The following is a 99557-nucleotide window of genomic DNA, read 5'->3' on the forward strand; positions in this document are numbered from 1 at the left end:
CGTCAAGCGGCTGCATTCGTTCAACAAAAGGAGATTGTGTTAGTCACTTCTGCGAGTCACATGAGCCGTGCATTGTATGAGTTCAACGCAGCAGGCATTAAACCAATCCCAGCCCCGACCAACTTCTTAGCTATTAGCGAGATAAGTCAACCTTGGGATAAATACTCACCTAAAGCGCGTTACTTAGAACAAACAGAGCTTTATTGGCATGAGTACTTGGGCAGTATTTGGCAAAGGTTGCGTGATACTGTCGGCCAAACACCAATGGTTGAAGCAAACTAGTATTATCTTGAAGCCACAAAAAAGGAGAGCCGAAGCTCTCCTTTTCTTTTTACGATTGAGTTATGTTCCAACTAGTCACCAGCAAACATATAGCCTTCGCCGTGCACCGTTACAAAAATCTGTGGGTTCTTAGGATCGAACTCCATTTTTGCGCGCATACGTCGAATAAGAACATCAATGGTGCGGTCATTCGGCGCATCCACTCGATGGCTGATCATGTTCAAAATACGCTCACGACTTAACACCTGGTTAGGGTAAGACGATAATGCCACCAAAAGTTCATACTCTGCTTTAGTTAGTTTTACTGGCTCACCGTTGCGGCTAAGTGCGCGACGTTGAATGTCGAATGTCCACTCCCCAAAGCGCACAATGTGCTCTTCACTGGTTTCATTCGCTTTCGAGCTGCCACTGCGCGCTGCTGAAATACGCCACAGCAAGTTTTTCACGCGAACTAACAGCTCTCTCAGTTCAAAAGGTTTTGTCACATAATCGTCAGCACCCATTTCTAGGCCTACGATTTTATCAATGCTATCCGTGCGTCCTGTTACTAATATGATACCAATATCCGATTGGCTACGTAACTCACGAGTAAGCATCAGGCCGTCTTCACCAGGCAGGTTAATATCCAGCATGATCAGGTCTACATCGCCCGCTTGCAAAACTTCACGCATTTCTGCGCCACTCTCTGCTTCGCTGACTTGGTAGCCCTCATTTTGGAAATATCCCGCAAGCTTACTACGAGTTACAACATCATCTTCTACGACTAATACGTGATAGCTCATTTACACCACTTTTCTGTCTTCTTATTATCCAAGACGTATTCTATTCATAACTAGTAACATTTCTAGTCATAGATACATTAAAACGCAAGATTTAGCGTTTTTATTGATTCAAAACAAGCTTACCCATTGCTATTAATAAACGGTCATTTTTGACCATAAAACATAACAATTATAGTTACTGCTATTCATTTTAATTGATTACACTTAGGGGATATCCCTAATTGACTTTGTGATGCATGACTTGAAGCATCATTCAGGAGCCCAAAATGCAAGAAGTGAAAGCTTTTAATGAAAAACGCGCTGAAATTTACTGGTGGTTTTCGAGCTTGTTCGCAAAAGAACTAACAGAGAAAGAATTGGAAGCCTATCACAGTGTTGAAATTCGCAGTTTTCTCGCAGGTTTAGGTGAAAATGAGTCGCTGAAACCAGCTGTTGATAGCCTAGTTGATGCATTGAATCGGTTACAAGATCGTGAAGATGCACAACTAGAGCTTGCAGCTGACTTTTGTGAACTGTTTTTGAAGACAGAAAAATACGGCGCTCTTCCTTACGCATCCATGTACATTGGTGAATCAGGTTTACTGAATGACAAGCCAGCTGAGGAAATGGAAAAGTTGATGGCTGAATTTGGCGTTCAAGTAGACGAAAACCTAAAGGAACCTGCGGATCACTTAGCCGTTGAGCTCGACTTTCTCGGGAACATGATTATCCGCTCAAACGAGCTTGAACAAGAAAAACACATGGAAGAAGCCTTCGTTAAACAAAACGACTTTATCCAGCAACAATTGATGTCTTGGTTACCTCAGTTTTCAGACAAATGTAAAAAATTCGACGAATTTGGATTTTACTCGAGTGTCGCGAAACTATTAGTTGCATTTTGTAAACTAGACAGCGCCTACCTTCTTGGTGAATAATTGCCGCCTATTTTTAGGGAGCCTGCCTATCGGGCTTCCTGTATGCCTGAAAGTGACCAATTGTAAGTAACTTGGGTATAATATTCGTTTGCCTTAACTTAGCGCAAAGACGCTTGGTTATTTAGCAGTCAAAATGTGACTTCAAATACACAAATCTCTTGCTGAAAACATTGCTAGTCAGTCCACATAGGGCTAAAATGTGAGCGCAAACGATTAAATATGATTTATATGTAAACCGCTGAAATATAGCGGTTTTTGTGTTTTCTTAACAGGTTGATGGCAATTTCTCATCAGATAGAAAAAAGATAAAATTCATCGACCGATGCTGCTACGTACCCTTTTGTCGCACTTGGATCAACCGCTGCCGAGACACTTAGCGCCAATTTTATATTGCTAGGTGTGAAACCATTAGAGCATCAGGTACATCCAATACGACATATTTCAGTAGCTCGATACAGGACACCATTTATGGCCACGATAAAAGACGTTGCTCGCTTAGCCGGCGTTTCCACTACGACAGTTTCGCACGTTATCAATAAAACGCGTTTCGTTGCAGAAGCAACGCAAGAAAAAGTAATGAAAGCCGTTGACGAGCTAAATTACGCGCCAAGTGCCGTTGCACGCAGCCTAAAATGCAACTCAACTCGTACGATTGGCATGTTAGTAACTCAATCAACTAACCTATTTTTCTCAGAAGTGATTGATGGCGTTGAGAGCTACTGTTACCGCCAAGGCTATACTCTGATTTTATGTAACACAGGCGGGATTTACGAAAAACAACGCGATTACATTCGTATGCTGGCTGAAAAGCGCGTTGATGGCATCCTAGTGATGTGTTCTGACTTAACCGAAGAACTAAAAGAGATGCTTGACCGTCATGCGGACATTCCTAAAGTGGTCATGGATTGGGGCCCAGAGAGCTCACAAGCAGACAAGATCATGGATAACTCAGAAGAAGGTGGCTACATTGCAACCAAACATCTGATTGACAATGGTCATACGGATATCGCTTGTCTAAGCGGTCATTTTGAAAAGCTTGCTTGCCAAGAGCGCATTGCAGGTTTCCGTCGCGCAATGAGCGAAGCAAACCTAGCTGTAAATGAAGACTGGATCCTTGAAGGTAACTTTGAATGTGATACGGCCGTATTAGTTGCAGATAAAATTACCGCAATGGACAAGCGCCCGACGGCGGTATTCTGTTTTAACGACACAATGGCTCTAGGCCTAATGAGCCGCTTGCAACAAAACGGGATCAAAATTCCTGAAGATATTTCAGTGATCGGCTACGACAACATCGAGCTTGCGGAATACTTCTCTCCACCGCTAACGACTATCCACCAACCTAAACGTCGTGTTGGTAAAAATGCATTCGAAATTCTACTTGAGCGTATCAAAGATAAAGAACACGAAAAACGAATTTTCGAAATGCAACCTGAGCTTGTTATTCGAAATACTGTGAAAAAAATGAACTAAATTTCACTGTATTTAACCGTGTTAAATAAGCGCTCTACAGGGGCGCTTATTTTTTTGGAAAAATTAAGCATTCTCTAATACTTCACACCACTCTAATAACAATTGACTAACGTTAACTCCCTGTTTTATATAAATGTAATATATATTAAGAACTCCTTTTCAAAGGCCAATTTGCACCTTTCCATATGCAAAATAGAGCATTCAATCTATCATTTTTATTGAACCGAAATCACACTTTTAACGCTAAACCGTGATGTTAATTCAATATAAGAAGTATGCTCATTGTGTCACGCACAGGGCAAACCATTCGAAAGAGTGGGACGCAAAGCCTCCGGCCTGAACCATATTACGATATGGAAGGTAGCGGGGTTACCGATGGCAAGTGTGTAAGCAATGACTTTACTCTGTAATGACATTGTTTTTACGCATGTTTGCTACTCTCTCGGACCTGACTTTTGGTGGCGTAATATTAATTACACCGAGATAACAAAACATGGATAAACCGATACTCAAAGACTCTATGAAGCTGTTTGAGGCACTTGGTAATATCAAGTCGCGCTCAATGTTTGGTGGCTTCGGACTATTCGCTGATGAAACAATGTTTGCACTAGTGGTAAACAATCAGCTTCATATCAGAGCAGACCAAAAAACTTCATCTGACTTCGAGAAACAAGGGCTAAAGCCTTACGTTTATAAAAAACGTGGCTTTCCAGTCGTTACAAAGTACTACGCTATTTCCAGCGATTTATGGGAATCAAGCGAACGCTTAATCGAAGTAGCGAATCAATCATTGAAAAAGGCAAAGCTTGAGAAAGAACAGCAAGCAAGTACAAAGCCTAACCGTTTGAAAGATTTGCCTAACTTACGACTGGCTACCGAGCGCATGCTAAAAAAAGCCGGCATCGAATCCGTAGAGAAGCTTGAAGAGGAAGGTGCGCTTAACGCCTATAAAGCGATAAGAGATACGCACTCTGCAACCGTCAACATTGAGTTGCTATGGGCACTAGAAGGTGCTATCAACGGCACTCATTGGAGTGTGGTACCTCAAGCTCGCCGAGATGAGTTGATGAACGGCCTCCAATAAAAGTCGGCCTAAAAACTATCTTGTAAAACCGCAGTCTAATCTGCGGTTTTTTTGTGAAATTTTTTCGGTTTTCCTACTGTCTTATTACATATATCCCAAATTGGAATCAAAATTATGAATAAGAAACTGATTTTAGGTCTCATCCTACTAGCGGCTATCGTCTTTTTAGGTATTAACTTTGGCCAGTATTTAACCTTAGAGAATGCAAAAGCCCAACAAGAAGCACTAACTACATACATCGATCAGAATTTTGTATTCTCGGCTGCGATTTACTTTTTTACCTACATTGCAATTACCGCTTTTTCTATCCCAGGAGCGGCAGTAGTCACCTTACTTGGTGCAGCCTTATTTGGTTTTTGGACAAGCTTGCTACTGGTTTCTTTCGCTAGCACTATGGGGGCAACACTGGCCTTCTTGAGCAGCCGATACTTATTGCGTGACTGGGTACAAAACAAATTCGGAAATAAACTCAACGCAATTAATCAAGGTGTCGAAAAAGACGGAGCTTTTTATCTATTTTCCTTGCGTCTAATCCCTGTATTCCCTTTCTTTCTAATCAACTTACTGATGGGCTTAACGCCGATGTCTGTAGGTAGATTTTATCTCACTAGCCAAATAGGTATGCTGCCAGGCACAGCCGTATATCTGAATGCAGGTACTCAATTAGCAACAATTGAAAGCCTATCGGGCATTGTTTCACCCGCAGTATTAGCGTCTTTTGCGCTATTGGGACTATTTCCAATCATCACTAAATGGGTTATGAATAAAGTAAGGCCGACACCAAGTCAGCAAAACTCGTAATTGGTGAAGTGGGTATTTTGATGAAAATATTTATCGCTAAAAACCCAGCAGAAGCACACATTGTATGTGAGCTGCTTAAAGTGGAACAAATTTACTGTGAAGTTCGTGGAGAAGGTATTTTCGGCTTAAAAGGAGAACTGCCGTTTGGTGATGATACCGATCCTTATGTGTGGCTTTTTGACACTGCACAAAAGATGAAAGCTGAAGAAATAGTAAAAGCATATCGAAAACAATCCGATAGGCATGAGTATCAAGATTGGCAATGCCCAAAATGTCATGAAATAAACGAAGGGCAATTTGGTGCATGTTGGCAATGTGGATATCAACTAGGAGAGCTATAGCGGCTCTCCTATTCAGTGGATGCACTCAGTTTTAAGCACATACAGCTTGCTGTTTAATAAACTCGATGGAGTGTTGATTGAAGTCTTCTGGACGCTCTACATTGCATACATGACCACAATTCGGGATTTCTCGTAAAATGCTGAGCTTATGTGCTGCAACCATTTCTTTGACAGGTTTAATAAACATGTAATCCCTGTCGCCCATTAAGTAAAGAGTCGGAATGGGTAACTCTCGATCTTTAAAATATTTCATTAACGGATTTACATCAGCGGCAAGAATAAACCAACGTTTAAATTCTTTTTGGCAAAGCTTCTTGGCTTCGCGAATAAAAAGGTGGCGAGATTCTCGTTGGCTTCTTTGAGGCATAACAATATAAGCGAACAGTTTGTAGAGCCACATGTACGGTAGGATATGCTTACAAAAATTACCTAATTTCACCAATATCTGAGAACGAGTGTTAAGCCTTGTGACAGCACCGCCGAGCACCATCGAACGTACGCGCTCTGATGACAATTCAGCAAGGTTTCGAACAATAATAGTACCAAGCGACATACCGACAAAATGAGCGGATTGGATCTTTAAATGGTCCAATACTTTCAAAATATCTTGGGTAACTTCCGTAAAGGTATAACGGCTAGCTATGAGCTCTTTAAGTAACTGATTTGACTTTCCATGACCTCTTAAATCGATCAGCAATAAGTTAAAGTGTTGCTTGTAAGCTTTAATTTGCTTGAACCAGATAGAAGAGCTACCACCAGCACCGTGCACAAATACAACCCACTCATTACTAGTAGGGTGCAAATAGGTTTTATGAAAAAGTAGCGGCTGGGTCATATTGAGTATCAAAAAGATCGTGCTATTGAGTAAAAAGCCATCCTACCACACTCCCCTTACTCAAGATAATAAAGGCACCTCATTCGGTGCCTTTCGTTACAATTTTAAGTCAAACTAACGCTGAGTGGTAAAGCTGCAAATAAGATTCTGCGGCCTTTTGCCAACAAAAGTCTTGTTGCATCGCGTGCAACTGTACTTTATTCACTTCAGGCTCGTTTTGAGCGTAGAGCAACAGTGCCCTTAGCATCGTTAACAACAATGCCTGCGGTGTCGGTTCGAAAAAAACAAACCCCGTTGCTTCAGATGGGTTTACATCATAATCGCTAACGCTGTCCTTTAAGCCACCAACACCGCGTACTATCGGTAATGTCCCATAAGCCATACTATAGATTTGGTTTAAGCCACATGGTTCAAACTCAGAAGGCATCAAGAAGAAATCAGAACCAGCTTCAACGATATGCGCAAGTTCATTGTCATACGCTTCTACAAAGGCAAATTTGCTAGAAAACTGCGCGGCAACCTCTCGTAACTGAGCGGCAAGAACAGGGTCTCCGGTCCCAACGACAACTAGCTGAACATCGTGCTTCAAAAAATCGGCCAAAGCAGGCAACAAGTAATGAACGCCTTTCTGCTGGGTCAACCGACAAACCATACCGAACATAGCTACATTTTTTTCGGGCAAATTTAGTCGTTGTTGTAATGCTTTTTTACAAGCTTTCTTCCCTTGCGACATACTTTGCTGGTCGGCGCAGTAATTAACCGGCAAGTAGGTATCAGTTTCCGGATTCCAAGCGCTGTAATCACAACCATTCAAGATGCCGACTAAGTCCTGCGCACGTTGCTGAAACTCCCAAGCCATGCCGTGACTGCCAAGCTCTGTTTTTAGTTCCTCTGCGTACGTAGGGCTAACCGCGTTTATCTTATCTGCATTCATTACACCAGCTTTAAGCATCGTAATATGCGTTGCACTCACCGCAGCATCGGGAACGTTTCTACAATGAAACTCTGGCAAACACTGCACGTCTTCATAACTAAATACGCCTTTAAAGACCGCATTGTGAATTGAAATGACGCTTTTAGTATGAGCAAAAAACGGATCATTGCCATACCTGTGCTTGAGCAAAAATGGAACAAGACCTGTGTGCCAATCGTTCGCGTGTATGATATTAGGTTGAAAGGCGAGCTTGGGTAACATATCGAGACATGCTGCACTAAAAAACGCAAAGCGCTCGCCGTTATCAGTATACGCTTGGTTGTTCTCCGCATACATTGATGGTCGATTGAAATACGGCGGACAATCAATCAGGTAAACAGGATTTTGACCTAACATGAGCCGCAAAACTCGATACTCCGTATGCGGCCATGATGTTAATTCTGTTTCTAATACAACTTCTGCGTCTGCGAGTTTATCAATACTGCTGTACGCAGGGATGGTAATTCTTACGTCTTGCTGTAGGTTTTGAAGGGCTTCCGGTAGTGCCTTGGCAACATCTGCCAAGCCACCACTTTTAATGAGGCCTTCAACCTCAGAAGCTACAAACAGAATAGATAAGTTGTTAGTAGCCAACTCGAGCTCCTTTCGGAATAACAACAATGCCCTCCTCAGACACGTGGAAGTGTTTTTTATCTTCTTGAAGATTCACACCAATCTGAGTACCAGGAGCAATATCGGCATCCTTGTCGACAATCACACGACGTAAAACACATCCTTCGCCAATTTTTACGTCACCAAGAAGTATACATTCGCTGATATCGCAAGCAGAAGCAATATTACTGCGAAAACCAAGCACCGACTCTTCGATTCTTGAGCCTCTAACATAGCTGCCATTACACACTAAACTATCGATTATCTGCACACGACCATTATCAGAGTCGGTAAATGTCGCAGGTGGCAATGGTGGGTAGTAGGTATGCAATGGCCATTTACGGTTGTACAGCGAAAATGGTGCATCTTTTTCTAGCAGATCCATATGCGCTTGCCAGTACGCATCAATAGTTCCGACATCACGCCAGTACACCTCTTCTTTTTCGCCACTGATTTTGTTGGTACTGAAGTCATACACGAACACATCACCTCTAGGGAACATCTTTGGAATGATGTCCTTTCCAAAATCATGTGATGAAGCTTCATTATCCGCATCTTCGACCAACTCTGAGAACAGTACCTGAGCTTCAAAAACATAGTTACCCATTGAAACTAAAGCGTAATCAGGGTCACCAGGAATCGACTTCGGATTTGCTGGTTTTTCTTCAAAGCCAATCATACGGCCTTCACTATCCACTTCGATAACCCCAAATTGCGACGCCTCTTTTAGTGGCATGCGCAATGCAGATACCGTCAGAGAAGCCTGCTTTTCTGAGTGGAAGTTCAGCATTTGTTTGATATCCATCTTATAGATATGGTCAGAGCCAAAAATACAAACTTGCTCTGGTTCCTCTAACTCCATAAAACGCAGGTTTTGATAGATCGCGTCCGCCGTCCCTTCGTACCAACGTTTACCAGTACGCATTTGAGCGGGAATAGGATCGATAAAGCGGTCTGTAATGCCGTTGATGTTCCACCCCTTTTTTAAGTGATGGAATAAAGATTGAGATTTAAATTGGGTTAGGACGTAAATGCGCATCAGGTCCGCATTAACAAAATTGTTTAGAGCAAAATCGATCAATCGATAACTACCACCAAACGGTACCGAAGGTTTACTGCGAGATTCCGTTAAAGGTCTCAAACGAGAGCCTTCACCGCCAGCAAGAATCATTCCCAAAACACCAGCCATTTGTTGTTCTCCATATCGTTATAGCTTGGATTTGGTACTCGCTTGAATGAGTCATACTCGGGGAGTCAAGCGAATACATTTAGCAACCGTCTCTGAGTTTCTGTGAACTCTTACAACACGGATAAAAAAGCTACGGCACTTCCAGTATGCAACGTCCACTCTTTCCTTATTTTTTGACGCAAACAATGCACACAGTTGCACTAATTTTTGTAATAAATTATCTAAGCGGGTTCTAAATTACAATTTTTAATACGCCATTCTGTGTACCATACAGCTCTTGCGTACTCAAGACGATATCTAGATCACACATGGAAAAGCAAACGATTACATTGTGAAAACAATTTACGAACGGATTCACTACACCGCCGATTTTTTAGCCCAATGTATAACAAATATGTGAATGCAAAATGAAAGTTACAACAAATATTTTTTACATAAAAAATACATCAGCGACTACGAAATATTGATGCTGGGATCTTCTCGCGTCAGCAAAACTCAGTCAAAGCAGCAAAGAGCTATACGAACAACACAGTGGCCTTTACGCAAAAACAAAACGCAAAAAGGCAGCGATATCGCTGCCTTTTTACATTACTTAGATCGTACGTTTTTATGCTTTCGCTTTTTTACGCTTATCAGTGACTTCCCACTTACCGTCAACAAAGAGCGCTGTCCAACCACTTGGCTTACCGTTCTCTTCCGAACGAACGTAGTTCTCTTTTGTTTTACGGCTAAAGCGTACAACAGCAGGACGACCATCAGGATCTTCTTGCGGCGCAGTTGCTAGGTATTTGAACTTCTCAGGTAAACGCTCTTCAAAACGCGCCAGTTCAGCAACCAAAGGAGCACGTGTCTCGCGCGATTTAGGGAAGTTGCTTGCCGCCATAAATAGACCTGAAGCACCATCACGAAGTACGAAATACGCATCTGAGTTTTCACATGGCAACTCGGGGAAATGAACAGGATCTTCTTTCGGGGGCGCGACTTCGCCATTCTTCAAGATCTTACGAGTGTTCTTGCACGTTTCGCTCGTACAATCCATGTATTTACCAAAGCGACCGTTCTTAAGCACCATATCAGAGCCACATTTGTCACATTCAACAACTGGACCATCGTAGCCTTTTACTTTGAACTCGCCGTATTCAACAAGGTAGCCTTCACAGTTCGGGTTATTACCACAAACATGCATCTTACGCTTGTCATCAATCAGGTATGCGTCCATCGCTGTTTCACAGATCGGACAACGCTTTTTAGCACGAAGAGCAGCGGTTTCAACGTCTTCTTCTAGAACGTTAATAATACCTTCTTCGTCACCCAAGTTGATGGTTGTCTTACAACGCTCTTTTGGTGGTAACGCGTAACCTGAACAGCCTAAGAACACACCTGTTGAAGCAGTACGGATGCCCATTGGACGGCTACACGTCGGACACTCGATATCCGTCATGACGATGTGGTTTAACTTCATACCGCCTTCTGACTCATCCAGCTCCGCTTTTTCAAGATCGCCAGTAAAATCAGCAAAGAAGTTGTCTAACACAGCTTTCCAGTTCACTTCACCTTCAGCGATTTGGTCCAATTTCTGTTCCATACGCGCAGTAAAGTCGTAGTTCATCAAATCGTTAAAGCTGTCATCAAGGCGGTCAGTAACAATTTCACCCATTTTTTCAGCGTAGAAACGGCGCTGATCAACTTTCACGTAGCCACGATCTTGAATCGTAGAAATGATCGATGCGTAAGTCGACGGACGACCAATGCCTCGTTTCTCCAGCTCTTTAACCAGTGCTGCTTCAGTGTAGCGCGCAGGTGGCTTTGTAAAGTGCTGTTTAGGGTCAAGTGACTCTAAGCTTAGCTTATCGCCAAGTTGTACCGCTGGAAGGATTGTATCCTCGTTTTTGCCCATTGGACGCTGTACACGAGTCCAGCCGTCAAATTTAAGGATACGGCCTTTCGCTTTAAGCGTGTATTCTGCCGCTTTTACGCTAATGGTTGTTGAATCGTATTCTGCTGGCGTCATTTGACACGCTACAAACTGATTCCAAATCAAAGCGTAAAGTTTGTGCGCATCAGCATCGACACCTTGCAGGTCTTCCGCCTTAACACCCACATTTGAAGGACGGATCGCTTCGTGCGCTTCCTGTGCCCCTTCTTTGCTACCGTACGTCAATGGTTTCGCTGGCAGGTACTTATCACCAAACTCAGAACCAATAAAGTCACGTACAGCGTCCACAGCCTCGGCACTTAGGTTAGTCGAGTCAGTACGCATGTAAGTGATGTAACCGGCCTCATAGAGGCGCTGAGCTAGCATCATGGTCTTTTTCACGCCGTAGCCCAGACGTGTACTCGCTGCCTGTTGAAGCGTAGAGGTGATGTAAGGTGCTGAAGGCTTGCTCTTTGTAGGACGGTCTTCACGCTTACATACTTCGTAACTTGCATTCTCAAGTACAGACATCGCTGCTTTGGTTTCTGCCTCATTAACTGGCTTAAACGCAGAACCGTCTTTCTGCGCAACAAGCAGTTTAAAGTCCGCTTTGTCTTTCGTTTTCGTATTCGCATGAATGTCCCAGAATTCTTCTGGTACAAACGCGTTAATCTCACGCTCACGCTCAACTAACAATTTCACCGCAACAGACTGCACTCGACCAGCAGATAAGCCACGAGCCACTTTTTTCCAAAGTAAAGGTGAAACCATAAAACCAACGACACGGTCCATGAAGCGACGTGCTTGTTGGGCATTTACACCATCCATGTTCAGCTCACCAGGTGTCTGGAAAGCTTGTTGGATCGCGTTTTTCGTAATTTCATTAAAAACTACACGTTTGTATCGCTCTTCATCGCCACCGATGATCTCACGAAGGTGCCATGCGATTGCTTCCCCTTCGCGGTCCAAATCGGTTGCGAGATAAACGCAATCTGCGTCTTTGGCGAGTTTTTGTAGTTCGTTGACAACTTTTTCTTTGCCTGGAAGGATTTGGTAATTCGCTTCCCAGTCATGATATGGGTTAATCCCCATCTTTTTGATCAACGCTTTGCGGTCTTTCTCTTTTTTAACGCGCGCTTTCTCTTCCGGACTCATCCCTTTAGTTGAGATGGCTGCGGCTTTTTTCTCACCAGTGCTTTGACCGGCCGTAGGCAGATCACGCACATGACCAACACTAGACTTAACAATAAAGTCTTTACCAAGGTACTTATTTATCGTCTTTGCCTTGGCTGGTGACTCCACTATAACGAGTGATTTACCCATAACTGACTCTAACGTCCTTCATAATAATGCGGGTAGAAACCTTGTTTAAAGGCCACCCGCATAATGTTCTATTTCATTGCTTCTTTTTTTACTATTGTGCGAGATGAAAAGAAGATCAACTGCTTTTTTGAAATTCAGATCCGATTGGTTGACAATTCATCGTCTTTATACTTCAAAGAGACAGGGTTCTGAAAGGTATTGAGCGGCATATCTAAACAGGCAAACTTAGCATCCGCTAATCCAATGCAATAAATTTTGTTACCCATCACAAAATAGTTTCGTTCAATACTCTGCCATCTTCCTCCGCATCATATTTACACTCTAAAAATTGATCTGTTTAGTCTTACTGAACGATTGACTGAATTAATCATGCAAACCCATTTTAGTTGTAGGTATACTCAGCGTTCTTAACTGAATAGAATGGTAGAAAGAATATGTCTGATAGAACGCTTATCGAAGAGTTCGACCTTCTTTTGATCGCTAACCAAATCATCCAAGAGCACGATGATTACATCGAGGGAATGCGAGCAACAAGTGTAGAAGAAAAAGAAGGTGTTTTAGTTTTTAAAGGTGAATACTTCCTTGATGACAAAGGTTTACCAACTTCAAATACGACTGCAGTATTCAATATGTTCAAATACTTAGCGCATCACCTTTCTAAGGAATTTACGCTGGTTAAATAGTATTGGGAAACAAAAAAGCCAGAGTGTTATTCACTCTGGCTTTCCTATTTTAGGTCAGAATATTTAGCAGCTTAAAGCCTTAAGTTTGTCGAAGTAGTCAGGGAACGTTTTCGACGTACACTTTGGATCATTAATCGTCACAGGTGTATCACTAAGTGCCACCAGCGAAAAACACATCGCCATACGATGATCATCGTAAGTATCAATCGCAGCATGCTTTAACTGAGAGACAGGTTTGACGATGATGTAGTCTTCCCCTTCTTCCACTTCCGCACCAACTTTACGTAACTCAGTCGCCATAGCTGACAAACGGTCTGTTTCTTTTACACGCCAGTTATAAACGTTACGAATAGCGGTAGTGCCTTCGGCAAATAGCGCTGTTGTCGCGATGGTCATTGCTGCATCAGGGATATGGTTGTAATCCATATCAATGCCTTTTAATTGACCAACACGAGAAATTACGTAGTCATCACCCCATTCAATTTCTGCACCCATTTTTTCAAGCGCATCAGCAAATTGAATATCACCTTGAATGCTGTTTTTACCGATACCCGTGACTTTAACTTCTCCACCTTTGATGGCTGCCGCCGCCAAGAAGTAAGAAGCAGAAGACGCGTCACCTTCAACCAAGAAATCACCTGGAGCGATGTATTGCTGACCGGCTGGGATCACAAACTCTTGATAGTCATTGTTGATCACATCGACTCCAAACTGCTTCATGATATGCAGGGTGATATCGATATAAGGCTTAGAAACCAAATCGCCTTCGATGTTGATGCGAATTTCACCTTCAGCCAATGGCGCAGACATTAAGAAAGCGGTCAAGAACTGACTTGAAATGGACCCATCGATAGAAACTGTACCTGCTTTTAGGCCAGTACCAATTATTTTGAGAGGCGGAAAGTTCTCGTTTTCCATGTACTCAACGTTCGCACCAGCATCTTTCAGTGCCGTGACAAGGTGACCAATTGGACGCTCTTTCATACGAGGTTCGCCCGTCAGTACATACTCCCCTTCTCCAAGACAAAGAGCCGCAGCTAATGGTCGCATCGCAGTGCCAGCATTGCCGAGAAATAACTCTACCGGCTCTGAGACAGAAAACGGACGCCCAAGGCCGTCAACGAGACATTCTGTTTTATCTTCGGAAAGTTGGTATTGAACGCCTAGTTTAGTCAGCGCATTCAGCATATGACGAATATCATCACTGTCGAGGAGATTAGTAAGGCGAGTTCTGCCTTTAGCAAGAGCAGCAAGTAAAAGAGCTCGATTAGAAACACTTTTAGAGCCAGGAAGGTTCACTTCCCCTTGAATTTTATTGATAGGTTGTAACGTTAGGCTTTCCATTAAAAGTTGATAATCCTTTGTGCCCTCAACATACGATTTTTTATGAGGGCTAAACAATTCTTCGTGAATTCAGACTACCCAAAAAAACACGACAAAACCAGAGTAAATCGGCGCTAATTTATGAATATCCTCAAGCAGCCTAAAGATACAGAATTAAAGGCATTGCCAGAGATGTAAATCAGAGCGAAAGAAGCACGGCGAAACAGCAAACTATTTCGATTTTATTTGACGATAAGCCAGCCCGACTGTACATGCCTGATTAGGCTTCGTTAGACTAAAACAACCTAGGGTTAATAAGTGATATCAACCCTGACTCCATCATCAAAATATAAAATACGAACTTCATCCCCTCGACTAAATAACATATTTTTATCAACATCTTGGATGACATTAATTAGCTTATCACCCTTCACTTTGATGAGTAGCTCAACTAACTTATATTCAACCGTGTATTGGTAATTACTTTGGTTTTGAGCAACTGCGGCACCAGCAAGCGCACCCACTGCCGTCGCGACTTCTCTTCCCGTACCGCCACCAAATTGATTACCGACTAAACCACCGATAGTGGCACCAAGTAGTGTCTTCCAACCGTTACTTTTCGATTGAACAACCTCTTGTTGAGTAATATAACGGACAGAGTCAATCTTCCCGTAAACTACTTCATTAACTGGCTTGGCAACATTTCTTTCATAGGCTGCGTTGGCGACAAGTGGTAAAAACAGTATGATCCCAAGCCATACTTTTACGATATTTCTTAACCAGGTCATCATAAACTCCTCTGACTCCAATGTTGGTAACGACTTCTTATGGCTATTTATTTAACTGAACTCGATGAAACGTTCAACTTTCCCTCACCCTATAAAGCACTCAGCGACCCCAATGGTTTGCTGGCTTTTGGTGGTGACTTAAACCCCATGAGAATCCTCAATGGTTACTATCAAGGCATTTTCCCTTGGTATGGTCCTGGTGAACCTATTTTATGGTGGAGCCCTTCTCCGCGCGCTGTGTTTGACCCATTGCAGTTTAAGCCATCTAAAAGTCTCAAAAAATTTCAGCGTAAACATAACTATAAAGTAACACTCAATTTCGCGACAGAAGAAGTGATTAGACTATGTTCTTCAACACGCCCTGCAGAGGAAACATGGCTCAACGAGGAAATGCAAGCTTCCTACATTGAGTTAGCCAAACTTGGTCACTGTCACTCTGTAGAAGTATGGCATGACAACAACCTGATTGGCGGACTATATGGCATATGCGTGGGCCAACTTTTTTGCGGGGAGTCGATGTTTAGCCTAAAAGATAACGCATCCAAAATTGCATTGTGGTACTTATGCAACCATTTGGCGTCAAAGCAAGGTCAATTAATCGATTGCCAAGTTATGAATTCTCACTTGGCATCACTTGGCGCATTTGAACTTGAGCGTGACGAATTTATGCAAAAACTACTATCTTTAAGAGAAAAGCAAACACTATTTGATGCCTATCAGCCCCAAGTTTTGCAGGATTCAGTATGAGTACGGATATACAACATATTCGAATAGGGTTGACGAATAATCACCCTTGTAGTTATTTGCCTGAACGGCAAGAGCGGGTTGCGGTGGCGCTTGATGAAAGGCTGCATACTGAAGAAAATTACCAGTTGCTCATGGCTAACGGTTTTCGTCGTAGCGGAGATACCATATATAAACCGCATTGCGAGCATTGCACCGCTTGCCAGCCAATTCGAGTCTCGATTCCAGACGTTAGATTATCAAAAAGTCAGAAGAGGCTGCTTAATAAAGCACAGTCTTTACGCTGGGAAATGAAACCTGAAATGGATGAGGAATGGTTTGAGCTTTACAGTCGGTACATCTGCAAACGGCATAGAAACGGCACTATGTACCCACCAAAGCGTGATGAGTTTGCTCGATTTGCTCAAACCAGCTGGCTGACAACGTCGTTTTTACACATTTACGATGAATCAGATCAATTGCTCGCCATTGCAGTGACAGATTTGATGCCACAATGCTCGAGTGCTTTTTATACTTTTTTTGACCCTGACTACGAGTTATCTCTTGGCACGTTAGCAGTGCTTTATCAAATTAAATACTGCCAAGAAAACAAACAACAGTGGCTATATTTGGGATATCAGATTGATGAGTGCCCAGCAATGAGCTACAAAACACGCTTTCAACGCCACCAAAGGCTAGTAAATCAGCGTTGGCGAGGGTAGAATACGCCTCAACTTTACATAATTACTATTTAGCGGCAGAATATAGCCCGCTAATATTGCCTAATTTCTAAAGAGGATTAAATGGCTAAAGAAGACGTAATCGAGATGCAAGGCACTGTCCTTGACACTCTACCAAACACTATGTTCCGTGTTGAACTTGAAAACGGTCACGTTGTGACTGCTCACATCTCTGGCAAGATGCGTAAGAACTACATCCGTATCCTAACGGGTGACAAAGTAACTGTAGAGATGACTCCATACGACCTGTCAAAAGGCCGCATCGTCTTCCGCGCTCGTTAATCTCTGATTTTCGGATGCAATAAAAAACGGAGCAAGCTGCTCCGTTTTTTATTGCACAATTTTTTCCGATTTAGTTCAGATAAAAAAAAGCGTACGATCTTCTCGTACGCTTTTGCGTTTGTTACCGACTAACGATTAATGCATCGCTGTCTCTTTCTCACTTAAGTATTCAAACTCAAGCGTATCGTTGACCAGCGTTACCTTCACTGTACCGCCGTCAACTAAAGATCCAAACAACAGTTCGTTAGCCAAAGGCTTCTTAAGCTGTTCTTGGATAACACGCCCCATTGGGCGAGCCCCCATAGCTTTGTCATAACCTTTATGTGCTAACCAATGGCGAGCGTCTTGCGATACTTCCATTGAAACGCCTCTCGCATCAAGTTGCACTTGCAGTTCAACAATGAACTTATCAACCACTTGATGGATAACGCTTTCATCAAGGCTGTTAAACCAGATGATGTTATCAAGACGGTTACGGAACTCAGGAGTAAACACCTTCTTAATTTCCGCCATTGCATCATGACTGTTGTCTTGTTGAATCAAACCAATTGATTTCTTCTCGGTTTCCGCCACTCCTGCGTTAGTTGTCATAACAAGAATGACATTACGGAAGTCTGCTTTGCGACCATTGTTGTCCGTTAGCGTACCGTTATCCATGACTTGCAACAGCAGGTTAAAGATATCAGGGTGCGCTTTTTCAATCTCATCAAGTAATACGACTGAATGTGGGTGCTTAATAACAGCATCAGTTAGCAAACCACCTTGGTCATAACCGACATAACCAGGAGGCGCACCAATTAAGCGACTTACGGAGTGACGCTCACCATACTCAGACATATCAAAACGAAGTAGCTCGATACCTAGAAGCTTAGATAACTGCACCGTCACCTCTGTTTTACCAACCCCTGTTGGGCCTGCAAACAAGAATGAACCAACAGGTTTGTTGTCTACACCTAAACCTGCACGTGTCAGCTTGATCGCCTCGGATAATGCATCAATCGCATTATCTTGACCGAATACCAACATCTTCATTTTGCTATCTAAGTTTTTCAAAATGTCTTTATCTGAAGAAGAAACCGACTTCTCTGGAATTCGCGCCATTTTGGCAACCATTGATTCGATATCAGCCACTCCGACCGTTTTTTTACGACGGCTTGCAGGAGCAAGACGACTACGAGCACCAGCTTCATCAATGACATCAATGGCCTTATCTGGTAGATGGCGTTCATTAATGTATTTAGCCGACAGTTCTACCGCGGCACGCAGTGCTTTATTGGTATAACGTACTTCATGGTGAGCTTCGTACTTCGGCTTCAAGCCCATCAAGATTTTAGTTGTATCATCCAATGAGGGCTCTACAACGTCTATCTTTTGGAAGCGGCGAGACAACGCACGCTCTTTCTCGAAAATGTTGCTGTATTCTTGGTATGTCGTCGAACCAATACAACGCAACTTACCGCTACTTAAAAGAGGCTTAATAAGATTTGCTGCATCGACTTGACCACCAGATGCCGCGCCTGCACCGATGATGGTATGTATTTCATCGATGAACAAAATGGCATCTTCTTCTTTTTCAAGTTGTTTCAAAATCGCCTTGAAGCGCTTTTCAAAATCACCGCGATATTTGGTACCAGCGAGCAAAGAACCAATATCTAGTGAATAAATCACGCTGTTTTGAATAACCTCAGGGACCTGCCCTTCGACAATTCGCCATGCAAGACCTTCCGCAATGGCTGTTTTACCAACCCCTGCCTCACCCACTAGTAGTGGATTATTCTTGCGGCGTCGACAAAGTACCTGAATAGTGCGCTCTAACTCTTTATCACGTCCAATGAGTGGGTCGATGTTTCCATCTTTAGCGACTTGATTAAGATTCGTCGCAAAGCTTTCTAGGCGTTCTTCAGAATTAGGCTCTTCAACACTTTCTGAGCTAAACGAGTCTGATGATGAATCCTCACCTGCACCTGATGCTTTAGTAATACCGTGGGAGATGAAGTTAACAATATCTAATCGGGAGATGTCATTTTTCTTCAGTAAGTAAGCGGCATGCGACTCTTGTTCACTGAAGATAGCAACAAGCACGTTGGCGCCTGTTACTTCATTACGACCAGACGACTGTACATGAAAGACGGCGCGTTGTAGTACACGTTGAAAACTCAAAGTCGGCTGCGTTTCACGCGTCTCATCACTATCTGGGATAAGAGGCGTAGTTTGATCGATGAAAATATCGAGTTCGTTGCGTAAAGCGTCAAGATCCGCCTTACAAGCTAGAAGGGCTTCCTTAGCTGCATCATTTTCCAACAATGCAAGTAGGAGGTGTTCGACAGTCATAAACTCGTGGCGTTTATCGCGCGCCCGAGCAAATGCACCGTTAAGGCTTGACTCTAGTTCTTTATTTAGCATAAGTACCTCCCGAAAAAACAACTGGGGTTGTTCGAGCAAGTCTTCTTTGTTTACGCTTGCTCCATAGTGCAAAGTAGCGGATGTTCATTTTCCCTTGCGTACATCGTAACTTGCGCTACTTTTGTTTCGGCAATTTCTGCGCTGTATGTGCCGCAGATTGCCTTTCCTTCATAGTGGACCTGAAGCATGATTTGAGTTGCTTTATCAATATCATGTGAGAAAAATCGCTCAAGCACCTCTATGACGAAATCCATAGGTGTATAGTCATCATTATTGAGTACGACATTGTACAGCTTAGGTGGCTGGACTTTCGTACTTTCTCGCTCCAGAAGATCAGAGTCCGGAGTGACCCATTCAAAATTTTTACTCATGGCAATCTAAAGATATCGTATCAAAGGGTTGATGTTTTCGACCTATAAAAACAATCTACCACAAGCATGCAGCGCGGTGTAGTGAGTTATGGCACCGAATTCGATCTTTGATCGATAAAAGTTGCTACCTAATATAGAGACTAATGCACGTCTTGATACGGCGCAAATAAAAGATGCTTGTCGATAAGTTACACATTTTTTCTTATAAAAGAACTTTCTATTTATTGCTCTCGGACTATTGCAAACCACCCCATCATCTTCTATCTGGATCACACTTCCTCATTGAGAATACGGTAATTATCACGAAAACTTCATTTTTTATTCAGTCAGAGGATTCTTCTCCCATAAGCAACACGGACAGTATGGCTTTTTCAGTATGAGCCACTTCATAGGCAAATTGACTAAACTTCTGCGTATATACGAAAAACTGTTTGCAAATTTGTTAATCTCAAAAGTGATTTGTTTTCAATTATGTTTCTGTTTGTTGCTCACTGCTATTGACTGTCGAAATTCATTGACTACAGTGGAAAGTGTCGATGCATAAATCATCATTTTGAAACCTCTCTTCTTTAAGTGGTTTGATGAATGTGACTTATCATTGATTTGACGTTTGTTGGCATTCGCTGACAATGGTAGTACCAAGTTAAAGGTATAACTTGGTTGCAGTAACAACATCAGTAAAAAATGCATGAGGGATGTAAAGCATGGCTACAGGTACAGTAAAGTGGTTTAACAATGCCAAAGGATTTGGGTTTATTTGTTCAGATGAAGAAGAGGGAGATATCTTTGCCCACTACTCAACTATCCAGATGGACGGTTATCGTACACTGAAAGCAGGCCAACAAGTCTCTTACGAGATTGAAAAAGGTCCCAAAGGCTGTCACGCGAGTAGCGTCGTGCCTCTTGAAGGCCAAGCCAAATAATTAGAGCGCTGTCGAAATATTAAAATATTGCTCTCGAAACGCCACGTTGATGTTTTGAAGAGAAAAATAAACCCGCAAAGATAGCGGGTTTCTTACTATTTAGAGCACGTGTTACAAAAGGAACACTTACAACGCACTTACAGGATAGGAAACACGCCGAAAACGACGTGTTTTTACACTAACTTACTTGTTAATGATTGCGTTAAAGGTTTCGCTTGGACGCATCAATTTAGAAACCAATGCATCGTCTAGTAAGTAGTAACCTCCTAGCTCACCTTTCACGCCTTGCGCATTATTTAGCTCAGCAACGATCGTTTCTTCCTGCTCTGACAGCGCTTTTGCAATTGGTGCAAATTCAGCAGCAAGATCCGCATCATCCGTTTGCTCTGAAAGCGCTTTCGCCCAGTAAAGTGCAAGATAGAAGTGGCTTCCACGGTTATCTAGCTCACCCACTTTGCGTGACGGAGATTTGTTGGTGTCTAAAAACTCACCGGTCGCTTTATCTAGTGTATCTGCGAGAACCTGAGCCTTAGGATTGTTTGTCGCTACACTTAAATGCTCTAACGAAGCTGCAAGCGCTAGGAACTCGCCCAAAGAATCCCAACGAAGGTGATTCTCTTTTTCTACTTGTTGAACGTGCTTAGGAGCAGAACCACCAGCGCCTGTTTCAAATAGACCACCACCATTCATCAATGGAACAATAGATAGCATCTTAGCAGACGTACCTAACTCTAGAATTGGGAACAAGTCTGTTAGGTAGTCACGAAGAACATTACCTGTAACAGAGATAGTATCTAGGCCCGCTTTCATACGCTCTAGTGAGTACTTACAAGCTTCAACAGGAGATAGGATCTTAATCTCTAGACCGTCAGTATCGTGATCTGGTAGGTAGGCGTTTACTTTCTTGATGAGCTCAGCATCGTGCGCGCGGTTTTCATCTAGCCAGAATACAGCTGGAACACCTGTTGCACGTGCGCGAGTCACTGCTAGTTTAACCCAATCTTGGATTGGTGCGTCTTTAACCTGACACATACGGAAGATATCACCTTCTTCAACCGCTTGCTCTAACAGTACGTTACCTGAAGCATCAACAACGCGAACAGTACCCGCAGCGTCTAGAATGAATGTCTTGTCGTGAGAACCATACTCTTCAGCTTTCTGAGCCATTAGACCAACGTTAGGTACGCTACCCATAGTGGTTGGATCAAATGCGCCGTGCTCTTTACAGAAATCAATAACCGCTTGGTAAATACCTGCGTAGCTACGATCTGGAATCATCGCTTTGGTGTCTTTTTGTTTACCATCTGGTCCCCACATTTGACCCGAAGAGCGAAGCATTGCTGGCATAGAAGCATCTACAATAATGTCACTTGGTACATGTAAGTTTGTGATACCACGATCAGAGTCAACCATCGCAAGTTCTGGTTGAGTTTGGTAAACCGCTTGAATGGCCGCTTCAATTTCTGCTTTTTGCGCTTCAGGTAGAGACTCAATTTTTGAGTAAACATCACCGATGCCATTGTTTACATCAACGCCTAGCTCTTCAAACAGCTTACCGTACTTATCGAAAACGTCTTTGTAGTAAACTTTTACGGCATGGCCGAAAATGACAGGGTCAGAAACTTTCATCATCGTCGCTTTCATATGAAGAGACAGCAGCACGTCTTGCGCTTTCGCTTCAGCAATCTCTTTCTCGAAAAATTCAACCAACGCCTTCTTCTTCATTACTGAAGTATCAATGACTTCTTTATCTAATAATGGGAACGCAGACTTAAGCTCTTTAACTGTACCATCATTACCGACAAACTCGATTTTGACCTCTGTTGCACCAGAGATAGTTGTAGACTTTTCGCTACCAAAGAAGTCATTGTCTGACATGCTCGCAACATGAGACTTAGATTCGGCTGACCATGCACCCATTGAGTGTGGGTTTTTCTTCGCGTAGTTCTTAACCGAAGTCGGAGCACGACGGTCTGAGTTACCTTCACGAAGTACTGGGTTAACCGCACTACCTTTGATTTTGTCGTAAGCCGCTTTAATCGCTTTCTCTTCGTACGTGCTCGGCTCTTCTGGGTAGTTTGGTAAATCGTAACCTTTCGCCTGAAGCTCTTTAATCGCCGCTTTAAGCTGAGGAACTGAAGCTGAAATGTTAGGTAGCTTGATGATATTTGCTTCTGGAGTTTGAGCTAGTTCACCAAGCTCAGTCAACGCATCGCCAATGCGCTGTTCTTCTTTTAGATGCTCTGGGAAGTTAGCGATAATTCGACCTGCTAGTGAAATATCACGAGTATCTACATTGATGCCAGACGATGCTGTGAATGATTGAATGATTGGTAGTAATGAATAAGTTGCTAGCGCCGGCGCTTCATCAGTGATGGTGTAGATAATTGTAGGTTTTTCTGTAGGCATGAAATTTCCCTATTTTTTAATCAACTTGTTGGCTGATCAACTCAGCGTCTGAGTTGGTTTAATTGACGCATTGCTGCACGTTAGCAGTACATGTCTCCTCACTAACGCCACATGCGGTTCGCACTCTTTGTTGTAGTTTGAAGCTCTAAGCTCTGAATCCATGAGTGCACTGATATAATTAAACAAATAACACGAATTAGTCTATCATTCTGTGCGCGTTTGTTAGTTTTAGGCGCGCAAATCATATCCGATCATGATAAAACTTAAAACTTTCAAACACAGTTCATTTACATTTTTGCAGGGTAGTTAACATGTCATCTCGTACAGGTCAGGAAAAAGGTCGCAGTCGTAACCAGTCTAAAACGGGCCATTTTAAACACTCAGGATCTCGCAATGGCTCGAAGACTCGTACTCAGCAAGACCGCCGCCCTAATCGCCCAACAAAAAGCCAAAAGCCAAAAGTGGCCCCTAAAGATCGTAAAGTCATTATTTTCAATAAGCCTTACGATACGCTCAGTCAATTTACCGATGGCGATGGTCGCAAAACGTTAGCGGACTATATCCCAATCAAAAATGTCTATGCGGCTGGCCGATTGGACCGAGACAGCGAAGGTTTGATGGTACTCACTAACGATGGCATCTTGCAGGCGAAGCTAACGCAGCCAAAGTCAAAATCGCCGAAGACTTATTGGGTTCAAGTTGATGGCGCTCCTCAGGAGCAAGATCTTGAAAAATTGAGAAAGGGAGTAGAGCTAAAAGATGGTATGACTCTACCGGCCGAAGTTGAAGTTATTCCAGAACCACAAGTCTGGGACAGAACCCCTCCGGTCCGTTTTCGAGCAAATATCCCTACAACTTGGTTAGCCATTACCATTATTGAAGGAAGAAATCGTCAGGTGCGTCGCATGACTGCGCACATTGGCTTCCCTACCTTGCGCCTCATTCGTCATTCGATGGGTGATATCGTCCTTAACGACCTAATGCCTGGTGAATGGAGAGAAATCTCTCTCTAATAAGCAGAAAAGATAAAAGCAGGCTTAAAGCCTGCTTTTTAGATTCGTACTTTTTCAGTTAAGCCCTATCTAATGAACTAAGGGATTACTGCTCAGCAAGCCAGTTTTTAAAGGCCTCTTTTTCCGCCGGAGACGCTTTCTGGTACATCGTCTTTAATACATCAACCATTGGGCTGTCGTTTGATGCGGCTGTTGAACGGGTATCACTAGTCTCAACTCGAGGCTCGATATCACTTACTGATTGTTGATGCTGATTCACAGTTACATAACTAACGGCAACACTCGCGATACCGCCAGCAATATTGTAGTTGCGAGATTCTTGAGGGTAATTACGACCAATTTGAACACCATCTGACTCTAATACATCTTCGACCAAAGCAATAGGTTGGCCTTTGGTATCCAGTAATTGCCAATCTAGAGGCGAGATGTTGTTTTGCGCTTGGCGAAGAGTTTTAAACTCTGGCAGTTCAAACGTTAGCTTTTCGTTTTCAGCATCAAATTTAGCAACGATTACATCACTGTAAACCGTCTTAAGGTTTTCGTTAATTTCGAATGTAGGTTGATATTTGAAGACAATTTGGTTCGTTCCGTCAGGTAGTTCGATTGTCTTCTCACTAGAAAAAAGACCACCTTCTAGATCTGGCTTCTCCATGTTGACGGCCAATAACTTCACGTCTTCTGGAACCACTAAAGTCGTTGCAGCGTAGAGGTTTGTACTGGCAAAAATAGACAGTGCCATTGCCACTTTTAATGATAACTGCATAGAGTTTTTCATCCTTATCTTCATAGTAAAAGACCCAGCATATAGCTGGGTCTTACAATATCAAACTGGGTATTGATTACCAGTAGAAACGAGCACCAACACCGAAGTTAGTTGCGTCGTCTGTGTCTTTGTTGTCGAAGTCAGTACCTTCGAAAGTGTAACCCGCTTCTGCGAATACACGTGCCCATTTAGAGAACTTGTATTCAACACCAGCGTAGAACCAAGAAGAGTCTGCGTCTACTTTACCTGCTTCGTCAGTAGACTGAGCTAGGTACTCGTAACCAGAGTATAGAGTTGTTTTAGGAGCAACAGCGAACATACCAGCTACAACGATGTAGTGTGAATCAACTGTTGATTTACCTAGCTTATCTTCGTTTTCGTTGTAGTAGTACGTAGCACCTAGAGTGTGCTCGTTTAGTGCGTACTCAGCAGTTACTTCAAAAGATAGGTTTTCGTTATCAGTACGCTCTGTGTGAGAAACTGTTTGCTCTACACCATTAAGAACTAGTTTTTTCTCTTTAGTTACGTTGATGTCGTTGTTCGCAGTAAGTACACCAGCGTGTAGAGATAGGTCGTTGAAAGATTTACCAACGAATACTTCTAGTACTTCTTCGTTAGAATCTTTTTCGCCTAGCGCGTAACCAGCTTTTAGCCAGAACGCGTCATTTTCGTAAGCGTATTTGATTTGAGAATCGTTGTTCCAAGCGTGACCGTATGCAGTTTCCGCTGCGTTACCACCGAAGAAGTAAGAGTAATCTGCGAAGTATACGTCATCAGCCCAAGTACCTTCTTTACCGAAGCGAAGAGTACCCATATCACCCATATCAAAACCGATGATGTGGCGACGTACGTATACAGAGTCATCTGTACGCTCGCTTGAATCAGCACCTGCGTCGTAGTTGTCACCTAGAGCAACACCGATTTCAACTTCACCCAGAACTTTTAGACTTTCGTCAACAACGTAAACCGCGTTCACACCAGTACGAGAAGAGCTAGTGTTTAGCTCTGCTGTGTGATCAGTTTTTTCTGTGAATAGAAGAGTTGGACGTAGCTGACCGTAGAAATCTACAGAACCTTCTTCAGATTTGAATACTTCAGCTGCGTTCACTGAAGTTGCAGACGCAACTACAGCTAGTGCTAATAGAGTTTTTTTCATAATTAATCCACTGCCTTTTCTTAGTTCGGGATATCCTTGTCCGGTTCCCTTTTTTATATGTTTGAGGTAGAGCGTTAACAAAACGTTATACAGCACCTCCTCAAAATCTGGAGCTAAGAGTGCAAAAGATTATTCTGGCTGTCAAATTTTCTAAATACCAATGTAAAAAAAACAAAATACCATTATAAAACAATAACTTGATAAGTTTACCTTTATTTATTCGACGAACATCTAACCAATCTCCATTATTATTTGTAATTTACAAAATTATTAACAAATGGTTTTTTAATCCAATAATTAAATTTTAAAAAAACAAAAAGAGAATAAAAATCTACAAATAAGACCAAGTTGGAGTTTTATATTTTTCATATAATGAAATTAATTTCATTAAGATAAGGTTCAATATTTTTTTGTGAAGGAGATCTACATTCCTTATAAAAGCATTCCGTTTTGTGAACTACTGTACAACTAGTGATGTGTGCTACTATTCGCCTCCAACGCATTTGAGGCCCGTATGCTGACCAGTAACATTCAAAAATCGATTCGTAATAGCTATCAAAACCTTCAAGATCAACTTGATAACTTTGTGCCTAGAAGAGCACAAAACTACCTTGTTGCAGAGATTGCAAAAACGCTGTGCGGTCAGTATCACAAATCTAACCGAATACTCGTTGCAGAAGCAGGGACTGGAATTGGTAAATCGCTCTCTTATCTAATGGCGACCATTCCCGTGGCTGTACATAACAATAGGAAAGTGGTTATCTCAACGGCGACCGTCGCTCTGCAAGAGCAGCTCATAAATAAAGACCTCCCTCTTTTTCGTCGGATTACCGACCGAGAGTTTTCTTTTATTTTGGCAAAAGGCCGTCAACGCTATTGTTGTGCAGAAAAGCTCGCCACTGCTAGCGGTGCTGATGGTGGCCAGTTAGCCATGTTTGAAACCAAACCTAAGCAAAAAGATATAGAGCTGTTAGAAACAATGCATCGCTCTCTTGCGCAAGGTAAATGGGACGGTGACCGTGATTCTTGGCCTAAACCCATCGACGATAAGCTTTGGCAACTGATTGTCAGTGATAAACACAGTTGCAATAACAGTTTACCAGGCCACCGCGGCTGCCCATTCCAAAAAGCGCGCTCAGAGTTGGATAAAAACGATGTCATCATTGCTAACCACTCTCTCGTCATGGCAGACGCAGATTTAGGTGGCGGCGTGATTTTACCTGAGCCAGAAAATACAATATACGTCTTCGACGAGGCACATCACTTACCTCACGTCGCTCGTGACCATGCTTCAGCATCTGCGAGTTTAAAAGGCGCGGCAGCATGGCTTGAGAAGTTAAATCAGTCGATTAGTAAGTTTTCATCACTCGCAGACGAGAAACGCGTAGCTCGATTTCGCAACGACCTTCAAGACGCGGTTCAGAACTTGATACCGGCACTGACTCAATTGCCCAAACAGTTCGACCCAGCTCAATTTGAAGAGGGTATCTACCGCTTCGAACACGGTGAACTACCTGAGTGGCTAGAGAACCAATCCAAAGAACTAAAACAGTTCAGTAAAAAAGCAAATCAGAGCGTGGCAAAAATTGCCGACCTTATTGCGGAAAGAGTAAAAGACGGGGAGCTTGCGACAAGGTTGGCTGAACCAGCGCTTGCAGAGCTCGGTTTCTACATTCAAAGGTTAGAAAACCTAGCGCAAGTATGGCATTTAATGGCTGAACCAACTCGTGAAAAAGGTGCGCCTTTAGCTCGCTGGTTAGAAACCCACCCCGATCGCGAGGGTGATTTCATTGTGAGTGTTTCGCCACTTGAAATTGGATGGCAACTCGACCAACAGATTTGGAGCAGATGTATTGGCGCCATTTTGGTTTCTGCAACGATGCGTGCATTAAACTCTTTCCATTACTTTTGCCATCAGGTTGGTATTGATGGAAAACCAGAATCAGGCACTCAGTTTTTAGCGCTTGCGTCACCATTCGATTACCAAAACCAGGCAGAATTGCTCATCCCTGCGATGAAATATGAACCACCAGCGCCTCAATTTACTGAATATCTTATCGAGATATTGCCTAAGTACTTGGAAGACAAGAAAGCCAACTTAGTATTATTCTCATCCTATTGGCAGATGAACCAAGTCGCGAAGGCACTCTCTTCGGAGTTCATAAAAAAAGGCTGGGCGTTGCAAGTTCAAGGTGAAAGCTCACGTCAAGAAATTCTAAAAAAACATAAAAAGTTAATAGAATCAAATAAAACCAGCGTCTTATTTGGTACTGGCAGCTTCTCTGAGGGGCTAGACTTACCTGGCGAATTACTTGAAAACTTGGTGATTACAAAAATTCCATTTGGCGTTCCAACCTCCCCTGTTGAGCAGGCTCATTCCGAATACATTGAGAAAAAAGGAGGAAACCCGTTTATGCAAATAACTGTACCAGACGCAAGCAAAAAGCTGATCCAGAGCGTAGGTCGCTTACTGCGTAAAGAGAGAGATTCTGGTAGAGTAACGATTCTTGATCGACGCCTAGTCACTAAGCGATACGGACAAGCCTTAATCGACTCACTACCTCCATTTAAACGTAAAATAGAATATTAGAAGAATCACCATTTATGGAAATGATTGAGCCAACCATGCTGTTGGTGTTGGCGCTTGTCGCTTTTGTCGCTGGATTTATTGATGCAGTTGCCGGTGGTGGTGGCATGCTTACCGTACCTGCTCTACTGTCGCTGGGCTTGCCGCCTCATATTGCACTAGGCACCAATAAACTTGCCGCTACCTTTGCTTCTTCTACTGCAGCATTTACGTACTACAAAAAACGTCTATTCAAACCTCAATGCTGGCGGCGTGCATTCGTGGCAACACTCGTCGGAGCGACATTTGGTACGCTATTTGTAGATGCGATTAGTACGGATTGGCTGGAAAAAGGATTGCCGCTTGTTATTTTGGCGGCAGCGTTGTATACCGTTTTTCATAAAACACCCCACTCTGCTCATCAAAGTCCAATACCCGAGCCTTGCCCAAAACTTCATAAAAAACAGTACATGCAAGGCTTATCCATAGGATTCTACGACGGACTCGCAGGGCCTGGAACTGGGGCTTTTTGGACAGTAAGTTCAATGGCGCTGTACCGGCTGAATATCTTGCTCGCCTCTGGCTTAGCAAAAGCAATGAACTTTACCAGTAACTTTACCTCTTTGATCACTTTTGCATTCCTCGGACACATCAACTGGGTGCTAGGCTTAACAATGGGAGTATGTTTAATGGCTGGTGCTTTTGTTGGCGCGCACTCCGCTATTAGATTTGGTTCTAAATTCATTCGTCCTGTATTTGTTACTGTCGTCAGCATACTAGCCATTAAATTGGCTTATGACGCATGGTTTGTAGGTTTGTCATGAACATTTCTCAACTCCAGGAAAATCTAGAACAAATGGCGAAGCAAGCCGCTGTTCTTGACCGTCAAAGAGGCGAACATCATGTTCCGCTTTTTGATGAGCGTTTATTTGGTTGCCGCTCTCGCTTACTTACTCCTTGCGTAAAAGAAGCAAAAGCCACGCTGGATGCGATTGTGCGTGAGCAAAATGAAGGTAAGCTCACCGCTTTGCGTGCTGAGTACCTCACTGAACGGTTAGTGGCGCAAATCGGTGCGATTCAACGCGAGATTTCTACCACTAAAATTCGTAAGAATGAAATCAAACATAGCAGCCATTTCCGTAAGCCTATCAACGTGCTTTATCAGGAGCTCGCTCAACACCAAGAGTGGGCAAGACGCTTGCGCGAGATGGTGTTAGAAAAAGAACGTGCTGTCGAAAGCGCTCCTAGTTTTATGCGTGCCGACGCTCAAAAAGTATTACTAGCAACCGAGCAACGTTTAGCGCGTTGTGAAGCAGCACTTCTTAAGCTAGAGAACCAAATTACACATAGGGAAAAACATCAATAATGGCTGACCAACCAACCTCGCCTTTAGATGACGCACCTGAAGAGATCAAACTGGCTGTCGATTTAATCTATTTGCTTGAGAGCAATGAGATAGATCCAGAAATTGCGCTTAACGCTTTAAAGATCGTGCAAAACGACTTAGAAAACAAATTAAAAGCAAAGTAGCTCAGAGCGTTTCACTCCTTTCACCGAGACTCATTTTCAGTGCTCTTACACAATGATACTATTCATAAAAAGTACGCCCCCAAAAGGATAAATAATGAAAGTAATCAGCTTTAACATCAATGGACTACGTGCGCGACTGCACCAACTCCAAGCGCTAATCGACAAACACCAACCTGATGTGATTGGTCTTCAGGAAATTAAAGTTCACGATGAAGCATTCCCGATTGAAGCTGTCGAAGCCATGGGCTACAAAGTGTATTTTCATGGTCAAAAAGCACATTACGGCGTAGCAATGCTTTGTAAGCAAGAGCCTCTACACGTACAAAAAGGGTTCCCGACGGATAACGAAGAACATCAAAAGCGCATGATCATGGCAACGTTTTTAAATGAAAACGGCGAAAAGGTCACTGTGCTAAACGGCTATTTCCCTCAAGGGGATAACATCAGCCACGAAACCAAATTCCCATACAAGCGCCAATTCTATAAAGATCTGATGACCTACCTAAACGATCATCACAATAACGACGAGCAATTGATTGTTATGGGTGACATCAACATCAGCCCTATTGATGCAGATATCGGTATCGGCGAACCAAACCGTAAACGTTGGCTAAAAACAGGTAAATGTTCATTCCAACCTGAAGAGCGCGAATGGTTGAAAACCTTACTAGACTGGGGCTTTGTGGACACCTTCCGTAAGCTATACCCAGAGGTGAACGATCAATTTTCGTGGTTTGACTACCGTTCTCGCGGTTTTGATGATAACCGTGGCCTACGAATTGATGTCATTTTGGCAACCCCTTCTCTAGCGGAAAAGTGTATTGAATCTGGTATCGACTATGAGCTTCGTGGTATCGAGAAGCCTTCAGATCACGCACCAATCTGGTCGACATTTAAGTAATATATTGCAAAGCTATAAGCGAGACTCAACGCTAAGCTTAGTCCAATAAAAAGGGAGACTCAGTCTCCCTTTTTCATACAAATTACCATTTAATCACTGATTCAGCGGCCAAACTGTTTGACCATCAATAGTTATCGGTGTTTGAGCAAATTCGTTCAGACAGTAGCCTGTATTACTACTTGCAAAGTAAGTGAGCGGCATCGGCGGTAGATTCAGCGCCACAACCTGCTGTTTCGCTTTTTCTGTGAACGAGAACCCCCACATATCGAGATAGTTAGTCATATCTCGCTGAGAAATGTAGCTCAGAGCAATAAGCAACCAGTCGTTGTTCGAGATGCTATTTGCTTCTTCCCGAGAGTAGTTGGCGAAACCAATACTCAATCGTCTCTCATCCCAAAGCGCATCGTCCGATTTTAAGCGGTTAAACTCACGTTCAATCAGGTGCAAGCGCGCCAATAAATGCCAACCATTTTTAAGCACACCTTCATGCTGCGCCGCCATCATCATTTGAATGTAAACACGAGCGCCCCAACTCCAACTGGTTTGATTTTGCGCTGCCATGTATGCGTTTGGATCCGCTTGAGTTCGGCTAGCTTGCAATAATTCAAACTGGCCTTTGAAATCCAAGCTTTGGCAGGTTGAAACTTTCCCCGTATTCTGGAAGAAACGAGACTTACTGTAATACGAGTAGTAATTGGTCGTTGAATGCCCTTCCCAGCCTGAAAATCGGAATCGACCTTTTTCTAAACCATGACCAAGCTCATGTAAATCACCGTGACCGAGTGGGCTGAATGACCAGTAAGCATCGTAAGGGTTACCCGAACAACCATAACCACACGTCGCTTGGTCAGCGTTCATGTGCTTCACTATATCAATATTGGCGATTTCCCAACCTTGGTTTTGGGCGTATTGAATAATTTCAGGCACTTCATCTATGCCCGGCCCTTGGAAACCTGCCAGCACATGCGGGTAGTTGTGAACATATTCTTCTGTTGCAAGCGCCATTTCCGAAGGGGTAGACCACATTTCATCGTTGACCGACTCCAACATTTTGTCGCGCTTTGAGTGTACTTCAAACCCAGGAGTGATCAGCTCAGCCCAATCGAATAAATTGGCTTCTAACTGTTGAATAAAAGCGTCATTGTCCTTCTCACTTCTCCAAACTGGATGCTGTGCCACATGATTAAATTTCAGTTCAACCGGAACATCATTTTTGTCAAAGTGAACCTGTACTGGACCACCATAAGGAGAAGTCAGCGTGATGGTTTCACCCGGCTTCACTTCATAGCCGAATGAAGTCAGCAGTTTTGGTCGCGTGTATCCATCTTTGCTGAACTCATGAGTTGCACCACTTCTTAAAGTGTTGATGACAATCTTAGTCGCCACATCATTGCTGTCATTACGTTTAACCGTAAAGGTTTCCCCAGGAAGTGCATACACACCAGCCGAACGGAAGTTACGCTTTGATTCCATATTAATCGTTGCACTGATTCTCTTTATGTCAGGGCTAAACTCACTACGGCTGAAGTTCCCCATATTTGGTTGTTTTGGGTTTACGCTTCGGCTGTTGTATTGCACGTAATCGGCAAAGTACGACTTTAGGAATTCGGTCATTTGGGTTGATTGTTTGTCCATCGGGAAGACAACCGTTTGACGATAATGATCAGCCAGCAATACCATGAGTTTTTCGTATTGGTAGCCGTTTTGATTAAACAAATCTACTTTTTGTTCATCAAGCTTTTGCAACCAATGGCGAATGCTGTTTGCCCCTGCATAAAATTGACTGTCCATATTCGCAGTGTCAGGGCAGGATTTGTCATCACACAGTGGCAAGTCAACGTTGAAATTTTGAGATTCAAAACGAGACAACAACGCTTGTTGTGTAATAACAGAATCCGGCACAACGTTCATCAACGATGAAGGTTCCCAGTCGACCAAGCCTAACTTACGCCAATAGTTATCTCCCACATAATCAACATGGAATTTTTCCAAAATGTCTTGGCCAAGATCAGTTAGTCCTCCATCCCAATGCAGGTATAGAACAGGAATTTGGGCTTGCTCAGCGTATTCCAAAGCTTCGAGTACTGGTTTGTTGGTATCTCCAGATTGCAGATGCTGTGACAAGATCAATAAGTTTGGAGTATTGGTTTGCAAGCAGCTAAGTAGCTTCGAACCATCGCATAGGTTGGCCTCGTTAAACGCCAGCTCTTGTGAAACATTGTCTTTCAGCCAATTCCGAGTCGCTTGCTCATCCGGAAAGTAATAAGACTGATCCATTTGCGCGATGACGACGTTTGAAGTAACTCCACCCGACAACCAAGTGACCAGGTTACTTAACCATTGCGTCATCGCCGCGTTGGAAGAGTCGGGAAAACGTTGTGCCGTTCTAAATGGGTTACTACCTAATAGTGCGTAACGTTGACCATTAGACTTTTCCCCGGCAACGCCAATTGACAGAGCTTGATCTTTGTAACCGCTTACCATGGCCTTATTGGTCATCAAGATGGTGTCGTTGAAGCCATACTGAGGTGCCAAGATCGCGGCATCATGGGTTGGATCCCAATAAAGACCTGAAAGGCTTTTCGCAATTGCAGATTTGATCGTATTCGACTGCATCTTGTGAGCTTGCACAACTTGATGACTTTTACGAATGAAATCGCTCGGGTCAGAAACGAGCAGTGCATTACCAGTTTCCAGAGCTTGTTGAACTGGAGCTGGCGTTGGTTTTACTTGAGCATTAGGTTGTGATTCTCCCTCTCCCCCACCACATCCTGTGGCTAAGGCGGCAATGCCCAACGATAGAATTGTTTTTTTCATTTTTACTTACTAAACAATGAGTTTACCGAATGTTAATGTAAGTTAATGAATAATAAGAAAGAGTCTTTTATATCGGCTGGAAAAATAGGAATGAAGATAACAAAATTATCAAAAGCAATAGCACCCATTCCGGTGCTATTGCCTCTATTGATAATTAGCTTAAAGGACGTAGATAAGCTAAGAAACGCCTCTCTGCCACTTTGAAACACCACAAAATCATAAACGTCAGTGCCATGTAGAACAGCCCCGCCGTCAGGAAAGACTCAAATGGTGCATAGTAGCGCGAGTTAACTAGACGCGCAGCACCAGTTAAATCCATGATGGTAACGATGCCCGCGACTGCACTTCCGTGCAGCATAAATATGACCTCGTTGGAATAAGCTGGTAATGCTCGACGCAATGCACTCGGCAAGATAATACGTCTGTATGTCATAAACTTACTCATGCCATAGGCTTTCGCAGCTTCCACCTCACCTTTCGGCAAACCATTAATCGCACCACGAATAATTTCTGCGGTGTAAGCCGATGTATTCAGAATAAAAGCGACCAAAGCACAGAACCAAGCGTTCTCCCACAAGGTATCTTTCACAGGGAAAAACTGATCCATGCCGTAGTAAATCAAATACAGCTGAACCAATAGCGGCGTTCCACGGAAAAAGTAAATGAATCCCCAAGAAGGTAAGCTTAGAGCGTAATTGGTACTATTGCGTGCCACGGCTAATGGGATAGAGACACACAAGCCAATAACCAACGCTAATCCCACTAACCAAACTGTTGTCCAAAGTCCCTGAAGATAAGTTGGAAAGCTTTCAATAATCAAAGAAAAGTCCATAACTTACCTCGCATGAATACTGAACTTACGCTCAACAAGCTTGAGTAGCCCGGTCGAAACGCTGGTAAAAAATAGAAAGATGAGCGCGACAGCCATGTAAAAGGTGAACGGCATTTTGGTCGTACCTGCTGCCAATGAGCTCATTCTCACCATGTCATCCAGACCAATAATGGAAACTAACGCAGTGGTCTTAAGTAACACTAACCAGTTATTACCAAATCCAGGTAATGCATGACGAATCATCTGAGGAAGCAAGATTCTTCTAAACGATAAAGCAGAGCTCATCCCATAAGCTTTCGCCGCTTCTAATTCACCCTTGTCCACCGCCATGATCGCTCCACGAAAAGTCTCCGCCATGTAGGCGCCAAAGATAAAACCAATCGTGAGTACACCAGCTATAAATGGGCTGACATCAATATAATCAGGTAAGTAAGACGTCCATTCATGGTTTGGATCACTCGAGGCAAACCACTCGTTGAGCGTTTCGTTGATGGAGTAAAGGCTGTTATTTAAAAGTATTTGTCCACCAAAGAAAATTAGCATCATTAGAACCAAATCTGGAATGCCGCGAATGACTGTGGTGTAAAGAGTGGCAATCGCCCTTGCCCATTTGTAAGGTGCTAACTTAGCTAATGCGCCAAGCATGCCTAAGACCATGGCGAGAATGAGTGAAAGCACTGCAACTTCTATTGTTACTAAAGCTCCTTTCAAAATCGAAGCTTCGTATCCTTGTAAATCTAGCATAGGTGAGTTCCTAATCCCTAAACTCAAAAAATCGACCGTTGACTACTTCTAGGAACAAGCCAACGGTCGCTTAATTACGGTTTATTCACCGTACACATCGTAGTTAAAGTATTTACCAGCAATTTCTTGGTAAACACCTTTCTCACGTAGTGAAATAATTGCTGCGTCGAGTTTCTTCGTCAGATCTTTGTCTTGTTTACGAACAGCGATACCCATACCTTCGCCAAACCATTTTGGATCGGTTAACGATGGTCCAACAAACTCATAAGCTTCGCCACCTGCTTTGTTGATCACACCCTCTTCTAGAGCAGACGCATCACCTAAAACGGCAGCAATTCGACCATTTTCTAGATCAAGATACGCTTCATCAAAAGAGCCATAACGCACAATTTCAACATCATCGCCATAGTTGTCAGTTAAGTACTTGTCATGTGTCGTCGCACGTTGCACGCCAATTTTGACATCTTTAAGATTATCAAAATCTAGACCCGCACCTTTCTTAGCGATAAATTTATTTGGAATTTGTGCGTACTTGCCAGTGAAATCGACTTTTTTCTTGCGCTCTTCAGTGATAGACATTGCTGCGATGATGGCATCGTACTTACGTGCAAGCAGAGAAGGAATAATACCATCCCAATCTTGAGCGACGATTTTGCACTTCACTTGCATCTCTTCACAGAGTGCATTTGCCATGTCTACGTCAAAGCCTTTTATTGAGCCATCAGTTTCTGTCCAGCTAAACGGAGGGTAAGCACCTTCGATACCAAAGCGAACTGTTTTCCATTCTTTCGCTTGGGCAACACCTGATACTGCCGTTGCAGCAATCGTTGCTGCTAATAACCACTTTTTCATTTCCATACTCCTGTGATTGCTATTTTATTTCGTTTTGTTTGTTGTGTTGGCTTAGGAGGCAATAGTCTGCCGCCTAACAAATATTAGTAAATGGATGAGATAAACTGCTGTAATCGTTCTGAATCCGGGTTTGTAAATAGCTTAGCTGGATTTCCCTGTTCTTCCACTAAGCCTTGATGTAAAAACATCACATGGTTTGATACGTCACGTGCAAACGCCATTTCGTGCGTGACCACCAGCATAGTTCGCCCTTCATCTGCCAAATCTCTCATTACCCCCAGAACTTCTCCTACAAGTTCTGGGTCAAGCGCAGAAGTTGGCTCGTCAAACAACATCACCTCTGGGTCAACTGCTAGCGCACGGGCAATAGCTGCACGTTGCTGCTGGCCGCCAGATAAGTGCCCAGGGTAATAATCCTTACGCTCATACAAGCCTACCTTCTTAAGCAAGACTTCTGCGTTTTCAATCGCTTGAGCTTTTGGAACGCCTAAGACATGAACAGGCGCCTCAATCACGTTTTCTAGTACGGTTAGGTGAGACCAGAGGTTGAAACCTTGGAAAACCATTGCCAGGCGTGAGCGAATACGTTGGACTTGCTTTTCATTAGCAGGAACAGATTCACCTGCTCTGCTGTTCTTCATTTGGATTAATTCACCATTTACCCAAATTTCGCCCGCGGTAGGCGTTTCTAGCAAGTTGATACATCTGAGAAAGGTACTCTTACCTGAGCCGGAAGAGCCAATAATGGAGATAACATCTCCTTTGTGCGCGGCAAGTGAAATGCCTTTTAAAACTTCATTTTGTCCAAATGTTTTGTGCAGGTCTTTTATATCTAGCGCTGGTACATCATTCATGCGCCCTACTCCCTGTGTTTTTGTCACTGCAATTAAGGGACTCCGCCCTCTCTAATTCGGAACAAATTAGCACCGCCCTTTGAAATTTGCAACAAATTATTAACCTAAATAATTCGAATAGAAAGATACGATAGACAAATTAATATGCAATATATAGCAACATATTCTTCAAAAGTTGAATATTAAATATAAAAAAGCCCCTTTCAAAGGGGCTTAATAAATTTACAAAAGTGTTAATTGAAACCTATTCGAGGTCGCAATGAATTAATTAAAACGACTGACTACCAGCGAGTTTGAAGTACGTAATGTCACCTCATTTTCTAAGCCTTCTTTTTCAGAAGTAATGATGCCATCTAGGTCTTCATCTAGTTCAGGCTCTGACGCTTCACCATTGGAGAAGAAGCTCATGAAAACTTTAGAATCAATATTACTATCTTCATTCACTACCAAAGCAGTGCGATTAAAATCGTCCGAAGCTGAAACTTTCAAACCGTTAACGGCCGATGTTGGGAAGTTGTAGTAATGCAATTCTGGAACAACAACAGAATCACTATCACTTGTTGTGAAAATGCGATGTGTGACTCTGTAGTCGCCTGAAGTTGCAAAGTAAGCGACACGAGTAAAGCCTTCAGTAGACGATGTTAAGCCCATGTCCAGATCAATCACGGACTCTGCACTTCCTTGCGTTGATACACTTGGTTTTGTGTTCGGCAGGTTATCAATATTTAAGTAAGCACTCGGATCAACGTCAATATCCCATCCGTCAGAGATCGTTTCGTTAAGTAGAGACTCCCAACCATTAACTTGATTCTCTGAGAACGCCATGTATACCCAAGTTTCTTTATTCGTTGCACTAGGGCGATTATATTCAACGGCCGTTTTATCCAGCTTCAACGCGTCATATGCAAAGCCGTTAGTAACAAAGCCAATGTTGAGCGAGTCGTAAGTATAGTCAGAAGACGAATAAATGTTTGACGTATTATCCGCTCTAACTAAGGCTATCTCACCAGTTCCCCACGAACCAATACCATATTGGTAAAGCGCTTTGTCGCTTGAACCTGATTCATACTGAAACAATGCCGTTGGTTCACCTTTAAGCCCCATCAGTTCATCAGTAGGCAACATATCAGGGTTCGGAGACGTGAAAATATCGGTTTGCGAGACAAAGTTGTAATCTCCGCCACCTGATTCAGCGTTTCGGTAATCTAAGTTAGTAAACTTATTGCTTGCTAAGTTACCGCCAGTAAAGCATTTGTTCAAAGAGTCTCGGTTTAGTGCAAAAGTAGCATTACGTAGTTTCTTATCTTGCAAGAACTCTTTTGAAAACGTGTTTACGCGAGCTTCTTTGCCGTTAAATTCTATTGCTTGAAACGTTACAAAGCCGCCGTCAGGGATATCTTCAAGATAAAACTTAAAGTTATCAGTGGTAGGTTTGATAATGTCTCCGGATCTTTTGCCATCGGCATCAGAGTAGTAACCGATAACATAGTTGGTCACTTGCTCTTTTGACGCTGCACTATAGGTTAAAACCGTTTTATCGCCGTTCAGCTCAGTTTTGTGGTCATATACAGTACAACCTTTCGTAGTTGCTTCACTTTCAGTCATTGTTGCTGGTATAGCAAAATCAAAAGTAAACGCAGTTTTCGGCGCTGCACCACCGCCACCGCCGCCACCGCCGCCGCAACCGACCATTAACCCTGAGATGATTGCCACTAGTGGCAGTACTTTAAGCTGTTTCATGTCTTTTTCCTAAACTGAGCGGCAATGATTAGCCAAAAAATTGTCTTTGCTCTGTCCAAAGCAAGAATAAAGCCAGCTTTATATAATCATCGTGAATATTGACATTTAATCTGCATCTCGTGCAAAAGGACAAAAAGTTCTAATTTTATGCAACTTGTGTAATGAAATTACACAAGATCTCCGCATCTCATTCGCATGCCAGAAACTTTCTGTAGTTTTCTTTCACAACCATTCTTAAAGTGATCTAAATCAATCACCCTAAATGGCTATCTTGCTAGACTCCTGCCAAAAGATGAGGCTTTTTTTTGTGCCTCAACACAATAAGTTATTAGCTATGCTTAGGCACAGTGTCGACGTGTAACAAATCTAACAATAGCTAGCATAAGCGTGCCGCAGGATGCGGATTAACACAATTGAATGAAGAATTCATAACTTTTAAATATATGAGGAATCTATGTCAGACGCAGTTAACAAAACGCACTCTGATTCAGATATCGAGACCAAGAGCTACCGTGAGCTTCATCGTCCAGCATCTGAGTTCGCAAGCCGTTCAGACTACCTAGACCACGAACTACAAATCATGAAGCCACGTCGTTTTGGCTTGAACTTGCCAGGTCGTGACTTCCGCTTTGAGCTTGAAGACCTTGTTCCAGCACTTGCTGGTACTATCGGTATTATCGCAATGTACTCTGCGGTAATGATGTCTTGGGCTGAAGGTCTTACTGCAGCATGGGACCACGTAAACTTAGGCAAGGACTTTGCTATCGAAGTTGCGCGTGTAGAAATGCTCATCCCTGCACTTCTTTTCTGTGTACTTGCCTCTGGTTTTATTAACCCTAAAGCCAACCTAGCAGGCAACCACGGCCCAATGATCCCTCTTATTGGTACCATCGCTCTTGCTGGTGCTCACCCTCTTGCATTAGCAATTCTCATTGGTGTGTTTGGTTTGATTTTGAGCCTCTTAAAAGGTGGGTCAAAACTGGTTAACCTCACCTCTGAAGGTACGGCTGGTGGCCTTCTTATTTTCTTAGGTTTAACCGGAACCATGAGCCAAATTAACTCTATTCAAGCTTGGGCTGTTGGTTTGCAATCCGATACGGTTGCCGCTGGTAGCATGGGTTACATCGGTCTAATTGTTCTTGCGGTTACCATTGGCTTATACGCGTTCCTTGCTAAAGTGAACAAACGCTGGCTAGCGATCCCTGTTTGTGCCTTCACTGGGCTTGCAATCGCACTTGCTCTTGGCGCAGGCTTCGATATTAAATTCGTAACCGAGACAGGCCTTCCAAACCTAAATCCAATCTACTGGTGGGGTTCAACAGAAGAAGGTTGGATGCTTGGTCTTCCTAATATGGAACACTTCATCGCTTCACTACCATTCGCCATTCTTGCGGTAGCAATGTGGTCACCTGACTTCTTGGGTCACCGTATCTTCCAAGAGATGAACTACCCACGTAAGAGTGAGAAAGTGCTGATGGACGTTGATGACACAATGACAATGTGTTCCGTTCGCCAAATGGTCGGTACTGCAGTGGGTGGTGGTAACATCACATCATCTTGGGGGACTTACATGATCCCTGCTGCAATCGCGAAACGCCCTATTCCTGCTGGTGCCATCTTACTAGGCTCTCTATGTATTATTGTTGCAATCCTTGGTTTTCCTATGGACGTTGCAGTATGGCCTCCAGTTATGCGCGTTGCTCTTCTCGTTGGTGTATCTCTACCACTGCTTGAAGCTGGCATGCAGATGGTGAAGGACTCGAAAGACTCACAAGCAGCAGGTATCTGTATCTTTGGTTCTGCCGTTGTTAACCCAGTTCTAGCTTGGGCACTAACTATGCTTTTAGATAACAACGGTTTAATTGGAGATAAAGAGCGCGCGTCTCGCCTATCATTTGTAGACAAGATTGTGATCCCAGTAAGCGTACTTGTTATCTGTTTAGTTGCTATGCTTGCAGTTGGTATGCTTGACGGCCAGTATGGCATCCAAGCTTGGCTATAAGCTAGCAGTCCAGAAATTTGTGGGTAGCGCTCGTCGCTACCCCATTTTTATCGAGATTTTTGAGGATTTATTGATTTAGTTTAAGGTTTGCAAAAAAATTTTAGTTTAACCTCAAGCTGTTGCTTAAAAAGAGAAACGTTAAAACTAGTGACAATATTTATAGTTTTGTAAATCGAATACGTAAATTTAAGACTATAAATATTGTTATTCATAAGAGTGTACTGTTCCCCTCTTTTATCTGGGGATAGCTGGCTCAACGGCGAAGCAGTACGTATTTTTTTCTACTAAAAAGGTAGGTATGTCATGGCAGAGCAATTTGCTAAAGCTTGGGAAGGTTTTGCTGCAGGCGACTGGCAAAACGAAGTAAACGTTCGTGATTTCATTCAGAAGAACTACACTCCGTACGAAGGCGACGAATCTTTCCTAGTTTCTGAAGGTACTGAAGCGACTAACAAGCTTTGGGCTAAGGTAATGGAAGGCATCAAACAAGAGAACGCGACTCACGCTCCTGTTGATTTTGATACTTCAGTTATCTCTACCATCACTGCTCACGATGCAGGCTACATCGAAAAAGACCTAGAAACTATCGTAGGTCTTCAAACTGACGCTCCTCTAAAACGTGCGATCATCCCTAACGGTGGTATCCGCATGGTTGAAGGTTCATGCAAAGCCTACGACCGCGAGCTAGACCCACAAGTTAAAAAAATCTACACAGAATACCGTAAAACTCATAACCAAGGCGTTTTCGATATCTACACTCCTCAAATCATGGCGTGTCGTAAATCTGGCGTACTGACTGGTCTTCCAGATGCATACGGTCGTGGTCGTATCATCGGTGACTACCGTCGTGTTGCTCTATACGGTATTGACTTCCTAATGAAGGATAAATTCGCGCAGTTCTCTTCTCTACAAGAGCGTTTTGAGAACGGCGAAGACCTACAAATGACAATGCAGCTTCGTGAAGAGATCGCAGAGCAACACCGTGCTCTAGGTCAAATCAAAGAAATGGCTGCAAAATACGGTTGTGATATTTCTCGTCCTGCTGAAACTGCGCAAGAAGCTATTCAGTGGACTTACTTCGGTTACCTAGCTGCTGTTAAATCTCAAAACGGTGCTGCTATGTCTCTAGGTCGTACTTCTACGTTCCTAGACATCTTCATCGAACGTGATATCGCGGCTGGTAAGCTAACTGAAGAACAAGCTCAGGAAATGATCGACCACTTCGTAATGAAACTACGTATGGTTCGTTTCCTACGTACTCCTGAGTACGATGATCTATTCTCTGGCGACCCTATCTGGGCAACTGAGTCTATGGGTGGTATGGGTCTTGACGGTCGTACGCTAGTTACTCGTACAAACTTCCGTTTCCTAAACTCACTATACACTATGGGTCCTTCTCCAGAGCCAAACATCACTGTTCTTTGGTCTGAGCAACTACCTGAAGGCTTCAAGAAGTTCTGTGCGAAAGTATCTATCGATACTTCTTCTATTCAGTACGAAAATGACGACTTAATGCGTCCAGACATGAACTCTGACGACTACGCGATCGCATGTTGTGTATCTCCAATGGTTGTTGGTAAGCAAATGCAGTTCTTCGGTGCTCGTGCGAACCTTGCGAAAACAATGCTTTACACCATCAACGGTGGTGTGGATGAGAAGCTAAAAATCCAAGTTGGCCCGCAAATGCCTAAGATCGAAGGCGATGTTCTTAACTACGATGAACTGTGGGAGAAAATGGACCACTTCATGGATTGGCTAGCGAAACAATATGTGACTGCACTAAACGCTATCCACTTCATGCACGATAAGTACAGCTACGAAGCGGCACTAATGGCTCTACACGACCGTGACGTTAAACGTACTATGGCTTGTGGTATTGCTGGTCTATCTGTTGCAGCTGACTCACTATCTGCAATTAAATACGCAAAAGTTAAGCCAATTCGTGACGAAGACGGTCTAGCAATCGACTTCGAAATCGAAGGCGATTACCCTAAATTCGGTAACAACGATCCACGCGTTGATGATATTGCATGTGAACTTGTTTCTGTATTTATGGGCAAAATCCGTAAGCTTAAGACTTACCGTGATGCAATCCCTACTCAGTCAATTCTTACTATCACTTCAAACGTGGTTTACGGTAAGAAAACTGGTAACACGCCTGACGGTCGTCGTGCTGGTGCTCCATTTGCTCCAGGTGCAAACCCAATGCACGGTCGTGACGAGAAAGGTGCAGTAGCATCACTAACTTCAGTTGCTAAACTGCCGTTTGCTGACGCACAAGATGGTATCTCTTACACATTCTCTATCGTACCTAACGCGCTAGGTAAAGATGAGGGTTCACAACGCGCTAACCTTGCTGGTCTTATGGATGGTTACTTCCACCACGAAGCGGGTATCGAAGGTGGTCAACACCTAAACGTGAACGTTCTTAACCGTGAAACTCTAGAAGACGCAGTTAAGCACCCAGAGAAATACCCTCAGCTAACAATCCGTGTATCTGGTTACGCTGTTCGCTTCAACTCTCTAACTGCAGAGCAACAAGCTGACGTAATCGCGCGTACATTCACTGAGTCTCTATAAGACTATAGCGAAATAACGTTCTAGTAATACAACAAAGGCTGATGCTAAGTAGCATCAGCCTTTTTTTATTTCTTGAATGAAAGTTGTGATATCGCGAAAGACTTTTGCCCGCATTCTTACGTATGATGCGAAAAAAGTTAGCAAATAAAGTCTATGAGATTTAGTAAATTAATTATTCTTACCCTTCTTTCTCCAGTTGCAATAGCATCCACTAAGTCTACGGTTTCTTTTACCATCGACAACGATGGTATTTTTGGCGTCGATCAAGACTATACGAATGGTGTTTTCCTTTCTTACGCGACAGACCAACTGACACAAGAAAGCCAATGGAAATGGCTGAGTCTAGCTAACTCAGAGCACGCCAATATCGATAAAATAGAGTTGGTTCTTGGCCACAAGATGTGGACTCCAAGCGACATTGAAGCCGATTATCCACTAATCAATGATCGCCCATATGCCGGTTACCTACACACCGAAATCAACTACCTTTCCCTAACGAGTGACAAAGCTGTACGGTACAATTTCACCATAGGAACTACGGGTGAAAGTTCGCTATCAGAAAAGGCGCAAGAAATCGTTCACGGCATAACAGGATCGACGGACCCTCAAGGTTGGGATTACCAGATTGAAGATAAAGTGGCGTTCAGCCTTGGTTACCGCGTATTTAACAAATTGATGCGCAGCGAAGAACAAAAAACACAATGGGAGATCACCAACATTAACGACATCAATGCGGGTAACTTCCGTAGTGATGTCTCTCAAGGCGTCATGTTTCGTTGGGGTACAAACCTAGCGAATAGCATCGGAGCCGCCAATATCAGTGTCGAAAGCCCTTTCTCAGCAAGTATGATCGCTCAGAACACGTCGAGTTGGTTCTTGTTCACCGGGTTTGAAGGTCGTTACCGCTTTAATGACATGACTATCGAAGGAGATCGTCCTGGCATTCCTGAACCGTCAGCGCCATACGACGTCACACTGCAAAATTGGCAAGCAAGTGCCGTCGCGGGAGTATCTTGGTACAACCAAAATTACGGTGCAAGCATCACCTTTACAATTAAAACACCGGATTATGAAGAAGCCCAAACCGATGTTTATGGGACAGGCTCGTTCTCCGTGTTCGCCTTTTTCTAAAAACTGGATTATCCCAGCATCGAAGTCAATCTAGATACACGGCAAGTTCTCGGGGTAGGTATTAACCACCTCGTGTTCAAGCGTTTATGTAGATTGGCTCCATCTATTTTCTTTCTTCAAATAACCTTGCCTTTAGTACCGACAAAGCTGTTTTAACCCTGCTTTTTGTAATAAAATAACAGCTAGAATTTACTAGTAATGAGAGCAAAAGATGTCAACAGCTGGTCGTATTCACTCATTTGAGTCATGTGGTACCGTAGACGGACCTGGTATTCGATTTATCGTCTTCTTGCAAGGTTGTTTAATGCGCTGTAAGTATTGCCATAACCGCGATACTTGGGACACGCATGATGGCAAAGAAGTCACGGTTGAAGAAATCATTTCCGAAGCGAAAAGTTACCGCCACTTCATGAATGCATCAGGTGGTGGCGTTACTTGTTCTGGCGGCGAAGCGATGCTTCAACCGGAATTCGTACGTGATTTTTTCCGCGCAGCTAAAGCCGAGGGCATTCATACATGTCTAGATACTAACGGTTATGTTCGTAAGCACACTGATGTTATCGATGAAGTACTGGATGCAACAGACTTAGTCATGCTTGACATCAAACACATGAAAGACGAAGTGCACCAAGATCTCATCGGTGTATCCAACCGACGCACATTGGACTTTGCTCGTTACTTACAAAAAATCGGAAAGAAAACATGGATTCGCTATGTCGTCGTGCCTGGTTACACAGATGACCCAGAAGCAGCACACATGCTTGGTGAATTTATTAAAGACATGGATAACATCGAAAAGGTCGAGTTACTTCCTTACCACAAATTAGGGGCTCATAAGTGGGAAGCGTTAGGCTTAGAATACCCACTCGAAGGCGTAAACCCGCCACCGAAAGAAACCATGGATGAAATTCAATCCATTCTTGCTCAATACAACGATAACGTAAAATACTAAGTGAACCGCAAGACTAACCTCTTTAAAATACCAGCTTATTGCTGGTATTTTTTTGATTATATCTAAGCCTTATCAGTGAGTTTCTCTGCGGTCATTTAGGTATAAAAAGAACGATAGAAATGATTGCGTCATGTTCGCATAGGAAGGAAGTAACATGGATTTGTTTAACTTAGGCTCTCTTGTTGTCTCAATTTGGATAGTAGTAGTCTACTGCCTACCAGATTGGAAAAAAGTCGTTTGGCCAAAACTGGAAAAAGAGAAAGGATTTCAGCACCTCGTTTTTGCAACGCTCTTCTTTTTCAGTATTTTATGGGCCGCTCAAGCAGGTGTAAAAGAAGGATTACAGATTCATTTTCTTGCACTAACAACGCTGACGATGATGTATGGTTGGCGTATGGCATTTCTACTCAGTATCCCTGCAATGCTGGTCAACCACCTACTACATGATGTGTCCTTGCTACTCTTACCCACGTCGTTAGTTCTATCTGCCCTAATTCCGATTTTCATTAGTTACTTAGTGTTTCTTCTGAGTTACCACTACTTGCCACGAAACATTTTTGTTTTCATCTTCGTTGCTGGATTTTTCAATGGCGCGATAACAGGAAGTCTGCACCTCATCATTAACTCTTTTTATCACCTATCAGTTGGTCACTACGATTGGGAAACCATTCAACATAACTACTTTGTTTTTGTGCCGTTGCTCGCCTTTCCAGAAGGTCTATTAAATGGTATGGCACTGGCGGTTTTAACCGTATTCAAGCCAGAGTGGCTGAGAGTATTTTCAGACCGAGACTACATATACAATCATTACCATAAATAAGTGTTTTCAAACTGGTCAAAAGTGACAGTTCTTGCCATTTTTTAGTATTAAATATGTGTTGAGATCATGTTTCACTCATGTCTTAAGCGTTAACCTAAGCACATTAAAAATGTATTAGATATCTAGTGAGGTCACCATGGAAATGTCAAACGCTCAACGTTTGATTCTATCAAACCAATACAACCTTATGTCTCAACTTGATCCAAGTAATGCGGCCAAATACAAACGCTTACAAACGATCGTTGAACGTGGTTATGAACTACAAATGCGAGAGTTGAACAAAGATTTCGGCTGCCTCTCAGAAGCAGAATGTCGTGAGATCATCGACGTTATGGAGATGTATCATGCGATGCAAGAATCTTACAACATGCTAGACGATGAAGACCGCAGCAACGTAGATCAGCGCCGCTTGAAGTTCTTGGGATTTGATATCGCTTCAGAAGCGCAACAAGTACATTACGTACGTTTTCTCATCGATTCTGAAGGTTTGTACCCTCAGTTTGACAAGGCAGATCATCACTTTAACAGCCAAATGCCGATGCTAGATAAATACCGCCGTATGCTGCAAACTTGGCGTAACTGCCCTCGTCAGTATCATTTATGTGAAAACGAACTAGCGCAAATCTTCAGCGCATAAAATGGTCGTCTAAGAATGAGGAGAGCGCCCGCTCTCCTTGTTATTTACCCTGTCACAAACTTATCTAAGACTTTGCTCTCTTCCTACCTCTTTCACTTACCTTGCTCAATGTAGAACAACGAATCACTGAGACTCTTCTGTCTTTGCCAAATATTTGATTTCTATTGCACCTATTCACGACATAAATTCGTCCTTAATAAAAGAGTGATTCAAATGTCACTTTTACAATAAATTCATAATTGTTAAGCAAAATTGCAAATCCCCGACTAGGCTTAAGTAGAGAAAGGCTGTGATTGAAAAATTCATATCCACCGCTCACCGTTGTAACGAAAAAACCGTCCATAAAGCAAAGTCTTTGGTGTCGCCAATCTTACATTCTGTACGAACCAAATGTGATAACAGGACGTATATTCAAACAACAACGAGCATAACTGTTGGTGGAAAGCCTGAATCAACGTTCGTCGGTAGACTGACTATTAAAGGGGAAAGCGACATGAGTATTTTCGACCACTATCAATCAAGATATGAAGCTGCAAAAGATGAAGAGATGTCGTTACAGGAGTTTTTAGCCCTGTGTAAAGATGACAAAAGCGCTTATGCTAATGCAGCAGAACGCCTACTGATGGCGATTGGTGAACCAGAGATAATCGATACGGCAAAGGATCCGAGACTAAGCCGAATCTTCTCGAATCGTGTTATCTCTCGTTATGAAACCTTTAAAGACTTTTATGGCATGGAAGATGCCATAGAACAAATTGTGTCTTACCTAAAACATGCGGCGCAAGGCCTAGAAGAGCGTAAGCAGATTCTTTACTTACTCGGCCCTGTAGGTGGCGGTAAGTCTTCGCTTGCAGAAAAGCTTAAGGCTCTGATGGAACAGATGCCTATTTATGTTCTTACTGCTAACGGCGAACGCAGCCCAGTGAATGACCATCCATTCTGCCTATTCAAAGCCACAGAAGATGGCGATATTTTGAAAAAAGAGTATGGCATCGAGCACCGTTATCTTCGCTCGATCATGTCTCCTTGGGCCGCTAAACGTCTTCACGAGTTTGGTGGTGATATCACCAAATTTAAAGTAGTGAAAGTACGCCCTTCTATCCTTGACCAAATCGGTATTGCCAAAACTGAACCAGGCGATGAAAACAACCAAGATATCTCATCATTGGTTGGTAAAGTCGATATTCGTAAGCTTGAACACTATTCGCAAGACGATCCAGACGCTTACAGCTACTCCGGTGCGCTGTGTAAAGCAAACCAAGGTTTAATGGAATTCGTTGAGATGTTCAAAGCACCAATCAAAGTGCTTCACCCGCTGTTAACAGCAACGCAAGAAGGCAACTTCAACGGTACAGAAGGCCTTTCTGCGATTCCATTCGACGGTATGATTCTGGCTCACTCAAACGAATCTGAGTGGCAGACCTTCCGTAACAACAAGAACAATGAAGCGTTCTTGGACCGTGTTTATATTGTGAAAGTACCTTACTGTCTACGTGTTTCAGAAGAAGTCAAAATCTACCAAAAACTTCTTGAAAACAGTGAGTTGTCTCAAGCCCCTTGTTCACCAAGCACGCTCGAGACTCTGGCACAATTCAGTATTCTTTCTCGACTTAAAGAGCCTGAAAACTCGTCCATCTTCTCTAAGATGCGCGTATACGACGGTGAAACGCTGAAAGATACGGATCCAAAGGCAAAAAGCTATCAAGAGTATCGTGATTATGCTGGTGTCGATGAAGGCATGAACGGTCTCTCAACACGTTTTGCCTTTAAGATTTTGTCACGCGTATTTAACTTCGACCAAACCGAAGTGGCAGCCAACCCTGTACATCTATTCTATGTGATTGAACAACAGGTTGAGCGCGAACAGTTCCCTGCTGAAACAGCAGAGAAATATCTCGAGTTCTTGAAAGGCTACCTAGTACCTCGATACGTTGAATTTATCGGTAAAGAGATTCAGACCGCTTATCTTGAGTCTTACTCTGAATACGGCCAAAACATCTTCGATCGATATGTCACCTATGCAGACTTCTGGATTCAAGACCAAGAGTACCGAGATCCAGAAACTGGTCAGCTATTTGATCGCTCTTCACTGAATGCTGAGCTAGAGAAGATCGAAAAAACAGCTGGTATTTCTAACCCGAAAGATTTCCGAAACGAAATCGTTAACTTTGTGCTTCGTGCGAAAGCGAATAACAATGGTCAAAACCCGGTTTGGACCAGCTACGAAAAACTGCGCACAGTAATCGAGAAGAAAATGTTCTCCAATACCGAAGAGCTACTTCCGGTTATCTCATTTAATGCGAAAACCTCTTCTGAAGATCAGAAGAAGCACGACGACTTTGTCGCTCGCATGATGGAAAAAGGCTATACCGAGAAACAGGTTCGCCTACTTTCTGAGTGGTACCTACGAGTACGTAAGTCATCCTAACCCAGTATTGAGTTAGGTCGCTTGTGAAACATGAAGAGGGCTATTTCATGGCGCAATTTATAGACCGAAGGCTCAATGGCAAGAACAAGAGCGCTGTTAATCGACAGCGCTTCTTGAAGCGCCACAAAGAGCAAATAAAAGAGTCGGTAGCAGACGCAGTGAATCGACGCTCGATTACGAATACGGAAACGGGCGAAGACGTCTCTATCCCTCACAAAGACATCAACGAGCCTATATTTCATCAAGGCAAAGGTGGTGTTCGCGAACGAGTTCATCCCGGTAACGACCAATTCATTACTGGTGATAAAATTGAGCGTCCCAAAGGTGGCGGTCAGGGTAGCGGCTCAGGAGAAGGGAACGCCAGTCCAGATGGAGAAGGCCAAGACGAATTTGTATTCCAAATATCAAAAGATGAGTACCTCGATATTTTGTTCGAAGATCTCGAGCTGCCTAATCTAGAAAAAAACCAAATTGCCAAAATCACTGAATGGAAAACACACCGTGCAGGCTTTCAAACTGCCGGTATCCCTTCCAATATCGCCGTAGTACGCTCTCTGCAACAATCTCTTGCGCGCCGTACTGCAATGACTGCTGGTAAGAAACGACTTCTCAAAGAGCTAGAAGACGAACTTGCTCGCATCAAAAATATTGAGCCTGCTCAGCAGTTTGAAGAGAACCGCTTGAAGGCTGAAATTGAAGAACTGCGCAAGAAAATCGAAAGCGTGCCGTTCATCGATACCTTCGACTTACGCTTCAAGAACTATGAGAAACGCCCTGTACCATCGAGCCAAGCGGTCATGTTCTGTCTAATGGACGTATCCGGTTCTATGGATCAGGCAACGAAAGACATCGCAAAACGCTTCTATGTTCTTTTGTACTTGTTCTTAACTCGTACCTACGAGAATGTCGAAGTCGTCTTTATCCGCCACCATACCCAAGCGAAGGAAGTGGACGAGCACGAATTTTTCTACTCACAAGAAACCGGGGGCACCATTGTATCTAGCGCACTCAAGTTAATGGATGAAATAGTAAAAGAGCGATACCCGATTGGTCAGTGGAACATATATGCAGCTCAAGCATCCGACGGTGACAACTGGGCAGATGATTCGCCAAGGTGCCGGGATCTATTAGTGAACAAATTACTTCCAAACTGTCAGTACTACTCTTACATAGAGATCACACGGCGCTCGCACCAAACTCTATGGCATGAGTACGAAAAACTCACTGAAGAGTTTCCTAATTTCGCAATGAAAAACATTCGCTCTGTGGAGGATATTTTCCCAGTCTTTCGTGAACTATTCCAAAAAGAAACGGCGTAAGGAGGCTAGCGATGAATACCGCAACGAGAAACCTCTCAGGAGAGGCGCCTAAGAAGCGTAACAGTAAAGTGTTGCCAGATGGACCAGATTGGACATTTGAGCTGTTAGAGCGATACCACAAAGAAATTAAGCGTGTCGCGGAGCATTATCGCCTAGACACTTACCCTAACCAAATAGAAGTGATTACTTCAGAACAGATGATGGATGCCTACTCAAGTATCGGCATGCCAATCAATTACAATCACTGGTCATTTGGTAAAAAATTCATCCAAACAGAGCAGAACTATAAACATGGTCAAATGGGGCTAGCCTACGAGATTGTGATTAACTCCGACCCTTGTATTGCTTATTTGATGGAAGAAAATACGGTAACAATGCAAGCACTCGTTATAGCGCACGCGTGTTACGGCCATAACTCTTTTTTCAAAGGTAATTACCTATTCCAAACGTGGACTGACGCCAGTTCTATTATCGACTATCTGCTGTTCGCCAAAAAGTACTTAGCCGAATGTGAAGAACGATACGGCGTAAAAGAAGTGGAAAAGCTGCTCGACTCTTGTCACGCGTTAATGAACTTTGGTGTAGACCGCTACAAGCGTCCAGAGAAAATCTCAATTACAGAGGAAAAAGCAAGACAAGAAGAACGCGAAGCATACCTACAATCTCAAGTTAATGAGCTTTGGCGCACGGTACCAACAGCCAAGACGAAAGAGGAAGACATTAAAGAGCGATTCCCAAGCGAGCCTCAGGAAAATTTGCTCTACTTCTTCGAAAAACATGCTCCGTTGTTAGAGCCATGGCAACGTGAAGTTGTTCGGATCGTCCGTAAGATCAGTCAGTATTTTTATCCGCAAAAACAAACGCAAGTCATGAATGAGGGCTGGGCAACGTTCTGGCACTACACCATACTCAACCATCTTTATGATGAGGGCTTGGTGTCTGAAAAGTTCATTCTAGAGTTCTTACATAGCCACACCAGTGTCGTGGCTCAGCCGCCTTATAACAGTCCTTACTTTAATGGCATTAACCCCTACGCGTTAGGCTTTGCCATGTTCCGAGATATTAAGCGTATCTGTGAAGAACCAACTGATGAGGACAAGGAGTGGTTTCCAGACTTGGCAGGAACCGACTGGTTAGATGCAGTGCATTTCGCGATGCATAATTTCAAAGATGAAAGCTTTATTAGCCAATACCTTTCTCCGAAATTAATGCGTGATTTCAAGTTGTTTGCGATCAACGATGATGATCATAAGAACTTTATTGAAGTCGCTGCGATACACGATGAGATGGGTTATAAACGCATTAGAGAAACCCTAGCCGCTCAGTATAACTTATCTAATCTTGAGCCAAACATTCAGGTGTTTAATGTCGATGTCCGTGGTGATCGCTCGCTTACGTTGCAGTACGTTCCTCACAACCGCATCCCACTTGATGATAGTTACGAAGAAGTTCTAAAGCACGTGTATCGATTATGGGGCTTTGATGTCATTCTCCAAGAAGTGAAAGACACCGGTCACCGAGAGGTGTTAGCGACCTGCCCTAAACGGAACCAATACGACACTAACATTTAACTAATACCGCGATACAAGTAAAACAAAAAGGCTCCTAATTCAGGAGCCTTGTTTATTCTTAAATCTATATGAGCATTTGTTACGCTTGCTTTGCAACAATCGCGCGCACGGCTTCTAGATCTTCGGGCGTATCAACGCCTGCTGCTGGTGCTTCTTTCGCTACCGCCACATGAATTTTTTCACCGTACCAAAGCACTCGCAGTTGCTCAAGACACTCAATCTGCTCTAATGCACTTGGTGCCCAGTTGACATACGTATTAATGAAACCAGCTCGATAAGCATAAATACCAATATGACGCATTAATGGGTTGGCAATGGTTTTGTCTTGTTTAGCAAAGTTATCGCGATCCCAAGGGATGGTTGCTCGACTAAAGTACATCGCATAGCCTTGCTCATCTGCGACAACTTTAACAGCGTTCGGGTTGAACACTTCCTCTTCCGAGTCTATTTCTACAGCTAACGTCGCCATCGGGGCTTCACACCCTGATAAGTTATCAGCAACCTGACGAATGATGGACGGCGGAATCAAAGGCTCATCCCCTTGCACATTAACAATGATGTGGTCTGACGGAATAGCCATCTTTTCAACAACTTCTGCAAGACGCTCCGTACCTGATTCGTGGTGGGGAGAGGTCATACAAACTTTACCACCGAATGACGAAACCGCTTTCGCAACACGCTCGTCATCAGTTGCAACGATGACATCTTCCGCACCCGCTTGTAGCGCTTGTTCATAAACCCACTGAACCATAGGCTTACCACCAATATCCGCTAGCGGTTTACCAGGCAAACGGCTCGATGCGTAGCGCGAAGGGATGACAACCGTAAAAGACATTAGCGTCCCTCATCCATGCTCATAGTGCGAGCTTCAGGCTCTAGCAGAACTGGAATACCCTCTTTGATCGGGTAAGCAAGGCGATCCAATTTGCAGATCAACTCTTGATTATCTTTATCGTACGTCAGCTTACCTTTGCAAACAGGGCAAGCTACAATCTCAAGTAGACGGTGATCCATAAGCCGCTTTAACCTCTTTTATTCTATTTAAAATTTGCTCTGCATCGTTTGATTCAAACTGGGCAGATACAGGCAGATACCACCAATTATCTTGCGCATAATGGCTGCACTTGACGGCATCTTTCTCGGTCATAACCACATTGGTCCCTTGTTGAGCCAATGCTTCTAATTCTTGTTGATCAAAGTCTTGATGGTCAGCAAAACCTTTTGTGACTTTAACATCTGCGTTCATCGAGTTTAGTGTATGAAAAAAACGCGGTGGATGCCCAATGCCCGCAAATGCGACGAGATCTTTCAACTCCGAGACATCCACATGTTGCTTAGTCTTAAGATTAATAGCTTTAGAGGGTGCTAAAGCCATTGCGATTTCGCCCGTATGAGCTTGACCGCCATTGGTGATGATAAAGTCGACTTCTTTAAGTCGCTCAATACCTTCACGTAAAGGACCTAATGGAATCAGGCTTTCATTCCCAAACCGGCGATTCCCATCCACAATCACTAACTCAATATCACGGCCTAACGCATAATGTTGTAATCCATCATCCGTAATTATGATATCCACATCCAAATCTAGCAGTGCTTTCACTGCATTTGAACGCACAGGATCCACCGCAACAGGTGCTCCTGTACGGCGATGAATCAACTTAGGTTCATCGCCACAATGCTTCGCTGGCGTATCTTCTTTTAGCACTAACGGATAGGCAGGAGCCTTTGCCCCATAACCACGAGAAACAACCCCCGGCTTAAAGCCCATTTGCTGTAGTTGCTCAACAAGCCACACAACAACTGGTGTTTTACCATTGCCACCAGCAGTGATATTGCCAACCACAACAACAGGTATAGGCGCATTATAAGCTTGCTTGCGGCCAGTTTGGTATTGCTTTCGCTTTGACTTGCTTATCGCTCCAAATAATAAACTCAGTGGCCACAAAAGCGGCCACAAGAGATATTTTATTGGATGGTTTTCAAACCAGATTTTTTCAATCACCGCGCTTATTCACCAAACTGAATACGGTGCAATTGTGCATACGCACCATTTTTCTCAATAAGCTCAGCGTGGTTGCCACGTTCAATGATGGCACCATCATCAACCACAAGAATTTCATCGGCTTTCTCGATTGTGGATAAGCGGTGCGCTATTACAAGTACCGTTTTGTCTTTTTGCAGCTCATCAAGTGCAGCTTGAATAGCTCGCTCGGATTCGGTATCCAAAGCCGAAGTTGCCTCATCAAGAATCAGCACTGGAGCATCACGCAATAGAGCTCGCGCAATCGCAACACGTTGGCGTTGACCACCAGACAAGCTAGCACCATTTTCACCAATCATGGTATCAAGTCCATCATCCATTTTGCCGATGAACTCCATCGCATGCGCGAGTGTTGCCGCTTTCTCGATATCACTGCGCTCATATTGGCCATCCGTTGCGTACGCAATATTGTTTGCTATCGTGTCATTAAACAAATGAACATTTTGCGATACTAGTGCAAATTGCTGACGTAAATTCTTTAGCTCGTAATCACGAATATCATGCCCATCTAATGTGATAGATCCACTGTCAACATCATAGAAGCGGTTGAACAAGTTCGCGATGGTACTTTTACCTGAACCAGAACGGCCAACTAGCGCCACCGTTTTTCCTCTTGGAATATCGAAGCTGACATTTTCCAATGCTGGTTTTTCTGCACCAGTGTAAGTAAAGCTTACGTTTTTAACTGAAACATCGCCATTTGCGCGTTCAACTGTCAACTTACCTTCGTTTTTCTCAGGCTCGAGGTCAATTAACGCGAAGAGCGTTTGGCTCGCGGCCATACCACGTTGGAACTGAGAAGTAACGTTAGTCAGCGCTTTAAGTGGGCGCATCAGACCAAACATTGCAGAGAAGACAACAGTAAATGTACCTGGAGTCAGTTGCTCTTTAATCGAATCAATACTTGCTAAATAAAGAACGGCAACAATTGCAAGTGATGCAATCATTTGGATGATAGGGTTAGCCGCCGCTTGAGCCGTCACCAACTTCATGCTTTGTTGACGCATTTGGTTGCTGACTTTTTCAAATCGTTTACGTTCGATGTCTTGGCCGCCATAGCTCAACACAACTTTATGGCCTTTCAGCATCTGCTCTGCTGATGCAGTTACGTTACCCATCATGGTCTGCATATTTTTGGATATTTTTCTAAAACGTTTAGAAACAACACCAATACCCCATGCTACAACGGGAGCAACAGCAAACAGCACTAGCGACAATTGCCAGCTGTTGTAAAACATCAAAACTAACAGACCAATGATACTTGCGCCTTCACGGACAATGCTCACCAACGCTTGGCTAGTTGCCGCTGACACTTGCTCTGAGTCGTAGGTTATACGCGACAATAAATTGCCCGTCTTTTCCTTATCAAAGTAAGACACTGGCATATGCATAAAGTGATTGAACACCATGCGACGGACTTGCATAACTACGTTGCCAGATACCCAGCTCAAACAGTAGGTGGAGACAAATCCACTTATGCCACGGATGAACATCATGGCAAAAATAATCAATGGAAGCGTGCGTAAAAAATCAGATTCAGCGTTCCCAAAACCTTCATCGAGTAGTGGTTTTAGTAGGGAAATCATATAGGTATCTGATATGGCATTAATAACTAATGCAATGACTGCAACGACAAGACCTGACTTATAAAGGCGAATAAATTGCCATAGACGCTTAAACGTCTGCCAAGTCGTTTCATCAGTATTTATCGACATAGAAGTGCTTTATTTTCTTACATTAAGACTCTCATTCTACTCCCTTACGCAGCATCTGCCTATACCAAGGCTCAAATGTATCGCTACGTTTGGTTTCTGAGCGCCAATTATCACGGTGAATAAAGAAGCTTACCTGACCACCCTCACCAGTATCAAGCCAAGTAATGCCAAGCTTTCGGTATGAAGCAACGACATTTTCCGCTGGCATTCCCCATCGATTGTTTTTTGCTAAAGAAGCAACCGCCACACTCGGGCTCACCGCCTCGATAAATCGAGGATTCGATGAACTTTTACTCCCGTGGTGAGGGACTAGCATCACATCGCTTTGTAACTTTCCGGGTTCTCTAAGCAAAATCCACTCGCTAATGGCCTCAATATCACCAGTAAAAAGCATACTAAAGTTAGAAATAGGGTCAGTAAGTCGTAATACACAGGAGTGCGGATTATACGCACGTTGAACAAGTTCAGGAGGCCAGAGCACTTCCATGTTTAATCCTTGCCATTTCCTTTGGTCGCCTCTAGTGCAAGGCTCATATCCGATAAAGAATTGACTACTAAGTTTACGTTGTGGAGAAAAGGCATCTTCAATGAAAAAGCGGCCGCCTGCGTGATCATTATCGAAATGGCTTAGAATCAGTGTATCTATGCTTTCATAACCTCGTTGATGCAAAACCGGAGTGACGACCTGCTCTGCGATACTGCCGCTTTGCCATGCTTTACCAGTGTCATACAGCAACACCTTGTCGTCTTTTTCTACAACCACTGCAAGGCCATGACCTACATCTAATACATCGATACGCCAATGCGGTTCATACTCCGATGCAAGCTTGATACTAATAACGATGCCGAGTAACAAATACCATGCGTACTGAGACATGAACCGTTGAAATATTAAGCAAACCACTATCGCCATAACCAGCATTGTCATTTCCATGCTAATGGGTTGCCAAGAACCTACTGCGTACTGTATTGACGTGCTCAATGGCTGTAATGACCAGTCCACCAAATGCCACAGAGGCTTCGCTATCATTTCAAGAAACAAAGATGAGAACAGGGCTAGAAACATCAAAGGTACAACGATAAATCCGAACCAAGGAATAAATACCAAGTTGTAGGCTATTGAGGACAAACTAAAACCGGAGAAGAAATGGCCACTAACAGGTACGATTAAAGCGCTCAACATCAATTGAGTAAGCAATAACGCTTTTAATCTCGCTTTCCAACCTCCCCTTTGATGTCGAATCAAATTAATTGCGAACAATACCGCACAAACGGAGAGGTACGATAACCAAAAGCTCATACTGTAGGATGCAAAAGGTTGGACAAGCAGTTGTAGAGATACTGCAAGCAAAAGAACTCGCCAAGAAGTCCAGTGCACCAGAGTATACTTCAGGAGAACGTAAACAACGCATACCGACACTGCTCGCGTAGTAGGCAGAGAGAAATCCGCTAACCAAGCGTAGGCAACAGCGAAGATCAGCCCATATAAGCTAGGTAACAATTGGTATTGGGGTAATAGATAACGAACGGTACCGCCCACGACTAGCCCAAAAGTAAACGCCATACCAATATGTAAACCAGAAATGGAGACCAAATGCAGTAAACCACTGTCCCTGAGCGCTTGCCAATCTTCCTTAGACAACCAAGAACGGTCAGCAAAAACTAACGCACTTATTAACGAGAAATGATGAAGGGAAGACACATCATCAGCGACATCGGCAATAATGGATTGACGCAGAGATACATTAGAACGAACAATCCACTGAGCGTCTTTGTTAACAACCGCTCGGGCGATAATATTTTTACCCATCGCGTGCTTTTCAGCATCAAAGCCAGCTTCGTTGCGTAGACCTGTAATCGGCTTTAACGAGATGGATGTCGTAAACTCACTGTTAACATCGAGTGGAAAAGGCGTAATAAGACGGATTTTAGGTTTAAGAAAAGGTAACAGAGTTTGAGAATTTACCGCTTCTATAGCGACAATACCTTCATAACCGTGACTTATTTGCGTAAAAGGGCTGTCAACTTTACCAATTATGGTAATATTCTCCCCTGCTTGAAAAAGGGCTTGTCTCTGAGACTCCAATACATTGCCGTGGACGATGACAACCATAAAGCCCGCAATTGCGCCTATGCTAATTAAGCCACGACGTAATTTGATTATTGAGCCAGTGGTTATTATTCCCAGCAGCAACCAACGCCAATCTGGTATTGTCGGCCACCAAGCTGACGAGATTACGCTCGCTACAAATAACGCCAAGGTCCAACTTTTTTCTGAGAGAGTCATGCTGTCCTATGCCTAGAAAGCTGATAAAACGCTTCATGCCAGATCATGAATTGATCAAACGCCAAAAAGCATTGAAGGTCTTCGGCAATGTGTTGTACAACCCAAACTTGTGGTGCTTAAACCGCCGCTCGGCATCAGGGGCTTTTGCTGTCGGGTTATTTATGGCTTTTGTTCCGCTGCCGAGCCAAATGATCATGGCCGCTGGTTTGGCCATTATGTTGGGTGTCAATCTGCCCCTCTCCGTCGCTTTGGTATGGATCAGCAATCCTATCACTATGCCTGTGCTATTTTACTTTGCGTACAAGCTAGGTGCTCTAGTGATGCGTCTTCCCCCGCAACCTTTTCACTTTGAACTATCGTGGGAATTCATCATGCAGCAAATGAGCACCATTGGACCTCCATTTCTATTGGGCTGCGCAATTTGTGGGGTTGTATCCGCGATTATTGGCTACTTCGGAATTCGAGGGCTTTGGCGCTACTCCGTGGTACGGAGCTGGCAAAAACGCAAAATAAGATAAGACCTTACTGCGTAAAAATCAGCATTTGAGCTATCAGTTGAGGGGCATCTAACAGTTAGAATGAAACGCGATGTTACTCAAGTCGGATAAATACAAAAAAGGACCGAATTCGGTCCTTTTTGTTTTTCGCATATTGTAAAACAATCAGCTATTTAGAACTCAGTACAGCCGCCGGATTCAACCTTGCGGCACGAGAAGCAGGATACCACGTCGCAAGTAAACTAAGCACTATCGCCGTCACTGACACCAATGCCACATCTGGCCAGTGTAGTTGTGATGGTAAGAAGTCAACAAAGTAAATATCACCCGATAAAAACTGATGACCAATTAAGCTCTCTAACCCTTTAATTAACGGAGTCAGGTTTAACGCCACTAAGACACCGATAACACTGCCGACGAGACTGCCAAATACACCAGAGAATACACCTTGCCAAACAAAGATCCGTTTGATTAGGCTATCTTTTGCTCCCATTGTTCGCAAAATTGCAATTTCCGCCGCTCGGTCTTTCACTGCCATCATCAACGTAGACACAATATTAAAACATGCCACGCCAATCACCAGTACCATCACCAAGTACATAATGGTGCGCACGAGCTGAATATCGCGATACAAAAAACCAAACTTTTGCTGCCAGCTTTTCAAATACACATAAACATCAACCATGCTACCAACCTCGCGAACAATAGAAGGCGCATTGAGAACATCGTCAGTTTTTAGTGAAATGCCAGTGACCCCTTCCCCTAATCTCGCGTATTGCTTAGCATCCGCTAATGGTACTAACGCTAGAGAGTGGTCGATTTGGCCATTCAACGTTAAGAACCCTGACACCTTCACGCGCACACGCTTAGGAGCCTGCACTTTATTTGCGCCGCCTGTTTGCGGAATCATCAACGTAACGTAATCCCCCACGGCGACATTTAGCTCGTTTGCTACACCTCGGCCTAAGATCACTTGCTGCTGACCGGCATAAAAGTTTTGCCAAGCTTCTTGGTCAATAAAATTCGATAAGCTCGACACCGCTTGCTCGAAAGTAGGCTCTACGCCACGAACTTCTATCGCTTTTAGCTTACTGCCTTTTTCTGCCAAGCCCGTAAAACGAACGTACGGTGCTGCCGCAACAACATGTTCATGTTTTAGAGCTTGATTCATCGTTTTGGTGTAGTCATGAAGTGGTCCATTAACACCTTCTAACTCGCCGTGTGGGATCACAGACAACACACGCGATTGCAGCTCGCGCTCAAAGCCATTCATTGCAGACAAACCGATAATGATCACAGCAACGCCAACCGCAATACCAATGGTCGAAGAAAGCGATATGAAAGACACCATCTTGTTGCGCTTTTTCGCTCGACTGAAGCGACCACCAATCATCAAAGCTAAAGAGGTAAACAAAACTAGCCCTCCGCAGATGCTGTATCAGTCACAAAACGATCTACGAGCAAACCATCTTGCATGTGCATTTGACGATCCATTTTTGCTGCCAGCTCTTTGTCATGCGTGACAACCAAAAATGCAATGTTTGACTCTTTATTGAGCTCGCGCATCAAATCATAGATAGACAGTGCCGTATTGTGATCTAAGTTCCCCGTAGGTTCATCAGCCAAGACCAGATCAGGTTTATTCACCAATGCACGCGCAATCGCAACACGCTGACGCTCACCGCCCGATAACTCGGAGGGTCTATGTTGCATCCGATGACTCAAACCAACTTTATCTAACAGCGCTTTAGCCGCCTGTTTTGCATCCGCTACTTTAGCACCGCCAATCATCAGTGGCATCGCCACATTTTCAAGCGCAGTAAAGTCAGCCAATAAGTGATGAAACTGGTATACAAAACCAAGGTGCTTGTTGCGTAATGCCGCCTGTTTGTTCGAGCTCAAAGCTGATAGGTTTTGCCCTAGAAAATCAACTTCACCATGAGTTGCGTCATCTAACGCACCTAAAATATGCAATAAGGTACTTTTTCCCGAACCAGAAGAGCCAACAATAGAAACCAACTCCCCTTTGTCGATATCGAAACTTACGCCTTTCAACACTTCCGTATCTAACGAACCCTCTCGGTAGACTTTACGAATATCACGACATTCTAATAGCTTATTCATAGCGAAGTGCCTCAGCAGGTTTAACAGAAGATGCTCGATAAGAAGGATAAAGCGTAGCAGCAAGGCTAAGAGCAATCGCCAACACCACCACTAAAAGAATTTGCAGTGAATCAATCAAGATGGGTAGATGACCACCAAAGCTGAATAGCGCCACACCAGCAGATTCAAGAATCGCATTTAGATTAAGTGACAAGATCACGCCCGCAGCGCCACCAACAATCGCGCCAATTACACCACTGCTTGCACCTTGCACCATGAAAATGGTCATCACTTGAGATTGAGTCATGCCTTGAGTTTTCAATATTGCGACTTCTGATTGCTTCTCCATTACCACCATGATTAAAGCGGAGATAATATTGAATGCAGCGACACCCACAATTAGACCTAGCATAAGTCCCATCATGTTCTTTTCCATTTTCACCGCTTGGAAAAGCTCACCACGCTGTTCGCGCCAATCACTCCATTCCCATCCATCAGGCATGGGTTGGTCAGCAAAATCCGTCACCATAAATGGGTCAGAGAAAAAGACACGCCAACCAGAAACCGTGTCTTTAGGGAAACGCATCAGCTTAGATGCATCCGTCATGTTCACAATCATTAATTGACCATCAACGTCCGATCCCGTATTGAAAATGCCTGAGACAGTGAAGTTTCGCTGGCTAGGAATACGACCAAGTGGGGTAAACTGCGTCGCGTTGGTCACCATCAAGCGTACTTTATCCCCGATTGAGACCTTTAGTGAACGTGCCAAACTGTGACCCAAAAATACATTGTAGTCACCTGCTTGAAGTGACGATAATCGTCCGGCAATCAAATGGTTGCTAATCGGATCGCCTTTCTTAGGTTCAATACCGATGAGGTAACCAGCCGTCAGCTGTGCAGAACTCTGAATAACAGCCTCTCCTCTAACGATAGGCTCCGGCTGGGATTCACTCGACATCGCTTGAACAAATGGAGGAGCAGACTCGGTCATAGGCGTTTTTCCATCGTGTTGCGAAACAACGGCATGAGGTAGCACACCTAAAATGCGTTCTTTTAACTGCGATTCAAACCCGTTCATCACAGAAAGAACCGTCACCAACGCCATTACACCGATCGTAATACCCGCCGTCGACATATAAGAAACAAATCGGCTGAACCTATCTCCAGAGCGTCCCCGAAGATACCTTAAGCCAATAAACAATGAGATAGGATGATACATATAAGACAAACCAACTGGTTGTTTTGATATAAAGCTTTAGCGGATTATCTTACCTTACTCTTCTCATTAAGAAGACAAGAGAATCGCTAAATTTGTCAACGACATGCAATAAGTCTGTATTTGAGGCAAAAAGTTCAAGGACAAATCGGCTAAACTTGATAACTTCATTCAGTTAGCGATAATCAGTGCCCTATTTCTCTTTGTTTGTTGAGTGAACAGGGAGCGCTCACTGGCAAAAGGATCGACTATATGACAGAGCAAGAATACTTTACCGTCCATCATAACCTCACCATCAACGTCGAAACGTTGAGTGCGGACTTTGCTTTGCCAGATGAAGAAACATTTGTCTCCGAAATTCCAGCACCATTTATTGTCGCCAGTGAATTTAGTCACTTAGATATGTTGGCAGACAACGCGCGTCTAGAGCTGAAAAACAAAGAGTTAAAGCATGTGATCAACTTGCTTGATACGCAAAACGCGAAACTTAACCTCTTGTTGAGCTTTATGCTTTCACAACAAGATGACGCCTCCATTCGCTATCAAACGACGCAGTTTGGTGCTAGTCAACTCAGTTTCCGCTCAGGTACAGCGTTAACTACTCAACAACTCGTTCGTGTTAAACTGTTCCTCGATCACCCTGCTGCGGCGATTTACTGTTACGCTCAAGTAGAAGAATGTGATGCTTCAGAGCAAGATTTCATTATCACGCTTAGATACAAGATGCTCCGAGAATCTGATCAAGATTTACTGATAAAGGCGGCACTGTATCAACAACAAAAACTTTTACGTCAGCGCTCGATGGAGCGAGATAAAAAATAATTCCTATGACAAAAGCAACGATTCTTTCCGTCACCAACCCTTCAGAGCGTGGCGACAAAAAACAGCTAGGTAATTTGCCGGGCGCAGCTCTACCTCTAGCCATTGCAGAGCTAGCCAAGCAGCATTCGAGTCACTCTCTACTCGTTGTGCCTGACCCGCAAATTGCTTTAAAGCTTCAGGCAGAGATTGAGCAATTCACCGACCAAACGGTAAGCCTGTTCCCCGACTGGGAAACGCTGCCTTACGATAACTTTTCTCCGCATCAAGAAATCATCTCTGAACGTATCGCACGCCTATACCAACTGCCAAGTCAACGTGATGGCATAACCATCGTCCCGGTCAGTACAGTATTGCAACGCCAATCGCCACGTAATTTTCTGTTGCAACACACTTTAATGGTGAAAACTGGTGATCGAATCTCGCTAGAGAAGTTACGTGTACAACTTGAAAATTCAGGCTACCGCCATGTAGATCAAGTATTTGGGCCAGGTGAATATGCAAGTCGTGGGTCTATTCTGGATCTCTTTCCTATGGGCAGCAATGACCCGTACCGCATCGACTTCTTTGATGATGAAATAGATACCATTCGCACGTTTGATCCAGAGAACCAACGCTCTATCGACGATATTCAGCAAATCCAATTGCTGCCAGCACATGAGTTCCCAACCACTAAAGAAGCGATTGAAGATTTCCGTACACGTTGGCGCACCCAGTTCGACGCGCGCCGCGAGCCTGAATCAATCTACATGCAAGTGACCAAAGGCACGTGGCCCGCTGGTATTGAGTATTGGCAGCCGCTGTTTTTTGACCATACCGACACTTTATTTGAATATTTGCCAGAAGACTCTCAAGTCATCACATATGGTGATATCGAATCTGCGGTCGATACTTTCTTAACCGATGTCGAATATCGATACGACCAGAAAAAAGTTGATCCGCTGCGTCCTCTTTTGACTCCTGAACAGCTTTGGTTGAAAAAAGACGAACTTTTCAGTCAACTAAAACAGCTCCCTATCGCTCAATTGAGCCTAGATAAAGTGGTTAAGCGTGCCGGTCGTCAAAACCTACCCGTACAATCGTTAGCCGAGCTTGGCGTTCAGCAACAAAATAAAGAGCCGCTCTCGCGCCTTCGTCAGTTTAGTGAGCAATTCAGCGGAAAAATCGTTTTCTCGGTAGAGTCAGAAGGTCGTCGTGAAGCACTAACGGAGCTGTTGCAAGGCATCAAAGTTCGGCCAGTCGTACATGGCTCACTTTACCAAGCTCTAGACTCGGGAGATCGATTCAGCTTGATCTTAGGCGCAGCAGAGCATGGTTTCATTCACGAAGAGCTGAACTTCGCTCTGATCTGTGAAAGTGATCTACTCGGTGACCGTGTTATCCAGCGACGCCGCAAAGATAAAAAAGCCGTCAACAGTGACACCGTTATTCGCCATCTTGCGGAACTAAAACCCGGTCAACCTGTGGTTCATATTGATCACGGTATTGGCCGCTACATCGGTTTACAAACACTTGAAGCCGGTGGTATGAAAACGGAATACGTCACCCTTGAGTATCAAAACGATGCCAAGCTCTACGTGCCAGTTTCATCACTGAATCTTATCAGCCGTTATTCTGGCGGCGCTGAAGAGAGTGCGCCACTGCATAAATTAGGTGGTGAAGCGTGGGCAAAAGCACGTCGTAAAGCGGCAGAAAAAGTGCGTGATGTCGCGGCAGAATTGCTGGATGTGTATGCTAAACGAGAATTAAAACCGGGCTTCAAATTTGAGCTAGATCGTGGGCAATACGCAACATTTAAAGCAACATTCCCGTTTGAAGAAACAGATGACCAAGCGATGGCCATCAATGCTGTCTTGTCAGATATGTGCCAAGCAAAAGCGATGGATCGCTTAGTGTGTGGTGACGTGGGCTTTGGTAAAACGGAAGTCGCTATGCGCGCAGCATTTGTCGCAACGGATAACAATAAACAGGTCGCCGTACTCGTACCAACAACCTTACTTGCTCAGCAGCATTTCGAAAACTTCCGTGACCGTTTTGCCAACTTACCAATCCGAGTTGAAGTACTGTCTCGTTTTAAATCTGCCAAAGAACAAAAAGTCATTTTGCAAGACGTTGCCGATGGTAAAGTCGATATTGTCGTTGGTACGCATAAGCTGCTTTCGAGCGACATTAAATTCAAAGATTTAGGTTTGTTGATCGTTGATGAGGAACACCGCTTTGGGGTTCGTCAAAAAGAAAAAGTCAAAGCAATGCGTGCGGATGTGGACATTCTTACCCTCACCGCAACACCAATTCCACGCACACTGAATATGGCAATGAGTGGCATGCGAGACCTGTCGATCATCGCGACACCTCCTGCACGCCGTTTAGCCATTAAAACCTTTGTTCGACAAAAAGAAGAGCCAGTGGTCCGTGAAGCGGTACTGCGTGAAATTATGCGTGGTGGTCAGGTTTACTTCCTGCACAATCAGGTTGAAACCATTGAAAAAACGGCAGAAGACTTACAGAAACTCATCCCAGAGGCACGTATTACCGTGGCTCATGGTCAAATGCGCGAGCGCGAACTTGAGCGAATCATGAATGACTTCTACCATCAGCGCTTTAATGTGTTGGTGTGTACAACCATCATCGAAACCGGTATCGACGTACCAACGGCAAATACCATAATCATGGATCGTGCCGACAACCTTGGCTTGGCGCAGTTGCATCAATTGCGTGGCCGTGTTGGACGTTCGCACCATCAAGCCTATGCTTACTTATTAACACCACATCCAAAAGCCATGACCAAAGATGCCATCAAGCGTCTTGATGCGATTGCTTCACTGGAAGACTTAGGTGCTGGCTTTACGTTAGCAACCCACGATTTAGAAATCCGTGGTGCTGGTGAGCTGCTTGGTGATGAGCAAAGTGGGCAAATTCAATCCGTTGGTTTTACACTTTATATGGAAATGCTGGAACAAGCAGTGCAAGCATTAAAAGAAGGCAAGGAGCCATCTTTGGATGAGCTGCTTCGTGAGCAAACTGAAGTGGAAATGCGAATCCCAGCGCTCTTACCAGATGATTACATTCCGGATGTAAACACACGACTGTCGATGTACAAACGCATTGCGAGTGTCACAAGCAGTAATGAACTATCAGAGCTAAAAGTGGAACTGATTGATCGCTTTGGTCTGCTTCCAGACGCAACAAAGAACTTACTTGCCGTCTCAGAATTGAAAATTTCGGCTGGTAGTTTAAAAGCGAAAAAGATAGAAGCCCATGATAAAGGTGGATTTATCGAGTTTTACCCTGATGCTGACATAAATCCAGCGTATTTAGTTAAACTGCTGCAATCACAGCCGCAAAAATTTGCAATGGAAGGTCCAACTAAGTTCAAGTTTAGCGTACCATTGGTGGACCGACGTAAACGCATTCAGTTTGTTCAAGACTTACTGAATGATTTTAAACAGAATTTATTACCAACGAGCTAATAGTCGAATGAGAATACTGATCCCGTTATTGCTTCTATGTGTCTCAATGCCCTCTTGGGCACAGCGCCAATTTGATATTGAAGTGATCATTTTCAAGCGAGCAGTCGACGCTGAAAGCACAACAGAATCTTGGCCGAATCAACTGCCAAAAATCGATATGGAAAATGTCGGTAGCCTAGAGAGTGAATCCTACCGCCGCTCTAAAGGCGTGACACTTTTGCCAAGTTCTTCTTTCCGTCTCAACGCGCAAGAAGCGGCACTAAATAATCATGCCGGCTTTAAAGTGCTTAAACACGTAGCCTGGCGTCAAGGTGACCGAGGTAAATCTAGCGCCCCAATTTTCCGCATCGTTGGCGGGCGAGATTTCTCTGATTCTTATCAAGCAGATGGCCGCCCAATCAATGGCAATAGTAATCAAACATTTTCCAGCGACGGTTACAGTGAAGAGACGGTCAATGGTCCTTTATATGAACTAGATGGTCGATTCCAAATATACGTACAGCATTACCTCTTCGCCGAAACAACACTAGATCTGCGCGAACCAAGTATTAGAGAGGTGCGTTTTGAACCAACCTCAACTGAGCAATTGGCGGATGACTTAGGTGAAGTAGATGGTAACGTCCAAGTCGGTAACTTGGCAGAAATATCGCCGACAGTAACCGAAGAGAAATTCCTGAAGAGTTATCGAATGGATCAAAAACGTCGTATGCGTAGCAGCGAGACTCATTACCTAGATAACCCGTTGATGGGTATGATCATTCAAGTTCGTCGGGTTCGATAAGCACGAGCGGTTCGACAAAGCGCAGCAAAGCTGCGCTTTGTTTTTATCTGCTATACCTCAGTTATTCCTAACCAACGCAGAGCAAGGAAAATAGCTGCGTTCAAGTATAAATAGACAGCTTTCAATTTACTTACACTCAACATGGAAGTCGTATTAGTTCATGAGTCCAGACTTTGAAATCATTGCGCCCCGCTTAGCGCTCAAGCTCATCCCTGCTGAAGAAGCACATTCACTACAACGATTACTTGCAGAATCCCCTTCGCTGCACCAATGGCTTGACTGGTGTGATAAAAACGTCACATTGAAAACCGCGCAGGACTTTCTGTTGGCAACCCGTCTTAACTGGGTCAAAACTGAGGCTTTTGGTTTCGGTATCTATGAGCGGCAAAGTAACACTTTGGTTGGAATGGCAGCGGTTAATGAGTTATATCATACGTTTAATATGGCGAGTATTGGTTACTGGGTTGCCGACCGCTATCAACGGCAAGGCTATGCCCAAGAAGCCGTTAAAGCCTTAGCAGAATTCTGCTTCGCAAAGCTAAGTTTAACTCGACTAGAGATTGTTTGTGACCCCGACAACGAAGCTAGCCAAGCCTTAATTGAGTCCGTCGGTGCGCAAAAAGAAGCCATCGCCAGAAACCGTTTTATTTTTCATGGTAAGCCTAAAGATGGCGTTGTGTACTCACTTTTACCGACAGATCTAACATAAACAAAAAGCCACCGACTTGCGGTGGCTTCTGCATTTTTTAAGATACAACACATCCACACAGAGTGGATTTAAAACCTTAGTGCAGCTTAAGGTTTGGACGCAGCACGCGATTAATGCGGCCGACGAGCATCATCAGACCGGTTTTGAATACACCGTGCAATGCCATTAGGTGCATTCGATACAATGAGATGTAAACGACACGAGCAATACGGCCTTCTACCATCATCGACCCTTTAGTTAGGTTCCCCATCAGACTACCAACGGTTGAGAAGCGACTTAGAGACACTAATGAACCGTGATCTTTATATACATAGTCTTTCAACTCGCGCCCGTTGATCTTCGCGACGATGTTACTAAATGCCTGGCTTGCCATTTGGTGTGCAGCTTGAGCGCGTGGCGGCACGAACGAACCGTCAGACTGGGTGCATTGTGCTAAGTCACCAATAACAAAGATGTCATCATCTCGTGTTGTCTGTAGTGTGTTTTTCACTACAAGCTGATTGATACGGTTCGTTTCTAAGCCAGCGATATCTTTAATAAAGTCTGGAGCTTTGATACCCGCAGCCCAAACCATGATTTGAGCTGGGATCTTCTCACCATCTTTTGTAGTAAGGCCATCTTTTTCAGCTTTAGTCACCATAGTGGCGGTGCGCACGTTTACGCCCAACTTCACCAACTCTTGATGAGCAGCAGAAGAGATTCGTGGAGGTAACGCTGGTAAAATACGCTCACCTGCTTCAATCAGATTGACGTTCAACTTGCTAGAATCAAGATCACCGAAGCCATAAGTGCGCAGCTCTTTAACAGCATTATGTAACTCAGCTGATAGTTCAACGCCAGTTGCACCAGCACCAACAATAGCAATATCGACCGTACCGTTACCGTTTTTCGCGTGCAGCTTTAGGAACTCGTTGTTCATTTCTGTACGGAAACGGTGTGCTTGCTCAGGGCTGTCTAGGAAAATACAGTTTTCACGAACGCCAGGCGTGTTGAAGTCGTTTGATGTCGAGCCAATTGCCATCACTAGAATGTCGTATTCTAGCTCACGGCTTGGCATAAGAAGTTCACCGTGTTCGTCTTTAAGCTCACTTAAGATGATCACTTTACGTTCACGGTCGATGTCTTGAAGACTCCCCATTTGGAAGTCGAAGCTGTGGTTTTTTGCATGAGCTCGATAGCTCAGTGCATCTACTCCTTCGTCCAAAGAACCTGTAGCAACCTCATGCAATAATGGCTTCCACAAGTGGCTCGCTTTTCGATCGACTAGCGTAATTTGCGCACGGTTTTTGCGACCTAGAGTTCGACCAAGCTTAGTTGCCAACTCAAGACCACCTGCACCGCCGCCTACAACGATAATGCGTGTCACAATGATTTTCCTCTACAAAAATGAATATATGGGGTTCAGCTCGATGCATGACTCACAAACATTTGTGGCATCCATCCAACCGATGAATTCTTGGTTCTTAGAGGTGTCTCAATTACTTGGATTAAAAAACTGCCACTCACCTTGATTCTTTATCTATCAATGACTTGTCAGGGTTTGGCATGTTTATCTGGTACGCATACGACGCCAGAATTTTTTGGGCAAGTTTATTACTCGCTCTCAATTTTTTTTGATATTTATCAAATTATTTTAGTCCGGTTCATTATATAGAGACCAACTTTGAAGGCAACCAAAATCCGTGTAACGAGTACGGATTGACTACTTTTCGACTACTCTACAACAAGGTGTTCGTGCTACATAGGAGGGAAGTAAGAAAACGGTAAGGAGAACACAATATTCAAAGCGTTAAACCAAGAAAATGTGCCTTTCAAAGAGACAGTGGCTCGGCATACTCAAGAGAAGGAATCGCAGCAAAGCAGCCAATAAAAACGCCGCTTTACTGTCTACACTCAACATTAGTAAGTATTTTTAAATGCCTTTATCGCTTGTAAATGATGAGAGATTTTTTTGAACTTATGAGACTGAGTTTCATCCCAAATGATTTGATAGTGTTTTTCTAACTCAGCTGCCGTTTTCGAATTGTCATGCACTTCATCATCTTTAGAGAGAATCACTAAGCAGTGAGCTTGATTTTTCGCTCGGAACTGATCAACACATTTTGTTGCGATATCTTCGTACTCTTCTGGGCGATCGATTCGACCAGCCATCGTTTTTTCTGGGTGCAAGTTCGGGTTGAACATCACTTGCTTGATACCGCATAGAAAACCAATTCGCTCAGACCAGTAACCACCTAAACCAACCCCACAGATTAACGGGTTTGGGTCATCAGATTGATCGATAACTTTAGACACTTCTTTTAACAAGTGTTGCATGTCGTGCTTTGGGTGAAGGGTGCTGTAATTGATAAAACGAACGTCGTCGTCGATAAATTGCAGTTGAAGAACTTTTTCGTGGTTACCCGGGCTTGTACTGTCAAAGCCGTGTAAGTAAATAATCATGTGTACCTCTCCCTGTGTGTATCTGGTACTTTTATTAAAACTACCACTATTTCCTTACTGTTAAAGGGGAAAATATCACGAGTTCTCAAAACAGTGATCTTCCATACACAATGAGCCTTTCAACTCATACGCACTGTTTAAGTATTGTTCAGTTCCCCACAATTTATAGGCAAGTAGATACCAGAGCATCGCCATCACCAAGGTTCTTGGTTGCCAAGCGTGTACACCTCTCAGCCAAAGAGACACATCTTCGATACCGCGAATTTGGCAATACTGCTTCACCGCTTCTTCCACAGGCGCATTCGCGACCTGAATAGTTAAGGTCAAATCAAGCCTAGGGTCAGCAATCCCGGCATACTCCCAATCAATGACTTTCACCCCATTCTCCCCTCGCACTAGGTTGTAACACCCCAGATCGAAGTGACATAGGGCAAGCGGAACAGGTGCAACGTTCGGTTCCGTGCGCCACTTCATGTACAAAGCCTCAAACTCCGTACCCACATACTGACCATCAAGCTCAAGCCAATAATGATCGATGCGAGAAATATATGAAAATGGAACCAAAGGAATTGCGCTTATCGGATATTGATGAATCTTCGCCGCAATGGATAATAAATTGCTTAGTGCTAAGCCTGATTCCGTCAGTGCCTCTCCTTCTATCCATTCCACCAGCAACCCTTGCTCATGAATAAAAACTGGCTTGGGGCCAATTTCCAATGAAGAGACTGCATTCAGCACTTGATATTCACTGTGACGAGAAATTGAAAAAGCCTTGCAGACATGACTGGTCGGTCGCCAGATGTATGTAAGGCCTTGAGAAGATTCCAACCGCCAACAGCGGTTGGTTAGCCCCCCGGTAACAGTTTGTACTTTTACCGGAGGCTCCGTAAAGAAGCCATCGAGAGCATTAAGACTCGCATCTAACTGTTTTGCTTGTTGCCAAGAAAACCATGCCATTGATGACTTCTCCACCCTGTTCGATTAAAGACCGAATAGGCTCTTAGATTGCGCTTTACGAATTTCAGTTTCATCCGCCCACTCAATCAAACCTGTTTCTAGGTCCATTAGGCGCATGGTCATCTTGTAGTATACATCTTTATCGCTACCTGCATTTTTCACAATGCTAGATAGGTTGCCGTAAAGCATGTATTGAGCACCAACCATTTTACCAAATTGGATAGCTGTGCTTTGGTTAACAAGCTCATCCGTGTTTTGGAAGTTAAGTTGTTCACGCACAGACTCAACACGATCCATATCAACAAAACGGAACTTACCTGAGTTCAACATCTTAGTAGAGATCGTGTCAGTAATGGATTCAGTGTCAATATGTTCACTGGTTTTGTTCTTAATTCGCTCAACAAAAACGATAGGACGTTGGTCACGAGTAATTGCTGCTACAGAGCCCGACATCATCATGCTATCCACCATTTCAGCCGCGATTTTTTGTAAATCTGTTGAGCCAAAATCGATAGTCGTGGTTTCTGTTGCTTGCGCATCGCCGTAAGAGACTTTGTTAGAACAGCCACCTAAAATGACGGCAAGACCTAAAAGAGCAATAATACTTTTTTTCATGAGAGTTCCTTAGTTTTTCAATACCAGCGCATCGTTAGCGCGGCAGCTTCGGCAGAGCCGTTAAGATTAATCGTCTTGTGCTTCTCTAATTTGCACACGGAATTTTGTGCCATTTGGATTCACAGTAACTTCAGATAACGTGACTTGCTCAAATCCTCGCACAATCATTTTTCGCCACGGACCAGGTTTGGTATTCACTTCTAAACCATTGTTGTCATACCAATAAAATCGGTAAAGAATGTGCTGATCACCTTTGTAATTGCTACTCAGCTGCACGACTCCTCGTGGGCGATCATCAACGTAAGTGGTGGTGATGTTGTCAACTAATAAGCGACTACCTAAAACGTTATCATTAAAAAATACTTTTTGCGTTTGGCCATCAATTCGAATACCAGCCGTGTTTTCGGCGCATCCAACTAAACCAATAGCCATTGCTAAACAAACAAGCCATGCTTTCATTACAGTCTCCCTAGCTGTTTATGCCACACGGTTGAGTGTGCTCCCTGACGAGATACCCATACCAATGTAGTCTGCTGTGCAGGCACTTCAAACTGATAGGTTTGATCACCCAAGTTTAAACTTTGTGTTCCCGGTTTCACGATTTTTGAAGCCGTTTTCACTTGCGCTGGCAATGTTTGCCAACTTCTTGTATCTGGCTGTTCGGTCAATGTGTTCCATACATTGAAAAGTATGTTGCCCACATCATCGCCTTTTTTCGCCGCCTCTTTTCGGATTCGATCTTTTGCCCAAACACGAAGAGCTTGACGGATCACTATTGTAGTAAGACGTTCATTAAGATCGTTTTGCGCCATCGCATTAACATCAGTCAGCGTACTGGAAGGCAATACCTGACCATTTAAAACAACATCGCTAAAACGTTGAGCACCTCGGTTCTGATAATAAGGAAGCGCCAACGAATAAATCGCGCCATTATCGCGACTGTCGTAAATCGGTAAATCAATACGCCACCCTTTCATCGCCTCAACAACACCCTGCTCATCAATAACGATGACTCGCCCTTGTGACTGAGTTAATCCAGAAGGTGCTTTGCCATACCGCTTCTCTAGCATGCGCAAGTCTTCACGCATGCCCAGCTTCTTAGCAGCGTATAAGGTGCTTTCCACAACTTGCTTGTTGTCTGGCATTACAGCGAGTGCTCGTCGGTAATCAACATAAGCACTGTTTAAGTCTCGCGACGCTTCATATAACAAGCCAGAAAGATAGAACAGATAACCATTTTGTACCGCGCTTAGTTTTTTACCAGCATCAGGGTAGTTCGCTAACACACTGCCTAAATTGGCAGACATGCCTTGCTTGTTAAGGTCTTTCTCTGCTGCTTTTAGCTCTTTTTCACGCGCCTTTCTTGCTGCTTCCTGAACTTGATTAGCTCGACGCACTTCAACTAGTGCCCCTTCTAAATCGTTTTTCTGTAAGTAATTTAGTCCTAGATACAGGTGCAAAAAGCCAAGTTCGTAATCGGCGGGATGATAATCTTGGAGATTGTCGTTCACTGCGAGAGAGCCGACGCTCGTTGCCGTGTCTGACACAGATATCGTCGCTCGATCTTGTTGGACACGTACGGCACGATCGCTGCTTTCTAGCGCATTCAAACTTGTCGGGTAATCTTCAGCAAGAAAAGAGATACGACCTTTTTCAAAATTGCCAAGTATCTCGCCACCCACTTCACTTGATTGAAGTTGTTTTGCTTTGGCATATTCCCCTGCAACAACGGCTTGATAAACTTCTTGATTCTGGTTGCTGTAATGGCTAAACAGATTGCCCGCAGATAAATTCGCGCAGCCAGAGGCCATTAAAGCCCAGCTCATCAGCCCTAACAGCTTTACACCTAGTTTCACATTTATCTCCACAAATGTGTCATTCGACAGGAAAAAGAAGCGGGTGAATCGCCACCCACTTTTAAAAGCTTAGCTCAATACCATTGGACCTAGAGGGCGGCCGCCTAGTAGGTGCATGTGAATATGGTAAACCTCTTGGCCACCATGTGGATTACAATTAACGATCAGGCGATAGCCGTCTTCAGCAATACCTTCTTCTTTCGCTAACTTTCTAGCAACAGTGAACAAACGCCCCATCATTGCTTCATCTTCAGCTTCTACATCATTCGTTGTTGGGATCAGTTTATTCGGAATAATGAGAATATGGCTTGGTGTGCGAGGGTTAATGTCGCGAAACGCAGTCACCAAATCATCTTGATAAAGGATATCGGCAGGGATTTCCTTGCGAATAATTTTACTAAAGATCGTTTCTTCCGCCATGAGGACTCCATTTTATAAACGTAATTAGACCCCAATTAGTATGCTCCAACCAAAAGCGGAGCTCAATAAAAACAGTGTTCACTTAACATTATTAATCAAATGCTAATTAACGAAGCTTTTTTTGTCGTGTGTGTCATAAAATGCGCATCACAAACTGAATACAATCCAATGAATTTTGTTACTTTTTTAAGACAATTATTATTTTTATACCCAAGTAAATTCAAAAATACTTGGGTAGCTTGTCTATTTTTGGGAGAGGAAGCTCACTTATGCGAGGTTCAGTTATTAAAAGGATGTATGCCGGCTTTGCACTGATCATCATCCTATTTGCCGTCACAATTGCCATTATGATGGGAGGAATGAGTGATATTCACGGAAAATTTGGCACGGTTTCTAAATCATCCCTACCGTTGGTATCGTTATCTAATCAAACCAGTGTTGAGCTGCTTTCTGCCGACAAATCATTTAAAGACTTCCTGACGACAGAGAATAAACAACGCATGGATGAAATGCGTCAGGAATTTGCTAGATCTCAACAGCGCTTCGAATCCACATTGGCTCAACTGAAAACCGCAAGCCAAATCTACCCTTCTCTTGCCGAACCGTTTTCACAGTTAAAAACGTTAGAGCAGAGCTATTTTACAGAAGCTCTAGAGGCCATGGACAACTACGAAGCAATGTTTGCGGCTCAAGAAGAAGTGCAAAAATCCTCACGCCGCTTCCAAAAACTGAATACCGAACTTTCGGTTGGTCTTAAAGAATATGTGGCAGATCAAACCAGCATTTCTGTCAAAGTCATGGCAAAGAGCTACTTTATCAAGTTAAAAGATGCCGAAGTAATTACCTCTGATGCCCTCGCCAGTTCCAACCCTGAGTTTGTTACGCAAGCCGTAGCTAAAAACCGCAAAGCAGTAACGCACTTGAATTACGCATTCCGCGGGTTGGTGACTCAGCTTCCTGAGCTAGAAAAAGCTTTTGGCGAATCTGTAGAGCAATTTACTCGTGACGTTGGTATGCGTGGCGGTGTGCTAGACCAACATAATAATTACCTCAATGCCCGCGCCGCTTTGTATAACAATATCGCCAACCTAGCAAATAAAGTGGATTCAACCATGGCGATTCTTGAGCAATTCACGACAACCGCAACAGATAAGCTCAATGAATCATTGGCAGATGCAGGTGACATATATTCAGCGGGTGTAACGAAAGCCATCATCATTGGCGTTATTGTCGTTTTACTCGCGACAGCGATTGGCTACCACATCGCACAAAGCGTTCGCGAACCGTTGACTCGTATTCTAAAAGTGTTAGAAGGCCTGACTGAAGGTGATATGACACAGCGTATCGATATTCGCTATAACAACGAATTCAGCCGTGTGAGTGGACACATTAACTCACTCGCCGACAACCTTCACGAGATCTTGGTGAAACTCAACGAAGCGTCAGAAAACCTATCGTCAACCGCGACAACCAACGAACGCACCTCTTCGCAAGCACAAATTAAATTGAGCTCTCAACGCGAACAAACAGCAAACGTCGCTACTGCGATGACAGAAATGTCTCATTCAGTGCAGGAAGTCGCGCAAAGTGCGCAAGGCTCGCTAGAAATGGTGCAACGCGTCGAATCTGCCTCTGAAGAAGGCAGAAATGTTATGAGCAGTAACATCTCAACCATTAATCAACTAGAAACACGTTTGAACGAATCGGTCTCCGCAGTTTCTGAGCTACAAAAGATGAGTGGTCAAATTGGGTCTATCCTTGATGTGATCCGCAACATTGCGGAGCAAACCAACCTACTGGCATTGAACGCGGCAATTGAAGCGGCTCGCGCTGGTGAACAAGGTCGCGGCTTCGCGGTAGTGGCAGATGAAGTACGAGTACTCGCATCAAGAACGACTCAATCAACCACTGAAATTGAATCCATGATCAGTAATCTGCAAGCTAGCTCGCAATCGGCGAACCAAGTCATACAAAGCTGTATGAGCGATATGGAGATGTCGGTTGAGCAAGCATCAAAAGCGAACAGCTCAATGGAAGAGATCCAGGCGCTAATCATCGAAATCAGCCAAATGAGTACGCACATTTCACAAGCAGCAGCAGAGCAAAGTGAAACATCAACAGACATTGCTCGCAGCATTGAAGATATCAACAGTATCGCCGATGAAAGTTTCCAAGCCATGTCGAGTATCGCACAAACCAGTGAATCACTGACCCACTTGGCTCATCAGCAAAATGAATTGGTCCACCGCTTTAAGTTATAAATACTTTATAACTAAGAGCATTAATTAGTGCAATCAACTGTATAAGGGCGACTTTTTGTTAAGTCGCCCTTGTTTTTTGTCGGCCATGTCTACATATGATTAATAAGGCCAGCTCATCCCCTTGCACAACTCTTTTCGAGCGGCCTCATAAAAAGGAAAATCTATGGCTGTTCATGTTGGTATTATCGACCAAGACCCAGTGAGATTGGTCACTCCTCTATTAGATAATCGTACGCTAAGCACACATATCGTCTTCATCGGAGACAAGAGCCAGTTAGATATATTTGACCGACTGAGTGCCGTTTTAGATCAACGAGAAATTACTTCTGAATTTTTTGAAATTCCATCCGCTGTTAATACATCTCTGATCAAACAAGCAATTCAAAAACTGGCAAAAGACCTCCATGAACGCGGCGAAGATGTAAAATTGAACGCGAGCTGTGGTCTTCGTCATCGCTTGTTGTCGGTGTACGAAGTTTTCCGTACCTATCGCTGGCCAATTTTTGTGGTAGAGCCTAGTAGCGATAAGCTTTGTTGGTTATACCCTGATGGCAAAGAAGATACCCAAGTCGAAGATCACATTACGATTGCAGATTACCTCACTATCTTTGGTGCACGCGGCGAGTTTCACCACGTTGATTTACCACCTCTTCTTGATAAAAAATTGTATGAACTTGGTGAACGATGGGCCTCAAATGCGCTTGAGCTTGGGCCAGGTCTAGCAACACTTAACTACCTTGCAACCACATGCCGCAAAGAACAAAAGCTTGATGTCGAGCTCTCCGAAAAACAGCAGGGCTACCGTGAGCTCAACATGTTGCTTTCAGATTTAGTAGAAGCTGAAATCGCCACCTATGAGAAGGGCGTTTTAACGTTTGCAGATGAAGATGCTCGACGCTTTTCAAACGGTGAGTGGTTAGAGACTTTGGTTCACAGCACCGTGAAGCAAATCCAAGACACCATGCCGACGATCCAAGATCGATCGTTAAATGTTCAGGTTTATCGCAAACTTGGTGAAAGTGAAGTACGCAATGAGTTAGATGTCGCAACAGTTGTAAACAACAAGCTGCACATCATCGAGTGCAAAACCAAAGGCATGAGAGATGACGGCGACGATACTTTATATAAGTTAGAATCGCTTCGCGATCTATTAGGTGGCTTACAAGCGCGCGCAATGTTGGTGAGCTTCCGTCCTCTTCGTCACAATGACATTACTCGTGCTGAAGACTTAGGGCTAGCCCTGATTGGCCCTGATGAGCTTAAAGATTTAAGAACGCACTTAACGGCTTGGTTTAAAGACGCGGGCGGTTCAGACGAGATATAGTGCCATTAAGAAAAGCTAAAATTCACAACGATAAAAAGCAGCATTAATGCTGCTTTTTTTATACCTAAATTTTAGCTGTACGCATTTCTATAACTAGAAAAAAACCAGAGGTTAGCCTCTGGTTTTTTCTGTTTGTTTAAATGCCAACTATAGGGGCTTAAAGCATTTTACGCGCTGCTTCTACAACCACTTTAATTGAACGCGCTTCCGTTTCTTTCAGAGTTGAATGATCTGGAATCTCTTTTTGTGTACGGTTGATGATAACACCTGCCACACAACCCGCTTTTAAACCAGAGCTCGCACACATTGTTAGCAGTGTTGCAGACTCCATCTCGAAGTTAAGTACGCCCATGTCTTGCCATTCTTGCATAGAGCCTTGGAAACGCTTAACAACACGACCAGAGAACGTATCGTAACGTTCTTGACCAGGGTAGAACGTGTCGCTTGATGCAGTCACACCCATGTGAACTGTAGCGCCAGACTCTTCTACCGCTGCTTTCATTGCGGTTGCTACTTCAAAGTCAGCAACTGCTGGGAATTCCATAGGAGCAAAGTGTAGGCTCGCACCGTCAAGACGAACTGACCCCGTCGTTACGATCATGTCACCCACGTTTACATGCGGTTGAATTGCACCCGTTGTACCAACACGTAGGAAAGTGCGAACACCAAGCTGTGCCAATTCCTCAACTGCGATAGAGGTAGAAGGACCACCAATACCTGTAGAACAAACCACAACAGGTTTACCGTCTAGCTCTGCACGGTATAGCGTGTATTCACGATGGCTTGCTAGAAATACTGGATTTTCCATTTGTTCTGCGATTTTTTGAACACGCGCTGGGTCACCAGGAATGATCGCTAGAGTCGCACCATTAAGATCAGCTTCAGTAACACCTAAATGGAATACAGCTTGAGACATAAGTCGCTCCTTATTGTGGCTTATTTTATGAACAATAAGCTCATTAATCAGTTATTGGGTACAGATGCACTGTAGCGAACCTTTCACCAACATAGAGTGATCGCAATCACAATGACAAAATGTAATGAAAATGAAATTTCAAACAAAACTGGTATTGATCACACTTTAAGGGGCGTTAGATCATTTTGTTGCATAGCAATGCGTGATTTCAAGGACAAGAAAAACGTCTGATCGCATCAGGTTAATACGGTTAAAAAAAGCCCGATACACGAATGCCTCGGGCTATTAATGAGTGGGATCAATGGTTAGGTCAGTTATTTAATCTGCTTGGACTCAAAACGAAGTAATCTCAACGCATTCAATGTCACCAGTGCTGTTGCACCACTGTCGGCTAATACAGCAACCCACAACCCAGTAACACCAAGTAAACTTGTCACTAAGAATACACCTTTCAAACCTAGCGCTAACGCGACATTCTGACGAATGTTACTTAGCGTCGCACGCGACAGTTCTATCATGGCAGGTAGCTCAATCAACCGGTTGTGTGTTAACGCCGCATCAGCAGTCTCGAGCGCAACATCCGTACCGCCTCCCATCGCAATGCCGATACTCGAAGCTTTCATGGCTGGAGCATCATTGATACCGTCTCCCACCATCGCAACGGTATGTTGTTGTGATAGCTTCTCGACGTAATGCACCTTGTCTGCAGGTAACAAACTCGCTTTATAATCCAAGCCTATTCTATTTGCCATTGCTTCTGCACTTCTCGGGTTGTCACCCGTTAGCATCACCGACGTGACCCCAAGTTCCTTCAACATTGCGATGGCTTGCTGGGCATCTGAGCGCAATGTATCTTGCCATGCGATCACGCCAATGACCTCGTCATCGAAACGCACAATGACAACCGTTTTACCTTGTTGTTCCAACGTAACCACTTGCTCTTTGGCTTCTTGAGAAAGTGGAAAGTCTGCCTTTGAAGGCGTGACCACTTGGACCATTTTTCCATCGACGTAACCAGTGACACCAGAGCCTACTTGCGCGGTTTTATCCAACGCTTCAGGAATAGTAAGCCCCTGCTCTTGCACTTTGGTAACTAAAGAAACCGCTAGAGGATGACTTGAACCAACCTCGATTGACGCAGTTAGGCTAAGTAACTTGTCTTCATCCATATCAAAAGCAAAGACGTCAGTCACTTCTGGTTTACCTTGCGTCAGTGTCCCAGTTTTATCAAATGCGACAGACTCAACCTTGCCAAGCAACTCAAGCGCCGCACCACCTTTGATCAATGCGCCCCGCTTAGCAGCTGCCGCCAAGCCAGAAGTGATCGCCGCAGGCGTTGAAATGACTAATGCACATGGACAAGCAATCAACAGCAGGGCGAGTCCTCGATAGATCCACGTTTCCCACGGTTGGGCAAATAGTAATGGCGGCGTAACGATAACCATCAGAGACACCAACATCATTAGCGGCGTATACCAACGGCTAAATTTATCAAGAAAGCGTTCTAATGGTGCCTTACGAGATTCGGCTTCTTCAATCAAATGAAGAATTCGGTCTATCGCATTCTCGCCCTGACGGGAAGTCACCTGTAAGCGAACCACTTTATCGACAACCACAGCCCCGGCCATCACTTTGCCACCGGTTTGATGTTCAACGGGAACAGATTCTCCCGTTAACGCACTTTCGTCAAAACTCGCAAGCGCATCTTGCAAAACACCGTCGGCAGGCAAACGACCTCCGGGTGCGACTTCTATGGTATCCCCTGGTTTAAGCTGAGCAGCTGGTACTTCTTTACGCTCTCCATCAATAATTAAAATTGAATTTTCTGGGACTAAGTCCATTAACGCCTGGACACCGCTTCGCGCGCGAGATGATGCATATGCTTCTAACTTTTCACCAATAAGGAAAAGCAATAACACCATTGCGGCTTCGCCGGTTTCACCTAAATATAAAGCGCCGAGCGCCGCTACACTCATTAACGTTTCAATCGCAAAAGGCGTACCGCTACGCGCCAACTTAAATGCTTTGAGCGCGATTGGGTATAAACCAAGTAAACACGTCAAAGTGAATAACCAAGCGCTTATTTGAGGGTCGATCTTAGAAATTACTGCCGCAGTAGCCATTGCACCAGCAATCGAGAGAATTTGGATGTTGTCTCTTATGACGCCAAGCCAGCCTTTCTTTGTAGTGCTTGGTTTTGGAGCATCCAGTGAAGAGAGCGGGAAACCCGTTTTTTGGGCTGTCTGCTCTATCGTAGCTATCAGCTCTCGACCATCAAAATCGACGACCAGTTTTTCTGTTGCAAACAAAACCTTGGCTTGGCTGACGCCTTGTAAAGACGTAATGGCTTTCTCAAGCTTTTGCGCACAAGATGGGCAATCCATACCTGACACAAGCCAAGCGTTCCGAACGGAGGAATTACTCTCCCTTGTGGGATCGTCTTCCTCGCCTGTATCTACGCTGCGGCCTCCTCCACTACAGCAAGAGCTTTCAGAAACATCAACACTGGCCTGAGAGATATTGAGCGAAGATTTTACTGGCGCACAGCATGACTCGCTTGCACCAAGCGGCACCGCAGTTTTGATTTTGCTAGATTGGCAACCTTGATGTTTTGTACACATAATTTTTTCCTTATTGGTATCGGTGATTTACCTATTGCTAAGGATAAACCTTAGAGTAAGCTCCAAGGTCAAGATAAATTTGTACAGTTCGGCGATAGAAAATAAAAAAGACGCCGAAGCGTCTTTCCAAACCAGTTTAAAAGCAATATTCCGTAAAGTTTAAACAGAGAGGTTAAACGGGATGCTTAAAGCACTCATTTAATGTCATTCCTATGGCACGCAGCACGTCTCTTCTTGTGATAACACCAACCAACTTACCTTTGCCATCCACCACTGGATACATTTTCGGCTTTCCAACTTTCATCATGTCAGCCAGTTCAATTACTGACATTTCTGGAGAAACAGATAAGACATCATCATGCATACACTCTTGTACCGTATGTGTATCTTGGCAGTGATAACTTGCTTTCACCAACTTATCTAATAAGTCTTGCTCCGATAAAAACCCAACCACTTTTTCATTTTCATCAATGACAGGGCCACCTAGTGTGACACTTTGCATTACTTTGTTTAAAGCTGCCGAAAGTGACATATCTTTCGTGAAAGTCACCGCTTGCAACGTCATGTAATCTTTTACTTTTAATGAATGCATTCTTATCTCCTTAAGGGCATTTTATTGCGGCCTTTAGATAAGTGTCGCCTAATTTCCTGATTTTACTAAATGGAAAGGAGTAATTTTATTTATAGGCACAGCCTATTGAACTAAAACAAAATTAACTCACCGAACAACATTCACTGTATTTCGTTAAACGCAAGATTCAGCCAGGCTGATTTTTCTAGGCAATAAATACAACAAAGCCAGTCAAATTGACTGGCTTTGTTATTAAGTAATTGTTGCGTTAGCTATGTTGGCGGCGCATGTTGTCTAAAATAATGCCAGTCGCCATCGCGACATTCAGTGATTCGGCACCGCCAAACGCCGGAATCGTGATTTTATCTGTCACGAATTTTGCTGCGGCTTCGCGCACACCATGAGATTCGCTGCCCATCAACAAAATACCTTCAGCAGCGAAATCCGTTTTATGAACGCTCTCTCCTTCCAAAAACGCGCCATATACTGGCAATTTGGCGTGTTCCAAGTAACTTGGCAAATCCACCAAACTCACTTGTACGCGGCCAAAGCTGCCCATGGTCGCACTGATCGTTTTAGGATTATAAGGATCAGCACAATCTGTACTCGCAATAATGTGCTTGATGCCATACCAGTCTGCAACACGAATAATCGTACCTAGATTACCAGGGTCGGATACACCATCTAGCGCAATCATCAAGCCTTTCGCTTGAGGCTCTTTTACACTCGGAATTTCAACCACAGCAATGGCCGCATTATTGCTCACAAGCGTGCTCGCTTTGGTCAATTCATCAAGCGATGCTTCAACACAATCAAAACGATTTAGCGTACCAGCATTTTGTTCGAGAAATGCCGCTGTTGCAAAAACCTGCTTCACCTTCAATGAACTACTTGCTAGCTCTAGTACGTTCTTTTCACCCTGAACTAGGAATAAGCCATGCGCTTTACGCTGTTTCTTTTGGCCTAAAGCACGAAGCAGTTTTAATTGTTTTTTTGAAATCATTAAAGTATCCCAGGTGAAAATGGTTATTCGGCGAGCGTACCCTAAACAATCTTCACGACAGTTCGGTATCAAGCGGATGAGATTATAAATTATACCTAAATAACCTCAAGAAGCTTGATCATCAGAAGACGTTGAACACCAAGCGTAGCCAAAATAAAAGAAGGCTCAAAAACGAAAAAAGCCCTGCGATAACGCAGGGCTTTCAAAGGGTGGGACCCCAGCCACATCCCGGCACACAAGTCACACGCTGCGGCTGCTTCCTTCCGGACCTGACCGAGTTCACGAGCTATTGTTGCGAGAGGACCAGAGCCCCATAATTCTTTTCGAGAGGTCTTGCCTCAATCGATGGGGCGATTATTCAGTATCAGCTCTCATAATGCAAGAGCAAAAACCTTGAATTTCATCATTTCATTACCGTTTGAACAAAACTCGATCAATTCATTCCTTTATGATGAAACCGTGCAGTCACGATAAGAGGAGTCGTGCCGTGAGGACTGCTTACTCATGTACATGTCTTCATCAGCCAAATGCATCGCTTGCTCTAAGCTCATGTGCCGTTCCCTTTTTGCAGAGAAACCAATAGAGATACTTATAGACTCCAAATCACTACATAATTTGCCTTTCACATCGATTCTACTGAGCTCTCTCATTGCTCTAGTTAACTCGGCTTGCGTTGGATAACCCAGCAATATGAACTCATCCCCTCCAATTCGATAACATCTTCCCGACCAGACATAATGAATTTTTAGCGCCAGTAGTTGTAAAACTTCGTCCCCAGCGCGATGCCCATAAGTGTCATTGATTCGTTTGAAATGATTAATGTCTAAGTAAAGTATGGATAGATCTTTGTTTACTCCTTTTCGATACTTTACTTGCAACGCACGACGATTCCTTAACCCTGTTAAGTTGTCAGTGTTCGATTGACGGTAAAGATAAAGCGAAACACAAATAGCAAACAATAATACAAAGATAAACACAGCTTGTGTTTGCGTCGCTAATCGAATCTCATATTCAAGTGCGGTACGCCAATCTGGGCGTACATCGTACTGAGCAATGATCTTATCAACTTCTAACATCGCTATCGCTCGACTGAAGAAAGGCGCAAGCATGGCTCCTTTTTCATTCGCGACCAATCCAACAGAGAGTTGAGACTCATAAAACTCGCCAATAGCGGTATCCTGCTCTATCGGAACCAGTTCACTGAGACGTAAAAAATGATTGAGCATCGCCGTATCCATCGGAATGTAATCGACTTCTTCATTTAATAGCCCCTGAATGAGCTCTTGTTGAGTACGATAACGTTTGAGTTCTTTTAGCGGTAACAGTTGCGTCATCATTTGATCGAAAAAGTCATCCTTAACTACGCCAATCCGCTCAGATATCAACTGTGAAACATGAGAGTATGTGCTCGGCTTGTAACCTAAACGCTTGACCATCACCGATGCTGGCGCGTAATGGGACTTTGGAAAGTAGCTAAATGCGCGCCGCTCACGGCTGACCGTTAACGGCGCCAAAATTTCGAAATTACCTTGGATAAACTCATGGTACATAGAACCCCAGCTTTCACCAGGCTCACTAATGATCAAGCAGTTTAAAGCCAAGATCTCACAACTTCTCAGGACTACATCAGCCGTCATCCCTTCGACACTACCATCTGCGTTGTATACAACATATGGAAAGATAGATTCGAGCTTAATCCGTATTGGTTCATTAAAATCAAGGGGTAATAAACGAATAGAATCACGCAACGCTGCTCGCCTTAATTCAAATTGATACTGGGAAATTTCTTCGCGAAGCTGCTTTTGCACCGCTTCCCCGTGAATAAACGTAGCGAACGTGTCCAACTCTTCAAGATGATGATCTTTTTTACTGATGATGGATACGGGCTTTATCGAAATCTGATCATTGAGCATCTTGGCGTCAAACCCCTCCATCAGCATCGGCTTGAGCTGGTTAATGGCATCGACAACGCCGTCCACAGCACCTGAACGTAGCAGTGTTACTGCTTGTTCGTGACCTTGATAAGAGATCTGTTCTAGCTCAGGGTAGTGTTGTTTAAGTAATTGGGCATAAACTGTATCTTTGGGGACGCCAACACGCGAAATGTCACTCAACGTCGAATCTTTTAAACCAAAGAGGTAGGTATATTCGATATTTGTTGGGCGGGAATAACTAAAACGTTGAGCACGTTCTTGTGTGTAAGTGATATTCGCAGCAAAGTCCGCTTCCCCATTCGCTACTGAATTTAGAATGGCATCAAAGCTGGAGTAGTTCACGTATTGAACGGTAAAGCCAAACTCCTCTGAAGCAGCATTGAAAAGAACACGAGTGACGACATCATCCGCTTCAGTCGCGACTTTATAATGAGCAATTAAAGGGGCTTCGGCTTTTACATTCAAACTCAAGAGGCAACATGCAAAAAGCAACAGTGTTCGAGCAAAAGTTGTCATGACAAACTTATCTTAAATCAACCACTTATATTGTGGTTATTATTATTGGAAGTGTAGTAAATATGAAATGAAGAACATATACTAATCTCCATTTTGTTCCACAACCAATTCGATACTCTGCCGCACATGTCACTTTTTACCTGACTAAAAACTCATAATTCAGCCTGTTCATCGCTACTACGTAAAATATAGTCAGTCATCCAAGCCGTCCCTAACAAACAGATCCAAACCACGAAAACAGGGTTTGGCACATCCGTGGTCGGGCTGACGACTAAAGCGGCAAAACCCACAGTCGGCAATGTCCAACATAATAATTTGCTCCAACGAATGGTATGTTGAAGCTTCGCAAGTGCTTCCATTGACGCTAACATTCCCGTCAAACTTAACGCCATAAGAACGGCGTACGGTAGGCCTGCAATCCACAATGGGAGCAACAAAAACAACGGCCACCAGCTGTGTTTATTGGATGGCGTCCAATGCGCAGCCGACCACCACATCGCCATAACCGCAATGGTTTGAACCACTGTAACCCAAGCAGACCCATCCAGCTTACCGCCTTGCTGTGTGACCATAAGACCAACTTGCAGTGTAAGTACAATAAGACCAGCGGTGAGCAACACGCCTAAAGAGCTTCTACGAGAAAACACCACCATTAAAAGTGGGAAAAGGATCAAAACACCAACCGACAAAGCAATTGGCTGCATTGAGAGTGTCGCACCAAAAGCCATCATCGCGCCCAGCAATACTAAGCCAGCGAACCCACCTTGTGGCAGAACCCACAGCGCGGGGATCATAAGTGCAAGAACGGGAATGTCACCCTCGCTCAAACTCATCGCCCGAACGCAGACAACAGCGAGTAAGGTCGTAACGAAAAATTGAAGTGTCGATAAAATCATAGCGCCTCCTGGCTTCCCCACCTACTTGGTAACTCAACGGCAAAAACTGGGATTGAAAGTCGTTGAGAGGGTCTAGATTCAAGCTTAGCTTGCGTTTGCTTCATGCTGTTTAAGGCTCATCAACCAACGACACTAAAGAACAGAAAATGTAATTCTTCAAAGTGAGTCGCTGGCAACACAAGGGTTAAGAACCGTTAGCAATATACAAGTCCAATGGTTTACCATTCCTTAGTAATCCAAAATAGACACTTTTGAGTATGGACCAATTTTTAGCGCAAATCTTTGCTGTAATTCACCAAATTCCAAAAGGAAAAGTCTCCACCTATGGGGAAATTGCAAAAATGGCCGGTTATCCGGGCTATGCGAGACATGTTGGTAAAGCACTGGGTAACCTACCAGAAGGCAGCAAACTCCCCTGGTTTAGAGTGGTAAATAGCCAAGGAAAAATATCTTTAAAAGGCAGAGACTTAGAGCGACAAAAAAAGAAATTAGAAGCAGAAGGGATTGAAGTATCGGAAGTTGGCAAAACTTCACTTAAAAAATACAAATGGCAGCCTTAAGCTGCCATTTTTTGTTCTCAGTACGTCGTATTAACGTGTTCCAACTAGACGAATATCTAATTGGTGAGTTTGTGCTTCATCTGTAATAACACCGTTATGTGTGTCGCTGATAAAACGCAGCTTTCCATCTACCTCAATGCGAGCACGAACGCTGTAACGATGGTTTGGTTTGATTTCATTGCTGTCGTAACTCAACTCAAAAGAAAGAGGAACTTGCTTACCTTCTGTTTCGAATGTCTGTTTCGCCAACACTTTTGCTGGCGCATCCGCCAAGGACACATCTTCTAACGCAATAGTAACCACTGCGTTTGGTGGCAAGGCAATCCGCTCGCGATAAGCCACTGTACCTGTAATCGTCTTCATTGACGCCTCTGTAGATTCCATTTCTGTATTTTGAGAAGTTTGGCAACCCACTAACGCAGCCCCAAAGAGTAGAGAAGTAACAAGTAGTAGTGTTTTTTTCATATATTCCTCGAAAAGAGCGTTAAACCGAGGCAATTATAGGTGTGGAATATAAAACTGTCTGCTTCCTGTCACTTTATTTGACAATAGTTTGACTGAGTTAGAATTTATCAAACAATTGATTTTGTTTCATAATTGGAACAATACTATTTCTAAGTTACTCAATAGTTCTTAACTATGCCACTTCACAAGAGTGAGGCTGTTGAGGTAACTTGGAATGAAAGACAACGGTGAGGAGACACAATGAGTAAACCACTACGAGAATTGCTCAGCCTACTACAACTCGAAAAATTAGAAGAAGGCTTGTTTCGTGGCCAAAGTGAAAACCTAGGTTTGCCTCAAGTTTATGGCGGTCAAGTAATTGGGCAAGCGCTTTCTGCTGCGCGCTACACCGTTGAAGAAACACGCACGGTACACTCCTTCCATAGCTATTTTTTGTACCCTGGCGATCCAGAAAAACCTATTATTTATGATGTAGAAAATCTGAGAGATGGCCGTAGCTTTAGCACTAGACGCGTAAAAGCAATTCAAAATGGACGCCCTATTTTTTACCTAACCGCATCCTACCATGGCGATCAACCTGGGTTTGATCATCAAAAAGAAATGCCAGATATCCCTGGTCCAGAAAACTTTGCCTCAGAGAGTGAGCTCGCAAGCCATATTGCAGAATTTCTACCCAAACGCTTACGCAAAACATTTTGCGGGGAAAAGCCTATCGAAACTCGCCCCGTTACTGTTATCAACCCTTTGAAGCCCAAAAAAGCAGAACCCAAACAGTACCTTTGGATTCGTGCTAATGGTGAAATGCCAGAGAATCAGCTAATTCACCAGTACCTTCTGGCCTACGCATCCGATTGGGGATTCCTTGTGACAGCAATGCATCCACATGAAGTCTCATTAATGACGCCTAACTTTCAAGTGGCCACCATTGACCACTCTATCTGGTTCCATCGTCCGTTTAAGATGGATGAATGGCTTCTATATGCGATAGAGAGCCCAACGGCGAGCAATACTCGTGGGTTGGTCCGTGGCGAAATATACAACCAGCAAGGTCACTTAGTGGCGACCGCCGTGCAAGAAGGGGTGATGCGCTACACGAAATAGCTCGTGTTCGCCAGACGAAAAAAGGAGTGCTGTTCCGCACTCCTTTTTTAATGGGTATCAAACGATGATTAATTTGGTTGATACTTCATGTTAATAACCGACCATTCGTAAAGTGATTTCGGGTAACCATATTCGCCTTTCCCGTAAATGACATTTGGGTCGGCATAGAATCCACCTTTATTCGTTGCTAAAAATTCACGAACCCCACGACGGTAAGTAATCACAGGTGCTACTAACTCATACTCTACCTTTTCCATCTTCGAGTCATCAATTATTAAGAACCGAGTCATACGAATCGTGCTGCCGTTGGTGCAGTACCCTGGGTCATCATAGTCAATTGCTTCAAAAGGCTTGAGATCATCTTCGAACAGCTCTGATGTACATCCATCAAATCGAGCTAAGTGTACCCACGCTCCTTTTATTAGAGTTTGGTCATCGTTACCCACCGGCTTGAATGCAAGTAGTGCAATCTTACCTTTGCCGTATAATTTCAATTCTTCGTCCGTTGGCTCACGCACTGAACGAACGTTCATCAAACCAAACTCACTTTCTTCTAAGTTAGAAAACTCACGTGCATTTAGCGTGCTAAACAATACTGTTTGTTCAGTTTCAAGTAATGTATATTGATCCGCAACACCTTCATCTGCAAAGCTTAGATACAGCTGGACTTTCTTACTTTCCAACGCTTTGTAATCTCGAGATTCTCCTTCCGAAACGTCGAGAGAAATCCAACGTCTTTTTACTGGTGGGAGGTCAAGTAACGTCAGCTCTTCCTTATCAACATCTAATGAAGCGACTCCTTTAATTGTTGAGCTGGATATTTGATAGCTGCGGTTTCCTATTGGTGTACCAAAGTCTAGCTTAACCTTTTTAAATGGTTCAAATTCCACCTTCATTGTAGAAGCACTTAAACCAGGGTGATTCGCTTTGTTAATAGTGCCATTTACGACGATTGTTTTAGCTTTGTAGTTGCGTCCAGTAAGAGTAACCTCTACTTGGTACTCGCCTGCGTGCAAAATCTTCAAACGCCCCGTATCAGGGGAAACTAGCTCGACCACAGGATCTTTTTGGTTAATAAGACGGTAACTTGCCTTCGCAGTCCCACCACTCATCACTGGTGAGATAACACTACCAGCGGAGAATTCTACCGTTGGGTAAGTAACCGATACAGGGTTTGTGCCTTGTTTAATCGTGACCGAGAAACTACTTTCACCCGGATCCACTTTGTCGTCCCCCGCATCCGAAACAATAATTTTTGTGCTACCCGCGTTAAGAATTTGCATGGCACCCGTTTGGCTGTTTAAGGAAACTACATCTGTTGCTGCGTTGTCTGCAAATCGGTACGTAACTTCCCCAACCGTACCAGAGATTTTCGGCGCAACAAATGTTTGGCCAACCTTCCAAATCTCTTCCACATCGGATTGAACTTCAATTCGGCTCGGCGCACTCAAAATTGTCACGTAGACTTTTTGATCAGGACCAACAGTATAATTCGCGCTCTCTTTTCTGCGCACAGTTAGCGTCGCTTTACCCGCTTTATACACATGGAGACGTCCTTCACTAAAACCACCGACAACATCTGGTGCGGAGTTATCTACAATCTCAATTTGCTCGTCAGCACTCAAACCAAAATCACGGTGAAGATCAAAACTGTATTTGTTGCTGTATACAACGTCATAATCGTGCGTTGCCATGGGTTGGCCTTCAGCCTTTGCAACTTTAATGACGACATTAAATTGAATAGGTTGGTAGAACTCCCCACCATCGTCTTCAAACTTAAGGTCGTACTCACCCGCAGTCACTACCTCCAACTTGCCGTCAGTCATTCGTAAGCCATTAGGTAAGCTGCTAACTAGATTTACGTTACCTTTTTGCCCTTTAAACGCCAGAGGGATTGAAAGATTTGGTTGATAGGTAAGCGGCATTTCAATGTCTTTTATAACGGGATGAGGCGCGCGATTAACTTCAAGATCAAAACGAGTTTTGCTTGCAGGATAATTACGCATGTCATGCTCGTAAATTTCCACTTCAGCAGCACCAACACCTTTGATCAGTAATGCTTCACCATTTTCAGTTTTAGCAACAACGTCTTCACCACGAATGATTCTCAGCTCATAGTCACCGTAGGCGTTCGTCACCTTAGGGAAAATTCGTCCACCTTCCTCATAAGTTGTGACGATATCCGCTGCGCTGATTTCTTGACGCTTGCCTTGTTTTATATCCACAAAAAATTGCGCTGTTTGCTGTTTATCCAGAAACGCGTCGCTGTAAGTTGCAGTCGCTTCAACCGTTAATCGACCAACATTATGAACAAGAAGCAAACCCGTTTCAGGATCTAGCAACTCGGCCACCTTGCTGTCTGGTACGCTATTTATAATTTTGTAAGAAATACGTTGCGTTTGAGCTTTATCTAGACGCACTGGTTCTAACGTCAACCCTTCTCGATACTCGTCTTCAAGCAAAGCGAACTGTAATTGCCCCGGAGCTACTGCATGCAGTTTAACCGCAGCGCGAACTTGTTTCGGCAAGTAAAAGTCGTTACCTGAATCGGTAATCAGCACCGATGCCTGACCAACTGAACCTAATGAATATACCGAACCGTTCTCATCAACACGAATCAAGTTATGACCACTTTCTACCTCATAACTCAGTTCGCCTTTTTGGCCACGGACGATCAACGTTTTTCCTTCTGACTCAATCGCATTGAAATTCAGATCACTCACTGAAAGTTCAGTATTGATGCCTCGCTCTACAGTGACAGAAAATCTTGCTTCAGAAGATTCATAAGCAGAGCTACTATCTGTAGCAAGAATAGTCGCCGTTCCTGGGCGCAGAATTTGTAGTATTCCTGAGTCATTAATTTTCACGACATTTGGCGGATTAGAGTCAATGACTTGGTAAGATACCGACCCATGTACATTGCTCAGTTTTGCTTCAGTAACCGTTCCCACTCCTTCAAACTTCAATACCGTGTCTTCAACTTTTAATTGCGGACGGTTCTGCTTTGTTATCGTAGTTGGTGTCTTCGTATTGTTCGGCTTAGAGTCTCCCCCACCGCCACAGCCAGCGAGTAAAGCTGCGAGAAAAAGCAAATAGTAATTTCTGTTCATTTTTAGTAATACTTTGTTACATACAAGATGGGGCGATAATAATACGATGTTTTATTAATCACTATCCCCATTTTTGAGTACTTTATTACTTAAGTAATTGCTACTGTATTAATCCTAAAAACAAATACTCAAAAATAGCGACCAAATTACATGAAAAAACAAAAAGCAAACGTTTAAATCAAACTCTTCCATTAATTTAGTAAAAATTAATATTCAATAAAATAAAACATGAAAAAGAAAGAGAAAAAATTGCGTTATTTTTTCTTTCATTATGATGTACAGGATTAATGGACTGTAAAAACAAATGGTTAATGAAAAATAGAAGAGAGAATAAATATCGTTTATATTTATAAAAATCTGGTAGGAAATAGTTTTAAAAGCATAATCAAACTACCTTTTAACATTTAAAAAACTAAAAGGTAGAATTAACATTAGATAGAATTCTTATAGGGCGAGTTATTTTAGGATTGGTAACTCTGTTGTGTATTTAATGGATTCCATAGCAAATGTTGAAGTCACATTAGATAGCCCTTTTACGCTATTAACTAACCGCTTATAGAATTCGTCAAAACACTTCATATCTTTGACTAGTACTTTCATCATGTAGTCATACTCGCCAGCCATACGATAAAACTCCATTACCTCAGGAAAGTCACTCACAGTTGTAACAAAATGGTGATACCAACCTTCGGAATGATCAATCGTTTTTAACTGAACAAATGCAATGAAAGATAGCTCGAGCTTTTCTGCACTTAACAACGCCACGCGTTTTTCGATGTAGCCCTCTTCTTCCAACCTTTTCAAGCGCTTCCAGCATGGTGTTGTAGTAAGATTGACTCGCTCAGCCACGTCATTTAATGACAAGGTGCTGTCGGTTTGTAGTAAAGCAAGCAGCTGCTTATCTATTCGATCTAAACTCATTTCCATAAAACCCATAAAATGTAGAAATTTTTTCTACAAAAATCTTTATTAAGAGTAACAATAGCAAAGTTTTTCTCGAAAATTATAGATAAATTATCCCTATCTAATACTTATCTATCGATTTCCCAAGGAGAGACGCCATGTGTACTGACCACAATTGGATCAACAATGCAGTGCGTAAAATTGAAGCAGACTTCCAACGTTCTGCTGATACTCACTTATTTAAACTCGAACTACCTTCTCTTGATGGTATCGATATCTATCTAAAAGATGAGAGTACGCACCCTACAGGCTCTCTTAAGCATCGATTGGCGCGCTCATTATTTCTTTACGCTATTTGTAATGGATGGATTGGTCCTGAAACCACTGTAATCGAGGCGTCCTCAGGCAGCACTGCCGTTTCGGAAGCGTATTTTGCGCGTTTACTTGGCTTACCGTTCATTGCCGTCATGCCGAAAACCACTGCACGTAAAAAGATCGAACAAATTGAATTTTACGGTGGTAAAGCGCACCTTGTTGAACGATCAGATCAGATTTATGACGAGTCTCGACGCTTGGCTCAAGAGCTAAATGGTCACTACATGGACCAGTTTACTTATGCTGAACGCGCTACTGACTGGCGCGGTAACAACAACATCGCGAACTCTATCTTTAGCCAAATGGAGTTAGAAGATCACCCGATTCCTAGCTGGGTAGTGATGAGTCCTGGAACAGGCGGCACATCAGCAACCATTGGCCGTTTTATTCGTTACCAAAAATACGACACCAAGCTTTGCGTGGTAGACCCTGAAAACTCAGTGTTTTACGATGCTTTCCAGTCAGGAAATCACTCATTGAAAGGCGATACTGGCAGCAAAATTGAAGGTATCGGGCGACCACGTGTCGAACCAAGCTTTATTGCTGGTGTCATTGATGAAATGCGCAAAATTCCAGACGCAGCCAGTGTGGCAACTGCCCATTGGGTATCTCAGCTGATTGGGCGTAAAGTCGGCGCATCAACAGGCACCAATCTTTACGGTGTGCTGCAATTGGCTTGTGAGATGAAACAACGCGGTGAGAAGGGTTCTATCGTGACGCTTCTATGTGATTCTGGAGAGCGTTACCTAGATACGTATTATGACTTAACATGGGTAAAAGAGAACATCGGCGATATTCAACCTTACTTAGCTCAACTCGAAGTCATTCAAGCAAAAGGTTGCGTTGAGCCAGCTTGTTGCGGCTCAACTAACGCTTAACGTGCAAACTGGACTTTAAAAACAGCCCAACTTCATGCGGGCTGTTTTTATCGCTGGGCTTTACTTTTTCTGGCGCGCTTCAAACGCAGCCAATTGTTCTGGCGTTGCCGCTGGTTGATGATTTTGTTTCCATTCATCGTAAGTCATGCCGTAAACACGTTCGCGAGCGTCATCAATATCTAAATCCAAACCGAGATTTTCAGCCTCAGATTTATACCATTTGCTAAAGCAGTTGCGACAGAAGCCCGCAAGGATCATCAGGTCGATGTTTTGTACGTCTTTGTTGGCATCTAAATGCGCCAATAAACGGCGAAATGTCGCCGCGTCTAACTTATCTTGTTCTTCTTGAGTCAAGTTTTTGTATTTGAATTCAGCCACTTTCCTTTCCTTCTCTCTTATTTGACTAGCTTTCGTCACCATATCTAGTTAGTTGGTAGTCATGAGTAAGAAGTATGCTTTAGCGCAACAATTCCCATTCTAAAATCACTACCTTTGATAAAAGCTGATATGATAATTACCACCCATCCTATTGATTAAATTAACATTTAAACAAATCATTACAACGGTCTTTTACCAAGGTTATCGTCTAGTTATGAAAAACGCCATTCTATTATTGTCTACCTTGACCATTAGCGTGCCAACTTTAGCTGCTCAAGAACAAGCTCATCAATCTTATTTTTATCTAGGTACTGGTAACGTTGGTTTTGATACACCGTACTTCGGCTCGGATAGAGACAATGAGTGGTCAACACCACATATCACAGTTGGCTGGGGTTACCATGTAAACCAATACCTCGCGTTTGAAGGGGTTCTGCGCTATTCACAAAATGAACTTAAGAACGATGCTCTAAAAACTGACTTAGATCTTCACTATTACCAAGCAGGTATGTCTGCTGTTGTAACGAGTGATGACTTAGGCGATACGCCACTATCACTATTCGGTCGCGCAACAGCGCTTGGCACTCAAGCCGAAATGTACGTACCAAACGAACAAAAGGTCACAGATGACTCAGGCGCACTATTCAACATCGGTGTTGGCGTCCATTGGGATATGAGTACAGATATCTGGTTACGCGCAGAGTACATTTATAATGTCGCAGATATGGGTTTTGAAGATTTTTACGACAGCTACGAAGGTGTACAAATCAGCCTAGGGAAACGCTTCTAATCGAACGCTTCCGAGCTAACTTTAAACCGATAAAGAGAAGCCGAGGTTATTACCTCGGCTTTTATGTTTTAACGTTTGATTTAAGGGTGCGCTATACGGCCCTTCGTATCATGGCTAATTGCTTTGTTTAACTCTGCTTCTACATGACCTGGTGCTTGTGTTTTCGCCGAAATCAATCGGTACATTGCCGGGATAACAAACAAGGTCACCAATGTCGCAAACCCCATCCCGAAAAAGATTACCGTACCCACGGCAATACGGCTCTCATAACCCGCCCCTGTCGATACTATCAACGGAATTGCGCCAGCAAGTGTGGTAAACGCAGTCATCAAGATTGGACGTAGACGTCGCGCAGCTGCATCAATGATCGCTTTTTCAAACTCAACGCCACGATCACGTAGCTGATTGGCAAATTCTACGATCAAAATACCGTTTTTCGTCACCATACCAATCAACATGATCATGCCGATCTGACTATAAATGTTCATACCTTGGCCCATAATAACCAAACCAAGAAAGCCACCAAATACACCCATCGGCACCGTAAACATGACCACTAACGGGTTTACGAAGCTTTCAAACTGAGCCGCCAACACGAGATACGCCACTAGCAGTGCCAATGCAAACACAACAGCAACACTCGCTTGGTTCTCTTTAAAGTCTTTCGACTCCCCCGAATAACTCACCGAAATGTCACCCGGTAAGTTGTCGATGGCTTCCTGGTCTAGGTAATTCAGCGCATCTCCTAATGTAAAACCTTCCGACAGGTTGGCAGTAATAGTGATGGACTTCTGTTTGTTGTAGTGAGAAAGACGAATAGAGGCCGCCACTTCTTCAATTTTTGTGACCGCATCTAACGTCACTAGCTGACCGCTATTCGTGCGCAGATAAATCTGACTTAAATCTGCAGCATTATTAAAGCTATTTTCATCACCGCGAAGATACACATCGTACTCTTCGCCACGCTCAACATAAGTCGTTTCGCTTTTACCACCGAGCATGATTTCTAGGGTGTCAGAAATGTCTTTAACACTGACTCCTAGCTCTGCGGCACGCTGTCGGTCAACTGTAACCAATAACTCAGGCGTTTTTTCCGAGTAATCTATCTCTGCTCCTTCCATCATTGGTGATTCTTCTGCTTTGTTCTTTAGCATTTCAGCCCAAACAACGAGCTCATCGTAATCAGAGCCGCCTAATACGAACTGAACTGGCTCACTCGAACCACCTTGGAAACCTGGCATAAATGGGAACACTCGAACATCTGGGATACCTGCCAATTCTTTCCGTACTTTGTTAAGGGCTTGCTGAGCCGTGATATCACGTTCGTTCCAATCTTCTAGAATCATGATCACAAAGCCTGTCTGGTCTCCTGCCTGGCCACCAAACGCTGGCGTTTGGATGCTGAATGACTTCAGATAACCTTGCCCTAGTAATGGCATCAATCGGTCTTCGACAATATCCATATTGGCTGACATACGATTGTATGACGTAGCATCTGCACCGCGCACAAACGCGAATATCACACCGCGATCTTCTTGTGGGGTCAGCTGGGCCGGTACCTGATTCATCAAGAAATAGCTACCGCCCAAACAAGCTAGAATCACCAGCGGAGCAGCCCAACGTACTTTTAATGCGCCTTTCAATAATGCGCGATAGCCACTCTCAAGCTTGCTAAACAAGCGATCAACCGCTTCATTGAATCGATTTGGTTTTACATTCGCTTTCAAAATCTGACTACCTAATACAGGAGTCAGCGTCAGGGCAATCAAAGAGGAGAATATGACCGACATAGCCAGCAATACAGAAAACTCTGTAAATAGTAGACCTACCATGCCATCCATAAAGGAGATCGGTAAGAACACCATCACCAGCACTAATGTTGTTGCTATAACAGCAAAACCAACCTCTCTTGTGCCTTTATATGCGGCGAGTAATGGCGATTCACCGCGTTCAATATGGTGGAAGATATTCTCTACAACCACAATTGCGTCATCAACCACCAAACCAATCGATAATATCAACGCCATCAAGGTGATCAAGTTGATAGAAAACCCAAAGTAGTACGCGGCAATGAACGACGAAATCAGAGAAACAGGTACAGTAACCGCAGGAATTAAGGTTGCACGAGCTTGGCCGATGAAAATGTACAATACCAAAATCACCAAGCCGCCCGTGATAAATAGCGTGCTGTACACCTCTTCGATTGAACGCTCGATAAACACTGTCGCGTCGTAATCTATCGCAAGACGTGTACCTTCTGGTAAGAACTTCTGGATGTTATCGACTTCAGACCTAACCAGCTTCGCTACTTCTAACGGGTTTGCGTCTGACTGCGGTACCACACCAAGACTGATGTTTACTACACCATCACTTTTGAAGGTTGAGTTTTCGTTTTCTGCACCAATGAAGACATCTGCTACATCTTTTAAATAGATAGGTGTATTGTCGCTTGCGCGTTTAATGACAAGATATTGAAAATCTTCAGGCGTGTTATAAGTACGAGCCGTACGCACGGACATTACTGTTGAGTCGTTGCGAACTTCACCACCTGGGCTTTCTAGGTTCTCACTTCGTAAAGCTGATGTAATGTCCGAAGCTGTAACTGAACGTCCAGCCATTAGTTCTGGCTTAAGCTTCACGTACATGACCTTGTACAAACCACCGGAGAGATCAATGGAGCTAACCCCAGAGATCAGGCTAAAGCGGTCCATCAATACACGTTCGGCATAATCGGTTAATTGAGTACGGTCCATCTCTGCAGAACTGAGATTGATGTAGAGCGACGCCTCTCCCGAGCCATTGTTCTTATAAACAATAGGGTCATCCGCTTCATCAGGTAGCGAGCGCTGAGCACGAGCTACGGCATCACGCACGTCGCTCACACCTGTGTTGAGATCGTAACCTAACTCAAACGTGATCGTGATACGCGACATGCTGTTACGAGTAGTGGAGCTAATTTCATCAACCCCACTGATCCCAGAAAGCTGGTCTTCCAAAACGGAGGTAATTTGGCTTTCAATAATAGTCGCCGATGCACCCTCATAACGCGTACTGATAGAAACGACTGGGCTTTCTATATCAGGCATTTCACGAACGGCTAATTTGGTGAATGACACAAAGCCAAACACACACAACAGCATGCTCAGAACCAACGCCGCGACAGGGCGTTTAACTGAAACGTCGGACAGTAACATTAGTTTTCTTCCTCATCCGATTCACTGTCATTGCGTGTCACATCCGTGGTGTTCGCTTTTAGTGGCGCGACAATTTCTTTCACTTCGACACCATCACGCATGTTAACAATGCCTTGAACCACAATCTTGTCACCAATCTCAACACCAGATTCGATCACCACCTCGTTGCCAACACGAGCACCTAGCGACACTTCTTGACGAGTAGCTTTGTTATTTTCATCAATTACATATACAAAACGTTTAGTTCCGGAGTATTCAAGTGCTTGAACAGGAATGATTGGCGCCTTAATAGCAGGAAATGCTAGTGAAGCGTTCATCAACATGCCCGGCTTCAATTGATTTTCTGGGTTATCAAACTCAATACGCACGCGAAGATTCAGTGTTTCGGCGCTGATCCGCGTATCAATACCTGTGACTTTACCAGTAAAGGTCTGGCTACCCCATGCACTGGTTTTAGCGATGACTTCCATACCAATAGAAAGCATCGATAAATAGCGCTCCGGTACTTGTAAATCCAGTTCCATGACGGAAAGATCATCCAACGTCAAAAGTTCAGTACCGGCACTGACCATTTTGCCGCGGCTAAAATCGATAAAACCAACAGTGCCAGAAAATGGGGCAGTAATATGGAGATCAGCTAAATTGGCTTGAGCAGCATCAAGCCTCGCTTGTGCTATTTCAACACTGGCTTTTTGTGCATCGATTTCAGTTTGAGTAATCGCATTCCGCTTAACCAAACGTTGGAACTCTTTTAACTTACGCTGTTCATCTTTAAGGTACGCCTTTGCCTCAATCAAAGCGGCTTGAGCCTTATCGTCATCTAACTTAATTAATAGCTGGTCTTGCTGGACATTTTGATTCGCTTTAACAGCGATTTGATTCACTTTGCCGGCGACTTCCGATGCGACAACCACAGACTCCGCTGCCTTTAATTTGCCGATAAGAGTTAAGGATTGATTGATCTCGTGCGTTTCTACTTGTTCAGTCACAACAGTAACCGCTGAGCCTCCTCGCATCGCAGCGCAAACCGATGGAGAACTCAGTAATATAGAAAGCGTTAAAACAGATAACGATAACGTGGCTTTCATGCTCATGATATTGACTTCTAAACGAATAAACTTATGTCATTAAACTGCTTACAGTTTATCAGTAGATACGGTGTTTAACGTCAAGTAGTGTAAATTCAAGTAAAAAGTGCGCTTCTCTTCTGTTCAAAGGACAAACAAAACGCTGACTTTCTACCATCTTTGCCCAAAAAGACAGCATTCAACGTAAAAACGTAAGAAAAACGCTTTACAGCCTGAGCGAGTTTGCTATGATTCGCTCCGCACTTGGGAGATGAGTTGGGAAAACATCTTACTAAGTATAAAAATCCTCTGGAGGGGTTCCCGAGTGGCCAAAGGGAGCAGACTGTAAATCTGCCGGCACTGCCTTCGATGGTTCGAATCCGTCC

General features: G+C 43.7%; 82 protein-coding genes, 1 tRNA gene, 1 other RNA gene and 1 riboswitch (1 of these 85 cut by a window edge). Of the genes, 38 read left to right on the forward strand and 46 right to left on the reverse strand.

Annotation, left to right across the window (positions count from 1 at the left end):
• Positions 1–282, forward strand: the 3' end of a protein-coding gene (elyC, locus tag R7093_RS13615) for an envelope biogenesis factor ElyC (RefSeq protein WP_005387893.1). 504 nt of this gene lie to the left of the window's left edge; the window shows 282 of its 786 coding nt (coding positions 505–786); the start codon falls outside the window, past its left edge; its stop codon occupies positions 280–282.
• A gap of 71 nt (positions 283–353) precedes the next feature.
• Here elyC and torR read toward each other — a convergent pair whose 3' ends face one another.
• On the reverse strand, positions 354–1064 hold the full coding sequence (gene torR, locus R7093_RS13620; protein ID WP_005378370.1) for a two-component system response regulator TorR: 711 nt from the start codon (positions 1062–1064) through the stop codon (positions 354–356).
• Positions 1065–1330: 266 nt separating this feature from the next.
• Between torR and torD the strand changes: the two genes are divergently transcribed.
• The 5 genes from torD (at position 1331) to R7093_RS13645 (ending at position 5677) form a co-directional block, all read left to right on the forward strand.
• Entirely contained in the window at positions 1331–1978 is a 648-nt protein-coding gene (gene torD, locus R7093_RS13625) for a molecular chaperone TorD (protein ID WP_005378369.1), read from the forward strand.
• A gap of 468 nt (positions 1979–2446) precedes the next feature.
• The gene (gene purR, locus R7093_RS13630; RefSeq protein ID WP_005378368.1) at positions 2447–3451 is read left to right on the forward strand and encodes an HTH-type transcriptional repressor PurR; all 1005 of its coding nucleotides are present in this window, start codon (positions 2447–2449) and stop codon (positions 3449–3451) included.
• Positions 3452–3738: 287 nt separating this feature from the next.
• Positions 3739–3828: riboswitch (cyclic di-GMP riboswitch) on the forward strand.
• 116 nt (positions 3829–3944) lie between these two features.
• Complete coding sequence (locus tag R7093_RS13635) at positions 3945–4535, forward strand: TfoX/Sxy family DNA transformation protein (RefSeq protein WP_005378367.1); 591 nt, start codon at positions 3945–3947, stop codon at positions 4533–4535.
• 114 nt (positions 4536–4649) lie between these two features.
• The gene (locus tag R7093_RS13640) at positions 4650–5336 is read left to right on the forward strand and encodes a TVP38/TMEM64 family protein (protein ID WP_005378366.1); all 687 of its coding nucleotides are present in this window, start codon (positions 4650–4652) and stop codon (positions 5334–5336) included.
• 20 nt (positions 5337–5356) lie between these two features.
• Positions 5357–5677 (forward strand): DUF2007 domain-containing protein, encoded by a 321-nt coding sequence (locus tag R7093_RS13645; protein ID WP_017820033.1) that lies wholly within the window; start codon positions 5357–5359, stop codon positions 5675–5677.
• A 31-nt stretch (positions 5678–5708) separates the two neighbouring features.
• Here R7093_RS13645 and R7093_RS13650 read toward each other — a convergent pair whose 3' ends face one another.
• From R7093_RS13650 to topA, 4 genes are all read right to left on the reverse strand, one after another.
• Positions 5709–6512 carry an alpha/beta fold hydrolase gene (locus R7093_RS13650; RefSeq protein ID WP_017820032.1) on the reverse strand — a complete coding sequence of 268 codons (804 nt, stop codon included), beginning with the start codon at positions 6510–6512 and terminating at the stop codon, positions 5709–5711.
• 109 nt (positions 6513–6621) lie between these two features.
• The gene (gene glgA, locus R7093_RS13655; protein WP_017820031.1) at positions 6622–8079 is read right to left on the reverse strand and encodes a glycogen synthase GlgA; all 1458 of its coding nucleotides are present in this window, start codon (positions 8077–8079) and stop codon (positions 6622–6624) included.
• Positions 8069–9286 (reverse strand): glucose-1-phosphate adenylyltransferase, encoded by a 1218-nt coding sequence (gene glgC, locus R7093_RS13660; RefSeq protein WP_318146696.1) that lies wholly within the window; start codon positions 9284–9286, stop codon positions 8069–8071. The genes glgA and glgC overlap by 11 nt, the downstream gene beginning before the upstream one ends.
• Before the next feature lie 607 nt (positions 9287–9893).
• Positions 9894–12524: a type I DNA topoisomerase gene (gene topA, locus R7093_RS13665; RefSeq protein ID WP_005378351.1), complete on the reverse strand. Its 2631-nt coding sequence runs from the start codon at positions 12522–12524 to the stop codon at positions 9894–9896.
• Between the two features lie 434 nt (positions 12525–12958).
• Between topA and R7093_RS13670 the strand changes: the two genes are divergently transcribed.
• A complete protein-coding gene (locus R7093_RS13670; protein ID WP_042522113.1) occupies positions 12959–13207 on the forward strand; it encodes a YciN family protein in 249 nt (82 codons plus the stop codon).
• 63 nt (positions 13208–13270) lie between these two features.
• On the opposite strand, the gene aroA is transcribed toward R7093_RS13670, so the two are convergent.
• Together aroA and R7093_RS13680 are read right to left on the reverse strand one after the other, a co-directional pair.
• Positions 13271–14551, reverse strand: coding sequence for a 3-phosphoshikimate 1-carboxyvinyltransferase (gene aroA, locus R7093_RS13675; RefSeq protein ID WP_017634728.1), 1281 nt, complete (start codon positions 14549–14551; stop codon positions 13271–13273).
• Positions 14552–14841: 290 nt separating this feature from the next.
• Positions 14842–15318 carry a glycine zipper 2TM domain-containing protein gene (locus R7093_RS13680; protein ID WP_005378348.1) on the reverse strand — a complete coding sequence of 159 codons (477 nt, stop codon included), beginning with the start codon at positions 15316–15318 and terminating at the stop codon, positions 14842–14844.
• A gap of 39 nt (positions 15319–15357) precedes the next feature.
• On the opposite strand from R7093_RS13680, the gene aat reads away from it, so the two are divergent.
• From aat to infA, 3 genes are all read left to right on the forward strand, one after another.
• Positions 15358–16065, forward strand: coding sequence for a leucyl/phenylalanyl-tRNA--protein transferase (gene aat / locus R7093_RS13685; protein ID WP_005387881.1), 708 nt, complete (start codon positions 15358–15360; stop codon positions 16063–16065).
• A complete protein-coding gene (locus R7093_RS13690; RefSeq protein WP_047100846.1) occupies positions 16062–16763 on the forward strand; it encodes an arginyltransferase in 702 nt (233 codons plus the stop codon). Before aat ends, R7093_RS13690 begins: the two co-directional genes overlap by 4 nt.
• A gap of 81 nt (positions 16764–16844) precedes the next feature.
• A complete protein-coding gene (gene infA, locus R7093_RS13695; protein WP_001040192.1) occupies positions 16845–17063 on the forward strand; it encodes a translation initiation factor IF-1 in 219 nt (72 codons plus the stop codon).
• Between the two features lie 135 nt (positions 17064–17198).
• Here the strand turns inward: infA and clpA are convergent, their stop codons facing one another.
• Positions 17199–19466: an ATP-dependent Clp protease ATP-binding subunit ClpA gene (clpA, locus tag R7093_RS13700; RefSeq protein ID WP_005387879.1), complete on the reverse strand. Its 2268-nt coding sequence runs from the start codon at positions 19464–19466 to the stop codon at positions 17199–17201.
• 50 nt (positions 19467–19516) lie between these two features.
• Entirely contained in the window at positions 19517–19837 is a 321-nt protein-coding gene (clpS, locus tag R7093_RS13705; protein WP_005378419.1) for an ATP-dependent Clp protease adapter ClpS, read from the reverse strand.
• A 704-nt stretch (positions 19838–20541) separates the two neighbouring features.
• Here clpS and cspD point away from each other — a divergent pair.
• Positions 20542–20760, forward strand: a complete 219-nt coding sequence (gene cspD / locus R7093_RS13710; RefSeq protein ID WP_005378407.1) for a cold shock domain-containing protein CspD — start codon at positions 20542–20544, stop codon at positions 20758–20760.
• 183 nt (positions 20761–20943) lie between these two features.
• On the opposite strand, the gene R7093_RS13715 is transcribed toward cspD, so the two are convergent.
• Complete coding sequence (locus tag R7093_RS13715; RefSeq protein ID WP_005378404.1) at positions 20944–23169, reverse strand: NADP-dependent isocitrate dehydrogenase; 2226 nt, start codon at positions 23167–23169, stop codon at positions 20944–20946.
• Between the two features lie 311 nt (positions 23170–23480).
• Here R7093_RS13715 and R7093_RS13720 point away from each other — a divergent pair, with 311 nt between their 5' ends.
• Positions 23481–24182, forward strand: coding sequence for a pseudouridine synthase (locus tag R7093_RS13720; protein ID WP_047100848.1), 702 nt, complete (start codon positions 23481–23483; stop codon positions 24180–24182).
• Between the two features lie 85 nt (positions 24183–24267).
• Here R7093_RS13720 and R7093_RS13725 read toward each other — a convergent pair whose 3' ends face one another.
• Together R7093_RS13725 and R7093_RS13730 are read right to left on the reverse strand one after the other, a co-directional pair.
• Positions 24268–24945 (reverse strand): DUF2057 family protein, encoded by a 678-nt coding sequence (locus R7093_RS13725; RefSeq protein ID WP_017634732.1) that lies wholly within the window; start codon positions 24943–24945, stop codon positions 24268–24270.
• Positions 24946–25021: 76 nt separating this feature from the next.
• Positions 25022–26101, reverse strand: a complete 1080-nt coding sequence (locus tag R7093_RS13730) for a porin (protein ID WP_005378424.1) — start codon at positions 26099–26101, stop codon at positions 25022–25024.
• Positions 26102–26615: 514 nt separating this feature from the next.
• Here R7093_RS13730 and dinG point away from each other — a divergent pair.
• The 5 genes from dinG to xthA all read left to right on the forward strand — a co-directional run bounded on the left by dinG (position 26616) and on the right by xthA (position 31098).
• Positions 26616–28691 (forward strand): ATP-dependent DNA helicase DinG, encoded by a 2076-nt coding sequence (dinG, locus tag R7093_RS13735; RefSeq protein WP_017634733.1) that lies wholly within the window; start codon positions 26616–26618, stop codon positions 28689–28691.
• A gap of 14 nt (positions 28692–28705) precedes the next feature.
• Positions 28706–29491: a sulfite exporter TauE/SafE family protein gene (locus R7093_RS13740; RefSeq protein WP_047100849.1), complete on the forward strand. Its 786-nt coding sequence runs from the start codon at positions 28706–28708 to the stop codon at positions 29489–29491.
• Positions 29488–30033: a primosomal replication protein gene (locus R7093_RS13745; protein ID WP_005378431.1), complete on the forward strand. Its 546-nt coding sequence runs from the start codon at positions 29488–29490 to the stop codon at positions 30031–30033. The genes R7093_RS13740 and R7093_RS13745 overlap by 4 nt, the downstream gene beginning before the upstream one ends.
• On the forward strand, positions 30033–30197 hold the full coding sequence (gene rsmS, locus R7093_RS13750) for a pleiotropic regulatory protein RsmS (protein WP_047100850.1): 165 nt from the start codon (positions 30033–30035) through the stop codon (positions 30195–30197). The genes R7093_RS13745 and rsmS overlap by 1 nt, the downstream gene beginning before the upstream one ends.
• Positions 30198–30291: 94 nt before the next feature.
• Positions 30292–31098, forward strand: coding sequence for an exodeoxyribonuclease III (gene xthA, locus R7093_RS13755; protein ID WP_005378433.1), 807 nt, complete (start codon positions 30292–30294; stop codon positions 31096–31098).
• 93 nt (positions 31099–31191) lie between these two features.
• Here xthA and R7093_RS13760 read toward each other — a convergent pair whose 3' ends face one another.
• The 6 genes from R7093_RS13760 to R7093_RS13785 all read right to left on the reverse strand — a co-directional run bounded on the left by R7093_RS13760 (position 31192) and on the right by R7093_RS13785 (position 38937).
• Entirely contained in the window at positions 31192–33915 is a 2724-nt protein-coding gene (locus R7093_RS13760) for an ImpA family metalloprotease (protein ID WP_318146697.1), read from the reverse strand.
• A gap of 154 nt (positions 33916–34069) precedes the next feature.
• Positions 34070–34747: an ABC transporter permease gene (locus tag R7093_RS13765; RefSeq protein WP_053303243.1), complete on the reverse strand. Its 678-nt coding sequence runs from the start codon at positions 34745–34747 to the stop codon at positions 34070–34072.
• 3 nt (positions 34748–34750) lie between these two features.
• Positions 34751–35491 carry an ABC transporter permease gene (locus R7093_RS13770; protein WP_005378436.1) on the reverse strand — a complete coding sequence of 247 codons (741 nt, stop codon included), beginning with the start codon at positions 35489–35491 and terminating at the stop codon, positions 34751–34753.
• Between the two features lie 81 nt (positions 35492–35572).
• Entirely contained in the window at positions 35573–36343 is a 771-nt protein-coding gene (locus tag R7093_RS13775) for an ABC transporter substrate-binding protein (protein WP_005378437.1), read from the reverse strand.
• An 83-nt stretch (positions 36344–36426) separates the two neighbouring features.
• Positions 36427–37197: an ABC transporter ATP-binding protein gene (locus R7093_RS13780; RefSeq protein WP_054729268.1), complete on the reverse strand. Its 771-nt coding sequence runs from the start codon at positions 37195–37197 to the stop codon at positions 36427–36429.
• 264 nt (positions 37198–37461) lie between these two features.
• Positions 37462–38937 carry a hypothetical protein gene (locus R7093_RS13785; protein ID WP_017820023.1) on the reverse strand — a complete coding sequence of 492 codons (1476 nt, stop codon included), beginning with the start codon at positions 38935–38937 and terminating at the stop codon, positions 37462–37464.
• 454 nt (positions 38938–39391) lie between these two features.
• On the opposite strand from R7093_RS13785, the gene R7093_RS13790 reads away from it, so the two are divergent.
• The 9 genes from R7093_RS13790 (at position 39392) to R7093_RS13830 (ending at position 52377) form a co-directional block, all read left to right on the forward strand.
• Entirely contained in the window at positions 39392–40939 is a 1548-nt protein-coding gene (locus R7093_RS13790; RefSeq protein WP_318146698.1) for a DUF3360 family protein, read from the forward strand.
• Positions 40940–41242: 303 nt separating this feature from the next.
• A complete protein-coding gene (pflB, locus tag R7093_RS13795) occupies positions 41243–43519 on the forward strand; it encodes a formate C-acetyltransferase (RefSeq protein ID WP_005378442.1) in 2277 nt (758 codons plus the stop codon).
• A gap of 153 nt (positions 43520–43672) precedes the next feature.
• Entirely contained in the window at positions 43673–44650 is a 978-nt protein-coding gene (locus R7093_RS13800) for a lipid A deacylase LpxR family protein (protein ID WP_005378443.1), read from the forward strand.
• Between the two features lie 211 nt (positions 44651–44861).
• Entirely contained in the window at positions 44862–45602 is a 741-nt protein-coding gene (gene pflA / locus R7093_RS13805; RefSeq protein ID WP_005378444.1) for a pyruvate formate lyase 1-activating protein, read from the forward strand.
• Positions 45603–45756: 154 nt separating this feature from the next.
• Positions 45757–46422 (forward strand): energy-coupling factor ABC transporter permease, encoded by a 666-nt coding sequence (locus R7093_RS13810; RefSeq protein ID WP_053303246.1) that lies wholly within the window; start codon positions 45757–45759, stop codon positions 46420–46422.
• A gap of 136 nt (positions 46423–46558) precedes the next feature.
• Positions 46559–47059 (forward strand): YfbU family protein, encoded by a 501-nt coding sequence (locus tag R7093_RS13815; RefSeq protein ID WP_005378446.1) that lies wholly within the window; start codon positions 46559–46561, stop codon positions 47057–47059.
• Positions 47060–47552: 493 nt separating this feature from the next.
• Positions 47553–49487: a PrkA family serine protein kinase gene (locus tag R7093_RS13820; protein ID WP_005378447.1), complete on the forward strand. Its 1935-nt coding sequence runs from the start codon at positions 47553–47555 to the stop codon at positions 49485–49487.
• 47 nt (positions 49488–49534) lie between these two features.
• Complete coding sequence (locus tag R7093_RS13825; RefSeq protein ID WP_005378448.1) at positions 49535–50806, forward strand: YeaH/YhbH family protein; 1272 nt, start codon at positions 49535–49537, stop codon at positions 50804–50806.
• A gap of 11 nt (positions 50807–50817) precedes the next feature.
• Positions 50818–52377: a SpoVR family protein gene (locus R7093_RS13830; RefSeq protein WP_005378449.1), complete on the forward strand. Its 1560-nt coding sequence runs from the start codon at positions 50818–50820 to the stop codon at positions 52375–52377.
• 79 nt (positions 52378–52456) lie between these two features.
• Here R7093_RS13830 and kdsB read toward each other — a convergent pair whose 3' ends face one another.
• Genes kdsB through R7093_RS13855 form a run of 5 tightly spaced genes read right to left on the reverse strand, consistent with a single transcriptional unit; the run spans position 52457 to position 58420 of the window.
• Complete coding sequence (gene kdsB, locus R7093_RS13835; RefSeq protein WP_053349434.1) at positions 52457–53212, reverse strand: 3-deoxy-manno-octulosonate cytidylyltransferase; 756 nt, start codon at positions 53210–53212, stop codon at positions 52457–52459.
• On the reverse strand, positions 53212–53391 hold the full coding sequence (locus R7093_RS13840) for a Trm112 family protein (RefSeq protein ID WP_005378451.1): 180 nt from the start codon (positions 53389–53391) through the stop codon (positions 53212–53214). The genes kdsB and R7093_RS13840 overlap by 1 nt, the downstream gene beginning before the upstream one ends.
• A complete protein-coding gene (gene lpxK / locus R7093_RS13845) occupies positions 53372–54379 on the reverse strand; it encodes a tetraacyldisaccharide 4'-kinase (RefSeq protein ID WP_047100862.1) in 1008 nt (335 codons plus the stop codon). The genes R7093_RS13840 and lpxK overlap by 20 nt, the downstream gene beginning before the upstream one ends.
• Before the next feature lie 5 nt (positions 54380–54384).
• On the reverse strand, positions 54385–56133 hold the full coding sequence (gene msbA, locus R7093_RS13850; RefSeq protein ID WP_042522131.1) for a lipid A ABC transporter ATP-binding protein/permease MsbA: 1749 nt from the start codon (positions 56131–56133) through the stop codon (positions 54385–54387).
• Positions 56134–56164: 31 nt separating this feature from the next.
• Positions 56165–58420 carry a DNA internalization-related competence protein ComEC/Rec2 gene (locus R7093_RS13855; RefSeq protein ID WP_318146699.1) on the reverse strand — a complete coding sequence of 752 codons (2256 nt, stop codon included), beginning with the start codon at positions 58418–58420 and terminating at the stop codon, positions 56165–56167.
• Positions 58421–58428: 8 nt separating this feature from the next.
• Here R7093_RS13855 and R7093_RS13860 point away from each other — a divergent pair, with 8 nt between their 5' ends.
• Positions 58429–58938, forward strand: a complete 510-nt coding sequence (locus R7093_RS13860) for a DUF2062 domain-containing protein (protein WP_005387834.1) — start codon at positions 58429–58431, stop codon at positions 58936–58938.
• Between the two features lie 148 nt (positions 58939–59086).
• Here R7093_RS13860 and lolE read toward each other — a convergent pair whose 3' ends face one another.
• From lolE to lolC, 3 genes are read right to left on the reverse strand one after another with little or no spacing between them, the layout of a single operon-like run.
• On the reverse strand, positions 59087–60331 hold the full coding sequence (gene lolE / locus R7093_RS13865) for a lipoprotein-releasing ABC transporter permease subunit LolE (protein WP_031781151.1): 1245 nt from the start codon (positions 60329–60331) through the stop codon (positions 59087–59089).
• A gap of 2 nt (positions 60332–60333) precedes the next feature.
• The gene (gene lolD, locus R7093_RS13870; RefSeq protein ID WP_005378457.1) at positions 60334–61041 is read right to left on the reverse strand and encodes a lipoprotein-releasing ABC transporter ATP-binding protein LolD; all 708 of its coding nucleotides are present in this window, start codon (positions 61039–61041) and stop codon (positions 60334–60336) included.
• Entirely contained in the window at positions 61034–62242 is a 1209-nt protein-coding gene (gene lolC, locus R7093_RS13875) for a lipoprotein-releasing ABC transporter permease subunit LolC (protein WP_031778997.1), read from the reverse strand. The genes lolD and lolC overlap by 8 nt, the downstream gene beginning before the upstream one ends.
• A 249-nt stretch (positions 62243–62491) precedes the next feature.
• On the opposite strand from lolC, the gene R7093_RS13880 reads away from it, so the two are divergent.
• The 4 genes from R7093_RS13880 (at position 62492) to R7093_RS13895 (ending at position 68018) form a co-directional block, all read left to right on the forward strand.
• The gene (locus R7093_RS13880; protein WP_005387829.1) at positions 62492–63061 is read left to right on the forward strand and encodes a hypothetical protein; all 570 of its coding nucleotides are present in this window, start codon (positions 62492–62494) and stop codon (positions 63059–63061) included.
• Between the two features lie 5 nt (positions 63062–63066).
• On the forward strand, positions 63067–66528 hold the full coding sequence (mfd, locus tag R7093_RS13885; protein ID WP_318146700.1) for a transcription-repair coupling factor: 3462 nt from the start codon (positions 63067–63069) through the stop codon (positions 66526–66528).
• Positions 66529–66535: 7 nt separating this feature from the next.
• Entirely contained in the window at positions 66536–67309 is a 774-nt protein-coding gene (locus R7093_RS13890) for a peptidoglycan binding protein CsiV (RefSeq protein WP_213905378.1), read from the forward strand.
• 160 nt (positions 67310–67469) lie between these two features.
• Entirely contained in the window at positions 67470–68018 is a 549-nt protein-coding gene (locus R7093_RS13895) for a GNAT family N-acetyltransferase (protein ID WP_025766936.1), read from the forward strand.
• Positions 68019–68094: 76 nt separating this feature from the next.
• On the opposite strand, the gene R7093_RS13900 is transcribed toward R7093_RS13895, so the two are convergent.
• The 7 genes from R7093_RS13900 to hinT form a co-directional block, all read right to left on the reverse strand.
• Positions 68095–69384, reverse strand: coding sequence for an NAD(P)/FAD-dependent oxidoreductase (locus R7093_RS13900; RefSeq protein ID WP_005378463.1), 1290 nt, complete (start codon positions 69382–69384; stop codon positions 68095–68097).
• Positions 69385–69917: 533 nt separating this feature from the next.
• Positions 69918–70460: an alpha/beta hydrolase YcfP gene (ycfP, locus tag R7093_RS13905; RefSeq protein ID WP_005378464.1), complete on the reverse strand. Its 543-nt coding sequence runs from the start codon at positions 70458–70460 to the stop codon at positions 69918–69920.
• Between the two features lie 75 nt (positions 70461–70535).
• Positions 70536–71417, reverse strand: a complete 882-nt coding sequence (thiK, locus tag R7093_RS13910) for a thiamine kinase (protein ID WP_318146701.1) — start codon at positions 71415–71417, stop codon at positions 70536–70538.
• Positions 71418–71441: 24 nt separating this feature from the next.
• Positions 71442–72032, reverse strand: a complete 591-nt coding sequence (gene lpoB / locus R7093_RS13915) for a penicillin-binding protein activator LpoB (RefSeq protein WP_005378467.1) — start codon at positions 72030–72032, stop codon at positions 71442–71444.
• A gap of 66 nt (positions 72033–72098) precedes the next feature.
• Positions 72099–72491, reverse strand: a complete 393-nt coding sequence (locus R7093_RS13920; RefSeq protein WP_005378469.1) for a YcfL family protein — start codon at positions 72489–72491, stop codon at positions 72099–72101.
• Positions 72491–73888, reverse strand: coding sequence for a COG3014 family protein (locus R7093_RS13925; protein WP_025766940.1), 1398 nt, complete (start codon positions 73886–73888; stop codon positions 72491–72493). Before R7093_RS13925 ends, R7093_RS13920 begins: the two co-directional genes overlap by 1 nt.
• A 69-nt stretch (positions 73889–73957) precedes the next feature.
• Positions 73958–74308, reverse strand: coding sequence for a purine nucleoside phosphoramidase (hinT, locus tag R7093_RS13930; RefSeq protein ID WP_005378473.1), 351 nt, complete (start codon positions 74306–74308; stop codon positions 73958–73960).
• A gap of 269 nt (positions 74309–74577) precedes the next feature.
• Between hinT and R7093_RS13935 the strand changes: the two genes are divergently transcribed.
• Positions 74578–76569 carry a methyl-accepting chemotaxis protein gene (locus R7093_RS13935; RefSeq protein WP_047100874.1) on the forward strand — a complete coding sequence of 664 codons (1992 nt, stop codon included), beginning with the start codon at positions 74578–74580 and terminating at the stop codon, positions 76567–76569.
• Between the two features lie 163 nt (positions 76570–76732).
• The gene (locus tag R7093_RS13940; protein WP_047100876.1) at positions 76733–77893 is read left to right on the forward strand and encodes a DUF1887 family protein; all 1161 of its coding nucleotides are present in this window, start codon (positions 76733–76735) and stop codon (positions 77891–77893) included.
• Between the two features lie 157 nt (positions 77894–78050).
• Here the strand turns inward: R7093_RS13940 and udp are convergent, their stop codons facing one another.
• The 7 genes from udp to R7093_RS13975 all read right to left on the reverse strand — a co-directional run bounded on the left by udp (position 78051) and on the right by R7093_RS13975 (position 86350).
• On the reverse strand, positions 78051–78809 hold the full coding sequence (gene udp, locus R7093_RS13945; RefSeq protein WP_005378479.1) for a uridine phosphorylase: 759 nt from the start codon (positions 78807–78809) through the stop codon (positions 78051–78053).
• 314 nt (positions 78810–79123) lie between these two features.
• On the reverse strand, positions 79124–81430 hold the full coding sequence (locus R7093_RS13950) for a zinc/cadmium/mercury/lead-transporting ATPase (RefSeq protein ID WP_318146702.1): 2307 nt from the start codon (positions 81428–81430) through the stop codon (positions 79124–79126).
• A 172-nt stretch (positions 81431–81602) separates the two neighbouring features.
• On the reverse strand, positions 81603–82022 hold the full coding sequence (locus R7093_RS13955; RefSeq protein ID WP_005378483.1) for a CBS domain-containing protein: 420 nt from the start codon (positions 82020–82022) through the stop codon (positions 81603–81605).
• A 247-nt stretch (positions 82023–82269) separates the two neighbouring features.
• The gene (locus R7093_RS13960; RefSeq protein WP_047100881.1) at positions 82270–83004 is read right to left on the reverse strand and encodes an RNA methyltransferase; all 735 of its coding nucleotides are present in this window, start codon (positions 83002–83004) and stop codon (positions 82270–82272) included.
• Between the two features lie 212 nt (positions 83005–83216).
• Positions 83217–83313: signal recognition particle sRNA small type (ffs, locus tag R7093_RS13965), an RNA gene on the reverse strand.
• Between the two features lie 137 nt (positions 83314–83450).
• The gene (locus R7093_RS13970) at positions 83451–85454 is read right to left on the reverse strand and encodes a GGDEF domain-containing protein (protein ID WP_005389940.1); all 2004 of its coding nucleotides are present in this window, start codon (positions 85452–85454) and stop codon (positions 83451–83453) included.
• 152 nt (positions 85455–85606) lie between these two features.
• On the reverse strand, positions 85607–86350 hold the full coding sequence (locus R7093_RS13975) for a hypothetical protein (protein ID WP_005389942.1): 744 nt from the start codon (positions 86348–86350) through the stop codon (positions 85607–85609).
• A gap of 257 nt (positions 86351–86607) precedes the next feature.
• Between R7093_RS13975 and R7093_RS13980 the strand changes: the two genes are divergently transcribed.
• Positions 86608–86910 (forward strand): DNA base-flipping protein, encoded by a 303-nt coding sequence (locus tag R7093_RS13980; protein WP_005378570.1) that lies wholly within the window; start codon positions 86608–86610, stop codon positions 86908–86910.
• Between the two features lie 30 nt (positions 86911–86940).
• Here R7093_RS13980 and R7093_RS13985 read toward each other — a convergent pair whose 3' ends face one another.
• Positions 86941–87375 (reverse strand): YbaY family lipoprotein, encoded by a 435-nt coding sequence (locus R7093_RS13985; protein ID WP_005378572.1) that lies wholly within the window; start codon positions 87373–87375, stop codon positions 86941–86943.
• A gap of 240 nt (positions 87376–87615) precedes the next feature.
• Between R7093_RS13985 and tesB the strand changes: the two genes are divergently transcribed.
• Positions 87616–88476 (forward strand): acyl-CoA thioesterase II, encoded by an 861-nt coding sequence (gene tesB, locus R7093_RS13990; protein ID WP_005378575.1) that lies wholly within the window; start codon positions 87616–87618, stop codon positions 88474–88476.
• 68 nt (positions 88477–88544) lie between these two features.
• Here the strand turns inward: tesB and R7093_RS13995 are convergent, their stop codons facing one another.
• Positions 88545–91586, reverse strand: a complete 3042-nt coding sequence (locus R7093_RS13995) for a hypothetical protein (RefSeq protein ID WP_047100884.1) — start codon at positions 91584–91586, stop codon at positions 88545–88547.
• A gap of 456 nt (positions 91587–92042) precedes the next feature.
• On the reverse strand, positions 92043–92507 hold the full coding sequence (locus tag R7093_RS14000) for an Lrp/AsnC family transcriptional regulator (RefSeq protein ID WP_025998626.1): 465 nt from the start codon (positions 92505–92507) through the stop codon (positions 92043–92045).
• Between the two features lie 140 nt (positions 92508–92647).
• On the opposite strand from R7093_RS14000, the gene R7093_RS14005 reads away from it, so the two are divergent.
• The gene (locus tag R7093_RS14005; RefSeq protein WP_005389952.1) at positions 92648–93742 is read left to right on the forward strand and encodes a PLP-dependent cysteine synthase family protein; all 1095 of its coding nucleotides are present in this window, start codon (positions 92648–92650) and stop codon (positions 93740–93742) included.
• Positions 93743–93802: 60 nt separating this feature from the next.
• Here the strand turns inward: R7093_RS14005 and R7093_RS14010 are convergent, their stop codons facing one another.
• Positions 93803–94120, reverse strand: coding sequence for a DUF1244 domain-containing protein (locus tag R7093_RS14010; protein WP_005378586.1), 318 nt, complete (start codon positions 94118–94120; stop codon positions 93803–93805).
• A 214-nt stretch (positions 94121–94334) separates the two neighbouring features.
• Here R7093_RS14010 and R7093_RS14015 point away from each other — a divergent pair, with 214 nt between their 5' ends.
• Entirely contained in the window at positions 94335–94910 is a 576-nt protein-coding gene (locus tag R7093_RS14015; RefSeq protein WP_047100886.1) for a porin family protein, read from the forward strand.
• A gap of 80 nt (positions 94911–94990) precedes the next feature.
• Here R7093_RS14015 and vmeF read toward each other — a convergent pair whose 3' ends face one another.
• The gene (vmeF, locus tag R7093_RS14020; RefSeq protein ID WP_017820001.1) at positions 94991–98104 is read right to left on the reverse strand and encodes a multidrug efflux RND transporter permease subunit VmeF; all 3114 of its coding nucleotides are present in this window, start codon (positions 98102–98104) and stop codon (positions 94991–94993) included.
• A complete protein-coding gene (locus R7093_RS14025; RefSeq protein WP_017820000.1) occupies positions 98104–99198 on the reverse strand; it encodes an efflux RND transporter periplasmic adaptor subunit in 1095 nt (364 codons plus the stop codon). Before R7093_RS14025 ends, vmeF begins: the two co-directional genes overlap by 1 nt.
• Positions 99199–99490: 292 nt before the next feature.
• On the opposite strand from R7093_RS14025, the gene R7093_RS14030 reads away from it, so the two are divergent.
• Positions 99491–99557 (forward strand) — tRNA-Tyr (locus tag R7093_RS14030).

This window comes from Vibrio sp. 1580, from assembly GCF_033340055.1.

Excerpts from the sequence above, each read along its gene's own strand:
- torR (WP_005378370.1), bottom strand. The coding sequence starts at position 1,064 with ATGAGCTATCACGTATTAGTCGTAGAAGATGATGTTGTAACTCGTAGT.
- torD (WP_005378369.1), top strand. The coding sequence starts at position 1,331 with ATGCAAGAAGTGAAAGCTTTTAATGAAAAACGCGCTGAAATTTACTGG.
- purR (WP_005378368.1), top strand. The coding sequence starts at position 2,447 with ATGGCCACGATAAAAGACGTTGCTCGCTTAGCCGGCGTTTCCACTACG.
- R7093_RS13635 (WP_005378367.1), top strand. The coding sequence starts at position 3,945 with ATGGATAAACCGATACTCAAAGACTCTATGAAGCTGTTTGAGGCACTT.
- R7093_RS13640 (WP_005378366.1), top strand. The coding sequence starts at position 4,650 with ATGAATAAGAAACTGATTTTAGGTCTCATCCTACTAGCGGCTATCGTC.
- R7093_RS13645 (WP_017820033.1), top strand. The coding sequence starts at position 5,357 with ATGAAAATATTTATCGCTAAAAACCCAGCAGAAGCACACATTGTATGT.
- R7093_RS13650 (WP_017820032.1), bottom strand. The coding sequence starts at position 6,512 with ATGACCCAGCCGCTACTTTTTCATAAAACCTATTTGCACCCTACTAGT.
- glgC (WP_318146696.1), bottom strand. The coding sequence starts at position 9,286 with ATGGCTGGTGTTTTGGGAATGATTCTTGCTGGCGGTGAAGGCTCTCGT.
- topA (WP_005378351.1), bottom strand. The coding sequence starts at position 12,524 with ATGGGTAAATCACTCGTTATAGTGGAGTCACCAGCCAAGGCAAAGACG.
- R7093_RS13670 (WP_042522113.1), top strand. The coding sequence starts at position 12,959 with ATGTCTGATAGAACGCTTATCGAAGAGTTCGACCTTCTTTTGATCGCT.
- aroA (WP_017634728.1), bottom strand. The coding sequence starts at position 14,551 with ATGGAAAGCCTAACGTTACAACCTATCAATAAAATTCAAGGGGAAGTG.
- R7093_RS13680 (WP_005378348.1), bottom strand. The coding sequence starts at position 15,318 with ATGACCTGGTTAAGAAATATCGTAAAAGTATGGCTTGGGATCATACTG.
- aat (WP_005387881.1), top strand. The coding sequence starts at position 15,358 with ATGGCTATTTATTTAACTGAACTCGATGAAACGTTCAACTTTCCCTCA.
- R7093_RS13690 (WP_047100846.1), top strand. The coding sequence starts at position 16,062 with ATGAGTACGGATATACAACATATTCGAATAGGGTTGACGAATAATCAC.
- infA (WP_001040192.1), top strand. The coding sequence starts at position 16,845 with ATGGCTAAAGAAGACGTAATCGAGATGCAAGGCACTGTCCTTGACACT.
- clpA (WP_005387879.1), bottom strand. The coding sequence starts at position 19,466 with ATGCTAAATAAAGAACTAGAGTCAAGCCTTAACGGTGCATTTGCTCGG.
- clpS (WP_005378419.1), bottom strand. The coding sequence starts at position 19,837 with ATGAGTAAAAATTTTGAATGGGTCACTCCGGACTCTGATCTTCTGGAG.
- cspD (WP_005378407.1), top strand. The coding sequence starts at position 20,542 with ATGGCTACAGGTACAGTAAAGTGGTTTAACAATGCCAAAGGATTTGGG.
- R7093_RS13715 (WP_005378404.1), bottom strand. The coding sequence starts at position 23,169 with ATGCCTACAGAAAAACCTACAATTATCTACACCATCACTGATGAAGCG.
- R7093_RS13720 (WP_047100848.1), top strand. The coding sequence starts at position 23,481 with ATGTCATCTCGTACAGGTCAGGAAAAAGGTCGCAGTCGTAACCAGTCT.
- R7093_RS13725 (WP_017634732.1), bottom strand. The coding sequence starts at position 24,945 with ATGCAGTTATCATTAAAAGTGGCAATGGCACTGTCTATTTTTGCCAGT.
- R7093_RS13730 (WP_005378424.1), bottom strand. The coding sequence starts at position 26,101 with ATGAAAAAAACTCTATTAGCACTAGCTGTAGTTGCGTCTGCAACTTCA.
- dinG (WP_017634733.1), top strand. The coding sequence starts at position 26,616 with ATGCTGACCAGTAACATTCAAAAATCGATTCGTAATAGCTATCAAAAC.
- R7093_RS13740 (WP_047100849.1), top strand. The coding sequence starts at position 28,706 with ATGGAAATGATTGAGCCAACCATGCTGTTGGTGTTGGCGCTTGTCGCT.
- R7093_RS13745 (WP_005378431.1), top strand. The coding sequence starts at position 29,488 with ATGAACATTTCTCAACTCCAGGAAAATCTAGAACAAATGGCGAAGCAA.
- rsmS (WP_047100850.1), top strand. The coding sequence starts at position 30,033 with ATGGCTGACCAACCAACCTCGCCTTTAGATGACGCACCTGAAGAGATC.
- xthA (WP_005378433.1), top strand. The coding sequence starts at position 30,292 with ATGAAAGTAATCAGCTTTAACATCAATGGACTACGTGCGCGACTGCAC.
- R7093_RS13760 (WP_318146697.1), bottom strand. The coding sequence starts at position 33,915 with ATGAAAAAAACAATTCTATCGTTGGGCATTGCCGCCTTAGCCACAGGA.
- R7093_RS13765 (WP_053303243.1), bottom strand. The coding sequence starts at position 34,747 with ATGGACTTTTCTTTGATTATTGAAAGCTTTCCAACTTATCTTCAGGGA.
- R7093_RS13770 (WP_005378436.1), bottom strand. The coding sequence starts at position 35,491 with ATGCTAGATTTACAAGGATACGAAGCTTCGATTTTGAAAGGAGCTTTA.
- R7093_RS13775 (WP_005378437.1), bottom strand. The coding sequence starts at position 36,343 with ATGAAAAAGTGGTTATTAGCAGCAACGATTGCTGCAACGGCAGTATCA.
- R7093_RS13780 (WP_054729268.1), bottom strand. The coding sequence starts at position 37,197 with ATGAATGATGTACCAGCGCTAGATATAAAAGACCTGCACAAAACATTT.
- R7093_RS13785 (WP_017820023.1), bottom strand. The coding sequence starts at position 38,937 with ATGAAACAGCTTAAAGTACTGCCACTAGTGGCAATCATCTCAGGGTTA.
- R7093_RS13790 (WP_318146698.1), top strand. The coding sequence starts at position 39,392 with ATGTCAGACGCAGTTAACAAAACGCACTCTGATTCAGATATCGAGACC.
- pflB (WP_005378442.1), top strand. The coding sequence starts at position 41,243 with ATGGCAGAGCAATTTGCTAAAGCTTGGGAAGGTTTTGCTGCAGGCGAC.
- R7093_RS13800 (WP_005378443.1), top strand. The coding sequence starts at position 43,673 with ATGAGATTTAGTAAATTAATTATTCTTACCCTTCTTTCTCCAGTTGCA.
- pflA (WP_005378444.1), top strand. The coding sequence starts at position 44,862 with ATGTCAACAGCTGGTCGTATTCACTCATTTGAGTCATGTGGTACCGTA.
- R7093_RS13810 (WP_053303246.1), top strand. The coding sequence starts at position 45,757 with ATGGATTTGTTTAACTTAGGCTCTCTTGTTGTCTCAATTTGGATAGTA.
- R7093_RS13815 (WP_005378446.1), top strand. The coding sequence starts at position 46,559 with ATGGAAATGTCAAACGCTCAACGTTTGATTCTATCAAACCAATACAAC.
- R7093_RS13820 (WP_005378447.1), top strand. The coding sequence starts at position 47,553 with ATGAGTATTTTCGACCACTATCAATCAAGATATGAAGCTGCAAAAGAT.
- R7093_RS13825 (WP_005378448.1), top strand. The coding sequence starts at position 49,535 with ATGGCGCAATTTATAGACCGAAGGCTCAATGGCAAGAACAAGAGCGCT.
- R7093_RS13830 (WP_005378449.1), top strand. The coding sequence starts at position 50,818 with ATGAATACCGCAACGAGAAACCTCTCAGGAGAGGCGCCTAAGAAGCGT.
- kdsB (WP_053349434.1), bottom strand. The coding sequence starts at position 53,212 with ATGTCTTTTACGGTTGTCATCCCTTCGCGCTACGCATCGAGCCGTTTG.
- R7093_RS13840 (WP_005378451.1), bottom strand. The coding sequence starts at position 53,391 with ATGGATCACCGTCTACTTGAGATTGTAGCTTGCCCTGTTTGCAAAGGT.
- msbA (WP_042522131.1), bottom strand. The coding sequence starts at position 56,133 with ATGTCGATAAATACTGATGAAACGACTTGGCAGACGTTTAAGCGTCTA.
- R7093_RS13855 (WP_318146699.1), bottom strand. The coding sequence starts at position 58,420 with ATGACTCTCTCAGAAAAAAGTTGGACCTTGGCGTTATTTGTAGCGAGC.
- R7093_RS13860 (WP_005387834.1), top strand. The coding sequence starts at position 58,429 with ATGCCTAGAAAGCTGATAAAACGCTTCATGCCAGATCATGAATTGATC.
- lolD (WP_005378457.1), bottom strand. The coding sequence starts at position 61,041 with ATGAATAAGCTATTAGAATGTCGTGATATTCGTAAAGTCTACCGAGAG.
- lolC (WP_031778997.1), bottom strand. The coding sequence starts at position 62,242 with ATGTATCATCCTATCTCATTGTTTATTGGCTTAAGGTATCTTCGGGGA.
- R7093_RS13880 (WP_005387829.1), top strand. The coding sequence starts at position 62,492 with ATGACAGAGCAAGAATACTTTACCGTCCATCATAACCTCACCATCAAC.
- mfd (WP_318146700.1), top strand. The coding sequence starts at position 63,067 with ATGACAAAAGCAACGATTCTTTCCGTCACCAACCCTTCAGAGCGTGGC.
- R7093_RS13890 (WP_213905378.1), top strand. The coding sequence starts at position 66,536 with ATGAGAATACTGATCCCGTTATTGCTTCTATGTGTCTCAATGCCCTCT.
- R7093_RS13895 (WP_025766936.1), top strand. The coding sequence starts at position 67,470 with ATGAGTCCAGACTTTGAAATCATTGCGCCCCGCTTAGCGCTCAAGCTC.
- ycfP (WP_005378464.1), bottom strand. The coding sequence starts at position 70,460 with ATGATTATTTACTTACACGGCTTTGACAGTACAAGCCCGGGTAACCAC.
- thiK (WP_318146701.1), bottom strand. The coding sequence starts at position 71,417 with ATGGCATGGTTTTCTTGGCAACAAGCAAAACAGTTAGATGCGAGTCTT.
- lpoB (WP_005378467.1), bottom strand. The coding sequence starts at position 72,032 with ATGAAAAAAAGTATTATTGCTCTTTTAGGTCTTGCCGTCATTTTAGGT.
- R7093_RS13920 (WP_005378469.1), bottom strand. The coding sequence starts at position 72,491 with ATGAAAGCATGGCTTGTTTGTTTAGCAATGGCTATTGGTTTAGTTGGA.
- hinT (WP_005378473.1), bottom strand. The coding sequence starts at position 74,308 with ATGGCGGAAGAAACGATCTTTAGTAAAATTATTCGCAAGGAAATCCCT.
- R7093_RS13935 (WP_047100874.1), top strand. The coding sequence starts at position 74,578 with ATGCGAGGTTCAGTTATTAAAAGGATGTATGCCGGCTTTGCACTGATC.
- R7093_RS13940 (WP_047100876.1), top strand. The coding sequence starts at position 76,733 with ATGGCTGTTCATGTTGGTATTATCGACCAAGACCCAGTGAGATTGGTC.
- udp (WP_005378479.1), bottom strand. The coding sequence starts at position 78,809 with ATGTCTCAAGCTGTATTCCATTTAGGTGTTACTGAAGCTGATCTTAAT.
- R7093_RS13950 (WP_318146702.1), bottom strand. The coding sequence starts at position 81,430 with ATGTGTACAAAACATCAAGGTTGCCAATCTAGCAAAATCAAAACTGCG.
- R7093_RS13955 (WP_005378483.1), bottom strand. The coding sequence starts at position 82,022 with ATGCATTCATTAAAAGTAAAAGATTACATGACGTTGCAAGCGGTGACT.
- R7093_RS13960 (WP_047100881.1), bottom strand. The coding sequence starts at position 83,004 with ATGATTTCAAAAAAACAATTAAAACTGCTTCGTGCTTTAGGCCAAAAG.
- R7093_RS13970 (WP_005389940.1), bottom strand. The coding sequence starts at position 85,454 with ATGACAACTTTTGCTCGAACACTGTTGCTTTTTGCATGTTGCCTCTTG.
- R7093_RS13975 (WP_005389942.1), bottom strand. The coding sequence starts at position 86,350 with ATGATTTTATCGACACTTCAATTTTTCGTTACGACCTTACTCGCTGTT.
- R7093_RS13980 (WP_005378570.1), top strand. The coding sequence starts at position 86,608 with ATGGACCAATTTTTAGCGCAAATCTTTGCTGTAATTCACCAAATTCCA.
- R7093_RS13985 (WP_005378572.1), bottom strand. The coding sequence starts at position 87,375 with ATGAAAAAAACACTACTACTTGTTACTTCTCTACTCTTTGGGGCTGCG.
- tesB (WP_005378575.1), top strand. The coding sequence starts at position 87,616 with ATGAGTAAACCACTACGAGAATTGCTCAGCCTACTACAACTCGAAAAA.
- R7093_RS13995 (WP_047100884.1), bottom strand. The coding sequence starts at position 91,586 with ATGAACAGAAATTACTATTTGCTTTTTCTCGCAGCTTTACTCGCTGGC.
- R7093_RS14000 (WP_025998626.1), bottom strand. The coding sequence starts at position 92,507 with ATGAGTTTAGATCGAATAGATAAGCAGCTGCTTGCTTTACTACAAACC.
- R7093_RS14005 (WP_005389952.1), top strand. The coding sequence starts at position 92,648 with ATGTGTACTGACCACAATTGGATCAACAATGCAGTGCGTAAAATTGAA.
- R7093_RS14015 (WP_047100886.1), top strand. The coding sequence starts at position 94,335 with ATGAAAAACGCCATTCTATTATTGTCTACCTTGACCATTAGCGTGCCA.
- vmeF (WP_017820001.1), bottom strand. The coding sequence starts at position 98,104 with ATGTTACTGTCCGACGTTTCAGTTAAACGCCCTGTCGCGGCGTTGGTT.
- R7093_RS14025 (WP_017820000.1), bottom strand. The coding sequence starts at position 99,198 with ATGAGCATGAAAGCCACGTTATCGTTATCTGTTTTAACGCTTTCTATA.